The 115343-nt window shown below is 69.3% G+C and carries 101 protein-coding genes, 3 tRNA genes, 2 pseudogenes and 1 riboswitch (2 of these 107 running past the window's edge); of the genes and pseudogenes, 47 read left to right on the top strand and 59 right to left on the bottom strand.

Annotated features, from left to right (window positions below; genetic code table 11):
* Both murJ and IH68_RS0124665 read right to left on the bottom strand, forming a co-directional pair.
* Positions 1-666, bottom strand: the 5' end (the start) of a protein-coding gene (gene murJ / locus IH68_RS0124670) for a murein biosynthesis integral membrane protein MurJ (RefSeq protein WP_030938918.1). 1620 nt of this gene lie to the left of the window's left edge; the window shows 666 of its 2286 coding nt (coding positions 1-666); its start codon is at positions 664-666; its stop codon lies beyond the left edge, outside the window.
* A gap of 44 nt (positions 667-710) precedes the next feature.
* Positions 711-3101, bottom strand: coding sequence for a DUF6049 family protein (locus IH68_RS0124665; RefSeq protein ID WP_030938916.1), 2391 nt, complete (start codon positions 3099-3101; stop codon positions 711-713).
* Positions 3102-3361: 260 nt separating this feature from the next.
* On the opposite strand from IH68_RS0124665, the gene IH68_RS0124660 reads away from it, so the two are divergent.
* The gene (locus IH68_RS0124660; protein WP_030938913.1) at positions 3362-4804 is read left to right on the top strand and encodes a CCA tRNA nucleotidyltransferase; all 1443 of its coding nucleotides are present in this window, start codon (positions 3362-3364) and stop codon (positions 4802-4804) included.
* A 99-nt stretch (positions 4805-4903) separates the two neighbouring features.
* Here IH68_RS0124660 and IH68_RS57260 read toward each other — a convergent pair whose 3' ends face one another.
* The 4 genes from IH68_RS57260 to IH68_RS0124640 all read right to left on the bottom strand — a co-directional run bounded on the left by IH68_RS57260 (position 4904) and on the right by IH68_RS0124640 (position 8798).
* On the bottom strand, positions 4904-5515 hold the full coding sequence (locus IH68_RS57260) for an LppU/SCO3897 family protein (protein ID WP_030938910.1): 612 nt from the start codon (positions 5513-5515) through the stop codon (positions 4904-4906).
* Between the two features lie 123 nt (positions 5516-5638).
* Positions 5639-6901 carry an MFS transporter gene (locus IH68_RS0124650; protein WP_030938907.1) on the bottom strand — a complete coding sequence of 421 codons (1263 nt, stop codon included), beginning with the start codon at positions 6899-6901 and terminating at the stop codon, positions 5639-5641.
* Positions 6902-6987: 86 nt separating this feature from the next.
* Positions 6988-8070 carry an inositol-3-phosphate synthase gene (locus IH68_RS0124645; RefSeq protein ID WP_030938904.1) on the bottom strand — a complete coding sequence of 361 codons (1083 nt, stop codon included), beginning with the start codon at positions 8068-8070 and terminating at the stop codon, positions 6988-6990.
* Positions 8071-8114: 44 nt separating this feature from the next.
* Positions 8115-8798 carry a PadR family transcriptional regulator gene (locus IH68_RS0124640; protein WP_030938887.1) on the bottom strand — a complete coding sequence of 228 codons (684 nt, stop codon included), beginning with the start codon at positions 8796-8798 and terminating at the stop codon, positions 8115-8117.
* Between the two features lie 352 nt (positions 8799-9150).
* Between IH68_RS0124640 and IH68_RS0124635 the strand changes: the two genes are divergently transcribed.
* The 3 genes from IH68_RS0124635 (at position 9151) to IH68_RS0124625 (ending at position 13241) form a co-directional block, all read left to right on the top strand.
* Entirely contained in the window at positions 9151-11811 is a 2661-nt protein-coding gene (locus IH68_RS0124635; protein ID WP_030938884.1) for a transglycosylase domain-containing protein, read from the top strand.
* Between the two features lie 219 nt (positions 11812-12030).
* Entirely contained in the window at positions 12031-12417 is a 387-nt protein-coding gene (locus IH68_RS0124630; RefSeq protein ID WP_051833705.1) for a hypothetical protein, read from the top strand.
* A gap of 137 nt (positions 12418-12554) precedes the next feature.
* The gene (locus tag IH68_RS0124625; protein WP_030938878.1) at positions 12555-13241 is read left to right on the top strand and encodes a hypothetical protein; all 687 of its coding nucleotides are present in this window, start codon (positions 12555-12557) and stop codon (positions 13239-13241) included.
* A gap of 59 nt (positions 13242-13300) precedes the next feature.
* On the opposite strand, the gene IH68_RS53460 is transcribed toward IH68_RS0124625, so the two are convergent.
* Entirely contained in the window at positions 13301-17779 is a 4479-nt protein-coding gene (locus IH68_RS53460) for a Tat pathway signal protein (RefSeq protein ID WP_234341549.1), read from the bottom strand.
* A 566-nt stretch (positions 17780-18345) separates the two neighbouring features.
* On the opposite strand from IH68_RS53460, the gene IH68_RS0124615 reads away from it, so the two are divergent.
* Positions 18346-19854, top strand: coding sequence for a glycosyltransferase family 87 protein (locus IH68_RS0124615; RefSeq protein ID WP_030938872.1), 1509 nt, complete (start codon positions 18346-18348; stop codon positions 19852-19854).
* A gap of 113 nt (positions 19855-19967) precedes the next feature.
* Here IH68_RS0124615 and IH68_RS0124610 read toward each other — a convergent pair whose 3' ends face one another.
* The 3 genes from IH68_RS0124610 to IH68_RS0124600 form a co-directional block, all read right to left on the bottom strand.
* The gene (locus tag IH68_RS0124610; RefSeq protein ID WP_030938869.1) at positions 19968-20999 is read right to left on the bottom strand and encodes an alanine racemase; all 1032 of its coding nucleotides are present in this window, start codon (positions 20997-20999) and stop codon (positions 19968-19970) included.
* Positions 21000-21100: 101 nt separating this feature from the next.
* Positions 21101-22222, bottom strand: a complete 1122-nt coding sequence (gene femX, locus IH68_RS0124605) for a peptidoglycan bridge formation glycyltransferase FemX (protein ID WP_030938865.1) — start codon at positions 22220-22222, stop codon at positions 21101-21103.
* A gap of 179 nt (positions 22223-22401) precedes the next feature.
* Positions 22402-22716, bottom strand: a complete 315-nt coding sequence (locus tag IH68_RS0124600) for a hypothetical protein (RefSeq protein ID WP_030938862.1) — start codon at positions 22714-22716, stop codon at positions 22402-22404.
* Positions 22717-23002: 286 nt separating this feature from the next.
* On the opposite strand from IH68_RS0124600, the gene rpsF reads away from it, so the two are divergent.
* From rpsF to rplI, 4 genes are all read left to right on the top strand, one after another.
* Positions 23003-23293, top strand: coding sequence for a 30S ribosomal protein S6 (gene rpsF, locus IH68_RS0124595; RefSeq protein WP_005482942.1), 291 nt, complete (start codon positions 23003-23005; stop codon positions 23291-23293).
* Positions 23294-23371: 78 nt separating this feature from the next.
* Positions 23372-23962: a single-stranded DNA-binding protein gene (locus tag IH68_RS0124590; RefSeq protein ID WP_030938857.1), complete on the top strand. Its 591-nt coding sequence runs from the start codon at positions 23372-23374 to the stop codon at positions 23960-23962.
* Positions 23963-24020: 58 nt separating this feature from the next.
* Positions 24021-24257 carry a 30S ribosomal protein S18 gene (gene rpsR, locus IH68_RS0124585; protein ID WP_003949403.1) on the top strand — a complete coding sequence of 79 codons (237 nt, stop codon included), beginning with the start codon at positions 24021-24023 and terminating at the stop codon, positions 24255-24257.
* Between the two features lie 18 nt (positions 24258-24275).
* Entirely contained in the window at positions 24276-24722 is a 447-nt protein-coding gene (rplI, locus tag IH68_RS0124580) for a 50S ribosomal protein L9 (RefSeq protein WP_030938854.1), read from the top strand.
* Positions 24723-24852: 130 nt separating this feature from the next.
* Here the strand turns inward: rplI and IH68_RS0124575 are convergent, their stop codons facing one another.
* Positions 24853-26196 (bottom strand): MATE family efflux transporter, encoded by a 1344-nt coding sequence (locus IH68_RS0124575; RefSeq protein ID WP_030938851.1) that lies wholly within the window; start codon positions 26194-26196, stop codon positions 24853-24855.
* 455 nt (positions 26197-26651) lie between these two features.
* Between IH68_RS0124575 and dnaB the strand changes: the two genes are divergently transcribed.
* Complete coding sequence (gene dnaB, locus IH68_RS0124570) at positions 26652-28130, top strand: replicative DNA helicase (protein ID WP_030938848.1); 1479 nt, start codon at positions 26652-26654, stop codon at positions 28128-28130.
* A gap of 67 nt (positions 28131-28197) precedes the next feature.
* Positions 28198-29583: a serine hydrolase domain-containing protein gene (locus IH68_RS0124565; protein WP_030938843.1), complete on the top strand. Its 1386-nt coding sequence runs from the start codon at positions 28198-28200 to the stop codon at positions 29581-29583.
* Positions 29584-29669: 86 nt separating this feature from the next.
* Here the strand turns inward: IH68_RS0124565 and IH68_RS0124560 are convergent, their stop codons facing one another.
* Together IH68_RS0124560 and IH68_RS0124555 are read right to left on the bottom strand one after the other, a co-directional pair.
* Positions 29670-30122 (bottom strand): GNAT family N-acetyltransferase, encoded by a 453-nt coding sequence (locus IH68_RS0124560; RefSeq protein ID WP_030938840.1) that lies wholly within the window; start codon positions 30120-30122, stop codon positions 29670-29672.
* 39 nt (positions 30123-30161) lie between these two features.
* The gene (locus tag IH68_RS0124555) at positions 30162-31028 is read right to left on the bottom strand and encodes a GNAT family N-acetyltransferase (RefSeq protein ID WP_030938838.1); all 867 of its coding nucleotides are present in this window, start codon (positions 31026-31028) and stop codon (positions 30162-30164) included.
* Positions 31029-31224: 196 nt separating this feature from the next.
* On the opposite strand from IH68_RS0124555, the gene IH68_RS0124550 reads away from it, so the two are divergent.
* Together IH68_RS0124550 and IH68_RS0124545 are read left to right on the top strand one after the other, a co-directional pair.
* Complete coding sequence (locus tag IH68_RS0124550; protein ID WP_030938835.1) at positions 31225-31857, top strand: HAD family hydrolase; 633 nt, start codon at positions 31225-31227, stop codon at positions 31855-31857.
* Between the two features lie 412 nt (positions 31858-32269).
* Positions 32270-33769, top strand: a complete 1500-nt coding sequence (locus tag IH68_RS0124545; protein ID WP_234341547.1) for a globin domain-containing protein — start codon at positions 32270-32272, stop codon at positions 33767-33769.
* A 14-nt stretch (positions 33770-33783) separates the two neighbouring features.
* On the opposite strand, the gene IH68_RS0124540 is transcribed toward IH68_RS0124545, so the two are convergent.
* The 5 genes from IH68_RS0124540 to IH68_RS0124520 all read right to left on the bottom strand — a co-directional run bounded on the left by IH68_RS0124540 (position 33784) and on the right by IH68_RS0124520 (position 37529).
* A complete protein-coding gene (locus IH68_RS0124540; protein ID WP_030938830.1) occupies positions 33784-34266 on the bottom strand; it encodes an NUDIX domain-containing protein in 483 nt (160 codons plus the stop codon).
* Positions 34267-34354: 88 nt separating this feature from the next.
* Entirely contained in the window at positions 34355-35260 is a 906-nt protein-coding gene (locus tag IH68_RS0124535) for a LysR family transcriptional regulator (protein WP_030938827.1), read from the bottom strand.
* Positions 35261-35504: 244 nt separating this feature from the next.
* A complete protein-coding gene (locus IH68_RS0124530) occupies positions 35505-36656 on the bottom strand; it encodes a cystathionine gamma-lyase (protein ID WP_030938824.1) in 1152 nt (383 codons plus the stop codon).
* Complete coding sequence (locus tag IH68_RS0124525) at positions 36653-37144, bottom strand: low molecular weight protein-tyrosine-phosphatase (RefSeq protein ID WP_030938821.1); 492 nt, start codon at positions 37142-37144, stop codon at positions 36653-36655. Before IH68_RS0124525 ends, IH68_RS0124530 begins: the two co-directional genes overlap by 4 nt.
* Positions 37145-37151: 7 nt before the next feature.
* Positions 37152-37529 carry a phage holin family protein gene (locus tag IH68_RS0124520; RefSeq protein ID WP_030938819.1) on the bottom strand — a complete coding sequence of 126 codons (378 nt, stop codon included), beginning with the start codon at positions 37527-37529 and terminating at the stop codon, positions 37152-37154.
* A gap of 59 nt (positions 37530-37588) precedes the next feature.
* Between IH68_RS0124520 and IH68_RS0124515 the strand changes: the two genes are divergently transcribed.
* From IH68_RS0124515 to IH68_RS0124500, 4 genes are all read left to right on the top strand, one after another.
* Positions 37589-37906, top strand: a complete 318-nt coding sequence (locus tag IH68_RS0124515; RefSeq protein WP_030938816.1) for a cupin domain-containing protein — start codon at positions 37589-37591, stop codon at positions 37904-37906.
* A gap of 149 nt (positions 37907-38055) precedes the next feature.
* Positions 38056-38268, top strand: a complete 213-nt coding sequence (locus tag IH68_RS0124510; RefSeq protein WP_030938815.1) for a DUF5326 family protein — start codon at positions 38056-38058, stop codon at positions 38266-38268.
* 307 nt (positions 38269-38575) lie between these two features.
* Positions 38576-39403, top strand: coding sequence for a helix-turn-helix domain-containing protein (locus IH68_RS0124505; protein WP_051833704.1), 828 nt, complete (start codon positions 38576-38578; stop codon positions 39401-39403).
* Positions 39404-39501: 98 nt separating this feature from the next.
* Positions 39502-39939, top strand: a complete 438-nt coding sequence (locus tag IH68_RS0124500; protein ID WP_030938811.1) for an SsgA family sporulation/cell division regulator — start codon at positions 39502-39504, stop codon at positions 39937-39939.
* A gap of 135 nt (positions 39940-40074) precedes the next feature.
* Here IH68_RS0124500 and IH68_RS0124495 read toward each other — a convergent pair whose 3' ends face one another.
* A complete protein-coding gene (locus tag IH68_RS0124495) occupies positions 40075-41559 on the bottom strand; it encodes a YibE/F family protein (RefSeq protein ID WP_030938809.1) in 1485 nt (494 codons plus the stop codon).
* A gap of 71 nt (positions 41560-41630) precedes the next feature.
* A riboswitch (TPP riboswitch) is annotated at positions 41631-41820 on the top strand.
* Between IH68_RS0124495 and thiC the strand changes: the two genes are divergently transcribed.
* Complete coding sequence (thiC, locus tag IH68_RS0124490; RefSeq protein WP_030938807.1) at positions 41813-43615, top strand: phosphomethylpyrimidine synthase ThiC; 1803 nt, start codon at positions 41813-41815, stop codon at positions 43613-43615. Its footprint overlaps the riboswitch before it by 8 nt.
* 157 nt (positions 43616-43772) lie before the next feature.
* Here the strand turns inward: thiC and IH68_RS0124485 are convergent, their stop codons facing one another.
* The 3 genes from IH68_RS0124485 to IH68_RS0124475 form a co-directional block, all read right to left on the bottom strand.
* Complete coding sequence (locus IH68_RS0124485) at positions 43773-44642, bottom strand: hypothetical protein (RefSeq protein ID WP_030938805.1); 870 nt, start codon at positions 44640-44642, stop codon at positions 43773-43775.
* Between the two features lie 193 nt (positions 44643-44835).
* A complete protein-coding gene (locus tag IH68_RS0124480; protein WP_030938803.1) occupies positions 44836-45918 on the bottom strand; it encodes a metallophosphoesterase in 1083 nt (360 codons plus the stop codon).
* 201 nt (positions 45919-46119) lie between these two features.
* Positions 46120-47232 carry a LacI family DNA-binding transcriptional regulator gene (locus IH68_RS0124475; RefSeq protein WP_030938801.1) on the bottom strand — a complete coding sequence of 371 codons (1113 nt, stop codon included), beginning with the start codon at positions 47230-47232 and terminating at the stop codon, positions 46120-46122.
* 400 nt (positions 47233-47632) lie between these two features.
* Between IH68_RS0124475 and hisC the strand changes: the two genes are divergently transcribed.
* Positions 47633-48712 carry a histidinol-phosphate transaminase gene (hisC, locus tag IH68_RS0124470; RefSeq protein WP_030938799.1) on the top strand — a complete coding sequence of 360 codons (1080 nt, stop codon included), beginning with the start codon at positions 47633-47635 and terminating at the stop codon, positions 48710-48712.
* A gap of 7 nt (positions 48713-48719) precedes the next feature.
* Here hisC and IH68_RS0124465 read toward each other — a convergent pair whose 3' ends face one another.
* Complete coding sequence (locus tag IH68_RS0124465; RefSeq protein WP_030938795.1) at positions 48720-49121, bottom strand: cyclophilin-like fold protein; 402 nt, start codon at positions 49119-49121, stop codon at positions 48720-48722.
* Between the two features lie 210 nt (positions 49122-49331).
* Between IH68_RS0124465 and IH68_RS0124460 the strand changes: the two genes are divergently transcribed.
* The 4 genes from IH68_RS0124460 to IH68_RS0124445 all read left to right on the top strand — a co-directional run bounded on the left by IH68_RS0124460 (position 49332) and on the right by IH68_RS0124445 (position 56664).
* The gene (locus IH68_RS0124460) at positions 49332-50840 is read left to right on the top strand and encodes a cytochrome ubiquinol oxidase subunit I (RefSeq protein WP_030938793.1); all 1509 of its coding nucleotides are present in this window, start codon (positions 49332-49334) and stop codon (positions 50838-50840) included.
* 18 nt (positions 50841-50858) lie between these two features.
* Positions 50859-51863, top strand: a complete 1005-nt coding sequence (gene cydB / locus IH68_RS0124455) for a cytochrome d ubiquinol oxidase subunit II (RefSeq protein ID WP_030938791.1) — start codon at positions 50859-50861, stop codon at positions 51861-51863.
* 60 nt (positions 51864-51923) lie between these two features.
* Complete coding sequence (gene cydD, locus IH68_RS0124450; protein ID WP_030938788.1) at positions 51924-55463, top strand: thiol reductant ABC exporter subunit CydD; 3540 nt, start codon at positions 51924-51926, stop codon at positions 55461-55463.
* 142 nt (positions 55464-55605) lie between these two features.
* Positions 55606-56664 carry a M23 family metallopeptidase gene (locus IH68_RS0124445; protein ID WP_030938785.1) on the top strand — a complete coding sequence of 353 codons (1059 nt, stop codon included), beginning with the start codon at positions 55606-55608 and terminating at the stop codon, positions 56662-56664.
* 28 nt (positions 56665-56692) lie between these two features.
* Here IH68_RS0124445 and IH68_RS0124440 read toward each other — a convergent pair whose 3' ends face one another.
* From IH68_RS0124440 to IH68_RS0124415, 6 genes are all read right to left on the bottom strand, one after another.
* Positions 56693-57580, bottom strand: coding sequence for an HAD hydrolase family protein (locus tag IH68_RS0124440; protein WP_199931915.1), 888 nt, complete (start codon positions 57578-57580; stop codon positions 56693-56695).
* 76 nt (positions 57581-57656) lie between these two features.
* Complete coding sequence (locus IH68_RS0124435) at positions 57657-58568, bottom strand: LLM class flavin-dependent oxidoreductase (protein WP_030938779.1); 912 nt, start codon at positions 58566-58568, stop codon at positions 57657-57659.
* A gap of 92 nt (positions 58569-58660) precedes the next feature.
* On the bottom strand, positions 58661-59224 hold the full coding sequence (locus tag IH68_RS0124430; RefSeq protein WP_030938776.1) for an RNA 2'-phosphotransferase: 564 nt from the start codon (positions 59222-59224) through the stop codon (positions 58661-58663).
* A gap of 123 nt (positions 59225-59347) precedes the next feature.
* Positions 59348-60280: a MerR family transcriptional regulator gene (locus tag IH68_RS0124425; RefSeq protein WP_030938772.1), complete on the bottom strand. Its 933-nt coding sequence runs from the start codon at positions 60278-60280 to the stop codon at positions 59348-59350.
* Between the two features lie 118 nt (positions 60281-60398).
* On the bottom strand, positions 60399-62171 hold the full coding sequence (locus IH68_RS0124420; protein WP_030938769.1) for an SDR family oxidoreductase: 1773 nt from the start codon (positions 62169-62171) through the stop codon (positions 60399-60401).
* Positions 62168-63010 carry a M24 family metallopeptidase gene (locus IH68_RS0124415; RefSeq protein ID WP_030938766.1) on the bottom strand — a complete coding sequence of 281 codons (843 nt, stop codon included), beginning with the start codon at positions 63008-63010 and terminating at the stop codon, positions 62168-62170. The genes IH68_RS0124420 and IH68_RS0124415 overlap by 4 nt, the downstream gene beginning before the upstream one ends.
* Positions 63011-63178: 168 nt before the next feature.
* On the opposite strand from IH68_RS0124415, the gene IH68_RS0124410 reads away from it, so the two are divergent.
* The 5 genes from IH68_RS0124410 (at position 63179) to IH68_RS0124390 (ending at position 67051) form a co-directional block, all read left to right on the top strand.
* Positions 63179-64210: an ABC transporter ATP-binding protein gene (locus IH68_RS0124410; RefSeq protein ID WP_199931914.1), complete on the top strand. Its 1032-nt coding sequence runs from the start codon at positions 63179-63181 to the stop codon at positions 64208-64210.
* Positions 64200-65108, top strand: a complete 909-nt coding sequence (locus tag IH68_RS0124405) for an ABC transporter permease subunit (RefSeq protein ID WP_030938760.1) — start codon at positions 64200-64202, stop codon at positions 65106-65108. The genes IH68_RS0124410 and IH68_RS0124405 overlap by 11 nt, the downstream gene beginning before the upstream one ends.
* The gene (locus tag IH68_RS0124400) at positions 65105-66016 is read left to right on the top strand and encodes an ABC transporter ATP-binding protein (RefSeq protein ID WP_030938755.1); all 912 of its coding nucleotides are present in this window, start codon (positions 65105-65107) and stop codon (positions 66014-66016) included. The genes IH68_RS0124405 and IH68_RS0124400 overlap by 4 nt, the downstream gene beginning before the upstream one ends.
* An 11-nt stretch (positions 66017-66027) precedes the next feature.
* Complete coding sequence (locus IH68_RS0124395) at positions 66028-66747, top strand: ABC transporter permease (protein WP_030938752.1); 720 nt, start codon at positions 66028-66030, stop codon at positions 66745-66747.
* Between the two features lie 103 nt (positions 66748-66850).
* Complete coding sequence (locus tag IH68_RS0124390) at positions 66851-67051, top strand: hypothetical protein (protein WP_030938749.1); 201 nt, start codon at positions 66851-66853, stop codon at positions 67049-67051.
* A 437-nt stretch (positions 67052-67488) separates the two neighbouring features.
* On the opposite strand, the gene IH68_RS0124385 is transcribed toward IH68_RS0124390, so the two are convergent.
* The 9 genes from IH68_RS0124385 to IH68_RS0124345 all read right to left on the bottom strand — a co-directional run bounded on the left by IH68_RS0124385 (position 67489) and on the right by IH68_RS0124345 (position 77479).
* Entirely contained in the window at positions 67489-68307 is an 819-nt protein-coding gene (locus IH68_RS0124385; protein WP_030938748.1) for an HAD family hydrolase, read from the bottom strand.
* On the bottom strand, positions 68304-69581 hold the full coding sequence (gene serS, locus IH68_RS0124380; protein WP_037885108.1) for a serine--tRNA ligase: 1278 nt from the start codon (positions 69579-69581) through the stop codon (positions 68304-68306). Before serS ends, IH68_RS0124385 begins: the two co-directional genes overlap by 4 nt.
* 544 nt (positions 69582-70125) lie before the next feature.
* Positions 70126-71058, bottom strand: a complete 933-nt coding sequence (gene pheA / locus IH68_RS0124375; protein WP_030938742.1) for a prephenate dehydratase — start codon at positions 71056-71058, stop codon at positions 70126-70128.
* A gap of 95 nt (positions 71059-71153) precedes the next feature.
* Positions 71154-72464 carry an iron uptake transporter deferrochelatase/peroxidase subunit gene (gene efeB / locus IH68_RS0124370; protein ID WP_030938739.1) on the bottom strand — a complete coding sequence of 437 codons (1311 nt, stop codon included), beginning with the start codon at positions 72462-72464 and terminating at the stop codon, positions 71154-71156.
* Positions 72465-72472: 8 nt separating this feature from the next.
* Positions 72473-74572 carry a copper resistance protein CopC gene (locus tag IH68_RS0124365; RefSeq protein WP_030938736.1) on the bottom strand — a complete coding sequence of 700 codons (2100 nt, stop codon included), beginning with the start codon at positions 74570-74572 and terminating at the stop codon, positions 72473-72475.
* A gap of 12 nt (positions 74573-74584) precedes the next feature.
* Complete coding sequence (locus tag IH68_RS0124360; protein WP_030938734.1) at positions 74585-75034, bottom strand: copper chaperone PCu(A)C; 450 nt, start codon at positions 75032-75034, stop codon at positions 74585-74587.
* Positions 75031-75684: an SCO family protein gene (locus IH68_RS0124355; protein ID WP_030938732.1), complete on the bottom strand. Its 654-nt coding sequence runs from the start codon at positions 75682-75684 to the stop codon at positions 75031-75033. Before IH68_RS0124355 ends, IH68_RS0124360 begins: the two co-directional genes overlap by 4 nt.
* A gap of 81 nt (positions 75685-75765) precedes the next feature.
* Positions 75766-76500, bottom strand: a complete 735-nt coding sequence (locus IH68_RS0124350; protein WP_030938730.1) for a YcnI family protein — start codon at positions 76498-76500, stop codon at positions 75766-75768.
* A 145-nt stretch (positions 76501-76645) separates the two neighbouring features.
* Entirely contained in the window at positions 76646-77479 is an 834-nt protein-coding gene (locus IH68_RS0124345; protein ID WP_030938728.1) for a hypothetical protein, read from the bottom strand.
* Between the two features lie 223 nt (positions 77480-77702).
* Between IH68_RS0124345 and IH68_RS0124340 the strand changes: the two genes are divergently transcribed.
* The 3 genes from IH68_RS0124340 to IH68_RS0124330 all read left to right on the top strand — a co-directional run bounded on the left by IH68_RS0124340 (position 77703) and on the right by IH68_RS0124330 (position 80019).
* The gene (locus tag IH68_RS0124340) at positions 77703-78149 is read left to right on the top strand and encodes an ATP-binding protein (RefSeq protein ID WP_030938726.1); all 447 of its coding nucleotides are present in this window, start codon (positions 77703-77705) and stop codon (positions 78147-78149) included.
* An 85-nt stretch (positions 78150-78234) separates the two neighbouring features.
* On the top strand, positions 78235-79176 hold the full coding sequence (locus IH68_RS0124335; RefSeq protein ID WP_030938724.1) for an intradiol ring-cleavage dioxygenase: 942 nt from the start codon (positions 78235-78237) through the stop codon (positions 79174-79176).
* A 9-nt stretch (positions 79177-79185) separates the two neighbouring features.
* Positions 79186-80019, top strand: coding sequence for a triphosphoribosyl-dephospho-CoA synthase (locus IH68_RS0124330; RefSeq protein WP_030938722.1), 834 nt, complete (start codon positions 79186-79188; stop codon positions 80017-80019).
* A gap of 13 nt (positions 80020-80032) precedes the next feature.
* On the opposite strand, the gene IH68_RS0124325 is transcribed toward IH68_RS0124330, so the two are convergent.
* From IH68_RS0124325 to IH68_RS0124315, 3 genes are all read right to left on the bottom strand, one after another.
* Positions 80033-81400, bottom strand: coding sequence for a PLP-dependent aminotransferase family protein (locus IH68_RS0124325; RefSeq protein ID WP_030938720.1), 1368 nt, complete (start codon positions 81398-81400; stop codon positions 80033-80035).
* Between the two features lie 80 nt (positions 81401-81480).
* A complete protein-coding gene (locus IH68_RS0124320) occupies positions 81481-82971 on the bottom strand; it encodes an aminopeptidase P family protein (RefSeq protein ID WP_030938719.1) in 1491 nt (496 codons plus the stop codon).
* Between the two features lie 129 nt (positions 82972-83100).
* Positions 83101-84612, bottom strand: coding sequence for a PP2C family protein-serine/threonine phosphatase (locus IH68_RS0124315; RefSeq protein ID WP_078912585.1), 1512 nt, complete (start codon positions 84610-84612; stop codon positions 83101-83103).
* A 496-nt stretch (positions 84613-85108) separates the two neighbouring features.
* Here IH68_RS0124315 and IH68_RS0124310 point away from each other — a divergent pair, with 496 nt between their 5' ends.
* Together IH68_RS0124310 and IH68_RS0124305 are read left to right on the top strand one after the other, a co-directional pair.
* Entirely contained in the window at positions 85109-85774 is a 666-nt protein-coding gene (locus IH68_RS0124310; protein WP_030938717.1) for a bifunctional DNA primase/polymerase, read from the top strand.
* A gap of 109 nt (positions 85775-85883) precedes the next feature.
* Complete coding sequence (locus tag IH68_RS0124305; RefSeq protein ID WP_030938716.1) at positions 85884-86423, top strand: hypothetical protein; 540 nt, start codon at positions 85884-85886, stop codon at positions 86421-86423.
* 244 nt (positions 86424-86667) lie between these two features.
* Here IH68_RS0124305 and IH68_RS0124300 read toward each other — a convergent pair whose 3' ends face one another.
* The 3 genes from IH68_RS0124300 to IH68_RS0124290 form a co-directional block, all read right to left on the bottom strand.
* Positions 86668-87633: a DUF5926 family protein gene (locus IH68_RS0124300; protein WP_030938715.1), complete on the bottom strand. Its 966-nt coding sequence runs from the start codon at positions 87631-87633 to the stop codon at positions 86668-86670.
* 91 nt (positions 87634-87724) lie between these two features.
* Entirely contained in the window at positions 87725-88285 is a 561-nt protein-coding gene (locus IH68_RS0124295) for an ATP-binding protein (RefSeq protein WP_037885107.1), read from the bottom strand.
* A gap of 269 nt (positions 88286-88554) precedes the next feature.
* Complete coding sequence (locus tag IH68_RS0124290) at positions 88555-89382, bottom strand: glycerophosphodiester phosphodiesterase (RefSeq protein ID WP_030938712.1); 828 nt, start codon at positions 89380-89382, stop codon at positions 88555-88557.
* 257 nt (positions 89383-89639) lie between these two features.
* Between IH68_RS0124290 and IH68_RS0124285 the strand changes: the two genes are divergently transcribed.
* Both IH68_RS0124285 and IH68_RS0124280 read left to right on the top strand, forming a co-directional pair.
* Positions 89640-91064, top strand: a complete 1425-nt coding sequence (locus IH68_RS0124285) for a S1C family serine protease (RefSeq protein ID WP_030938710.1) — start codon at positions 89640-89642, stop codon at positions 91062-91064.
* A 93-nt stretch (positions 91065-91157) separates the two neighbouring features.
* Positions 91158-91242: transfer RNA gene (locus tag IH68_RS0124280), tRNA-Ser, on the top strand.
* Between the two features lie 85 nt (positions 91243-91327).
* Here the strand turns inward: IH68_RS0124280 and IH68_RS0124275 are convergent.
* Positions 91328-91849, bottom strand: coding sequence for a hypothetical protein (locus IH68_RS0124275; protein WP_078912584.1), 522 nt, complete (start codon positions 91847-91849; stop codon positions 91328-91330).
* A gap of 39 nt (positions 91850-91888) precedes the next feature.
* Complete coding sequence (locus IH68_RS0124270; RefSeq protein ID WP_030938707.1) at positions 91889-92758, bottom strand: bifunctional DNA primase/polymerase; 870 nt, start codon at positions 92756-92758, stop codon at positions 91889-91891.
* 333 nt (positions 92759-93091) lie between these two features.
* Between IH68_RS0124270 and IH68_RS0124265 the strand changes: the two genes are divergently transcribed.
* From IH68_RS0124265 to IH68_RS0124240, 6 genes are all read left to right on the top strand, one after another.
* On the top strand, positions 93092-93403 hold the full coding sequence (locus IH68_RS0124265) for a hypothetical protein (protein WP_030938705.1): 312 nt from the start codon (positions 93092-93094) through the stop codon (positions 93401-93403).
* A 238-nt stretch (positions 93404-93641) separates the two neighbouring features.
* Complete coding sequence (locus IH68_RS0124260; RefSeq protein WP_030938703.1) at positions 93642-94553, top strand: bifunctional MaoC family dehydratase N-terminal/OB-fold nucleic acid binding domain-containing protein; 912 nt, start codon at positions 93642-93644, stop codon at positions 94551-94553.
* Entirely contained in the window at positions 94550-94966 is a 417-nt protein-coding gene (locus tag IH68_RS0124255) for a MaoC family dehydratase (RefSeq protein WP_030938701.1), read from the top strand. Before IH68_RS0124260 ends, IH68_RS0124255 begins: the two co-directional genes overlap by 4 nt.
* Entirely contained in the window at positions 94963-96129 is a 1167-nt protein-coding gene (locus tag IH68_RS0124250) for a lipid-transfer protein (RefSeq protein WP_030938700.1), read from the top strand. Before IH68_RS0124255 ends, IH68_RS0124250 begins: the two co-directional genes overlap by 4 nt.
* A 180-nt stretch (positions 96130-96309) precedes the next feature.
* On the top strand, positions 96310-96867 hold the full coding sequence (locus IH68_RS0124245) for a SigE family RNA polymerase sigma factor (RefSeq protein ID WP_030938698.1): 558 nt from the start codon (positions 96310-96312) through the stop codon (positions 96865-96867).
* Positions 96868-97025: 158 nt separating this feature from the next.
* On the top strand, positions 97026-98681 hold the full coding sequence (locus tag IH68_RS0124240; protein ID WP_037885152.1) for a long-chain fatty acid--CoA ligase: 1656 nt from the start codon (positions 97026-97028) through the stop codon (positions 98679-98681).
* A gap of 389 nt (positions 98682-99070) precedes the next feature.
* Here IH68_RS0124240 and IH68_RS0124235 read toward each other — a convergent pair whose 3' ends face one another.
* Entirely contained in the window at positions 99071-100267 is a 1197-nt protein-coding gene (locus IH68_RS0124235) for an MFS transporter (RefSeq protein WP_030938685.1), read from the bottom strand.
* Positions 100268-100418: 151 nt separating this feature from the next.
* Between IH68_RS0124235 and IH68_RS0124230 the strand changes: the two genes are divergently transcribed.
* Positions 100419-100997 carry a TetR/AcrR family transcriptional regulator gene (locus IH68_RS0124230; RefSeq protein ID WP_030938682.1) on the top strand — a complete coding sequence of 193 codons (579 nt, stop codon included), beginning with the start codon at positions 100419-100421 and terminating at the stop codon, positions 100995-100997.
* Between the two features lie 13 nt (positions 100998-101010).
* On the opposite strand, the gene IH68_RS0124225 is transcribed toward IH68_RS0124230, so the two are convergent.
* Positions 101011-105138, bottom strand: coding sequence for a PAS domain-containing protein (locus IH68_RS0124225; RefSeq protein ID WP_030938680.1), 4128 nt, complete (start codon positions 105136-105138; stop codon positions 101011-101013).
* Between the two features lie 249 nt (positions 105139-105387).
* Complete coding sequence (locus tag IH68_RS0124220) at positions 105388-105849, bottom strand: SSI family serine proteinase inhibitor (protein ID WP_030938678.1); 462 nt, start codon at positions 105847-105849, stop codon at positions 105388-105390.
* Between the two features lie 170 nt (positions 105850-106019).
* Between IH68_RS0124220 and IH68_RS0124215 the strand changes: the two genes are divergently transcribed.
* Both IH68_RS0124215 and IH68_RS0124210 read left to right on the top strand, forming a co-directional pair.
* Positions 106020-106110 (top strand) — tRNA-Ser (locus IH68_RS0124215).
* Positions 106111-106299: 189 nt separating this feature from the next.
* Positions 106300-106372: transfer RNA gene (locus IH68_RS0124210), tRNA-Arg, on the top strand.
* A 94-nt stretch (positions 106373-106466) separates the two neighbouring features.
* On the opposite strand, the gene IH68_RS0124205 is transcribed toward IH68_RS0124210, so the two are convergent.
* The 9 genes and pseudogenes from IH68_RS0124205 to IH68_RS0124165 all read right to left on the bottom strand — a co-directional run bounded on the left by IH68_RS0124205 (position 106467) and on the right by IH68_RS0124165 (position 113109).
* Positions 106467-107699 carry a site-specific integrase gene (locus IH68_RS0124205; protein ID WP_030938676.1) on the bottom strand — a complete coding sequence of 411 codons (1233 nt, stop codon included), beginning with the start codon at positions 107697-107699 and terminating at the stop codon, positions 106467-106469.
* Complete coding sequence (locus IH68_RS0124200; RefSeq protein WP_030938673.1) at positions 107696-107902, bottom strand: excisionase family DNA-binding protein; 207 nt, start codon at positions 107900-107902, stop codon at positions 107696-107698. The genes IH68_RS0124205 and IH68_RS0124200 overlap by 4 nt, the downstream gene beginning before the upstream one ends.
* Positions 107899-109200: a replication initiator gene (locus IH68_RS0124195; protein WP_030938669.1), complete on the bottom strand. Its 1302-nt coding sequence runs from the start codon at positions 109198-109200 to the stop codon at positions 107899-107901. Before IH68_RS0124195 ends, IH68_RS0124200 begins: the two co-directional genes overlap by 4 nt.
* 143 nt (positions 109201-109343) lie before the next feature.
* Complete coding sequence (locus IH68_RS53445) at positions 109344-109589, bottom strand: SpdD protein (protein WP_078912604.1); 246 nt, start codon at positions 109587-109589, stop codon at positions 109344-109346.
* A gap of 125 nt (positions 109590-109714) precedes the next feature.
* Positions 109715-109906, bottom strand: a complete 192-nt coding sequence (locus IH68_RS0124185) for a mobile element transfer protein (RefSeq protein WP_030938665.1) — start codon at positions 109904-109906, stop codon at positions 109715-109717.
* 14 nt (positions 109907-109920) lie between these two features.
* Positions 109921-110478 carry a DUF2637 domain-containing protein gene (locus tag IH68_RS0124180; protein ID WP_030938663.1) on the bottom strand — a complete coding sequence of 186 codons (558 nt, stop codon included), beginning with the start codon at positions 110476-110478 and terminating at the stop codon, positions 109921-109923.
* An 83-nt stretch (positions 110479-110561) separates the two neighbouring features.
* Positions 110562-111793 (bottom strand): annotated as a pseudogene (locus IH68_RS50105) (FtsK/SpoIIIE domain-containing protein).
* On the bottom strand, positions 111793-112149 hold the full coding sequence (locus IH68_RS0124170; protein WP_030938661.1) for a hypothetical protein: 357 nt from the start codon (positions 112147-112149) through the stop codon (positions 111793-111795). Before IH68_RS0124170 ends, IH68_RS50105 begins: the two are co-directional and overlap by 1 nt.
* Before the next feature lie 168 nt (positions 112150-112317).
* Complete coding sequence (locus IH68_RS0124165; RefSeq protein WP_030938658.1) at positions 112318-113109, bottom strand: GntR family transcriptional regulator; 792 nt, start codon at positions 113107-113109, stop codon at positions 112318-112320.
* Positions 113110-113218: 109 nt separating this feature from the next.
* Here IH68_RS0124165 and IH68_RS0124160 point away from each other — a divergent pair, with 109 nt between their 5' ends.
* The 3 genes and pseudogenes from IH68_RS0124160 (at position 113219) to IH68_RS0124150 (ending at position 114419) form a co-directional block, all read left to right on the top strand.
* A complete protein-coding gene (locus IH68_RS0124160; RefSeq protein ID WP_037885151.1) occupies positions 113219-113626 on the top strand; it encodes an NUDIX hydrolase in 408 nt (135 codons plus the stop codon).
* Positions 113627-113672: 46 nt separating this feature from the next.
* Positions 113673-114039: pseudogene (locus IH68_RS50100) on the top strand (ATP-binding protein).
* Positions 114039-114419, top strand: a complete 381-nt coding sequence (locus IH68_RS0124150; RefSeq protein ID WP_030938652.1) for a hypothetical protein — start codon at positions 114039-114041, stop codon at positions 114417-114419. The pseudogene IH68_RS50100 and the gene IH68_RS0124150 overlap by 1 nt, the downstream one beginning before the upstream one ends.
* A 410-nt stretch (positions 114420-114829) precedes the next feature.
* Here the strand turns inward: IH68_RS0124150 and IH68_RS53440 are convergent, their stop codons facing one another.
* A protein-coding gene (locus IH68_RS53440; protein WP_159403722.1) for an ATP-binding protein crosses the window boundary here: on the bottom strand, positions 114830-115343 show its 3' portion. It continues 2534 nt past the right edge of the window; 514 of the gene's 3048 nt are visible here — the last part of the coding sequence; the start codon falls outside the window, past its right edge — the gene reads right to left on this strand; its stop codon occupies positions 114830-114832.

The following is a 115343-nucleotide window of genomic DNA, read 5'->3' as shown; positions in this document are numbered from 1 at the left end:
GCCGCGCCCGGCCTTCTTCGCCGGGGCCACCGGAGCTGCTGGTGGCGCCGCAGCCGCGGGCGGCGTGGTGCCGAGGTTCATGGTCTGGTCGGCCGCGGGCGTGGGCGCCGCCGGATCCTGGTACTGCGAGGTCGGCGACGACGCACCCGGCGCGGCCGCCGGGCCGGGCACCGACGGGGGATCCGACGCGGGGTATCCGCCGTTCTGCTGCTGGTCCCGGAAGAGATGCGCGAAGGCGTCCGGCTCGTGGCGCTCCTCACCGGCCCGGGTGACCAGGTCGTCGACGCCCACGTACTGGGTCGTGCGGGGGTCGTCGCCGTACGGCAGGTACTGGCTCGGGGCGTCCGGTTCCGGCGCCGGGGTCTGGGCCCAGACACGGGAGTCGGGGGCGTACGGGGACTGAGGCGGCTGGGCATACAGCGGTTGCTGCGGCTGGTAGGTACCGGGGGGCGGCGGAGGGTGCGCGGCGCGGTCGTAGAGGGCCTCGGCGACCGGGTCCTGCGCGGAGAGATCCTGTGCCCGGTAGGGGTCCTGGTCGTAGGCGTCCTGGAGGTACATGTCCGCGGGGGGCTGCGGCGGTACCTGGCCGTGCTCGGGCTGCGGGCCCTCGGCGGGGCCCGAGCTGCCCGCAGCCTGGCCGCGGTCACCGTCGTACGGCGCGTTCATGGTTACCCCACCTCATCGTCCCGGGCCCACCGGCCACGACATCCTCAACGGTCCACTCTCTCACCCGTGCCGGACGGGTCGGTGCTTTCCGGTGCGGTGTCCGGTGTCGGGTCACTCGGCTGCTCAGGGTCGTCTGCCCGGGCGTCGGTGCCGGACTCCTCCTTGAGACGGTCTTCAGGGCCCTCAGGGTTCTTCGGTCCCTCGGCGGGCTCGCCGGCCTCGTCGGGACCGTCCTCCTCGGCCTCACGGGCGGCCGCTCGCTTGCGCTGCGTGTACATGCGGAAGCCGGCGAGGACCAGCAGGAGGAAGCCGCCGCCGATGACCAGCATCACGGTGGCCGTGAACTCGGTGACCTTGACGTCGAAGGTGACGGCGTTGCCGTATTCCTGGCCGTCCTCCGTGTACAGCTGGGCGACCACCGTCGCCTGGCCGTTGGCCTTGGCCGTCGTGGTGAACTTCACCGTCTGGCTGTGACCGCCGGACACCGTGACGGCTTGCTCCTGGTAGGCATGGCCGCCGATCTGGAGGCGGGTGGGGCTCGTCGAGGTGAGGCGCAGCGTCAGGTGCTGGACACCCTGCACCAGATTGTTCTGGACGGTCACGGGGATGGTGGCGCTGCGTCCGGAGAGCTTGGTGTCGGACTTGTCGATCAGTTTGACCTGGCTGGTCAGATCGGTGAGGTGGTTGTCCACGTCGTCGCGGAAGCTCGCCGCGGCGGCCGCGCTGCCCCGCCACGACGTGGACATCCCGCGGTTCATGGCGCGCCCGAAGGGGGTCACCACACGGGACTCGTCGCTGAGGATCACCTTGAAGTTGTCGAGTTTGTCCTGCGTTGTCGCGATCTCCTCGAAGGCCGAGCGCGGCAGCTCCTGCTTGCGCAGCGAGGAGGGATACGCGGACGTCGACGGCACCCTCGTCGTGGCACCCGGGTCCGGCTTGGCCTTGGCGGCCGATGTGAGCTTCTGGGCCTCGGACCAGTTGCCGCCCTGGAGGGCCGCCAGCGCGTCGGCCATGGCCTGGGCCTGGTGCGGTGTCGGCATGCGCTGCGGAGCAACGACGATGCTGCGCTGCTTGTTCGTCTGGAGGTTGAGCTCCAGGCTCTGGGCAAGGAACTGCTGCACGGCGAGGGTGCCGTCAGAGGCCGTCGTGAGGTCGCCCTGGAACGCCTGCGACAGACGGGCGTCCGCGACCACCGCCGTGGTGCCGCCGCCGATGGGACGTGCTGCGGAGGGGGTGTAGGGCAGACCGCCGGTCTCCTGGAGGCTGTCGCTGCGCGCGATGACCTGGTCGGCGCCGGCGGAGGTGGCGACCTTCACGATCGACGGGTCGACGGCGCCGTCCACGGGCCAGGCGAAGTCCGTGCTCGGTTTCACGTGGAGGATGGGCTCCACCGTGTTGGCGACGACGTCGGTGGCCTCCTTGAGGTGGCTCAGCGAACCGGTCACGCTCGTGCCGTTGTGAGCGAGGGAGGCCAGGTCCGGGTCGGCGAAGGGCAGCGCGACGACCTCCTTGTCGGCCACTGCCTTCTGCAACTCGGCGAGCCACTGCTTGGCGACCGCCTGGTGCGTGCCCGCCGTGGTCGTGTTGTTGGCGGCCCTGACCCGATAGCTGCGGGTCATCGCGTCGACCGAGGCCAGCAGGTCCGGGTCGATCACCCACGTGATGTCGAGGCTCTCGCCCAGGGACAGCATCTCGTCCAGGCGGCCGCCCGGGGAGATCTCCTTGGCGAGATCGTCATTGAGGAAGACCGGTGTCTGCTGCTCGTTCGACCCTGTCTCCGCCGTCATGTGGACGGTGGAGACCAGCGGCCACAGAAACGTCGTCTTCGTCTTGGTGCCGGCCTCGTCCGGCTGCCAGGGCAGGAAGGTCCGCTGGACGCCGAGGACCTTGCTCCACGGCTGCGCCGGCGTCTGGCCGGACAGCGATACGGCGAACTGGTAGACCCCGTCGTCTCCGAGGTCCAGCTTGTCGACCGGCACGGTGATGCTGAAGGGCTCGGCGACCCCCGGAGTGAGCTTGGGGAACTTCTCGACGTACTTGCCGCCGATCTCCGAGCCGGTCGCGCCCTGGACGCTGCCACTGTCGTTGGCGATGTCCTCGATGGCCGAGCGAGTATTCAGCTCAGGGCCCACGTGCAGTCCCACATGGGCGCCGGTGACCGTCTGCTTGCCGTTGTTGGTCACGGTGCCCGACACGGTGAGCGTGTCGCCGTCCGTGGGGACACCGGGGCTGAGCGAGTCGAGGGCGACGGCCACCGAGCCCGAACCTGAGGCGGCCTGCAAGGAAGCCTGCCCAGCCGCGTTCGCGGAAGCCGCGGAGGGCAGCTGGAGGAGGCCGGCCAGCAGAGGCGCCCCTGCGAGCAGTGCTCCGGTGCGCCGCAGCCACCGGTGGGCAGGTGAGGGATTCGTCCCCTGGAAGTCTGCCGCCTCGGCCACGCGTTTCGCCCGTCCCTCGTCGTCGTCAGTGGTCGTCGGAATGTGCGTCCACGCATGGTAACGATGCGCGCTGAGGGGAAGTGCCGCGGACTGCCGCACAAGATCGGGGAGCAGGGTCGACCTGTCCTGTATGTGCATGTATAAAGACGGGCGCCACCTGTATGCCTCCAGGGCAGCGTTTACGCCTGTATCTGCGGTGGTGTCCGTGGGCCCTTAATGGAGGCGCTTGCGGTCGCCCGGGCCACGTACCCTCTTCTGTTGTGCCGAACGCCAACGAAGCCCACCTCAGTGCCCTGAGCCAGGAGCCGCACCGCGTGCCGAGTGAATCGCTGCGGGTGGATCCTGTCGCCGACGACCTCGCCCGCCGTTTCCAGGACGCCGGGTTCTCCCTCGCCCTGGTCGGAGGCTCGGTCCGGGACGCGCTGCTCGGCCGGCTCGGCAACGACCTCGACTTCACGACCGACGCACGTCCCGAGGACGTCCTCAAGATCGTCCGTCCGTGGGCGGATGCCGTGTGGGAGGTCGGTATCGCCTTCGGCACGGTCGGCGCCCAGAAGAACGGCTACCAGATCGAGGTGACCACGTTCCGGTCGGAGGCCTACGACCGGACCTCGCGCAAGCCCGAGGTGGCTTACGGCGACTCCATCGAGGAAGACCTCGTCCGGCGTGACTTCACCGTCAACGCGATGGCCCTCGCGCTCCCTGAGAAGAAGTTCATCGACCCGCACGGCGGACGGGACGACCTCGCTGCGCGTGTGCTGCGTACCCCGGGCACTCCCGAGGCGTCCTTCTCCGACGATCCGCTGCGGATGATGCGGGCCGCACGCTTTGCTGCGCAGCTCGACTTCGAGGTGGCTCCCGAGGTCGTGACGGCCATGAAGGAGATGGCCGGCCGTATCGAGATCGTCTCGGCCGAGCGGGTACGGGACGAGCTGAACAAGCTGATCCTGTCCGCGAACCCGCGCAAGGGCCTGACGCTGTTGGTCGAGACCGGTCTCGCGGACCATGTGCTGCCCGAGCTCCCGGCCCTGCGGCTGGAGCGTGACGAGCACCACCGGCACAAGGACGTGTACGAGCACACGCTGATCGTCCTGGAGCAGGCGATCGCGCTGGAGGATAACGGCCCCGACCTGACTCTCCGCCTGGCCGCGCTGCTGCACGACATCGGCAAGCCGCGCACCCGCCGCTTCGAGCAGGACGGTCGGGTCTCGTTCCACCACCACGAGGTGGTCGGCGCGAAGATGACCAAGAAGCGCATGATGGCTCTCAAGTACTCCAACGAGCTGGTGAAGGACGTCTCACGTCTGGTCGAACTCCACCTGCGCTTCCACGGCTACGGGACTGGCGAGTGGACGGACTCGGCGGTCCGCCGCTACGTCCGCGACGCCGGCCCCCTCCTCGACCGCCTCCACAAGCTGACCCGCTCGGACTGCACGACGCGGAACAAGCGCAAGGCGGCGGCGCTGTCGCGGGCGTACGACGGTCTGGAGGAGCGCATCGCCCAGCTCCAGGAGCAGGAGGAGCTGGACGCGATCCGTCCCGACCTCGACGGCAACCAGATCATGGAGATCCTGGGCATCGGCCCGGGACCGGCCATCGGTCAGGCGTACAAGTTCCTGCTGGAGCTGCGGCTGGAGAACGGGCCGATGGAACATGGTGAGGCGGTGGCGGCCCTCAAGGAATGGTGGGCCGAGCAGAGCTGAGGCTGTGAAACGGGGTCATGTTTCACGTGAAACATGACCCGGGATACGCGTCGGGGGCGGTGTTTCACGTGAAACACCGCCCCCGACGCGTATCCCGGCCTACTTCTTGTAGTCCTTCAGGCAGAGCAGGAAGTCGTTGCTGTCACTGCTCTCGGTGTACGAGTACTGGAAGTCCTTGGCGGCTGCCAGGCATTTGGTCTGGGCCTCGGTCTCCGAGTAGTTGCCGTTGATCTTGGCCAGCACGATGTACTGGGCCTGCGACGAGTCGCACTTCACGACCTCGAGGTCCGGGTTGTTGTCGTTGCTGCTGCCGCGGTGCATGCAGTCGCCGACCTTGGCGGTGTCGGCGTCGTTCTGGCTGGTTATGAAGCTGACGACGGCTGCGACAATGGCGATCACGATGACGGCGATGATCCTGATCGCCTTGAAGCTGAGCTTGCGGCTCGGCTGCGGAGGAATCGGCGCGTACGGTGCGGTGGCCTGCTGGGGGAACCCAGGCTGACCCGGCTGCTGCGGGTAGCCGCCCTGAGGCGGATACGGCGCTTGCCCCTGGGGCGGGTACGGCGCCGAGCCCTGCGGCGGGTACGGTGCCGAGCCCTGCGGCGGGTACGGTGCCGAGCCCTGCGGCGGGTACGGTGCCTGGCCCTGGGGCTGGCCGTAGGGCTGCTGGCCCTGTGCGAACGGGTTCTGGCCCTGGGGCGGAGTGGTCACTTGAGGGTCCCCCTGAAGAGTTGGTGAGCGGCTTGCATAAGAGCCGCGTAAGACCCCGGTAAATTATCGGCTGCCACTGACACTTCTGTAATCCAGAGGGACTCTGTGGCCTTGATGTGACACTTACTGGCGCTCAAAGCGGGCCATAGCACCGGCAACTACCGCGTAGACAACGGCAACTGTGACCACCAGCGGCACGGAGCGGCCGTCCGGCGGCAGCATCAGTGCGGCCACCGCCGCGGCGCCCACGAAGGCGGTGTTGAACAGGACGTCGTAGACGGAGAAGATCCTGCCTCGGAAGCCGTCGTCCACGGAAGACTGCACGACTGTGTCTGTGGCGATCTTCGCGCCCTGGGTGGTGAGGCCGAGGACGAACGTCGCGACCAGCATCGGAGCGGTGGCGAACGGAAGACCGAGGGCGGGTTCCAGGACGGCCGCCGCCGCGGCGCACACCACGATCCAGCGGCCCGGCCCGAGGCGTCCCGCGGCCCAGGGCGTCACCACGGCTGCCGCGAAGAAGCCTGCGGCGGAAGTTCCCAACGCCAGCCCCAGCAGCCGCAGTCCGTCGTCTGCGGTCGAGGCGAAGGTGTACCGGCACAGCATCAACAGCATGACCAGCAGCGCGCCGTAGCAGAACCGCATCAGGGTCATCGTGACAAGTGCCCAGGCGGCCTCCCGGCGTGGCGGTGCGGCGAGGTGTCGTACACCCGCCGTCAGGTCGCGGGCCGTGCCGGTGAGTGCCGTGGCCAGCCTCGGCTGCACCAACTCGGCGTCCGGCCCGAGCAGTTCCGGGGCCAGACGCAGCGACGCGAGCGCCGCGCACAGATACAGGGCGGCGCCCAGCAGGACCACGGCGGCGTCGGAGTCCGCCACCACCAGCCGTACGACGAACGCGAGACCGCCGCCCGCGGTCGCGGCGAGCGTACCGGCGGTCGGGGAAAGGGAGTTGGCCATCACCAGGCGCTCACCGTCGACCACGCGCGGCAGCGCGGCGGACAGGCCGGCCAGAACGAAGCGGTTGACGGCGGTGACGCAGAGCGCGGAGACGTAGAAGAGCCAGTCCGGGACGTGACTGAGGATCAGGATGGCCGTCGCCGACGCCAGCAGGGCACGCAGCAGGTTGCCGTAGAGGAAGACCTGGCGGCGGCGCCAGCGGTCCAGGAGGACTCCTGCGAAGGGGCCCACCAGGGAGTACGGAAGCAGCAGGACCGCCATGGCGGAGGCGATCGCGGTGGCCGAGGTCTGTTTCTCCGGCGAGAAGACGACGTAGGTGGCGAGTGCGACCTGGTAGACGCCGTCGGCGCCCTGGGAGAGCAGGCGTACGGCGAGCAGGCGCCGGAAGTTCGCGAAGCGCAGAAGAGTGCGCAGATCACGGACGACGGCCATGGGGCACAGCCTCACATACGGGGAGGGTCCCCGGGCGTGCAACCCGGGGACCCTCGACGCCCTGGCAGGAGCAGTTGTGTCAGCGCTTAGCGCTCGACCTCACCCTTGATGAACTTCTCGACGTTCTCGCGGGCCTCGTCGTCGAAGTACTGGACCGGCGGGGACTTCATGAAGTAGCTGGAGGCCGACAGGATCGGGCCGCCGATGCCCCGGTCCTTGGCGATCTTCGCGGCGCGCAGGGCGTCGATGATGACACCCGCGGAGTTCGGGGAGTCCCAGACCTCGAGCTTGTACTCGAGGTTCAGCGGGACGTCACCGAAGGCGCGGCCCTCAAGGCGGACGTAGGCCCACTTGCGGTCGTCCAGCCAGGCGACGTAGTCGGACGGGCCGATGTGGACGTTCTTCTCGCCGAGGTCCCGGTCGGGGATCTGGGAGGTGACGGCCTGCGTCTTGGAGATCTTCTTGGACTCCAGGCGCTCGCGCTCGAGCATGTTCTTGAAGTCCATGTTGCCGCCGACGTTCAGCTGCATGGTGCGGTCCAGGACGACGCCCCGGTCCTCGAACAGCTTCGCCATGACGCGGTGCGTGATGGTGGCGCCGACCTGCGACTTGATGTCGTCGCCGACGATCGGGACGCCCGCCGCGGTGAACTTGTCCGCCCACTCCTTCGTACCGGCGATGAAGACCGGAAGAGCGTTGACGAAGGCGACCTTGGCGTCGATGGCGCACTGGGCGTAGAACTTCGCCGCGTCCTCGGAACCCACCGGCAGGTAGCAGACGAGGACGTCGACCTGCTTGTCCTTGAGGACCTGGACGACGTCGACCGGCTCGGCGTCGGACTCCTCGATGGTCTCGCGGTAGTACTTGCCGAGGCCGTCGAGGGTGTGGCCGCGCTGGACGGTCACGCCGGTGTTCGGCACGTCGCAGATCTTGATGGTGTTGTTCTCGGAGGCGCCGATGGCGTCCGCGAGGTCGAGGCCGACCTTCTTCGCGTCGACGTCGAACGCGGCGACGAACTCGACGTCACGGACGTGGTAGTCGCCGAACTGGACGTGCATCAGGCCGGGGACCTTGGACGCCGGGTCGGCGTCCTTGTAGTACTCGACTCCCTGAACCAGCGACGCGGCGCAGTTGCCCACACCGACGATGGCTACGCGAACCGAACCCATTCCGGTTGCTCCCTGTGTGTACGAGTGAGGCCCTGACTGGACTCTCACGTGGCGGTGTCGTCGGGCGTATCCGTCCCGGGGGTGTCCCCGGGACGGGGCAGGACGCCCGGCGCTCCAGATGTGTTGTTCTGCTGAGCGGACCCCCCGGAGGCGGGGCCCTTCAGGTCCCGTCCGGCCCGCTCGCTCTCGATGAGCTCGTTCAGCCAGCGCACTTCGCGCTCCACGGACTCCATCCCGTGGCGCTGGAGCTCAAGCGTGTAGTCGTCGAGGCGCTCTCTGGTGCGTGCGAAGGAGAGGCGCATCTTCTCCAGACGCTCCTCCAGCCGGCTGCGGCGGCCCTCCAGCACGCGCATGCGTACGTCGCGCGACGTCTGCCCGAAGAAGGCGAAACGGGCGGCGAAGTGCTCGTCCTCGTATGCGTCGGGGCCCGTCTGCGAGAGCAGTTCCTCGAAGTGCTCCTTACCTTCCGCCGTCAACCGGTAGACGATCTTGGCGCGACGCCCTGCGAGTGGTGCAGCGAGGGCGTCCTCGGGGGTGTGTCCCGGCTCTTCGATCAACCAGCCGTTGGCGACCAGCGTCTTGAGGCAGGGGTAGAGCGTTCCGTAGCTGAACGCACGGAACACCCCCAGGGACGTATTGAGTCGTTTCCGCAGCTCATAGCCGTGCATCGGGGACTCGCGGAGCAGGCCGAGTACGGCGAACTCAAGGATCCCGGAACGCCGGCTCATCCGCTCGCCTCCTTGCCTTATCTCGCACCGATGTATCGACTCGATACATCAAGACGATAGAACGGCCTTCCGGATGCGACAAGTGGGGGGACGGTGAACGGGATCACATCACTTATTCATCAGGGGCAAGTTGCCTGATTTGGGGTGAAGTCTCGGGCTCAGTGGGTTTTGGCGGTGCGTAGTCTGTGCGGCATGCAAACCACCGGGAGCCGAGTGACACCAGGGGGTGTCATGGCTCCCGGCGCAGTACGGGTGAATGCGGGATCGACCACATCCGTACTTCGGGGGGACCGGAAACCAGCCGCCGTTTCCAGGCGCGCAAGGGTGCGCCTGCCCGAGGAGTAGTCGTTCGATGAGCGAGCACCGTCGCAAACCGCCGCACCCGCAGGGAGGCGGACGTGCCGCGGCCCGACGCGGCCAGTCCGGCTCGTCCTCCGGCCGCCGCGCGGCACCGCGAGGCGCAACCGGGTCCCCGGCCGATTACGGACTGGGCCAGGGGTCGACTGACGAGGAGCGGTCGTACGGCGGCCGCGCCGAAGCCCGCCGCGCGGCACAGAGAACTGGAGGCGGCCGCCGCAGAGCGGCCGAGCCCGGCCGCGGAGGTCGACGCGGCGGGCCCGGCGGCCCCGGACGGGGCAGAGGGCGAGCACCCGATCCTGGCAGGAAGCGCCTGATCGACTATCCGCGAGCGGGCAAGTACGGCGCGGCGCGCTGGGTGCCGTCGTGGAAGCTGGTGACAGGCCTGTTCATCGGCTTCATCGGAAGCCTGGTGGCCGTGGCGGGCATCGGGTACGCCATGGTGAGCGTCCCGAACGTCGCCGACACCGCGAAGGCGCAGAACAACGTCTTCTACTGGTCCGACAAGAGCGAGATGGTCGCCACGGGCGGCGAGACGAACCGCCAGATCGTCAACCTCTCGCAGATCCCCAAGGCGATGCAGTACGCCGTCGTCTCGCAGGAGAACAAGACCTTCTACACCGACAGCGGCATCGACCCGAAGGGCATCGCCCGCGCCGTGTTCAACATGGCCCGGGGCGGCGAGACGCAGGGCGGCTCCACGATCACCCAGCAGTACGTGAAGAACGCGCGGCTCGGCGACCAGTCGCAGACGATCACGCGTAAGTTCAAGGAGATCTTCATCTCCATAAAGGTGGGTGCCACGGTCTCGAAGGACGAGATCATGAAGGGCTACCTGAACTCCGCGTACTACGGACGCAACGCCTACGGCATCCAGGCGGCCGCCCGCGCGTACTTCAACAAGGACTCCGTCGACCTGAACCCGGGCGAGTGTGCGTTCCTGGCGGCGATGCTCAAGGGCGCCACGTACTACGACCCTGCGGGCTCCACCTCCATCGACCCCGCGGCCACCTCGGACGCCAACAGCAAGCGTGCGCTGCGGCAGATGCAGAACACGCTCGACAAGATGGTCGAGTACCACCATCTCGACGCGGCGACCCGGGCCAAGTACACCAAGCTCCCCAACGTGAAGAACCCGCGGTCGAACACTCAGCTCGCCGGCCAGGTCGGCTACCTCGTGGACCTGGCCAAGGCGTATCTGATCAACAACACGAACATCACCGCCGACGACCTGCAGCAGGGCGGCTACTCGATCTACACGACCTTCGACAAGAAGAAGGTCAAGGAGCTCGAGGCCTCGGTCAAGAACGTCCAGAAGGCCAACATCAAGCCCAAGCAACGCCCCAACACGGACACACACGTCCAGTTCGGCGGCGCTTCCGTGGATCCGACGACCGGCGCCATCAAGGCCATCTACGGCGGTGAGGACGCGACCAAGCACTTCACCAACAACGCCGACGTCACCGGCGCCCAGGTCGGTTCGACGTTCAAACCGTTCGTGCTGGCGGCGGCGATGAAGTGGGGCGTGCGCGACAAGAGCCTCGGTCCGGATCAGGCGCAGGACGAACGCACGCAGGTCTCTCCGAAGAGCCTGTACAGCGGCAAGAACAAGCTCAAGATCAGGGAGTACGACAACACGGTCTGGAAGAACGACAAGGGCGAGGAGTGGCTGCAGACCAACGACGGCAACGAGTCGTACGGCAGTCCGCCCAAGTACCAGATCGACCTGCGTGAGGCGATGCGGGAGTCGGTGAACTCCGCCTATGTGCAGCTCGGAATGGACGTCGGGCTGGACAAGGTGAAGGAGGCAGCCATGGACGCCGGCCTCAAGAAGAACAGCCTGGCCGGTACCAGCTTCCCGTCGTTCTCGATCGGTATCTCCGACCCGAGTGCGATCCGCATGGCGGGTGCTTACGCCACCTTCGCGGCCAGTGGCCAACAGCGTGACCCGTTCTCCGTCACGAAGGTCACGAGCCAGGACGGCACGGTCTACACCCACACGGACAAGCCCATCGAGGCATTCACTCCAAAGGTCGCCGACAACGTCACAGACGTGCTGAAGACCGTGGTCGACAAGGGTACGGGTACCGCCGCCCAACTGCCCGGGCGGCAGGTCGCCGGCAAGACGGGTACCACCGACGGCAACAAGTCCGCCTGGTTCGTGGGCTACACCCCGCAGCTGTCCACGTCGATCACGATGTTCCGCTACAACGACGACGAGTCGGAGAAGAACCGCACCTTCCTGGAGATGTATGGAACGGGCGGTCAGAAGAAGATCCACGGAGCCTCGTTCCCGGCCGAAATCTGGCACGACTACATGGCGGACGCGCTGAAGAACGAGCCGGTGAAGGACTTCCCGACGCCGGAGCCGATCGGCACGATCGTCAACGACGTGCCCAGCCCGACGGCCGTTCCGACACCCAGTGCGACCCTCACGAGTCCGTCGCCGAGTCCGACGCCCAGTGAGACCTTGACGAGCCCGTCGCCCTCGGCGAGCGAGTCGTGCAAGTTCGGCTGGCAGTGCACGGACACCGGCGGTACGGACACCGGCGGCACCGACGGAGGCGTGACCTCGACGCCGACGGCCACGGACACGTCCGGGACCGGCAACAACAGAGGCAACGGCAACGGAGGGCTCTTCGGAGGCACAGGGTGAGCCGTTGACCGAGAGATCGTCGTAAGGGCGCGATGCAGCGCGGCGACGGGCCGGTGTTCCTCGACGGAGGACATCCGGCCCGTCGCCGTTTCTGCCGGAGGCGCCTCTGGAATGTTTGACATGCCCTGTTCATCTCAACGTCTCCTTCGGTCACTTGGATTGCAGATCCACGGGACGTTCGTGAGCGGCACGGGAGCCGTGGGAGAAGAGGGGGAAGGCATGTCGAAACGCAGGACGGCCGTCACCGGCGTGGTGGGCGCGGCCCTGGCCCTGACCGCGACGGTCGGCCTGGCCGGCCCGGCCAGCGCGGTGACCGCGCAGGGCATCTGCGGCGACGGCTACACCGTGCGGGTCGCGAAGGACCTGGGCGGAGCCTCGACGTATCTGCTGCGCGACGGGCAGAAGGCGTGCGTGGTCACCATCAAGGAAGGCTCGGCCATTGGAAACTCGGTCGAGATCGGCGCCTGGATCGGCACGGCGGACGGCAGCGGCTGGGCCGACGTGGGCAAGTACGCCTCCTACGCGGGCCCGATCAAGGTCACCGCGAGCTGTGTGAACTGGGCAGGGCACTACGGGGACAGCAGCTATTCCAGCAAGCCCTGCTGAGACACGGTGGTACGAGAAATGCGGGAAAGGCCGTTCCGGACACCGGGGCGGCCTTTGCCGTGCCCCGCGAGTACTCTTCGGAGGGATTTCCGTGCCGTCGGCGCACCATTCATCGTGCTTGGAGCGGGAGGTCGAGGATGAACGACAGTCTGAGGTGGCTCGGCGAGCACTGTTACGAGCCCCCCGGAAAGGTCCCGGGCATGCGGGGTGGCGTATCGCTGACCGCGGTGCGCGGGCTCCCCGTGGCGGAACTCCTCGGGCGGCTGCGGGCCCGTGAGGAGGAGATGGCGGCTCCTGTCCGGTACCGGGATTTCGACTTCTCCGCGGTTACGCCATCACTGCGGCCCTGTATGTACGGAACATCGGGCGAGTGGAGTTACGTCCTGGAGGGCTCGGGTTCGTCCACGTGGTACGAGCGGTGGTTCTACGACGACTCCGTCGTGAAGCCGCTCCCCGGTGAGGACCTGGTGTGCCTCAACCCGAACATCGCGGTGCAGCCCTGCTGGCTCGCGTACACCCCCGGTGGTGACGGCGCCGTGTGGTTCACCGAGTTCGGGGAAAGCCCTCTGAGCAGCCGGAAAGTGGATACGACCGGGAAAGTGGCGGCCCTGGACGAGGCGCTGCGAGCCGCCGGCGCGGTGAACCCCGGACCGCCCGAGTTCGGCAGCACACCGGAGTGGGTGAGTTTCCTCGACGAACACCACGGAGGTCTGCCCGCCGTGGTGTGGCAGGCGGTCGGCGACGGCCTCGGTATTCGCATTCCGCGGACCGACGTCGAAGAGGGGAATCTCCCGATCGCGCTGCTGGACGATCCCTTTGCGTGACATGCGGGCGGGGCGATACGGAAGCCGATTCCGTACCGCCCCGCTTCTTCCTTTTCAGGCTAGTTCGTTTTCATGGTGCACTTGATGAAGCTTCCGGTCTGCGGGGCGCAGTCGCCGGAGATCGCGGTGTCCAGCCAGTAGGCGTCCTGTTGCATCAGGCGCATCTTCTTGGCGAAGCCGGCCGAGAAAGCCGCCATGGAGCCCGAGTTCTGTAGACCCGAGATCGCCGAGCGTCCGCACACCTCGTTGAAGCTGGGAATCGTTCCGGGCAGGTTGCGCAGGTGGATCGTGCCGTTGTCCATCTGCGCGAAGGTCTGCACGCATTCGGCGCCGGTGGCGACGGGATTGAGCCCTCCCAGGTCGGCCGGCATGCCGCCGCTGTTGTAGCTGGCGTTGAAGGAGAACTCGTCGCAGTTGGGATCGTCGGTGCTGCTGTTCATCGCCTCCGGGTCGTAGTTGGTTCTCGCCCAGCCGCTCTCGTCGCAGATGACGTTCCGGTTCTTCCCGTCCCGTCCGCCGGGCAGGTAGTAGAGGGGCGTGTCGGCCGACTTCAGGCCGGGTGAGTTGGGCATCGCGTGCTGGATGAGCCACGCGTGTGCTGCGGCCTGCGGGTACTTGGCCGCGTTGAAGGTGTAGGTGGGTGCGTAGTTGGGCAGCACGCAGCCCGCCGAGGCGGCGCGGGTCATGGTGTCGCAGCGGACCTCGTCGAAGCCGCTGGAGCCGCCCAGGCTCCACTGGTAGCCGACGGTCTGGATGGTCTCGTCGCCCACCGGGTCGATGATCGCGTTGATCTGGACGTCGGGCTTGAACTTGTAGATCTTGCCGTCGGTGGAGTTGTCCCAGGTGTAGCCGGACGTGATGTAGGCGGTGTGCATGTCGCCCGCGGTCCAGCTGGGTTGCCCCTTCCAGGCGGCCGGGTCCGCTTCGACGGGCGTGCAGGGCGAGTCGCACAGGTGCTTGTAGATGCCGATCTGGATCTGTGCGAAGTCGGCCGGGATGGAGACCGGCTTGACGGTGAAGTGCTCCTCGAAGCTGTTGACGCCGTCGAGTTCGATCAGCCGCTGGAAGACGAAGTACGCAGTGGCCTTGATCTCGCCGTCCTTGCGGTAGTACGCGGGCACTTCGCGGTTCTCGCACACGAGGGTGCGGGTGGCGCGGGCGACGAGTTTGTTGTCGTCGCACCAGTCGGCGATGCCCGACGCACCGGACGGGCCGCCCGCCGTGAGCCGCTGTGTGCTGCCCCCGCCGCTCCTCGGCCCCTTGTACGGCTTGTCCAGGGGGCGCCCGAAGCAGACCTGTCCGCCGTGCTTCACCGGGCCACAGCTCTCCTTGACCTTCGCACCGCCGGTGGCGGCGGACTGCGGGGACATGAGCGAGCTCGGGCCGTTGTCGACCTTGAGCGGTTTGGTGACCTTGTCGGTCACCGGCTGGTCGGCCTGGTTCGGGTTGGGACTGTCGGCGTTCACGGCGGGCAGCGTCAGGTCGACGGCGTGATCCTTGGGGATGCCGTAGTCACCGGGGACGAACGCCATCGCGTCCCAGGCGATGTCGTCGTCGCCGGATCCCGAGTAGGTGCTGTTGGAGAGCCTCACCTCCGGGGCGGAGTCGTTGAAGCGGAACGCACCCAGGTACACCCACTTGTTGGCCTCGTTGGCGTCCTGGTTCACCTTGACCTTGGCCACGCCCAGGGCGGTCGGCACCTCGTAGACCGCATCCCTGGCCTGGGCGCCGGTGTCCGGGATGTGCGCGTAGATCGCCGCCTGTCCCTCGCTGACGGCTGACTTGAGCTTCCAGTCGCCGAGGACGGTCATACGGCCGCTGCTGCCGCCGAGGTGGTCGGCGTCGCGTGAGTGCGCGTACCAGAAGTGGCCCTGGTAGCCGCCGCCGATCTGGTGCAGATCGGCCTTCGCGTCGTACTGCCCCAGGCCCGGACCGGTCGCGCCCGGGTCGGGGTAGAAGGTGAACTCGAACGAGCCGTCCGACGTGGTCTTTCCGCAACTGCTCCAGGTGTTGGTGCCCGCGGGCACGGAGTCGACGACAAGGGACTTGTCAGGCGCTCCGCTGCATACCGGGGTGCCGTACTGGAGGCGGTAGCCGCGTCCGGGTTCGTTGATCAGGGTCTGGTACTTGAGGTGTTCGTTGCCGCAGGTGGAGGAGCAGCTGCTCTTCCAGGTTGCGTTCGATTCGTGCCACCAGTACTTGGTGTAGCAGCCGGCGTCCGGGCAGCTGGGCGGGTTGGCCGCGTCGCAGTTGTTGTGGGAGTTGCAGAACGTGTCGAGCGGCGGCTTGATCGCCGAGCGCTGGGCGGTGGTGCTCCACCAGGCCGGGTAGAAGCCGGCGGAGGAGAACCCGGAGTCGCCGGGCCAGTCCTGGCGGCCGGAGGTGGCGTAGGAGTGGCCGGTGTCGATGGACCAGGCGGCCCAGCCCATCACCTTCTCCTCGTACGGCCAGTTCTGCGGGTGCGCCGCGTCCTGGTTGGCGTTGTGATCGAGGTCGGTGTCCATGAAGGCGAGGCGGCCGGCCGGATAGACGGGGTTGGCCGGGTTGTTGTACCAGCCAAGACCCCAGTTGCCGTTGGTTCCGGCAGCCGATGCCTTGTTGAAGCCGAGATTGTAGTTCCACACGGCGGTGAACCAGTTCTCGGGCTTGGCCGGGTCGTCGTTGTTGACGGTGACCGTCTGGCCGGAGGTGTGCACCTCGTTCCATTTGTCGGCCAGGATGTACAGCGATGCCGCGATGTTGGTCGCGTAGTCGATGGCGATCGCGCGCTGTTCCTCGGGGGCACGCGCCTTCTCGTCCTTCTTCTCGTGTCCGGCCATGCGCATGCCGTCCGTGACCTGCCCGACGCCGTAGCCACAGTCGGCGTCGTCCCAGTGAATGCGCCAGTAGTCGGAGAGGGATCCGCCCGTCTGGTGGCCGTAGAAGCCGTCCACGGCCGCGAGCGGGCTGCCCATCTGGCCGGGAATCGCGCCGGATTCGGCCTGCCACAGGTTCGACTCCTGGGCGAGGATGCCCAGTTCGACCTGGGCGGGGATACGGCCACCGGTGTTCAGCTTCGGCACGGGGAACATGCCCTGCGGGTCGATGGTGCCGATCCCGGTCTGCGAGCGCCAGTCGCCCTGGCGCAGATAGCTGGAGCGCAGATTCCCCCGGATGGCCATGTCCACGGCCCACTCGACCTGGTTGGGGGTCGGCTGCAGCGCCTGGGTGTCGACGTCGTTGCGGGGCACGGAACACCAGCGGTCGGTGTCGACCGGGTTGTGCTCGAGGCTCACGCCGGCGGTGGCCACGGTCGTCAGCCGCGGGGACGAGGAGCCGGTCAGCGACGGTGAGACGGCGCCGCCCGCGGTCCTGCCGGGTTCCGGCGCGGTCTGGGCCGTGTGCTCGCCGGTGGCGGTCACCATTCCGATGACGGACAGGGCGTGGCCGATGTGGCCGGGCGTGTTCTCGGGCGCGGGTTCCGCGGTACGGGACCTGGTGAAGCCCTTGCCCGCCGCGCCGATGTGGTCGAGGCCCGCCTGGACGGCCGGGGAGACGACCGGGTCGACGGCCAGGCGGCCCCTGCTGGAGAGGTCCGCGTCGGGTGACACGTTCAGGGGCTTGATGCCGCTGGCCTTGAAGCCCTCGGAGGGAGTGGCCTTGCCCGTGAGGTACAGCGTGCCGTCGGTGCCCTGGCGGAGGCTCATCGCGGTGAGTCTGCCCGTCGCGATGGTGGCGGTCCTGCCATGGGCGTACGTCTTGACGTTCGCCTTCGTGTCGCCGGTGCGGTCCAGGTAGCCGACCGTGCCGTCCGGGCGGACGCGGATGCCATAGGGGGCGTGGCTCGTGGCGGTGAGCTCGGTCGTCGTGCCCTTGCGGTCGATGTGGACGAGGCGGTTGCCGGCGGCGGCGATCACGCCGTCCTCGACGGGGACGGCAGAGGTGATCTCGCCCTTCGCGCTGGTGTCCGCGACCGTGGTGCCCTTGGTGTTCACCGTGACCAGGCGGGTCCTGGTGTCGCGCAACGCCGTGAAGGCGGCCGTGTGGGTGGCCGGGTCGCAGGTCGGGTCGAAGTAGGCCAGGGAGGCGGTGAACGGCAGCTTGGTGACGCTGCCGTCATCGAGGTTCACGATCGCCGTGAACGCGCCGCCCATCATCAGATCGGGCTTGTTGGTGAAGGTGCGGGGTGCGTAGACGACGGCCGCGTGGTGGTCGTCCATGACGCACTGGTTGCCGATCCAGGTGTCGGCCGGAAGCTGAGGCTCACTCAGGACGGCTGCCGTCCTCCAGGAGTAGGCGTTCTTGCCGTCGGCGACCAGAAGGTGCAGGCCGTCGCTGTCGGCGGCGGCGGTCACGGCCCGGTCGGAGGCGGTCCTCCACCCGCGGCCGAGAGTCTTGTCGGGGTTCTTCACACCTCCCCCGGTGGCGCGGTGGGAGGGGGTCGGTATGGGCGGCGTGGGTCTGGTGCCGGCGGTGGCCGTCTGGGCCTGTATGAGCCCTGTCAGGGCGGCGGTGACGGCCAGGACCGTCACCGCGGTTCTTCTGAAGCCGGTTGTCACCGGGATTCCTCATTCCTTCTCTGCAGGTCGATGCATGGGTGATGGGGACATCGATGTCGTGACAGGGCACGACATCGAGACTGTGGAAGCCGGTCTCGGTGTCTGAGGAGGCGCATCCCTCGGTGACCCGGGCGTGCGCGGGCACCTCGGAGGAGCGGTCAGCCGGTCAGTGCCTGGTCTGCCGCCGTGAATGCGCCGATCCCGCCATTGGACGGGTTCATGTCAAAATGAGCGAAAACGACTCAGTGTGGCGAACTTCAAAACGCCCTCCCCGTGGCGGCGTACAGCGAGGCCGCCCGTGGTCAGGTCGGGCGGCTGGACGGCCGAATTGCCGGAACCGCGGGCCTCTTGCGATGCCGGGATTCTGAGAATCCCGTGAGAAGGTCGCGGATCACCCGGACGCTAACACGGTGCTCCGCACGGATTCGATCACTTTTACGCATTCATGGGTGTAGGGCGCCGCTCGTCTCCCGCCTCGGGTGTTTCACGTGAAACGTCGGCCCTCGCACCGGCCGGGTATGGCGGTCCTGGGCGTATTCCCAGGCATGTACGGCAGGATGTGCCCCATGCCCAGCGCAGAATCGACGCAAGCGAGCGTGCACGAGCAGGACCCGGTGCGGCCGACCAAGGAGGACGAGGTCGCCGCGTCCGGCAGCGAGCTGATCGGCGGCCCCCTCGGGCGCCGCGCCCTGCTCGGGACGTCCTGGTGGACGCCGGTGCGGGTCGTCGCGCTTGTGGCGATCGGCATGTTCGCCCTCGGACTGATCCAGAAGGCGCCGTGCTACAACGGCGCCTGGTTCTTCGGCGCCAGCTCGCAGTACACGAAGGCGTGCTACTCGGACATTCCGCATCTCTATCAGGGGCGCGGTTTCGCCGACGGGCTTGTGCCGTACTTCGACAAGCTGTCCGGCGACATGCCGTACCTCGAGTACCCCGTGCTGACCGGGGTCTTCATGGAGGTCGCCTCCTGGCTCACGCCGGGCAGCGGCAGTATCCAGGACCAGGAGCAGTGGTACTGGATGGTCAACGCCGGGATGCTGATGGTGTGCGCGGCCGTCATCGCGGTCTGCGTGGCCCGTACGCACGCCCGGCGTCCCTGGGACGGTCTGCTGGTCGCTCTGGCGCCCGCTTTCGCGCTGACCGCCACCATCAACTGGGACCTGCTCGCGGTCGCTCTGACGGCCGCGGCGATGCTGATGTGGTCCCGGAGCCGCTCACTCGCGTTCGGCGTCCTCCTGGGGCTTGCCACGGCGGCCAAGCTCTATCCCGTGTTCCTGCTGGGTCCGCTGCTCCTGCTGTGCTGGCGTGCGGGAAAGTGGCGGGACTTCGGCAAGGCCGTGGCAGGAACAGTTGTCGCCTGGTTCGCCGTGAACCTGCCGGTGATGCTCTTCGCCTGGGACGGCTGGTCGCAGTTCTACAAGTTCAGCCATGACCGAGGTGTGGACTTCGGGTCGTTCTGGCTGATCATGGCTCAGAACTCGACCGACCCGCTCAGCACCGACACCGTCAACAATCTGGCTCTGGCCCTGGTGGTGCTGTGTTTTGTGGGTCTTGCCGTGCTCACCATGACCGCTCCGCGTCGCCCGCGCTTCGCCCAGCTCGTCTTTCTGATCGTCGCGGCGTTCATCCTCACCAACAAGGTCTACTCCCCGCAGTACGTCCTGTGGCTGGTCCCTCTCGCTGTGCTGGCCCGGCCGAAGTGGCGGGACTTCCTGATCTGGCAGGCGTGCGAGGTCGTGTACTTCCTCGGCATCTGGCTGTACCTCGCGTACACGACCAGCGGGGACGCTCACAAGGGACTGCCTCAGGACGGCTACCACTGGGCCATCGGCGTGCACCTGGTGGGGACGCTCTACCTGTGCGGCGTCATCGTGCGCGACATCCTCATGCCGGAGCGGGACCCCGTCCGGCGGGCCGGTGACGACGACCCGTCAGGGGGTGTGCTCGACTGGGCGGAGGACGCCTTCGCCCTTGGCGCTGCGGCCCATCCGCCGCGGCACGCGGCCCACTTCGACGGGCCGCAGGTGGAGTGGGGCGGCCGCGGAACAGCATCTTCCACGGACGGTTCGCTCTGAGCGAACAGGTATCGGTGACGGTGGGCGACGCGCGGAGCCAGCCCCGCACCGACGTGTGAAAAGGCCGTACACGGAGCTCCCGTGTACGGCCTTTCGGTTGGCCGATGCGTCGCTCAGCGGTCGACGATGCGGTCGAACTGCGTGGTGGTGTGCCGCAGATGGGCCACCAGTTCCTCGCCGACCTTCGGTTCCGGTGCGTCAGCCGGCACGAACAGGATGGAGACCTGCATGTGCGGCGGCTCCGCGAACCAGCGCTGCTTGCCGCCCCAGACGAACGGAGAAAGGTTCCGGTTCACCGTGGCGAGGCCGGCCCGGGCAACGCCCTTGGCGCGCGGCATGACGCCGTGCAGTGCCTTCGGGGCCTCCAGACCCACCCCGTGCGACGTGCCGCCCGCCACGACCACCAGGAAGCCGTCGGAGGCGGCCTTCTGCTGGCGGTAGCCGAAACGGTCCCCCTTGGCGACCCGCGTGACGTCCAGGACCGCGCCACGGTACTCGGTGGCCTCGTGGTCCCCCAGCCACAGCCGGGTGCCGATGCGGGCACGGAAGCGGGTCTGCGGGAACTGCTGCTGCAGCCGGTGGAGTTCGTCGGCCTTGAGATGGCTGACAAACATCGTGTGCAGGGGCAGGCGGGCGGCACGCAGGTGGTCCATCCAGCCGATGACCTCCTCGACGGCGTCCGAGCCGTCCGTGCGGTCCAGCGGCAGGTGGATGGCGAAGCCCTCGAGGCGGACGTTCTCAATGGCGGCGTGCAGCTGCGGCAGGTCCTGCGCGCTGATGCCGTGCCGCTTCATCGAGGACATCACCTCGATGACCACACGGGCCCCCACGAGGCCGTAAACGCCGTCCACCGACGACACCGAGCGGATGACCCGGTCGGGCAGCGGCACGGGCTCCTCGCCGCGCCGGTACGGCGTCAGCACCAGCAGGTCACCGCCGAAGAAGTCCTTGATGCGTGCGGCCTCGTACGTCGTGCCGACGGCGAGGACGTCCGAGCCCAACCGCGTGGCCTCCTCCGCCAGCCGCTCGTGCCCGAAGCCGTAGCCGTTGCCCTTGCAGACCGGGACGAGCCCCGGGAACTGCTCCTGCACGTGCTTGTGGTGCGCCCGCCAGCGCGCGGTGTCGACGTAGAGCGTGAGCGCCATGGCCGGACCTGGAACCTTTCACGTGGCTGCGGTGTATCAGAGGTATGGAAGCGAACGAAGCAGTCGGACTTGTCGAAGCGAACGGCCGGGGCCGCCGGGGCTCAGCGGCGCGACATGTAGATGTCGAGCGCCTTGTGGAGCAGCTTGTTGAGCGGGAAGTCCCACTCACCGAGGTACTCGGCAGCCTGGCCGCCCGTGCCCACCTTGAACTGGATCAGGCCGAAGAGGTGGTCGGTCTCGTCCAGGGAGTCGGAGATGCCGCGCAGGTCGTAGACGGTCGCGCCGAGTGCGTATGCGTCGCGCAGCATCCGCCACTGCATCGCGTTCGAGGGCCGGACCTCACGGCCGATGTTGTCGGAGGCGCCGTAGGAGTACCAGACGTGCCCGCCGACGATCAGCATCGTCGCCGCCGACAGATTCACGCCGTTGTGCCGGGCGAAGTACAGCCGCATGCGGTTGGGGTCCTCGGTGTTGAGAGCCGTCCACATGCGCTGGAAGTACGACAGCGGGCGCGGCCGGAAATGGTCACGCACAGCCGTGATCTCGTACAGCCTCTGCCATTCCTCAAGGTCCTGGTAGCCGCCTTGGACGACCTCGACGCCGGCCTTCTCGGCCTTCTTGATGTTGCGGCGCCACAGCTGGTTGAAGTTCTTGTGGACCTCTTCCAGGGAGCGGTTCGCCAGCGGCACCTGATAGACGTAGCGGGGCTGTACGTCGCCGAAGCCGGCCCCGCCGTCCTCGCCCTGCTGCCAGCCCATACGGCGCAGCTTGTCGGCGACCTCGAAGGCGCGCGGCTCGATGAAGTCGGCCTCGATGTCACGCAGCCGCTTCACGTCCGGGTTCTGGATGCCCGCCTTGATGGAGGTCGCCTCCCAGCGCCGGATGATCACCGGCGGACCCATCTTCACGGAGAAGGCACCCTGCTGCTTGAGGTGCGCGAGCATCGGTTCCAGCCACTCGGTCAGATTCGGCGCGAACCAGTTGATGACCGGGCCTTCGGGCAGATAGGCCAAGTAGCGCTTGATCTTGGGCAGTTGACGGTAGAGGACGAGGCCCGCGCCGACCATCTCGCCGGTGCGCTCGTCGAACCAGCCGAGGCTCTCGGAGCGCCACTCCGCCTTGACATCGGCCCAGGCCGGAACCTGCATGTGGCTCGCCGAGGGCAGGCTCTGGATGTACGCCAGATGCTGCTCGCGGCTGATCGTCCTCAGGGTCAGGCTCATTCGGGGCGCTCCTCGGGCTGGTGTGTCCCCATGGGTACAGGGGCTCCGGCTCTCGCGCCGAAGCCTACTGCGCCTTGCGAGCGCCCCGACTGGGCGTACGGAACCCGCACCCCGGCTTGTTGGTCGCCGAGGCGTTCAGTGGTGCTTTGTCCGAGGTTGGAGAGCCGGTGTCCGTGGCTTCAGCCGATGACCCCACCGAAGAGGCCGCCGTGCGCCATGCCGAGGAAGAAGCCGACTGCCGAGGCCCCGAGACCCAGGATGAGTCCGAAGCGCTCGCGGGTCGTCTCCGAGATCCACTGGCCGTACGCGCCGGTGACGATCCCCACCAGACCGGCCCAGGAGCTGAGCAGGTGCAGGTTGTGGAAGAAGCCCGTCACGAACGCCGTCACTCCGACAACCAGGGTCACCGCGAGCAGCGCGTCCGGGATGGGGTGGGGCTTTCCGTCCGTGGCGAAAAGGCCTCCGACGGTGTTGGGTCGCAATGCCTGTGCCATGGGGCACCTCCTGCGGAAGACGGCGCATCGTAGCGCCATGCACACCCGATGTGTACAGATTGACGGTCCTCGCGGCCGGATTTCAACCGGAAGCGGGTGTGCAGGTAGTCTGTAGCGTCTGCACCGGTGTCTGCCCAGGCAGAGCCAGGGAACCGTCCAGGCAAGGCCGGGGATGTCGCTCGCCGACCCCCGATTGTCAGTGGCGGCCGATACCGTTGCGTACGCATCACGACCCTCCTGCCACGGAACGACCGTGGCCGCTGAGTCCAAAGGAGGTGGGTTCCACATGCGTCACTACGAGGTGATGGTCATCCTCGACCCCGATCTGGAGGAGCGCGCTGTCGCCCCCCTGATCGAGAACTTCCTCTCCGTCGTCCGTGAGGGCAACGGCAAGGTCGAGAAGGTCGACACCTGGGGCCGTCGTCGTCTCTCGTACGAGATCAAGAAGAAGCCCGAGGGCATCTACTCGGTCATCGACCTGCAGGCCGAGCCTGCGGTCGTCAAGGAGCTCGACCGCCAGATGAACCTGAACGAGTCGGTCCTCCGGACCAAGGTCCTCCGCCCCGAGACCCACTGAGCTCTCCCGCTCAGCTGAACTCGGGATTTCGAGTAGCAGCACTAGCAGCCAGCAGCAAACCCGCCGAGAGGTTCCCCCATGGCAGGCGAGACCGTCATCACGGTCGTCGGCAATCTTGTCGATGACCCCGAGCTGCGCTTCACCCCCTCCGGTGCGGCGGTCGCGAAGTTCCGTGTCGCGTCCACCCCCCGCACCTTCGACCGTCAGACGAACGAGTGGAAGGACGGCGAGAGCCTGTTCCTGACCTGCTCGGTCTGGCGTCAGGCGGCGGAGAACGTCGCGGAGTCGCTCCAGCGAGGCATGCGCGTCATCGTGCAGGGCCGGCTGAAGCAGCGGTCCTACGAGGACCGTGAGGGCGTCAAGCGCACGGTCTACGAACTGGACGTCGAAGAAGTCGGCGCCAGCCTGCGCAACGCCACGGCCAAGGTCACCAAGACCGCCGGCCGCGGTGGGCAGGGTCAGGGCGGTTACGGCGGCGGTGGCGGCCAAGGTGGCGGCGGCTGGGGTGGAAGCTCCGGTGGCGGCCAGCAGGGCGCCGGTGCTCCTGCCGACGACCCGTGGGCGACCGGCGCTCCTGCCGGTGGCAACCAGGGCGGCGGTGGCGGCGGCTGGGGTGGAAACTCCGGCGGCGGCGGTGGCGGCGGCTACTCGGACGAACCCCCCTTCTAGGCCTTTGGGCCGGAGGGCGGGTCGTACCCAAACTTCTTGATCACACAGGAGAAACACCATGGCGAAGCCGCCTGTGCGCAAGCCTAAGAAGAAGGTCTGCGCTTTCTGCAAGGACAAGGTCACGTACGTGGACTACAAGGACACGAACATGCTGCGGAAGTTCATTTCCGACCGCGGCAAGATCCGTGCCCGCCGCGTGACCGGCAACTGCACGCAGCACCAGCGTGACGTCGCCACGGCCGTCAAGAACAGCCGTGAGATGGCGCTGCTGCCCTACACCTCCACCGCGCGATAAGGGAAGGGTGACCGAAACATGAAGATCATCCTCACCCACGAGGTCTCCGGCCTCGGTGCCGCGGGCGACGTCGTCGACGTCAAGGACGGTTACGCTCGCAACTACCTGATCCCGCGGAAGTTCGCTATCCGTTGGACCAAGGGTGGCGAGAAGGACGTCGAGCAGATCCGTCGTGCTCGCAAGATCCACGAGATCCAGACCATCGAGCAGGCCAACCAGGTGAAGGCCCAGCTCGAGGGCGTCAAGGTCCGTCTGGCCGTCCGCTCCGGCGACGCCGGTCGTCTCTTCGGTTCCGTCACCCCGGCTGACATCGCCTCGGCGATCAAGGCCTCCGGTGGCCCCGAGGTCGACAAGCGCCGCATCGAGCTGGGCGCGCCGATCAAGACGCTGGGCGCTCACGAGACGTCGGTGCGTCTGCACCCCGAGGTTGCCGCCAAGGTCAACATCGAGGTCGTCGCGGCCTGATCGCCGCGCTCGGCTTGAACAGCTGAGGGAAGGGGCGGCACCCCTGCAGGGTGCGGCCCCTTCTTCGTGCCCCGGTTCCGTGCGGGACCGCGCATGTTTCACGTGAAACGCCGGTTTCACGTGAAACACATCAGCGGGTGGCGCCCGTGACGATCCAGCGGCCCGAACGGCTCCGCAGCCACAGGGTCAGCATCCGCACCGCCATCATCAGCGTCATCGCCGCCCACAGCGCGGTGAGGCCGCCGCCGAGTGCTGGGACCAGCAACGCCAGCGGGGCGAAGACAGCAAGGGTGAGCACCATGGCCCAGGCCAGATAGGGGCCGTCACCGGCTCCCATCAGGACGCCGTCCAGGACAAAGACCACGCCGCAGATCGGCTGGGAGAGAGCCACCACCAGCAGGGCGGGGAGCGCGGCGTCCTTCACCACGGGGTCGCTGGTGAACAGCGGCAGGAACAGCGGCCGGGCGGCCACTACCAGGACACCGAGGACGACACCTACGGCGATTCCCCACTGCACCATGCGGCGGCAGGCATCGCGGGCACCTTGGGTGTCCTCGGCGCCGAGATAGCGTCCGATGATGGCCTGACCGGCGATGGCGATGGCGTCGAGGGCGAAGGCGAGCAGGCTCCACAGCGACAGGATGATCTGGTGTGCAGCGATGTCGGCGTCGCCGAGCCGGGCGGCGACGGCTGTAGCGATCATCAGGATCGCCCGCAGTGAGAGTGTGCGGACCAGGAGGGGAACGCCGGCTTGTGCAGAGGTCCGTATCCCGGCTGCGTCGGGACGCAGCGAGGCGCCGTGTCTGCGGGCTCCGCGGACGACCACGGTGAGGTAGACGGCTGCCATGCCGCACTGCGCGATGACGGTGCCCCAGGCGGAACCGGCGATGCCGAGGTCGGCGCCGTAGACGAGGCCCGCGTTGAGGGCGCCGTTGGCGACAAAGCCGGCGATGGCGACACGGAGTGGTGTCTTGGTGTCCTGCAGGCCGCGCAGCACACCGGTCGCGGCGAGTACGACGAGCATGGCCGGGATGCCGAGAGCCGAGATGCGCAGATAGGTGGTCGCGTAGGGGGCCGCCCTGTCCGAGGCGCCGAAGAGTTCCACCAGGGCCGGCGCCGTGGGCAGCACGGCGGCGATGACGGCGGCGCCGAGCAGAAGCGCCAGCCAGATGCCGTCCATGCCTTGGCGGATGGCGGCCTGGAGGTCGCCGGCGCCGACCCGTCGGGCGACGGCCGCCGTGGTGGCGTAGGCGAGGAAGACGAAGATGCTGACTGCTGTCGTGAGAAGGGCCGAGGCGATACCCAGGCCGGCGAGCTGTGCCGTACCGAGATGGCCGACGATCGCGCTGTCGGCCATGACGAAGAGGGGTTCGGCGACGAGTGCGCCGAAGGCCGGGACGGCCAGCGCGACGATCTCGCGATCGTGCTGTCGCCGGGTGACCCTGGGGGTCGCGGGAGCCTGTGTCATGAGCATCAATCTAATCGTCCACAGGTAAGAGATGCAAAGCTTTTACGACCCTTACTTGCAGTCTCGTCGGGCGGTCTTTCGTGCGCCGTTCGAAGCGATCTTGGCCCGACTGGGGAAGTTTTTCTTCTGCACAGCCGGTGGATGGGAAAAGTGCAGGTCAAGAGGGTCGAAGTGGAAGAGGGCCAGGCTTGTTCACAGGGCTGTCCACCGTGTCGTGCACAGGTTTTGCGGAGTTCTCCACAGCATCCGGGCCGTCGTCCACATGGCCTGTGGATAACCAGATTGGCTGACGGTGCCCGCAGGCCTACCGTGGTCCGGCGCCCGCTCCGTTCGTCGGCAGGGAAACCAGCCCAAAACCGACGTGCATCAACCGGAGTTGGGCCTCTCATTTGTCAGTGCCGTGCCGTAGAACAGAAGGCATGGCTAGGTCCGCTCGGCGGCGGACGGGAGGAGGTGGCTCGGTGAGTATTTCCGAGCCCTTGGACGATCCGTGGGCCGACAGCGGTCCAAGCGATCGTCTGCCTGCCTCCCGTCGACGCGGCGACGGGAGCCGGGGCCGTGACGAGCAGCACGACCGTGGCCGGGACAGCGGCGAATGGGATGGCGGAGGTACGTCCTTCGAGCGAGTGCCGCCCCAGGATCTCGATGCCGAGCAGTCCGTCCTCGGCGGCATGCTCCTGTCGAAGGACGCCATCGCCGACGTCGTCGAGATTCTCAAGGGCCACGACTTCTACAAGCCCGCACACGAGACGATCTTCCAGGCGATCCTCGACATCTACGCCAAGGGCGAGCCGGCCGACCCCATCACGATCGCCGCCGAACTCACCAAGCGCGGCGAGATCAACAAGGTCGGTGGCGCATCGTATCTGCACACCCTTGTGCAGACCGTGCCGACTGCGGCCAACGCCGAGTACTACGCGGAGATCGTCCACGAACGCGCGGTCCTGCGCCGTCTGGTCGAGGCGGGCACCCGCATCACCCAGATGGGATACGCGGCCGACGACGACGTCGACGAGATCGTCAACCGCGCCCAGGCCGAGATCTATGCGGTCACCGAGCAACGCACCAGCGAGGACTACCTGCCGCTCGGCGACATCATGGAGGGCGCGCTCGACGAGATCGAGGCGATCGGCTCCCGCAGCGGTGAGATGACCGGTGTGCCCACGGGCTTCACCGATTTCGACTCGCTCACCAACGGTCTGCACCCCGGCCAGATGATCGTCATTGCCGCCCGTCCCGCGATGGGCAAGTCCACGCTCGCGCTGGACTTCGCCCGGGCCGCGTCGATCAAGCACAACCTTCCGAGCGTCATCTTCTCCCTGGAAATGGGGCGCAACGAGATCGCGATGCGTCTGTTGTCCGCCGAGGCCCGTGTTGCCCTGCACCACATGCGCTCCGGCACGATGACCGACGAGGACTGGACGCGGCTGGCCCGCCGGATGCCGGATGTCTCGGCCGCGCCGCTGTTCATCGACGACTCTCCAAACCTGTCGATGATGGAGATCCGCGCCAAGTGCCGCCGTCTCAAACAGCGCAATGACATCAGACTGGTCGTCATCGACTACCTCCAGCTGATGCAGTCCGGTGGCTCCAAGCGTGCCGAGAACCGCCAGCAGGAGGTCTCGGACATGTCCCGTAACCTCAAGCTCCTCGCCAAGGAGCTGGAGATTCCGGTCATCGCGCTGTCCCAGCTGAACCGTGGCCCCGAGCAGCGCACGGACAAGAAGCCGATGGTCTCCGACCTTCGTGAGTCCGGCTCCATCGAGCAGGACGCCGACATGGTCATCCTGCTGCACCGCGAGGACGCCTACGAGAAGGAGTCGCCGCGTGCGGGCGAGGCCGACCTGATCGTGGCCAAGCACCGTAACGGCCCGACGGCGACGATCACGGTCGCCTTCCAGGGCCACTACTCGCGGTTCGTGGACATGGCGCAGACCTGATCCGACGGATCCCCGTCCCGGACAAATGAACTCGACGGCCGAGTGTCCCGCGGGATGGACTGGGGCTATGACTACACCTCAGGAAGAGCTGCTCCCCGGTACGCGTCGGGCACTGCTGCACCGGATCGCAGTGGCGCAGGCCGAAGGACGTGCGCCATCGCTGGTCGCGACGGTCGTGAGGGGCGGGCGGCCCGTGTGGCACGGCGCGCGGACCTCGGTGGACGGGCATGGTCCGGACGAGACCGTGCAGTACCGCATCGGTTCGATCACCAAGACCTTCACCGCAGTTCTGGTGCTTCGGTTGCGCGATGAAGGCCTGCTCGATCCAGGTGACCCGCTGGAGAAGCATCTGCCGGGAACGGGTGCGGGGGAGGCCACCATCGCCGACCTCCTCGCCCATACGAGCGGGTTGGCGGCGGAGTCGCCCGCCCCGTGGTGGGAGCGCACCCCGGGATCCCTGCGCCCCGAACTCTCCGACGTCCTGGGGGAGCAGCCTCTCCTGCATCCGGTCGGCCGCCGCTTCCACTACTCCAACCCCGGCTACACCCTGCTGGGGGCGCTGGTCGAGAAGCTGCGTGGAGCACCGTGGGAAGAGGTACTTCGGCGTGAAGTGCTCGAACCCCTGGGCCTCGACCGTACGAGTGGTCACCCTCAGGCACCCCATGCGGGTGGATGGGCCGTGCACCCCTGGGCCGATGTCATGCTGCCCGAACCCACCGAGGACCTGGGACGGATGGCGCCCGCGGGTCAACTCTGGTCCACCACCGGTGACTTGGCGCGCTTCGCTGCGTTCCTGGCCAGGGGCGACGACCGGGTACTGAGCGCCGAGACCGTCAGAGAGATGCGGACGCCTGCTGCGCCGGCCGAAGCGGCGGATGTCGTGGACGGAGTCACCTACGGGCTCGGGCTGCAGATCCAGCACCGGGACGGGCGGCTGCTCGTGGGGCACTCCGGGTCCCTGCCGGGGTTTCTGGCCAACCTCACCCTCAGCGTCGAGGACGACGTCGCTGCCGTGGTGCTGGCCAACTGTACGTCCGGCCCTCTGCTGTCCACCGTCGGAGCCGATCTCGTGCGGATCGTCGCCGAAGCCGAGCCCCGCATTCCGGAACCGTGGCGGCCGGCGCCAGAAGTCGACGCATCGGTGCTGGAGTTGGCAGGACCCTGGTACTGGGGAACGCATGCCTTCGCCCTGCGGCTGACGGCAGCCGGGGATGTCTCGCTGGAGCCGCTGTCGGGAAGTGGCCGCCGTTCGCGCTTCAGGGCGAACGGCGACGGTACCTGGACCGGGCTGGAGGGCTACTACGCCGGAGAGCCCCTGAGGGCCGTACGGCGGCCGGACGGGACCCTGAGCCATCTGGACCTCGGATCGTTCGTGTTCACGCGTCAGCCGTACGACGAGGAGGCTTCCGTGCCCGGTGGGGTGGACCCGGACGGGTGGCGGGGGATCGGCTAGACGCAGGCGCTCAGCAGGCGTGCTGTTTCACGTGAAATCTGCAGCGGCGCTGTTTCACGTGAAACATGACCTTTCATGTCACGGCCTCACAGTTGGAGCTTGAAGCCCACGTGTGAGGCCGTGAAGCCGAGCCGCTCGTAGAAGCGGTGGGCGTCGGTGCGGGTGTTGTCGGAGGTCAGCTGGACCAACTGGCAGCCCTGTCGCCGGGATTCGTCGATCGCCCAGTCGATGAGCTGTGTGCCCAGGCCGCTGCCGCGCTCGTCGGCGTGGATGCGCACTCCTTCGATGATCGACCTGACGGTGCCGCGTCGCGACAGACCGGGGATGACCGTCAGTTGAAGTGTGCCGACGACGCGGCCCTCACGAACGGCGACGACAAGGTGCTGGTTTGGATCGGACGCAAGCCGTTCCAGCGCCGTCAGGTACGGGGTCAGGTCGTCCGGTGACTCACGCTGGGCGCCCAAAGGGTCGTCGGCGAGCATCGCGACGATCGCGGCCACGTCGTCCGCCGTGGCGGGCCGTATTGCAAGATCTCCCATGCCCCGCACCTTACGCACCGCTGCTCTCAGGGGCAGGGCTCAGCCCGCAGCCACCGTCAGGGGAGCGAAGCGTCTGGTCCAGTCGCCGGGCAGTTCCGGGATCCCGTACGTCATGACCGCGTTGAAAGCGACGGACGCGAGCCCCCGCGCCTTCGCCCAGGCCAGCAGTTCCTCGTGCCGTACGTCGATGTCGGTGCGCAGGGGGCGGTCGGTGTGGGCGGCGAGAGAGGCGATGAGCGCCTTTGCCGTCTCCGTGTCCCTGGCGACCAGCGGGCCCACGACGTGGGTCTCCATGTTGGGCCAGGCGGCCGCGTACCCGATGAGCCGGCCGTCCTCCTCGGCGACGCGCAGTCGGTCGGCGAAGGCGGGAAGCCGCGTGATGACGGGTGTGCGGTCGGCGCCGAACACCTCCTCGTCGAGCCGGAGGATGGCAGGGAGATCCTCGGCGGTGGCTGCACGTGTGACCACCTCGGGCTCCGGCCCGCCGGGCGTGAAATGCCCGCGCATCATCTCGGCACGGCCAGTGACCTTGAAGCCGAGTTCCTCGTACAGCGGACGACCGTTCGGGGTCGCGTGCAGCGTCAGTGGGGTGGTGCCCATGGCAGAGACGATGTGCCGCATCAGGTGGCGGCCGATGCCTCGGCGGGCATGCCGTTCGGCGACCAGCACCATGCCGATGGCCGCGAGAGCGGGATGGTCCTGGGGCCCGTACTCGGTGACGACGCAGGCGCTGACGAGGCCGCCGTCAGGGTCGTCGATGCCGTATCCCTTCCCGGCTGTGAGGAGCAGGCCCCACTTGTGTTCCTCGCGTGGCCACCCCCGGTCTTCGGACAGGTCGGCGCAGGCGCTGAGATCGCGAAGCGTCAGACGGCGGACGGCAAGAGGGGGCAGAGAAGGAGTCGGCACGCAGGTCAGGCTGTCCGACGGCTGCCCTCGACGTCCACCGCTTTCCGGTGAGAAGCAGGAGCTTTTGGCCATGTCGTGGGCAAGTGCACAGGGCGCCGAGGTCAGTTGGGTGTTTCACGTGAAACACGGGCGAACACCGAGCATCAAGTGGCTTCACCCGAGGAGTCCGCCACGGGTCCCGTTAGCCTCGGGTCCCATGGCAAGACTTCATCTCTTCGACCTCGACGGCACGCTGCTGCAGGGCACGTCGGCGCCCGTGGAGATTTCGCGGCAGCTGGGGCTGGAAGCTGAGACGGTAGCGCTCGATCAGGCGATCTCGGCGGGGCTCATAGGGCCGCCGGAGTATGCGGCACAGGTCTACGAGCTCTGGACGGAACTCACCGAGGTGCATGTGTCGGCCGCCTTCGAAGGTGCTCCGTGGCTGGAGCGCATCCGTGAGGTCTGGGAGGAGATCCGGCAGGCGGGCGATTACTGTGCCGTCGTATCGCTCTCGCCCTCCTTCTTCGTGGAGCGGCTCATCGGGTGGGGCGCGCACGCGGCGTTCGGGTCCCGTTTTCCCGCCGTGCCGTTCACCGAGCCAGTCGATCCGTCCGGAGTTCTCACTGCTGCGGCCAAGGTCGAGATCGCCGACCGGCTGTGCGGGGAGTTCGGCGTGACCCGGGAGGACTGCATTGCCTATGGCGACTCGCTGTCGGACACGGATCTGTTCGCTGCCGTGCCGATCTCGGTGGCGGTCAATGCGGACCGTCATCTGTCCGGTCTTGCGACACACTCGTACATGGGCGGGGATCTGTGGGAAGCCTATGAATTGGTGCGTCACGCCCGGTAATTGAAGGAATTGATGGTTCGCCCGGTCTCCCATTCGTGGTGGAGGAAGGGGGGACTTGTGATCGGAGCGTTGGCCGGTATGGTCGACTCCGGTTCGCTGCGGGGCGAGGTGTACACATCCTGTGCGGACCGAGGGCAGGGCGATGCAGCGTATCGGGACGGAGAGATCGAAGACCCGCATTTGCGGTAATGCGGTCGGAGTGTCCATGCAGGGTGGGATGCTGCGGTGAGAGCACTGCGGTCAATGTCACACTCTCGCCTTACTTGTCCGTACAGAACGTGAATCCGGGTTGAATGTGGCCGCATCGGCCGCGGCATGAAACGGGGAAAGCAAGCCGTCTGCGGGGGAAAAGGCATCTTCCGACCGAGGAAGTGCGCAGACCGACCGAAAGATGTTCGAGGCGAGGCACACCATGGACGCTCCGACCACCGCGTCGGCCGACAACGGCACTTCCGGCGGCGGGAGCGGCGGCTGGTTCACGCCGCGCACGCAGCCGGCGTCGACTCCGGAGAGCGAGCGTGAGGCGGCCGAAGGCAGCCGCCTCGCCGCGATGCGCCCGATGGGCAGGACCGCGGCGGACACGGACAAGGACCAGCCGGCGAACGACGTTCCGCAGCCGGCGCCACCCGCCGAACCCGCTCCGGCTGCTGACCCACAGCCTTCAGCGGCACAGCCCCCGTTGGCAGAGCGTTCTTCCTCCGAGGCACTCCTCGCCGACCTGCGCGTGCCCACGCAGCGCTCCACCGCGCCTGCAGCGCAGCCGCAGGAGCCCCTCGCTCAGGCCCGGACCGAGAGCGCGTCACCGGATGCCCTCCTCATCCGTCGGACCATGGCCGAGGTGGCGCCGATCGCCGACAAGGTCACCTCGTACTTCTACGCGCTGCTTTTCGTCCGACACCCCGATCTGCGGTCGCTGTTCCCGGCCGCGATGGACACCCAGCGCGACCGGCTGCTCAAGGCGCTGCTCACTGCGGCCGAGCACATCGACAACACCGAGGTCCTCGTCGCGTATCTGCAGAACCTCGGCCGTGGTCACCGCAAGTACGGCACCAGGGCCGAGCACTACCCGGCCGTCGGCGAGTGCCTCATCGGCGCGCTGAGCAAGTACGCCTCGGGTGTCTGGGACGCCGAGATGGAGGCGGCCTGGGTGCGGGCGTACACGACCATCTCGCAGGTCATGATCGACGCAGCGGCCGCGGACGAACTGCGGGCCCCGGCCTGGTGGTACGCCGAGATCGTCGCGCACGACCTCAGGACCCCGGACGTAGCGGTCGTCACGGTCCGCCCCGACCAGCCCTATCCGTTCCTCGCCGGGCAGTACACGAGCCTGGAGACGCCGTGGTGGCCACGGATCTGGCGGCACTACTCCTTCGCCTCGGCACCCCGCTCCGACGGTCTGCTGACGTTCCATGTGAAGGCCGTCCCCGCGGGCTGGGTCTCCAACGCGCTGGTGCACCGCGCCCGCCCCGGCGACATCATCCGCCTCGGCCCGCCGACCGGTTCGATGACCGTCGACCACACCACCGACAGCGGACTGCTGTGCCTGGGCGGCGGCACCGGCATAGCACCGATCAAGGCACTGGTGGAGGACGTCGCCGAACACGGCGAACGACGGACGGTCGAGGTGTTCTACGGCGCCCGCACGGACCACGACCTCTACGACATCGACACGATGCTCAGACTCCAGCAGTCCCACCCGTGGCTCTCGGTCCGCGCGGTCATCGACCAGCAGGCCCATCTCCAGCTCCCGGACGCCATACGCGAGTACGGGCCGTGGAACGAGTTCGACGCCTATCTCTCGGGCCCGCCCGGAATGATCCGCAGCGGTGTGGACGCGCTGAGGAACATCGGCATCCCGTCGGAGCGAATACGGCACGACTCGGTGGAGGAGCTCGTCGCCACCGGAGACTGATCCGGTGCCGGGTGTCAGCCCAGGTCCGGGGCGTGCATGGCGCGTACGCCCTCGATGTTCCCGTCCAGGTAGTGCCGCAGGGACAGCGGTACGAGATGCACGGAGGCGATCCCGACTCGAGTGAACGGCACCCGCACGATCTCGTATTCGCCGGCAGGTTCGTCCACCTCGGGGCCGTGCCGCAGGGACGTGTCCATCGACTCCAGTCGGCAGACGAAGAAGTGCTGCACCTTCACGCCGGTTGCGCCGGCGTCCTCGCCGATGTGCTCCACGGTGTCCACGAAGCAGGGCACGACGTCGGTGATCTTGGCGCCGAGCTCCTCGTACACCTCTCGGTGCAGGGCGTCGACGACGGTCGTGTCCCCGGGCTCGACGCCGCCACCGGGAGTGACCCAGTAGGGATCGACACCGGGCTTGGTGCGCTTGATCAGGATCAGGTTGTCGCCGTCCAGCAGAACGGCACGTGCGGTGCGCTTGACCACGGGTCGGACGGTCATGGGAGAAATGTGGCCCGGTTGGTTCCACGTGAAACATCGCGGGATGTCACCGGCCGAGCTCTCCCCGTGACCGCCGGGAAAGTGCTGGTCAGCACCAGTCCGCGGCCGCCCTCAGCAGCCATTCGTGAGCCCGGGCGATGTGCGGCATCGCGAGGGTGCCGGTGCGGACCACCAGGAAGTACGTGCGCAGCGGAGGTACCGCGGGTTCGTGGAGGGCGACGATGTCACCGCGCTCCAGGGCGTCTCCGCACAGATAGCGGGGCAGCACCGCGAGCCCCGCGCCCGCGACGGCACAGGCCAGGACCGCGCGCAGGTCGGGAACGATGACGGTGCCCGGTGCCGCAGGGCGGGAGTCGAAGACGGAGGCCCAGTAGCGGGAGACGAAGGGCAGCGACTCGTGCACCTCGATCACGGGGACGTCATCCAGGGCGGGAGCTCCCTTGCGGCGCGGCTTCCCAGGGCCTATCTGCTCGGCCCGGTCCGGGCTTGCGACAAGGACGTGCTCTTCGTCGCAGAGTGGAGTCGCCGTGAGCAGGGCACCGCGTGGGCGGGCCGTACAGATGGCCAGATCGTGATGTCCGGCGGCGAGTCCTTCCAGGGTTTCCTCGGCATTCCCGAAGGAAGCGCGCAGTGCGAAGCCCTGGCCGTCCTCACCGGTCAGCTCCGTGAGGGCGGGCAGTGCCCGTTCCGCGATGAATTCAGGAGGACCGGCGAGATGCAGGGTCCGTAAGGAGGACTCGTCGTCGAGGCCGGTCTCGGCGATCTCCACCAGGGCGTCGAGATGCGGAGCGGCCTTGTGTGCGAGTTCGTCCCCGATGGTGGTCGGGGTCACTCCGCGGGCCTGCCGCAGGAACAGGGGGCGGCCCAGCTGCCGCTCCAGCGTGCGGATCTGCGAGGTCACGGCCGGCTGCGACAGGCCGAGCAGGGCGGCGGCGCGGGTGAAGGAGCCGGCCCGGTGCACGGTCACGAAGGTGCGCAGCAAGGCCAGATCCATGGTTTGTCCTCCCCAGTTCCCCTGCCCTTCTCCCGGCCTTCCAGGCAGGGCCCAACTATAAATAAGTCGATAGGTCTCTGTCGCTACTGTGATTGGACACTGACACAGAGTCAACTAGCCTTGTTCGCGCGGTTCTTCGCGCGGGGAACCGAGGACGGTCCGAGCCACGAGGGGGGAGGCTCGGACCGTCCGTTGTGCGTAGCCGGGCATCGACCTGCCGACCGTAAGACAGTCGCTGAAGCCGTCATTCCGCCGACGCGTCCAGCGCGCGGAGCACATCCGCCACCAGGTCCTCGGGGTCCTCGGCGCCGACCGAGAAGCGAATGAAGCCCTCCGGCACGGCGTCCCCGCCCCAGCGCCCGCGCCGCTCAGCCGTCGACCGCACCCCACCGAAGCTCGTCGCGTCGTCCACGAGCCGCAGGGCATCGAGAAAACGGTCGGCACGCGCGCGTGTGGGCAGCGTGAAGGACACCACGCATCCGTAGCGGCGCATCTGCTGCGAGGCGATCTTGTGCGAGGGGTCGTCGGGCAGGCCCGGGTAGCGCAGGCCGGTCACCTCGGGCCGCTTCCGCAGCGCCTCGGCGACGGTGAGAGCCGTCGCGCACTGCCGGTCGACGCGCAACTGGAGCGTGGCGATCGAACGGTGCGCGAGCCAGGCCTCCATGGGTCCCGGAATCGCGCCGACGATCTTGCGCCAGCGGCGTACGGCGGCCATGGCCTTCGCATCGCGGCCGACGACGTAGCCGAGCAGGACGTCCCCGTGCCCGGTGAGCTGTTTGGTGCCACTGGCCACGGCGAAGTCCGCGCCGAGCTCCAGCGGACGCTGCCCCAGCGGCGTGGCGAGGGTGTTGTCGACGGCGACGAGGGCGCCACGCGCGTGCGCCGCCTCGACGAGCCGCGGGATGTCGCACACGTCGAGCCCGGGATTGGAGGGCGACTCGATCCACAGCAGCTTCGCGCCGTCGAGGACGTCGAGCTGGGCGTCGCCGCCGGTCGGCGCGGTGCGCACCTCGATGCCGTACGCCTCCAGCTGCTCGCGCACCATGGGCAGCACCTGGTAGCCGTCGCTGGGGAGGACGACCGTGTCCCCTGCGCGCAGTTGAGAGAAGACCACCGACGAGATGGCGGCCATCCCGGAGGCGAAGGTGAGGGTTTCGACGCCCTCCTGCCCCGGCGCCTCCAGCTCGCCGATGGCCCGCTCCAGCAGGCTCCAGGTCGGGTTCTGGTCCCGGCCGTAGGTGTACGGGCCGTCGACGTCACCCGGCAGGTGGTAGTGGGCGGCGAACGCCGGTCCGGGCAGGTGCGGCTGGTTCTTGGCCGGCTCGGGCAGCCCGGCCCGCACCGCGCGGGTGCCGTCACCACTGCCCGTCGACGGGCCCGTACCGGAATCGCTCATACCGCTTCTACCTCCACTTGCTCCCGTACCTCGGCGAGCAGCCCCTCGCTCGCCGTCTCCACCATCTCAAGGCACTCCTCGAAGCCGTCCATGCCCCCGTAGTACGGGTCCGGTACGTCGAGGTCGTCGCCCGCCGCGGGGTCGTAGGAGCGAAGCAGCCGCACCTTCGCCGCCTCCTGTGGGGTGCGGGCGAGGCGGCGCAGGGCCTTGAGATGGCCGGTGTCGAGGGCGATGACGAGGTCCAGGCGGGAGAACCACGACGGCTGGAACTGCCGTGCCGTGTGGCTGCTGTCGTAGCCGCTCTCCTCCAGGACGGAGACGGTGCGCGGGTCGGCGCCGTCGCCCTCGTGCCAGCCGCCGGTACCGGCGCTGTCGACCTCGACCAGGCCGTCGAGTCCCGCCTCCGCTATGCGGGCCCGGAAGACGGCCTCCGCCATCGGGGAGCGGCAGATGTTGCCGGTGCAGACGAAGCAGATGCGATAGCTCATCGCGTGCTCAGTCGTTGTCGGGCAGGACGACGTGGAGCGCCCAGGACACGATGGAGATGATCAGGCCGCCCAGGACCGCAGTCCAGAAGCCCTCGACGTGGAAACTCAGGTCGAGCTTGTCGGCCAGCCACGAGGTGAGCAGCAGCATCAGGGCGTTGACCACGAGGGTGATCAGACCCAGCGTCAGGATGAACAGGGGGAAGGTGAGCAGCTTCACGATCGGCTTGACGAGGAAGTTCACCAAGCCGAAGATCAGCGCGACGATGATCAAGGTGCCGGTCTTCTTGCCCGTGCTGTCACCGGTCAGGGTGATCTTGTCGAGCAGCCACACGGCGACCGCCAGGGCACCCGCGTTGGCGATCGTCTTGACTACGAAATTCTTCATGTGTCTGATCGTGGCAGACGAGATCGGTCACGAGCAGTGGGACGAGGGCGACAAGGGCGATGAAGGCATTCCGGCTGGACGAACTGGAGGCGGAACGTGCCGCCAACGAGGGTGCCTACCTGCAGTTTCTGCGTGAGCGGCACATGTCCGTCGGTCTTTATGCGCTCAATGCCGGCGAACATGATCCACAGAAGCCACACAACCAGGACGAGGTCTACTTCGTCGTGAGCGGCCGCGCCGCCATCACCGTCGGTCTGGAGACCACCGAGGTCGCCCGCGGCAGCGTGGTGTACGTGCCGGCCGGTGTCGCCCACAAGTTCCACCACATCAGCGAGGACCTGCGGGTGCTCGTGGTGTTCTCTCCCCCGGAAAGCTGACCCGCCGTCTCGGGGTTCCCTAGGGGATCAGTCAGGGGAGGACAAGGGGTGCGAGGCCCCCGTCGGCGCCCCTGCCGGCCCTAGCATCGAGTGCAGGACATCAATGGGCCCCTGCACAGCAGGCGGGCGGAGAGGTAAGGGCGAGCGCAATGGGAGAGATCTTCGGCGGACTGCCGTGGTGGGTGAAGTGGATCGCGGTGCCGGTCATCGCGCTCGTCGTGTTCGGCGGGCTGATAGCCAGCGTCGTCGGCTTCGTCATCGGGCTGCTGTTCAAGCTGCTGGTCTTCGTGGCACTGGTCGGCGGACTGATCTACGTCGTGCGGAAGTTCACGTCGAGCTCCTCGTCGCGCAGCGACTGGTGAGGGCCCTGGGACACCGGTGATCGGTAACAGGAATCACCGGTTCCCTCGCGCGAGGGAAGTTTTCCGGACAGGACGCCTCAAGGCGGCATCTGGCCATTAGAGTCCGGAATTCGACGCGGGGGCGACCCCGCGAGCGGCGTACACCCCCTCCCGTGTTCCCCACAGCACGGGCAGCCCCCTCGCGCTTCGGGAGTGACCCTTGGCCACGGTAGACACCGCGTCCACAGACCCCCACGTACCCCCCACACCGGCCCCGGGACGCCGCATCAGGCCCCCCGAACAGCCAGGTCCCTCGACGCAGGAACGCGTGACGGCACCAGCAGCACCGTCGCGCCCGACGGCACCACCGCTGCAGCCGTCCCCGGAAGCCGCTCCGGCGCAGCCGCAGTCCGCGACCCTCATCGGATCCGTCCAGCGCGCGATGCGCCTGCTGGAATGCGTCGCCGGGCACGAGCACGGAGCTCCCGCCAAACAGCTGGCGCGCGAGACCGGCCTGGCGCTCCCGACGGCGTACCACCTGCTGCGCACCCTCGTCCACGAGGGCTATCTGCGCCGGGACAAGGGCCTGTTCTTCCTCGGCGACGCGGCGGTGCGACTGAGCAGCAGCGGAGCCCAGCAGAAACGTCGCAGCACGATCGTCGACGCACTCGCCGGCTGGCGGGACGCGATCGGCGTGCCCGTGTACTACGCCGTGTACCGCGACGGCGAGATCGAGGTCCTGTGCGTCTCCGACACTCCGGGCAATCCGGCCGTCGAGGAGTGGGCCGACTTCCGCGAGACCGCACACGCGCATGCGATCGGCCAGTGCCTGCTCTCCCAGCTGGACGATGCGGCCCGCCGCGACCACCTCGACCGTTACCCCGTGCAGTCCATCACGCCGTACACCGTGCGTGACAACCACACCCTGCTGCGGCGGCTCGAGCGAACACGGCGGATGGAGCCGGTGACGGAGCGGCAGGAGTACGCGCTGGGGACGGTCTGCGCCGCGATTCCGATCACTGTGGGCACGACGGCCGCGACGATGGCCATTTCTCTGCCCTCTCATCAGGCCGACCGGCTGATGGCCGCGACCCGGAAACTGCAGAGCGAGATCGGACGGCTGATGGGGTCACTCGCGATCTCTATCAGTATCTGAAAACTCACTCCTTGTGATCTGTCGTGTACGTTCAGCAAGATTCCACCAGTGTCAGGGGATCACTCCCAGCCGGTCGGCTTCACATGACGGGGTAGGCGATGCGCGAGTCCGTACAGGCAGAGGTCATGATGAGCTTTCTCGTGTCCGAGGAGCTCTCCTTCCGCATCCCGGTGGAGCTGCGCTACGAGAGCTGTGATCCCTATGCCGTGAGGCTGACCTTCCACCTGCCCGGCGATGCGCCGGTGACCTGGGCGTTCGGTCGTGAGCTGCTGATCGACGGGGTGTGTCGGCCGTGCGGGGAAGGAGATGTGCGCGTCTCACCCGCCGAAGCGGACTCCCTGGCCGAGGTCCTGATCCGGCTTCAGGTCGGCCGCGACCAGGCACTGTTCCGTGCGTCCACGGCGTCACTCATCGCGTTCCTCGACCGCACCGACAAGCTGGTGCCACTCGGTCAGGAGGGCTCTCTCGCCGACTTCGACGCCCACCTCGACGAGGCCCTGGACCGCATCCTGGCGGAGGAGCAGAGCGCGGGCTGAGACGGGACAGCGCGGATCGGCCGGAACGCTTCTGCGTGGGATGCGGAGGGCGCAGTAACGCTTCTCCATGCGCGGGGCGGCTGGACCCCGAACTGCCCGAAGAGTCGGTTCACTCGTGCCGGAGTGGCCCTCGCCTCACCGCTTGCGCCGTCGGCCCCGCCCCGTACGCGCCGCAGCGGGCGCTGCGCCCGCCGTTCCCGCCGCCGGCTCCGGGCCGGGACGGTCGGCCGCGACCACCAGGGCCGCGAGCAGCGTCGTGACCGGCACCGAGGCGACCAGACCGATCGAGCCCACCAGCGTCCGTACGATCTCCTCCGCCACCAGCTCGCTGTTGGCGACCGTCCCCACACTGCTCTGCGCGATGGAGAAGAGCAGCAGCAAGGGCAGCGCGGCGCCCGCGTAGGCGAGGACGAGGGTGTTGACGACGGATGCGATGTGGTCGCGGCCGATGCGGATGCCCGCCCGGTACAGCCCCCGCCAGCCCATCGACGGATTCGCCTCGTGCAACTCCCAGACCGCCGACGTCTGGGTGACCGTCACGTCGTCGAGGACACCGAGCGAACCGATGATGACGCCCGCGAGCAGCAGTCCGCTCATGTCGATCGACGGATACAGGCCATGGATCAGACCGGTGTTGTCGTCCGTATTGCCGGTCAGTGCGGCCCAGTCGATGAACTCGGAGCCGAGCAGACCGATCAGCACGAGCGAGAGCAGCGTGCCCAGCACCGCCACGGACGTACGGGCCGACAGCCCATGGCACATGTAGAGCGCGATCAGCATGATGGCGCTCGACCCGATCACCGCCACGAGCAGCGGATTCGAGCCCTGCAGAATCGCGGGCAGGATGAAGAAGGTCAGCACCATGAAGCTGACGGCCAGCGCGATCAGGGCCATCAGGCCACGCATCCGGCCCACGATCACCACGGCGAGCGCGAAGATGCCGGCCAGCAGCGCCATGGGGAAGCGGCGATTCACATCGGCGACCGAGTACTGCAGGTCCTTCGGCGCGGAGGGCTCGTAGGCGGCCACGACCTTCTCGCCCTCGTGCAGTTGCCGCGACTGGTCCGGCTGCACGATCTCCGTGAAAGTACGGCCCTTGTCCTTGCCGGTGTCGACGCGGATCGTCGCCTTCTTGCAGGTGCCGCTCGCCTGCTGCTGGGCGGAGGACCCCTCGGCGGTGGAGGTGTCCCCTGTCGGGGTCTCGCCCGAGGCGTTCACCGACTTGCAGCTCACGCTCACGACCTTGGTGACGGTCGCCTGCTGGGTCTGCCGGTCGAAGCCCACCCCGGAGCGCTTGTGCGCCGGGGCGCCGCCGGGCCACAACACCACGAGGCCGACCAGCACGGCCGCGGTGAAGGGGATGAGGATGGCGGCGATGACCTTGCGCAGGTGCTTGGAGACGGGGGCCGCCGGACCGTGGCTGTGCGAGTGACCGTGCCCGCCGCCGGAGCCATGGCCGTGCCCTGGCCCGTGCCCGCCGCCGGACTCGTCACCGTGCCCGGCGCCGGCTCCCGGCCCGTGGTGGTGCCCGGCCCCGGAACCACGGCCGCTGCCGTCCCCGGAGCCGTGCCCGTGGGGCGGCTCCGGAGGGGGGTACGGGGGCTGATGTGTCGTGGTCACCGCCCGATCATCGCAAGAACGACAGGGGCCCTCTGTTCAGCGCGCCCGAATTGACGCTAGCGTGGAGGCACCTTTGCACACGCGGGAGCTCGGAGCACCGGGCTGAGAGGGCGCTGACCTCCGTCCCAGCGATGTTTCACGTGGAACAGCACCGAAGTCGAGTGATGTTCCCCACGAAACGTCGACAGACGGAAACCGCTGCGTCGACCGCCGAACCTGTTACCGGGTAATGCCGGCGTAGGGAGTAGGTCTCATGACCAACAAGGACGCACGCACGCCTGCCTCCAGCCAGGACGAACAGCCCATTCAGGGCGAACAGTCCCAGGAGGCCGGGAAGTCCATAGGCTGGCACAAGGCATATGTCGAGGGCTCACGCCCCGATCTGCGGGTGCCGGTCCGTCAGGTGCATCTCACCAACGGGCAGTCGGTCACGCTGTACGACACGTCGGGCCCGTACACCGATCCGCTCGTCGACACCGATGTGCGCAGGGGGCTCGCCCCGCTGCGCGAGAACTGGATCATCGCCCGCGGTGACACCGAGGAGTACGCGGGCCGTCCCGCCCGTCCCGAGGACGACGGGATCAAGCACACCTCTCCACGAGGCGGTCTGCGGAACCTCGACGCGGTCTTCCCGGGCCGGCCGCGCCAGCCGCGCCGTAGTCGCGACAGCAAGGCGGTCACCCAGCTCGCGTACGCCCGCCGCGGAGAGATCACGCCGGAGATGGAGTACGTGGCCATCCGGGAGAACGTCTCGCCCGAGGTGGTCCGCGAGGAGATCGAGGCGGGCCGCGCGGTGCTGCCGGCCAACGTCAACCACCCGGAGATCGAGCCGATGATCATCGGCAAGCGGTTCCTGGTGAAGGTCAACGCCAACATCGGCAACTCCGCGGTGACCTCCTCCATCGAGGAGGAGGTCGAGAAGATGACCTGGGCGACCCGCTGGGGCGCCGACACGGTCATGGACCTGTCCACCGGTCGCAACATCCACACCACCCGCGAGTGGGTACTGCGCAACTCCCCCGTCCCCATCGGCACGGTGCCGCTCTACCAGGCCCTGGAGAAGGTGGACGGCCGCGCCGAGGAGCTCACCTGGGAGATCTACAAGGACACCGTCATCGAGCAGGCCGAGCAGGGCGTGGACTACATGACGGTCCACGCGGGCGTCCGTCTGCCGTACGTCCCGCTCACCGCGAACCGCAAGACCGGCATCGTCTCGCGCGGCGGCTCCATCATGGCCGCGTGGTGTCTCGCGCACCACAAGGAGTCGTTCCTGTACGAGAACTTCGAGGAACTCTGCGAGATCCTGGCCGCCTACGACGTCACGTACTCGCTGGGCGACGGCCTGCGGCCGGGGTCGATCGCGGACGCCAACGACGAGGCGCAGTTCGCGGAGTTGCGCACGCTCGGGGAACTCAACCGGATCGCCAAGCGTTTCAACGTACAGACCATGATCGAGGGCCCGGGACATGTCCCGATGCACAAGATCAAGGAGAACATCGACCTTCAGCAGGAGATCTGTGATGAAGCTCCGTTCTATACGCTCGGCCCGCTGACGACGGACGTCGCGCCGGCGTACGACCACATCACTTCTGGCATCGGTGCCGCGATGATCGCCTGGTGGGGCACGGCCATGCTCTGCTACGTCACGCCCAAGGAACACCTGGGCCTGCCCAACCGTGACGACGTCAAGACCGGCGTCATCACCTACAAGATCGCCGCCCATGCAGCCGATCTCGCCAAGGGGCATCCCGGTGCGCAGGAATGGGACGACGCGCTGTCCGACGCCCGCTTCGAGTTCCGGTGGGAGGACCAGTTCAACCTCGCCCTGGACCCGGACACGGCACGGGAGTTCCACGACGAGACCCTCCCGGCGGAGCCGGCCAAGACCGCCCACTTCTGCTCGATGTGCGGTCCGAAGTTCTGCTCGATGAAGATCTCCCAGGACATCCGCCGTGAACACGGCGGAAGCCGGGCGGAGATCGAGCAGGGCATGGCGGAGAAGTCGAAGGAGTTCGCGGCCGCGGGCAACAGGGTGTACCTGCCGATCGCGGACTGACGTATGCCGGTGTGAGTGGCTCCTTCGACGGGGAAGACGGTCCCGCTCTTCGGCGTGAGTTGCCGTAGGGCGGAGCCGTCGCGGGATCGGTGTTCGGCTTGCGCTCCCCCTGCGGGCCCTGACGGGCCTTTCTGATGCGGGGGGCGCAAGCCGACGGTTACTCCGGCTGGTGTTCCGGGCCTCCGAAGTCCGGGCTGGTGTAGTCCGGGCTGGTGAAGCTCGGGCGTGAGCCGGGGGCCGAGCCGTCGTCCGGGCTGCTGAAGCCCGGCCGGTCGTAGCCGAGGTGAGGCATGCGACTGGTCGGCGTCGGCGGAGTGGCGCGGTGCAGCGCCGCGGCGGTGCCGGGGTCGGCGAGTGCCTCCCGGAGGAACGGCATGATGCCGCGCTCCAGGAGCGCTTCTCGCCAGGCTTCCCTGGCCAGGGCCACCTCCCCGCTCAGTTCGCCGTACGGTCCGGACTCGAGCGAGGGCTGGTTGCGCAGGGCGGTGAGCAGCAGCCCGACAGCGGCGACGAGGATCGCGGCCGCGGTCATGGCACCGAACACCCAACCGGCGGTGATCATGGTTTTGCCGAACACCTGTTTGGGCTCAAGCGACCTGATGATGTATCCGACGAGCAGGAAGATCACCGCAGCTGTTCCGGCGAGGACGGGGGTGAGGACGGCGGCGACGGCGACGGCGCCCGCGCCGGCCGGCTCGGCGGCCTCGCCGAGGGTGGTGGCGAGCCCCACCGCCGCCGCGCCCGGCTCCGCAGAGCCGGATTCACGGGTGGACGGCGGGGTGGACGGCGCCGGCTGGCGCAGTTCCTCGCGGACCTTCACGTAGTGCTGGTACTCGGCCGCCGCGGCCACCGTGATGAGTGCGGTGGCGTTGAGCGCCATCGTGCGCAGCTGTTCGGGGTTGAGCCGCTTGCCGACAGCGGCCAGTTCCGGGCGGTTTGGGGCGGAGCGCAGCGCCTCATCGAGGACCCGCTCGTACTCCTGGCGGTCCTCGCTCAGCAGGTGCTGCGGAACGCTGTTCATGTGCATCCCCCGATGCTCCGTAGGGCTTGGGGCTCGCATGCCAACGAGCCGTCGGGCAGAAACGGAGGGGAGCCTGCTACGGATAAGCCGATGGTAGAGCGGCGAAGGCACACGGTGACAGGGGGTTTGAAGAAATTGGGCCCTGGCCTGCGCCGTTTATCGCGATTCCTCCATGGGGGGACGCCTGCCCTGTGAACGTTCAGATATCCAGCGGCAGTTGCTGGACCAGCAGCTTTCCGGCCATGGTCACTCCGCCGTCCATCGCGATGGCGAGGCCCTCGGCGTAGACGTGCGGTCCTTCGACCACGGGCCCGGCGCTGTCCTCGCCCTCCTCCGAGCCGACCTCGCCCAGCAGATACGGAATGGGGCTGTGACCGTGAACAATCCGCGTGCCGCCGTACGTATCCAGCAGGGACCGTACGGCGTCTGCACCGCCCTCGTCGCGGAAGGAGAAGCGCTTGGTGAACTTGCGGAACAGATCCCAGCACTCGTCCGCGTCGTTGCGCGTGAGCGTTTCGCGGACGGTGTCGTTGACGGCCTCGATCGAGTCGCCGTAGTCGAGGTAGGCGGTGGTGTCCGAATGGACCAGCAGATAGCCGTCGACCTCCTCGATCGCGTCGAGGCGGGCCATCCACTGGAGGTGATGGTCCTGGAGGCGGTCCATGTCGGTCTTCTGGCCGCCGTTGAGCAGCCAGGCCGCCTGGAAGGTGGCGGTGCCCGCACCGGAGTTGACGGGGGTGTCGCCGAACCGCTTGGCGCCCAGCAGCAGCAGTTCGTGGTTGCCCATGAGCGCCTTGCAGTAGCCGCCGGCCGCGGCCGCCTCCGCGGACAGGCGCATCACGAGGTCGATGACGCCGATGCCGTCCGGGCCGCGGTCCGTGAAGTCGCCGAGGAACCAGAGCCGGGAGGTGCCCGCGCACCAGTTCCCCGCGGCGTCGATGAGGCCCTGCTCCTGGAGGGCGGCCAGCAACTCGTCGAGATAGCCGTGCACATCACCGACGACGTACAGCGGGCCCGCGCCGTCGGTCTGCTGCGGGACGGGGAGGGATGCGGGGTCGACGGACACCTGAAGCGTGTCACCGCGGTTGATGACCGGCAGGTCGCGCTGTGTCGGGGTGTACCCCTCCGGGTGGTCGGCCGGCTCCTCGACGGGTCTGGCGACGTCGCCGGGGTGTGTGCTGTGGCCGTACGGACCGGTCTCGTGGACATACGCCGGTACCCGGAAGTCGCGCAACGTCGCCGTCCGCTCCGTCTCGGGTCCCTGACCGGCCCCCTGAGTCATCAGACCCCTCCACCATCGCGCCGCATCTGCACCGCTTCGGACTGCCTGGTCGCAGCGGCCCGCGGTGTCGTGGGCCCATCATAGGAATGCCGATCGCGCCATGTGATGACCCAGGGGTGGTGAATCGGAGGAAGAGTCCAGTTCACCGCGGCTTTCGCCCCGATTGGGCAGGGCTTCGACCGCCTGCTAACGGCCTCTGTTCTACTCCTCTTCGGGCGAGCGCGGCGCGCTGACCGTCGTACGCGGCGGACGTCGCTGGGACGAGGTACGCACGATCAGCTCCGTCGGTATCACCTGCTCGACCGGTTGGTCCGATTCGACCCCCTCGATCGCGTCGATGAGGAGCTGCACCACGGCCGTGCCGATGCGGCGCGGCTTCAGTGAGAGTGTGGTGATGGGCGGTTCGGTGTTGGCGTACACGGTGGATTCGCTGCAGCAGACCAGAAGCAGGTCGTCCGGTACCCGCAGGCCGTAGCGGCGGGCCGCGGCGAGCAGGTCGGTGCCGTTCGGGTCGAACAGGCCGTAGACGGCGTCGGGCCGGTCGGGCCGGGCGAGCAGCCGGTCGGCGGCGACGGCGCCCGCGCACGGGTCGTGCGCCGGGTAGGCCTCGTACACGGGGTCCTGTCCGACACGTTCGCACCAGCGCAGATACGCCGTGGTCGACAGGTGGGTGTACGTGTCGGTCGAGGTCCCCGTCAGCAGTCCGATGCGGCGTGCGCCGGCATCGGCCAGGTGGTCGAGGATGCCGAGTACGGCGGCTTCGTGGTCGTTGTCGACCCATGCGGTGACCGGCAGCGAGCCGGCCGGGCGGCCGTCGGAGACGACGGGCAGGCCCTGCCGGACCAGTTCGCTGACCACCGGGTCCTGGTCGGAGGGGTCGATGACGACTGTGCCGTCCAGCGCGACGTTCGACCACACGTCGTGGCGGGAGGTCGCGGGCAGGATGACCAGGGCGTAACCGCGGGCGAGCGCGGCCGAGGTGGCGGCGCGCGCCATCTCGGCGAAGTACGCGAACTCGGTGAAGGTGAAAGGTTCATCCCCGTAGGTCGTCACGGTCAGGCCGATGAGGCCCGACTTGCCGGTACGGAGGGTTCGGGCCGCTGCCGACGGGCGATAACCCAGCCGGTCGGCGACCTCGCGGACATGGCGCCGGGTGGCGTCCGGGAGCCGGCCCTTGCCGTTGAGGGCATCGGAGACGGTCGTGATGGAGACTCCGGCGGCGGCGGCAACGTCTCTGATGCCCGCCCGGCCCGGCCGGCTGCCTCGGCGTGAGGTTTCCGCGCGGCTCACCTGGTGCTTCCCTGCTGCTGTCATGGCGAGCCGATAGTAGGGCTCATGGAGTGGGGTAGGGCGGACGCATATGCACGCGTTGACAGGCACGTTTCTGCAAGGTCATATACCGTCAACTGCCTTTGAAGCAAAGTCAGTTGAACGATCCAATGGAACTACGTGACTTGTCGGCGCGCATGGGCCTGCCAAGTCCCCGATGTTTCGAAGAGGTCTCAACTCACCTTGATGGGCGATGCGCGCCAGGGCGCGAGCCACCGGCGCATAGATATATGTGACCGCGCCCCCCGGTTCGTCTTGCTACGGGCGGTGATGCCCCTGATGTGCGTGTGACGGATGAGGTCTGTCCTCAGCTGTACGCAGCGGCGCCGAATCCTCATAAGGTGAGCAGTATTGGAAGCCGGTGGTGGTCATGAGGAGGACTGCGGTGAGCGAGACGAGCCCCAAGCTGCGCGCCGAGCTGGAGGGTATCCCCACCTACAAGCCGGGCAAGCCTGCCGCGGCGGCGGGCCCGGTGGCCTACAAGCTGTCCTCCAACGAGAACCCGTATCCGCCGCTGCCCGGTGTGATGGAGACGGTGACGGCCGCGGCCTCGTCCTTCAACCGCTACCCGGACATGGCCTGTACAGGCCTGATGAGCGAGCTGTCGGACCGCTTCGGCGTCCCGCTCTCCCATCTGGCCACCGGCACGGGTTCGGTCGGTGTCGCCCAGCAGCTGATCCAGGCCACCAGTGGCCCTGGTGACGAGGTCATCTACGCCTGGCGGTCTTTCGAGGCGTACCCGATCATCACGCAGATCAGCGGCGCGACCTCGGTGCAGGTGCCGCTGACCCCGGGCGATGTGCACGACTTGGACGCGATGGCGGATGCGATCACCGACCGGACGCGCCTCGTCTTCGTCTGCAACCCCAACAATCCGACCGGCACGGTGGTACGGCGCGCCGAGCTGGAGCGGTTCCTCGACCGGGTGCCCGGCGACGTGCTGGTCGTGCTGGACGAGGCGTACCGCGAGTTCATCCGCGACAGCGAGGTACCGGACGGCGTGGAGCTGTACCGCGAGCGGCCGAACGTCTGCGTGCTGCGCACGTTCTCCAAGGCGTACGGCCTGGCGGGCCTGCGGGTCGGCTTCGCGATCGCCCATGAGCCGGTGGCGGCGGCGCTGCGCAAGACGGCGGTGCCGTTCGGCGTGAGCCAGCTTGCGCAGGAGGCGGCCATCGCCTCGCTCCGGGCCGAGGACGAACTGCTGGGCCGGGTCGGCTCGCTGGTCTGTGAGCGCAACCGCGTGGTCGACGGGCTGCGTGCGCAGGGCTGGACGGTGCCCGAGACCCAGGCCAACTTCGTGTGGCTGCGGCTGGGGGAGAGCACGGTCGCGTTCGCGTCGGCGTGCGAGCAGCACGGCGTGGTGGTCCGGCCGTTCCCGGGCGAGGGTGTGCGGGTGACGGTCGGGGAGACCGAGGCGAACGACATCTTCCTGAAGGTGGCGGAAGGGTTCCGCAAGGAGCTGTGAACCGGCGTCAGCCGTCTACGACTTCCACGCGCACCGGGTCGCCGTCGCGGACCGTGGCGAGGAGCGCGGGGGTGCCGTCGAGGCGGCCCAGAACGTTGCACGGGCTCGCGAGGCGGCACTCTCCCCCAAACTCCGTTCGGGGGGACCCCCAGCCTCGCGAGATCGGGGTGGGGCCGTAGGGGAGTGCCAGGGCGTCGCCGTCGGTCCAGAAGGCGACCGTGCCGGGGTCCACGACCTGTCGGGCCGTTGTTTCACGTGGAACAGAGACGCCCGTGTCGAAATAGACCTCCTCGCCCCAGGTGCGGGCGGTGGAGGCGAGGGGCAGTGCCTTGGTGAGGGCCTGGGCGGTCGGGGTGTCGTCGAGGGTCGCGGTGAGGTGGCCGGCGGGCCACGAGATCCGTATCTGCACGGCAGGCAATTCAACAAGATGTTGAAGTCGCTGCCAAGGGGTTGACGTGACGGAGGAGACACCACCCCCGCTGCGTGCGTCGAAAATCAGTGGGTCATAATTGCTTGTGAATGTGAACGCGTTCACAAGCGTGTCCCGTTGCTCCGATGATGCGTGTCACACAAGGGGCAAACTGCCGCTGTACCACGGCGACCTAAGGAGACTGACGACGTGAATCTGGCTCTGGCGCCGGAGACGTTGGCGCGCTGGCAGTTCGGCATCACCACCGTCTACCACTTCCTCTTCGTCCCCCTGACGATCTCGCTCGCCGCCCTCACGGCAGGCCTACAGACGGCCTGGGTGCGCACGGAGAAGGAGAAGTACCTCAGAGCCACCAAGTTCTGGGGCAAGCTCTTCCTGATCAACATCGCGATGGGTGTGGTCACCGGCATCGTGCAGGAGTTCCAGTTCGGCATGAACTGGTCCGACTACTCGCGCTTCGTCGGTGACGTCTTCGGCGCCCCGCTTGCCTTCGAGGCCCTGATCGCGTTCTTCTTCGAGTCGACCTTCATCGGCCTGTGGATCTTCGGCTGGGACAAGCTGCCCAAGAGGATCCATCTCGCCTGCATCTGGATGGTCTCGATCGGCACGATCCTGTCGGCGTACTTCATCCTCGCGGCCAACTCCTGGATGCAGCACCCCGTCGGCTACCGGATCAACAAGGTGAAGGGGCGTGCCGAGCTCACCGACTTCTGGCACGTGCTCACCCAGAACACCGCGCTCGCCCAGGCGTTCCACACGCTCTCCGCCTCCTTCCTGACCGGCGGCGCGTTCATGGTCGGCATCGCCGCCTTCCACCTGTTCCGCAAGAAGCACGTCTCCGTGATGAAGAGCTCGCTGCGGCTGGGGCTGGTCACCGTCGTCATCGCCGGTCTGCTCACCGCGATCAGCGGCGACACGCTCGGCAAGGTCATGTTCAAGCAGCAGCCGATGAAGATGGCTGCCGCCGAGGCGCTGTGGGACGGCCAGAACTCCGCGCCGTTCTCGATCTTCGCGTACGGCGACGTCAGCAAGGGTCACAATTCCGTCGAACTGTCGGTCCCCGGCCTGCTGTCCTTCCTCGCCGACGACAACTTCAACTCGTACGTCCCCGGCATCAACGACACCAACAAGGCCGAGCAGGAGAAGTACGGTCCCGGCGACTACCGGCCCATCATCCCCGTCACCTTCTGGGCGTTCCGCTGGATGATCGGCTTCGGCATGGCGTCCTTCGCCATCGGCCTGGTCGGACTCTGGCTGACCCGCAAGAAGTTCATGCTGGCGCAGCATCTGAGGGTCGGCGACGACGAGGTGCCGCATCTGGTCCTCTTCAGGAACAAGGCACTCAGCCCCAAGCTCAGCAGGCTGTACTGGCTGGTGGCGATCTGGACCCTCGGCTTCCCGCTGATCGCCAACTCATGGGGCTGGATCTTCACCGAGATGGGCCGACAGCCGTGGGTGGTCTACGGCGTCCTGCAGACCCGGCACGCGGTCTCCCCCGGTGTCTCCCAGGCCGAGGTCCTCACCTCGATGATCGTCTTCACCACGCTCTACGCCATCCTCGCCGTCGTCGAGGTCAAGCTGCTCGTGAAGTACGTCAAGGCCGGCCCGCCCGAGCTCACCGAGGCCGACCTCAACCCGCCCACGAAGATCGGCGGCGACACCCGTGACGCCGACAAGCCGATGGCCTTCTCGTACTAGGCCGAGGGAGATCGAGTCATGGAACTTCACGACGTCTGGTTCGTTCTGATCGCCGTCCTGTGGACCGGCTACTTCTTCCTGGAGGGCTTCGACTTCGGGGTCGGCATCCTCACCAAGCTGCTGGCGCGGAACCGGCCCGAGAAGCGGGTGCTGATCAACACCATCGGGCCCGTGTGGGACGGCAATGAGGTCTGGCTCCTGTCGGCCGGCGGTGCGACCTTCGCCGCCTTCCCCGACTGGTACGCCACGCTCTTCTCCGGCTTCTACCTGCCGCTGCTGATCATCCTGGTCAGCCTGATCGTGCGCGGTGTCGCCTTCGAGTACAGGGCGAAGCGGCCCGAGGAGAACTGGCAGCGCAACTGGGAGACCGCGATCTTCTGGACCTCGCTGATCCCGGCGTTCCTGTGGGGCGTCGTCTTCGGCAACATCGTGCGGGGCGTGAAGATCGACAAGAATTTCGAGTACGTCGGCACCTTCTGGGATCTGCTCAACCCGTACGCGCTGCTCGGCGGGCTCGTGACCCTCACGCTGTTCACCTTCCACGGGGCCGTGTTCACGGCGCTCAAGACGGTCGGTGACATCCGGGAGCGGGCGCGGAAGCTGGCGACGGTGGTCGGTCTCGTCACCGCCGTGGTGGCGCTGATCTTCCTGCTGTGGACGCAGGTCGACAGCGGCGACGGCAAGAGTCTGGTCGCGCTCGTCGTGGCCGTGGCCGCGCTGGTCGCAGCCCTGGTGGCGAATCAGGCCGGACGCGAAGGATGGTCGTTCGCGCTGTCCGGGATCACAATCGTGGCCGCCGTGGCGATGCTCTTCCTGTCGCTCTTCCCGAACGTCATGCCGTCCTCGCTCAATGGGGACTGGAGCCTCACGGTCACCAACGCCTCGTCGAGCCCCTACACCCTGAAGATCATGACCTGGTGCGCGGGGATCGCCACGCCGATCGTCCTGCTCTACCAGGGATGGACCTACTGGGTGTTCCGCAAGCGGATCGGTACGCAGCACATCGCAGACGCTGTGCACTGAGTCCGAGTTGGGGCATGTTTCACGTGAAACATGCCCCTTGAGGAAGAGGGTGTGTTTCACGTGAAACCGATCGACCCGCGACTGCTCCGATACGCCCGTGCCACCCGCCTCTTCATGGTGGCGGTCGTCGGCCTGGGCGTGGTCGGTGCGGCGCTGGTCATCGCTCAGGCGATGCTGATCGCCGAGGTGGTGGTGGGTGCCTTCCAGCACGGGATGTCGGTTGCCGAACTCCGCACTCCCCTGCTGCTCTTGGCGGCCGTCGCCGTTGGCCGTGCGCTGGTCTCGTGGCTCACCGAGCTCGCGGCGCACCGGGCGAGCGCGGCGGTGAAGTCGGAGCTGCGGGGGCGGCTGCTGCAGCGCTCCGTCGAGCTGGGCCCGGGATGGCTGAGCGGGCAGCGGACCGGATCGCTCGTCGCCCTTGCCACCCGTGGAGTCGACGCCCTCGACGACTACTTCTCGCGCTATCTGCCGCAGCTGGGGCTCGCGGTGGTCGTGCCGGTGGCGGTGCTGGCCCGGATCGTCACCGAGGACTGGGTCTCGGCAGCGATCATCGTGGGGACCCTGCCGCTCATCCCGGTCTTCATGGTCCTGATCGGCTGGGCCACGCAGTCCCGGATGGACCGTCAGTGGCGTCTGCTGTCCCGGCTGTCGGGGCACTTCCTGGATGTCGTCGCGGGGCTGCCGACGCTGAAGGTCTTCGGGCGGGCCAAGGCCCAGGCCGAGTCGATCAAACGCATCACGGGCGAGTACCGGCAGGCGACCATGCGGACGCTGCGGATCGCCTTCATCTCGTCCTTTGCGCTGGAGCTGCTCTCCACGCTCTCGGTCGCGCTGGTCGCCGTGACGATCGGCATGCGGCTCGTACACGGTGAGATGGACCTGTACACAGGCCTTGTCATCCTCGTCCTCGCTCCTGAGGCCTATCTGCCCTTGCGTCAGGTCGGCGCGCAGTACCACGCGGCGGCGGAGGGGCTTGCGGCGGCCGAGGAGATCTTCGCGGTCCTGGAGACGCCTGTGCCGGTGTCGGGCACGGCGCCCGTGCCGGCGGGCGGTATTGCCTTCGAGGGGGTGACGGTTCGGTATCCCGGGAGGTCCGAGGATGCCGTGTCGGACGTGTCCTTCGCCGTTGAGCCCGGCGAGACCGTCGCGCTCGTCGGACCGAGCGGCGCGGGCAAGTCGACGCTGCTGAATGCCCTGCTGGGGTTCGTGCGGCCGGCCGAGGGGCAGGTGCGGGTCGGGGGAGCCGATCTCGCCGAGGTCGATCTCGAGCAGTGGCGGTCGAGGATCGCCTGGGTTCCGCAGCGGCCGCATCTGTTCGCCGGGACGATCACCGAGAACGTACGGCTGGCCCGGCCCGACGCCGACGACAGTGCCGTACGCCAAGCGTTGAGCGACGCCGGGGCGATGGGGTTCGTGGACGCGCTGCCCCGGGGCACCGAGACCCTGCTCGGGGAGGACGGGGCCGGGTTGTCCGCCGGGCAGCGGCAGCGGCTCGCGCTGGCCCGGGCGTTCCTCGCGGACCGGCCCGTACTGCTGCTCGACGAGCCGACTGCCGCTCTGGACGGCGCCACCGAGGCCGAGGTCGTGGAGGCGGTACGGCGGCTGGCGGTGGGCCGGACCGTGCTGCTGGTGGTGCACCGGCCGGCGCTGCTGGGGGTTGCGGACCGGGTGGTGCGACTGGAGACGGCGGACATGGCAACGGCGGACATGGCAACGGCGCCTGAGGAACCCACATCGCCCGCCTCTTCCGTGGAGCCCGGAGCTGTGAGGAGGTCCGATGGAGCCCCCATCGAGGCCGCCGACCCCGCCCCGGTGCAGGCCGGGACGACCGGTCTCACGACAGGCACGCGCGCTGTCCTCGCCCGCGTCCGGGCCATGTCCGGCCCCCGGCGCAGCCGTCTCGCCCTCGCCCTGCTGCTCGGGAGCCTTGCGCTCGGCAGTGCCGTCGGGCTCATGGCCACCTCCGGGTGGCTGATCTCACGAGCCTCGCAGCAACCGCCCGTGCTGTATCTGATGGTGGCCGTGACGGCGACGCGGGCCTTCGGTATCGGGCGGGCCGCCTTCCGGTACGCCGAGCGGCTCGTGTCGCACGACGCGGTGCTGCGGATGCTCGCCGACACCAGGGTCGCCGTCTACCGGCGGCTGGAGCGCCTGGCGCCCGCCGGGCTGCGCAGCACCCGCCGTGGCGACCTGCTCTCGCGCCTCGTCGCCGACGTGGACGCCCTGCAGGACTACTGGCTGCGCTGGTTGCTGCCCGCCGGATCCGCAGCGATCGTGTCCGCCGCGTCCATCGGCTTCACCACCTGGCTGCTGCCCGAGGCCGGCCTCGCACTCGCCGTCGGGCTGGTGGCGGCCGGAGCCGGTGTCCCGCTGGTCACCGGTGCCGTGGCCCGCCGCGCCGAACGCCGGCTGGCCCCCGCCCGAGGGGTGCTCGCCACGCGCGTGACCGACCTGCTCACCGGCACCGCGGAGTTGACCGTCGCCGGCGCCCTGCCGGCTCGTACCGCCGAGGCACGGCGCGCCGACGGCACGCTGACCCGGATCGCCTCACGCGCCGCCACCGCCACCGCGCTCGGCGACGGACTCACCGCGCTGCTCTCCGGTCTGACGGTCGCCGCAACGGCCCTCGTGGGCGCCCAGGCAGTCGCCGACGGGCGGCTGGGCGGCGTGACGATGGCCGTCGTCGTCCTCACCCCGCTGGCCGCCTTCGAGGCGGTCCTCGGGCTGCCGCTCGCCGTGCAGCACCGGCAACGGGTGCGCAGAAGCGCGGAGCGCGTGTACGAGGTCCTGGACGCGCCCGAGCCGGTACGCGAGCCGGAGCAGCCCCGCCAGGCCCCCGCCTCCCCCTTCCCCATCGCCCTGAAGGGTCTGACCGCCCGGTACGAAGGGCAGGACCGGGATGCGCTCGACGGCCTCGACCTCACCCTTCACCAGGGACGCCGGATCGCCGTGGTCGGACCGTCCGGCTCCGGCAAGACGACGCTGGCCCAGGTGCTGCTGCGCTTCCTGGACCCGGACGCGGGCTCGTACACGCTGGCCGGCGTGGACGCCCACGCGCTCGACGGCGACGACGTACGACGGCTCGTCGGACTGTGTGCCCAGGACGCGCACCTCTTCGACAGCTCGGTACGCGAGAACCTGCTGCTGGCGCAGAAGGACGCCACCGAGGGCGACCTGCGCGACGCGCTCGCCCGGGCCCGGCTGCTGGACTGGGCCGACAGCCTGCCCGACGGGCTCGACACACTGGTCGGCGAACACGGGGCCCGGCTGTCGGGCGGACAGCGACAGCGCCTCGCGCTGGCCCGCGCACTGCTCGCCGACTTCCCGGTGCTCGTGCTCGACGAACCCGCCGAACACCTCGACCTGCCGACGGCCGACGCCCTCACCGCCGACCTGCTGGCCGCCACCGCGGGCCGCACGACGCTGCTCATCACGCACCGGCTCGCCGGCCTGGAGACGGTCGACGAGGTCGTCGTACTGGACGAGGGGCGGGTGGTGCAGCGCGGGACGTACGCCGAACTGGCCGCCGTACCAGGGCCGTTGCGGGCGATGGTGGAGCGGGAGGCCGAGACGGAGTTGCCGGCCGGAGCGCCGTCGTAGCACGGGCGCAGCGGTTACGGTGCCGCAAGCGCCGTACCGACTCGTCACGATCCGTCCGTACTGAGCCATCCGGGGTGCTGCTTCCCCCAGGCGCAGGACTTGAACATGACCCGTCCCGGCCGGTCGGGCCACGATCGCTGACATGCGCTCATTCCGCCGTCATCCGCTGATCCTTCCGGCCCTGCTGTGTGCGCTCGTCGTCCTTGTGGCCCGGCCCACGGAGGCGATGGGTGTGGGCGACGGAGACGGGATCGGCAGCGGTATCAGTGCCCAGGTCGCGCAGCTCTACGAGGATGCGGCGCTGGCGACGGAGCAGTACGAAGCGGGTCGCCAGGAGGCCGAGGTGCGGCGGGCGCAGGCCGAGCAGGCCCAGGCGCTGCTGGACGGCGAACGGCGGGAGATCGCCGGCCTGCACGAGGACCTGGGCAGGATGGCGCGCGCCCAGTACCGAACCGGCGGCGGTCTCCCGGTGGCCGCGCAGCTGATCCTCGCGGACAGCCCCGACGCGCTGATGCGCAGCCAGCACGTCCTGGCGCAGGCGAATCTGGCCCTGGCCGGCTCCGTCTCCCGCAGCCGCCGGGCCGAGGCACGCTTCGCCGCCGGCGAGGCGAAGGCCAGAGCGGCGTGGCAGGCGCTGGGGAAACGGAACATCGAGCTCGCCGCCGTGAAAGACACGATCGAGCGCAAACTCGAGGAGGCGCGAGGGCAGTTGCAGGGGCAGGCGGAGGCCTCCGTCGCGGCCGGCAGCTGCCGCGGCTCCGTCCGGCTCCAACAGCCCACGACGAACCTCACGCAGCCGTGGGTGGCGCTCGTGGAGACGTACGAACTGTCCGCCGGCTTCGGCAGCGGCGGTGACCGGTGGGCGAACCGGCACACCGGACAGGACTTCGCGGTACCGATCGGCACACCGGTGCGGGCGGTCGGCGCGGGACGCGTGGTGAGCGTGTCCTGCGGGGGCGCCTTCGGCATCGAGATCGTGATCCAGCACCCGGGCGGCTACTACACCCAGTACGCCCATCTCGCCGCCGTCGCCGTCGACCAGGGCGAGCGGGTGGACACCGGGCAGTGGATCGGTCAGTCGGGCACCACCGGCAACTCCACCGGCCCGCATCTGCACTTCGAGGTGCGCGTCACGCCGCAGATGGGCTCCGCGGTGGACCCGGTGCCCTGGCTGGCGGCACGCGGCGTTCCCCTCGCATGACCAGCGCTGCCCCGATCACTTCGGGCGGCTAACGCCGCTCCGCCAGCATCCGCTCGATGACGAGCGCCACCCCGTCGTCGTTGTTGGCGACCGTGCGGCCCGAGGCTGCGGCGATGACGTCCGGATGCGCATTGCCCATCGCGTAGGACCGGCCCGCCCAAGTGAGCATCTCGACATCGTTCGGCATGTCCCCGAAGGCGACGACCTCCTCATGCGAGATACCGCGCTCCGCGCAGCACAGGGCGAGCGTGCTCGCCTTGGAGACACCCGGGCCGCTGATCTCCAGCAGCGCGCTGGGACTAGACCGGGTGACGTTGGCCCGGTCGCCGATGGCGAGACGGGCGGCGGTGAGGAAACCGTCCGGGTCGAGGGTCGGATGGTACGCAAGGATCTTCAGGACCGGCTCGGCGGATCCGGGCCCGTCGGGCGCCAGCAGATCCTCGGCCGGCATGAGGTTGTCCGGGATCTCCATGTGCAGCTTCGGATAGTCCGGCTCCTGGTGGAAGCCGTACGTCTGCTCCACCGCGTACACCGTGCCCGGCGCCGCCTCGCGCAGCAGCCGCACGGCGTCCAGCGCGTTGTCACGGGCCAGCTCCCGTACCTTCACGAACCGGTGGGCACCCGGACCGCCGTGCAGGTCGACCACGGCCGCGCCGTTGCCGCAGATCGCCAGGCCGTGGCCGTGGACGTGGTCGCTGACGACGTCCATCCAGCGGGCCGGCCGGCCGGTGACGAAGAAGACCTCGATGCCCGCGTCCTCGGCGGCGGCGAGGGCGGCCACCGTGCGCGGGGAGACCGACTTGTCGTCCCGCAGGAGGGTGCCGTCGAGATCGGTGGCTATGAGCCGCGGCGCAGCGGCGGCGGCCGGGGTCTCGGGCTGTCGAGTCGCTGAGGTCACCCGCCCATTCTCCCGCATATGCCTGCACGGCCGTGCAGGAGTCCGCACATGTGAGTGGTTACCGTCCTCATCAGCACCGTCACAGCCCGTCCGCTCAGCCGAGCTGGGCCGCGGCCTCCATGGCTATCTGCTCGAAGACCTTCTCGTCTGCGGCGAAGTCGGAGTCCGGGACGGGCCAGTGCAGCACGATCTCCGTGAAGCCCAGCTCACGGTGGCGGCCCGCGAAGTCCACGAACGCGTCCAGCGACTCCAGCGGCCGGCCGCGGTCCGGAGTGAAGCCGGTGAGCAGGATCTTGTCGAGGCCCGTCACGTCCCGGCCGATCTCGGCGCAGGCGTCGGCCAGCTTCTCGGCCTGACCGCGAATGGCTTGAACCGACTGTTCAGAAGTGCCGTTCTCGTACAGCCTGGGGTCGCCCGTGGTCACCCACGCCTGCCCGTACCGCGCAGCGAGCCGCAGCCCGCGCGGGCCTGTCGCCGCCACCGCGAAAGGCAGTCGGGGACGCTGCACACAGCCCGGTATGTTGCGCGCCTCGTGCGCCGAGTAGAAGTCGCCCTCGTACGACAGCCCCTCCTTGCCGTCCTCGGTCAGCAGCCGGTCCAGGAGCTGGACGAACTCGGCGAACCGGTCCGCGCGCTCCCGCGGCGTCCAGGGCTCCTGCCCCAGCACGGTGGCGTCGAAGCCGTTGCCGCCCGCGCCGACGCCGAGAGTGAACCGGCCCGAGGAGATGTCGTCGAGGGAGATCAGCTCCTTCGCGTACGGCACCGGGTGGCGGAAGTTCGGCGAGGTCACCAGCGTGCCCAGCCGCATCCGGTCGGTGACGGCCGCCGCCGCGGTCAGAGTCGGTACGGCACCGAACCACGGACCGTCCCGGAAGCTGCGCCAGGACAGGTGGTCGTAGGTGTACGCGGTGTGGAAGCCGAGCTGCTCCGCGCGCTGCCATGCCGAACGGCCGCCCTCGTGCCACCGGCGGTACGGAAGGATCACAGTGCTCAGACGCAGACTCATGTTCCCGAGACTAAGCCGCCCCAGTGACAACGGACGAAACAGTCACCGTGCGCGGTCGCACGGCCACGCGCCGAGGGGGCGGGGGCGGTGCGTCAGTGCGGCTGAGGGAAGCGCAGGTACTGAGGCGGCACGGTCTTGGTGAGCCACACCCCGTTCTCGCTGACGTGGAAGACGTACCCGTCGCGGTGCATGGCGGCCGCGTCCACGGACAGCACGACGGGCCGGCCGCGGCGGGCACCGACACGGGTCGCGGTCTCACGGTCCGGCGAGAGGTGCACGTCGTGCCGGTTCATCGGCCGCAGCCCCTCGGCGCGGATCGCGTCCAGGTTGCGGGCCGCAGTCCCGTGATAGAGGTACGACGGCGGCGTGGCCGGGGCCAGACCGAGCTCGATCTCGACGCTGTGGCCCTGGCTGGCGCGGATTCGGGTGCCCTCGACGGCGAAGCGTTTCTTGTCGTTCACGGCGACGACGTGGTCCAGCTCCTCGCGGGTGAAGCGGAAGCCGTGCGCGGCGGCAGCGGCGATCAGCACGTCGATCTCGACCCAGCCCGCCTCGTCGAGGGTGAGCCCGATCCGTTCGGGCTGGTGGCGCAGGTGTTTCGAGAGGTACTTCGACACCTTTACGGTGCGTCTTTCGTCGATGCGTCTTTCGTCCATACGGTCAGCATGACGGGAGAGACGTGGATCACGCAGATTATTTTGGGGGGTAGGTTTGATCCACAACCAACTGTAGTTATCCACAGGCTACTTGGCGGTTCTGTGGACAACTCTGCTTACACGTCAGTGGTGTTCGTCAAGATCGAGTGGGGGCACCTCTCTTGACGTGAGCGCGTCCAACGCCCTTGCCCTTACCTCTCGTTCGGCCGCCAGGCGGATGAACTCCGCCGCCCGCTCCGGGCCAACCAGGCCTTCCACCGCCCGTATTGTCTCCTGGGGCAAGGGCACGGAGCGTGACGTCGGGCGGTCCGGTGCGGGTTCCTTGGAGCCGAGCTGCTGTCGCAGATGGCGTACTGCCAACAAGCGCATCGCGCGCGCGAGTTCCGCATCCACCGTCTGCTGCGCGAGCGGCCGCAGTCGCCGTACGAGCGAGGCGGCTTCGGCCGCGTCCGCGTCGGTCGGTCGGTGCGGTCCGTCGAGGTAGCGGGCGAAGACGTGCTCGGTGGTGAACTCCAGGAAACGGGCGGCGATGTGCTCGACCTGGCCCCTCAACTCCCGGAGATGGCCTGAGATCGCGGCCAGCGGGACACCGGCTGCGTACAACTCGACGGCCACAGCGAGCTCTTGGGGACTCGGCACGAGGAAGGAGTCCTCGTCGCCGGGAACCGGCTCCAGCACGCCCAGCTCCACGGCGTCGGCGACCGCCGCGTCGTCGGGGTCGCCGCCGAAGCGCTCGTCCAGTTCGGCGCGCGAGATCCGTACCGCCTCCTCGTCGGTCCACGGGCCGTCGACCTCGGCCACCAGCCCGAGCACCCCGCCCAGGCCGCGGCCCGCGTCCCACGCCTCCAGGAGCTCCTTGATGGAGGCCAGGGTGTAGCCGCGGTCCAGCAGGTCTGCGATCTGGCGCAGGCGGGCGAGATGTGCGTCCGAGTAGAGGTTGGCGCGGCCGCGGCGCTCGGGACGGGGGAGGAGGCCGCGGTCCTGGTAGGCGCGGATGGTGCGGACGGTGGCGCCGCTGTGGTGTGCCAAATCCTCTATCCGGTACGGCGTTTGCATGGTGAGTGCCTCCGTCCGCCGGCGTGCCGTCGGCCGACGGCATCCGGTGCTGCGGGCCGTGCCGGTCGTTTCGCCCTGCTGAACGACCGGCCACGGCGGTTTCCGAGCAACTGCCCACTCACAGCGGTGGCTCCATGCGTGCGATCGCCCGCAACGCGCGCGGGGAGAACCGGGACATGAAGTGGGCGCCTCTGGCTTCTGGTGTGACCGGAACGACCGCCTCGTTGCGCACGACCGCGCGCAAGATCGCGTCGGCGACCTTCTCCGGCGGGTAGTTGCGCATGCCGTACAGCCGTGCCGACTTCTTCTGGCGCCGCTTCTCCTCCTCGGCGTCCACGCCCGCGAAGCGTGCCGTCGAGGTGATGTTGGTGTTGACGAAGCCCGGGCAGATCGCGCTCACGCCGATTCCCTGGCCTGCAAGTTCCGCGCGCAGGCACTCGCTGAGCATCAGCACGGCCGCCTTGGAGGTGCTGTAGGCGGGCAGCGCCTTGGACGGCTGGTACGCGGCTGCCGACGCGGTGTTGACGATGTGGCCGCCCTGTCCGCGCTCCGCCATCTGCTTGCCGAAGAGCCGGCAGCCGTGGATCACGCCCCACAGGTTGACGTCGAGGACCTTCTTCCAGTCCTCCGGGCTGGTGTCGAAGAAGGAGCCGGACAGGCCGATCCCGGCGTTGTTCACCAGGACGTCCACCACTCCGTACTCGGTGGCGACCTTCTCGGCGAGCTTCTCCATGGCGTGTTCGTCGGAGACGTCGGCCGTCTCCGCCCAGGCCTCGGGGGCGCCGACCAGGCGGGACAGCTCCGCGGTGCGGGCGGCGGCCTCGGTGTCCCGGTCGACGGCGACCACGCGTGCTCCGGCCTCCGCGAAGGCGAACGCCGTGGCCCGCCCGATGCCGCTGCCCGCGCCGGTGACGAGGACGAGTTGCCCGCCGAACCGCTCGGCGTACCTGCCGGTCGCCTGCACCCTGTTCTTTCCTCCCTCGGTGGCCGTCACGAACTCGGTGACCCAGGAGGCCAGTTGGTCGGGACGGGTGCGCGGTATCCAGTGTTTGGCCGGGAGCGTGCGGCGGGTCAACTGCGGGACCCACCGCTCCAGTTCGTCGTAGAGCCTCTCCGACAGGAACGCGTCTCCCAGGGGCGTGATGAGCTGCACGGGCGCGTGCGCGTAGGCGTCCGGGCGGGGCCTGCGCAGTCTGGCCCGGACGTTGTCCCGGTACAGCCAGGCGCCGTGCGCCGCGTCCGTGGGGAGTGAGGACGTCGGGTAGTCGCCGCCGGGCACCTTCTCCAGGCGCTCCAGGATGCGCGGCCAGCGTTTGCCGAGGGGGCCGCGCCAGGCGAGCTCGGGCAGTACGGGCGTGTGCAGCAGGTACACGTACCAGGATTTGGCGCCCTGGCCGAGGAGCTGGCCGACACGGCGCGGGGTGGGTCGCTTGACGCGTTTGCTGATCCAGTGCCCGAAGTGATCGAGGGACGGGCCGGACATCGAGGTGAAGGACGCGATGCGGCCCTCGGTGCGCTTGACGGTGACGAACTCCCAGGACTGGACCGAGCCCCAGTCGTGTCCCACGACGTGCACCGGCCGGTCCGGGCTGACGGCGTCGATCACCGCCAGGAAGTCGTCCGTGAGCTTCTCCAGGGTGAAGCCGCCGCGCAGCGGCTGCGGTGCCGTCGATCGGCCGTGTCCGCGGACGTCGTAGAGGACGACATGGAAGCGCTCGGCGAGCCGCGGGGCGACCTCGGACCACACTTCCTTGCTGTCGGGGTATCCGTGCACGAGGACCACCGTCGGCTGCCCGGAGTCCCCCAGCTCGGCCACGCACAGCTCCACGCCGCCGGTCCGTACCCGGCGCTCCCGCGCGCCCGTAAGCACCGACTGGGAAAAGCCCGTCACTTGTCCTCCGCCCAGCGCCGCACGTGCGGCAGATCGTCGTCCAGCCAGAAGGCGCTCTCCTCGGGGTCCCTGGAGTCGGTGACGACCAGGATCTCCTCGAACTTCGCGCCCGTACCCCGGAAACCGAGATGGGGTTCGACCGCCCACAGGCCCGGCTGCGGAGGGTGGTCGGAGAAGCGGTACGGCGACCACAGCGGGGACCAGCCGTCGCGGTGGCCGTGCAGTGCGTCGGAGGCGAGCCCCTTCAGGGACTGTGTGCCGAACCCGAACAGATGCGGTGACCAGCGGCGCTGTCTGACCCGGTCGACCTTGTGCGCGATCACGCCGAAGGGATAGGCGCGGTGCCGGTTGGCGTAGCCCTGGCGGACCATGAGGCGGTCCACGTCCTCGTAGATCGCGCGCAGCGGGCGCCGCTCGCGCACCTCGCGCAGGATCAGCTCGCGGTGCGCCTCCAGGTCGGCCATGAGCTTGTCCTGGACGGGGTTGATCCCTAGGGAGCCCGAGTAGCCGATGTCGGCCGTGAAGCCGTCGTACACCGGAGCCATGTCCAGGATGAACGGCATCCCGGGCTCGAGCCGCCGGTCCGTCGGGAAGAACTGGAGCGGGATGCGGAAGTTCACGAACGCCGTGCGGTCCCCGAACCAGGCGAACGGCAGATGGAACCAGTCCCGCACGCCCCGCTCGCGCAGCCAGGCGCGCTGCATGCGGGCCGCCTCGCGCTCGGTCACCCCCGGCTGGAGCTGTGCGGCGACCGCCTCCGCGCACTCGTAGGCGAGGCGTTGCACCTGCCTGAAGCCCCGCAGCTGCGCGGAGAGTTCACCTGTCACTGCCGTCGTCATGCCACCGCCCACCTCGTCCACGCCGACTGCGGTACGTGCCCGTAACTTGACACTGGTGAATGTGACAGTTGTTAGAGGCTGCGTCAATAGGAGGGGTCCGGGCTGTGGATAACTCTGCGTAGCTCTCAGGTAGGGGAATCCCCTACGGACCCGTACGCCTGGAGGCTGATGCCAGGACAGCTCTGCGGTCTGACGACCGGCGTGGTCCGCGTCACTATCGTCGAAGACGTGACTGTGATCGCGACCGAAAGCCTGAGCAAGCGGTTCCCCCGGGTGACCGCGCTTGACCGGCTCTCCGTCGACGTCGGGCCCGGCGTGACCGGACTCGTCGGAGCGAACGGAGCCGGCAAGTCAACACTGATCAAGATCCTTCTGGGTCTGTCCCCCGCCTCCGAGGGCCGCGCCGAAGTGCTCGGGCTCGACGTCGCGACCAAGGGTGGCGACATCCGTGAGCGGGTCGGCTACATGCCGGAGCACGACTGCCTGCCGCCGGACGTCTCGGCCACCGAGTTCGTCGTCCACATGGCGCGCATGTCGGGCCTGCCGCCCACGGCCGCACGCGAGCGCACCGCGGACACGCTGCGCCATGTCGGTCTGTACGAGGAGCGCTACCGCCCCATCGGCGGCTACTCGACCGGCATGAAGCAGCGTGTCAAGCTCGCGCAGGCCCTGGTCCACGACCCACAGCTGGTCTTCCTGGACGAGCCGACCAACGGCCTCGACCCGGTGGGCCGCGACGAGATGCTCGGCCTGATCCGCCGCATCCACACCGACTTCGGCATCTCGGTCCTGGTCACCTCGCACCTGCTGGGCGAGCTCGAGCGCACCTGTGACCACGTCGTCGTCATCGACGGCGGCAAGCTCCTGCGCTCCAGCTCCACCACGGACTTCACCCAGACCACCACCACCCTCGCGATCGAGGTCACCGACACCGACGAGCACCCGGACGGCACGCGCGCGGTGCGCGAATCGCTGCACGCGCGCGGGGTGGACGTGGTCGACGGCAGCGACGGCCTGCCGGGTGCCGGGCACATCCTGCTGCTCACGGCGCAGGGTGAGGAGACGTACGACCTGGTACGCGACGTCGTCGCGGACCTCGGCCTCGGCCTGGTGCGCATGGAGCAGCGCAGGCACCACATCTCGGAGGTCTTCACGAGCGAGGAAGAGCAGCGGAAGGAGGCGGTCGGCCATGGCAGTTGAGCATCCCGCGGCGGCTGCGCCGGGTGACCAGACCCGCATCCACAACATCGGCTACCGCACCTACGACGGCCCCCGTCTCGGCCGCTCCTACGCCACCCGCTCCCTGTACTCGCAGTCCCTGCGCGGCGCCTACGGCCTCGGCCGTTCGATCAAGTCCAAGGTGCTGCCGATGCTGCTGTTCGCGGTGATGTGCGTGCCGGCGGCCATCATGGTGGCCGTCGCCGTCGCCACCAAGGCGCACGAACTGCCGGTCCAGTACACGCGCTACGCGATCATCATGCAGTCCGTCATCTGTCTGTACGTCGCCTCGCAGGCACCCCAGTCCGTCTCGCGCGACCTGCGCTTCAAGACCGTGCCGCTGTACTTCTCGCGGCCGATCGAGACCGCCGACTACGTGCGCGCGAAGTACGCGGCGCTGGCCTCGGCGATGTTCATCCTGACCGCCGCCCCGCTGATCGTGCTCTACGTGGGCGCGCTGCTGGCCAAGCTCGACTTCGCCGACCAGACCAAGGGATTCGCACAGGGACTCGTATCCGTGGCACTGCTCTCGCTGCTCTTCGCCGGCATCGGCCTGGTCATCGCGTCGGTCACCCCGCGCCGCGGCTTCGGCATCGCGGCCGTGATCGCCGTCCTGATCGTCTCCTACGGCGCCGTCTCGACACTCCAGGCGATCGCCGACGCACAGGGCAGCACGAGCGCCATCCCGTGGATCGGTCTCTTCTCGCCGGTCACGCTCATCGACGGTGTGCAGTCCGCCTTCCTCGGCGCGACCCCGGCACTCCCGGGGGGCCACGGCCCCTCGACCGGCCAGGGCGTGGTGTACGTCCTGCTCACCCTGGGACTGATCGCCGCCAGCTACGGCCTCCTGATGCGCCGCTACAAGAAGGTGGGACTGTGACCACGCTCCAGATCGACCATGTCTCCCGCTGGTTCGGCAACGTGGTCGCCGTCAACGACATCACCATGACGATCGGCCCCGGCGTCACCGGCCTGCTCGGCCCGAACGGCGCCGGAAAGTCGACCCTCATCAACATGATGGCCGGCTTCCTGGCCCCCTCCACCGGCACCGTCACCCTCGACGGGCAGCAGGTCTGGCGCAACGAGTCGATCTACAAGCACATCGGCATCGTCCCCGAACGCGAGGCGATGTACGACTTCCTCACCGGACGCGAATTCGTCGTCGCCAACGCCGAGTTGCACGGCCTGGGCGACAAGGCCGCCGCGCGCGCCCTGGCCACGGTCGAGATGGAGTACGCACAGGACCGCAAGATCTCCACGTACTCCAAGGGCATGCGCCAGCGCGTGAAGATGGCGAGCGCCCTGGTCCACGACCCTTCGCTCCTCCTCCTGGACGAGCCCTTCAACGGCATGGATCCCCGCCAGCGCATGCAGCTCATGGACCTGTTGCGGCGCATGGGCGACGAGGGCCGCACCGTGCTGTTCTCGTCCCACATCCTCGAAGAGGTCGAGCAACTCGCCTGGCACATCGAGGTCGTCGTCGCCGGACGGCACGCGGCCAGCGGTGACTTCCGCAAGATCCGCCGCCTGATGACCGACCGTCCGCACCGCTACCTGGTCCGTTCCAGCGACGACCGCGCGCTTGCGGCCGCCCTGATCGCCGACCCGTCGACGTCCGGCATCGAGGTCGACCTGGCGGAGGGCGCGTTGCGCATCCAGGCCGTCGACTTCGGCCGTTTCACGGCGCTGCTGCCCAGGGTCGCCCGCGACCACGGCATCCGGCTGCTGACGGTCTCGCCGTCCGACGAGTCCCTCGAGTCCGTCTTCTCGTATCTGGTCGCGGCGTAGGAGGCCGAAAGATGTACGACCCCACAGTCGCCCGGCTCACCTACCGGGCCCTGCTCGGCCGTCGCCGGGCCCTCATCCTGGGCGCCCTGCCCCTGCTGCTCATCGTCATCTCCGTCGTCGTCCGCGCCCTCGCCGGCGCCGACGACCAGACGGCCTCCGACCTGCTCGGCGGGCTCGCGCTCGCCACGATGGTGCCGCTCATCGGCGTCATCGCCGGCACGGGCGCGATCGGACCGGAGATCGACGACGGCTCGGTGGTGTATCTGCTGTCCAAGCCGCTGAAGCGGTCGACGATCATCTTCACCAAGCTGATCGTGGCGATCGCGGTGACGATGGTGTTCTCCGCCCTGCCCACCCTCATCGCCGGCTTCATCCTGAACGGCAACGGTCAGCAGATCGCCGTCGCCTACACGGTCGCCGCGCTGGTCTCCTCCATCGCCTACGCGGCGCTGTTCCTGCTGCTGGGCACGGTGTCCCGGCACGCGGTGGTCTTCGGGCTCGTGTACGCGCTCGTGTGGGAGGCCCTGTTCGGCTCCCTGGTGCCCGGTGCGCGCACGCTGAGCGTCCAGCAGTGGTCGCTTGCCGTCGCCCACAAGGTCGCCGGCGGCGACCTGGTCACCTCGGAAGTCGGCCTGACGACGGCCACGGTCTTCCTGGTCGCGGTGACCGTCCTGGCCACCTGGTACGCCGGTCAGAAGCTGCGCACGCTGAAGCTCGCCGGTGAGGAGTGACAAGTCCTGACCTTGACGGGGACTTCACCTCTGTCCGGTCAGACTGGGCAAATGGGGATGTACGACTGAGGCACCCGGGGATGCACGACTGAGAGGAACGGGAATGGCAGACGACTGGGACGAACTGGTCCTGGACGAGGACTTCATACGGGGCGCCGAGACCTCCGAGCCGTCTGCCCGTGCCCGCATGCTCGCCGCACGCTGGCGCAACGAGGAGCCCGAGCCGCAGCCCTGGCGCTCCGAAGAGCCGCCTGCGGGCTGGTTCTTCAGCAAGGCGCGCCGACGCAGGTGGCGGCGGCACTGATCCCCGTAGGGCCGTAGCCCCGGTCGTTTTATTCAGTGGCGTCCAACTCGTCCGACAGGCACAGTGGTTGTGTCCACGCCGCCGGACGCCCGATCTGTCGGGTGCTGCTCCGGCGCCACGTTCTGGGAGAGGAGCCGGGCGATGTCCATGCACGACAGTACGTCCAGCTCCCGACAGGGCAGCCCGCGGCGGGTTCCGGTGTAGTTACCCCACCGTCGAACCCGCTCCGCACGGGGAGCTGCCCGGGGCGGCCGCTTCGAGCACGCGATGTCGCTCTCGCGTGGGCCGCCCACCCACGTCGCCCCCGCCGCAAGGGGGCACCCTCCGCTGGGGTGGCCGGGTCGGCCGCGCAACTCGGCGCCGCGAGGTGCCGCTGCGCCCACCCGTGCCGCCCCAGCGGCACGACTGCCCGCAGCCACGGACGTCGGACGTCGCTGCTACGGCAGCAATTGCTCCAGCACCACCGCGATCCCGTCCTCCTCGTTGGAGGACGTCACCTCGTCCGCCACTGCCTTCAGCTCCTCGTGGGCGTTGGCCATCGCCACGCCCCGCGCCGCCCAGGCGAACATCGGGATGTCGTTGGGCATGTCGCCGAAGGCGATCGTTTCCGCCGCCTTGATGCCCAGACGGCGGGCCGCCAGCGACAGGCCCGTGGCCTTGGACAGACCCAGCGGCAGCAGCTCCACGATGCCCTCGCCCGCCATCGCGACCGTGACGAAGCCGCCCGCGGCCTCGCGCGCAGCCTCGGCGAGCTCGTCGTCGGACAGCTCCGGGTGCTGTATGTAGATCTTGTTCAGCGGGGCCGACCAGAGGTCGGACGCGTCCGTGAACGGCGTCACGGGAAGCTCGCCGGTGAGCGCGTACCCCGGCCCCACCAGCACGTCGCCGTCCAGGCCGTCACGGCTCGCCGCCAGGTGCAGCGGGCCGACCTCCGCCTCGATCTTGGCCAGGGCCACGCCTGCCAGCTGCCGGTCCAGGGTCACCGACGTCAGCAGACGGTGCTCCCCGGCGTCGTACACCTGCGCGCCCTGGCCGCAGACCGCGAGGCCCTCGTAGCCGAGGTCGTCGAGGATGTGCCGGGTCCAGGGGACCGCGCGGCCGGTGACGACGATGTGAGCGGCGCCCGCCCCGGTGGCCGAGGCGAGCGCGTCACGGGTGCGCTGCGAGACCGACTCGTCGGAGCGCAGGAGCGTTCCGTCGAGGTCGGTCGCGATGAGTCTGTACGGGAATTCCCGGGTCGCGGACGCCTCGCTCACTTGGCGACCGGCTCCAGGACCTCCCGGCCGCCCAGGAACGGACGCAGCACCGGCGGTACGTACACCGAGCCGTCGGCCTGCTGGTGGTTCTCCAGGATCGCCACGATCGTGCGCGGCACGGCGCACAGCGTGCCGTTGAGCGTCGCGAGCGGCTTGACCTGCTTGCCGTCACGGACGCGGATCGACAGGCGGCGGGACTGGAACTCGGTGCAGTCCGAGGTCGAGGTCAGCTCGCGGTACTTGCCCTGCGTCGGGATCCACGCCTCGCAGTCGAACTTGCGGGCCGCCGAGGAGCCCAGGTCGGCCGAGGCGACGTCGATGACGCGGAACGGCAGCTCCAGCGAGGTCAGCCACTCCTTCTCCCACTGCAGCAGTCGCTGGTGCTCGGCCTCCGAGTCCTCCGGGGCGACGTACGAGAACATCTCGACCTTGTCGAACTGGTGGACGCGGAAGATGCCCCGGGTGTCCTTGCCGTGCGAGCCGGCCTCACGGCGGAAGCAGGGCGAGAAGCCCGCGTAACGCAGGGGCAGACGGTCGGCGTCGAGGATCTCGTCCATGTGGTACGCAGCGAGGGGGACCTCGGAGGTGCCGACCAGGTAGAGGTCGTCCTTGTCGAGGTGGTAGACGTCCTGGGCCGCCTGGCCGAGGAAGCCCGTGCCCGCCATCGACTGGGGGCGGACCAGGGCGGGCGTCAGCATCGGCGTGAAGCCGGCCGCGGTGGCCTGGGCGATCGCCGCATTGACGAGCGCGAGTTCGAGCAGGGCGCCGACACCCGTCAGGAAGTAGAAGCGCGAGCCGGAGACCTTCGCGCCGCGCTCCACGTCGATCGCGCCGAGGAGCGTGCCGAGCTCCAGGTGGTCCTTGGGCTCGAAGCCCTCGGCGCCGAAGTCGCGGATCGTGCCGTGCGTCTCGAGGGTGACGAAGTCCTCCTCGCCGCCGACGGGCACGTCGGGGTGGACGAGGTTGCCGAGCTGCTGGAGCAGCTCCTGCGTCTCGGTGTCGGCGGCGTCACGCTCGGCGTCGGCGGCCTTGACGTCGGCGGCGAGCTGGCTCGCCTTCTTCAGCAGCTCCGCCTTCTCGTCCGCGGAGGCCTTGGGGATGAGCTTGCCGAGCTGCTTCTGCTCGGCACGCAGCTCGTCGAAGCGGACGCCGGACGACCTGCGCCGCTCGTCGGCAGACAGGAGAGCGTCGACGAGCGCGACGTCCTCTCCACGGGCGCGCTGGGACGCGCGCACACGGTCGGGGTCCTCACGGAGCAGGCGAAGGTCAATCACGCGGTCAAGGCTACCGGTGCCGGGATACGGCCCACGACTCACCATTCCCAACAGGCGTCCATTGCGGCTTACGTTCCGTTATGAGCGAATTGCCCACAGTGTCAACAAAAGGCGTCTCACTCCCTGGAACGGGGCAGGGGGTTGGCGCCCGGTTGACCCGATTCCCTTGCGGGGAGCGGGACTTGGGGTTTGGTTGTCCACAGCGATCCACCCCCTCCCAAGGAGTTATCCACAGGCTGTGCGAAGGGTCTGTGGATTTCGGAATTGATCACTCGGAAACCGGTGGGTTACGCCGAGGAATCCTGCCCCAGACCCTGATTTACCACCACTTTCGAGTGGAAAGGGGTCGCTCCAAAGGATTGCCTAAAGGAAACAGGTGGACGAACGGTGACATGCGCGCTGGTGGACGCGAGAGTGGTCTGCAGGCGGATTTGTCGACAGAGTCATGGTTCCGTGTCGACTTGTCCCCAGGTCGAGAAGCAAGCCTGTGGATAACTTCTGTGGACAACGAAAATCTGCAGGTAGGACCGGACGGACAGACGGGCTAGAAGCGGCCGTCCTGGCAGCGCGCGACCCAGTCCGAGGCTGCGAGGAACTCCTCGTCCGACGTCCCCTGCCGCGGTGTGCGCACGTCCTCGACGCCGATGTCCGCACGCGGGTACGAGCCGAGGAAGCGCACTTCCAGGCAGATCCGCTTGAGTCCCATCAGGGTCTCGGCCACCCGGCGGTCGGAGATGTGGCCCTCGGCGTCGATGCAGAAGCAGTAGTTGCCGATGCCGGCACCGGTGGGCCGGGACTGCAGCAGCATCAGGTTGATACCGCGGGTGGCGAACTCGCCCAGCAGGTCGCGCAGGCCGCCGGGGTGGTCGTCGCGCTGCCACAGCACCACGGACGTCTTGTCCGCGCCGGTGGGGGCGGCGGGCCGGGCGGGCCGGCCGACCAGCACGAACCGGGTCTGCGCGTTCTCGGCGTCGTGGATCCCGGTCTCCAGGGCCTCCAGGCCGTACCGGGCGGCCGCGAACTCGCCCGCGAAGGCGGCGTCGTACTGGCCCTCCTGGACCAGGCGGGCGGCGTCCGCGTTCGAGGCGGCGGACTCCCAGTGGGCGTCCGGGAGGTTGTTCTTGAGCCAGTTGCGCACCTGCGGCTGGGCGGCCGGGTGGGCGGAGACCGTCTTGACGTCGGAGAGCTTCGTACCCGGCCTGACCAGCAGCGCGAAGGTGATCGACAGCAGCACCTCGCGGTAGATCATCAGGGGGGCGCCCGCGACCAGCTCGTCGAGGGTGGTGGTGATGCCGCCCTCGACGGAGTTCTCGATCGGCACGAAGGCGGCCTCGGCCTCGCCTGCGCGGACCGCGTCCAGCGCGGACTGCACCGACACGTAGGGGATCAGCTGCCGGGTGGCCGCTTCGGGAAGGGTGCGCAGGGCGACTTCGGTGAAGGTGCCCTCGGGGCCGAGATACGCGTAGCTCGCTGGCATGACCTCACCCTAATGGGCCTTACGCAAACGCGGCTCACGCGTCTCACAGGAGCCTCACCGGAGCCGCTCGCGCAGGCTCCTGAGGCGCGGGACCCTCACTCCTCCAGCAGCCGCTGCCCCACGTACTCGCCCTGTGCCGCCCCGCCCGGTACCGCGAACAGGCCGCTCGCCTCGTGGCGGATGTACTTCGACAGGGCGTCGCCGCGATCCAGCTTGCGCTGGATGGTGACGAAGCCGCGCAGCGGGTCGGCCTGCCAGCAGACGAAGAGGAGACCGGCGTCGGGGACACCGTCCGCGTCGAACCCGTCGTGGTACGAGAACGGGCGGCGCAGGATGGCCGCTCCGCCGTTCTGGTCGGGGCGGGAGATACGGGCGTGGGCGTTGCCGGGAACGACGTAGTTGCCCTGCGCGTCCGTCTTCTCCAGGTCCATCGCGGTCGTCTCGGTGCCCCCGGACAGGGGGGCTCCGTCGGACTTTCGGCGCCCGATGACGTTCTCCTGGGCCTTGAGGGAGAGCTTCTCCCAGTCGTCGAGGAGCATGCGGATGCGGCGTACGACGGCGTAGGAGCCGTTCGCCATCCAGGCGGGATCGTTGGAGCCCGAGGACGGCACGAAGATCCGTTTGTCGAAGTCGGACTCGGTCGGCTTGGGGTTGCGGGTGCCGTCCAGCTGGCCCATGAGGTTGCGGGCCGTCATGGGGTGGGCGGTGGCGCCCGGAGTGCGGTTGAAGCCGTTCATCTGCCAGCGGATACGGGCCGCGCTGCCCGCGTCCTTCTGGATCGCACGCAGGGCGTGGAAGGCGACCAGGGCGTCGTTGGCGCCGATCTGGACCCACAGGTCGCCGTTGCTGCGTGCCTTGTCGAGGTGGTCGGAGGAGAAGTCGGGCAGGGGGTCGAGAGAGACGGGCCGCTGCTTCTCCAGGCCGGTGCGGGAGAAGAAGCTGTGGCCGAAGCCGAAGGTGAGGGTGAGCGAGGACGGGCCGGCGTCGCGGGCCACGTCCGTGTCGTCGTGTGCTGCCGCCTCGCCCGCCATCAGCCGCTCGGCCGTCGCCGACCAGCGGCGCAGCAGTGCGGCAGCCTCCTTGCGGCCCGCGCCTGCGGTCAGATCGAAGGCGACGAGGTGGCCGCGGGCCTGGAGGCCTTCGGTGATGCCGGGCTGGTGTTTCACGTGAAACATCACCCGGTTGGAGCCGATTGAGCTGAGCGGGGTGGCTTCGGAGGGTGCGGCGGCGTAGCCCACGGCTCCGCCGGCCGCGCCGAGCACGAACCCGGTGGCACCGGCGGTGCCGAGCAGCTTCCGTCGCGAAATGCCGTCTCTGGAGGGCGCTTTTTCGGAGACGCCCGCCTCTGGAGCCGCGTCTGGAGCTGCGTCAGGAGTGTGGGCCTCCCGAATGGACTTGTCAGCCATGGTGCGATTCAGCCGATCTGCGCGTTCTTGGAGACGGTCACCTGGTCGATGTCGGAGGTGCGCACGGTCACGGCGACCTTCCAGTCGCCGGCCATGGGGATCTGCACCCCGTTCGTCGCCCAGTGTCCGGTGGTGATGTGGTCGGGGTTGACGGGCAGCGGCCCGATCTTCTTGGTCTCCAGGGTGAAGGCGACCTTCACCTCGGGGACGTCGAAGGCGCGCCCGTTGGGCCGCTGAACGTAGACGTGCATGTCGTTGCCGCCCACGCGCGCGGGGTCGAGGTCCACGGACACGACCCCCTTGCCGTCGGTGCCGCCCGTGTCGAACGGCATGGTCAGGGTCAGCGCGCCGGACGACGAGTCCGCCGTCGAGGAGGAGGGCGAGGACGACGAGGTGGCCGCCTTGGCCTCCTGTTCCGTGCGTCCGGGCTCGGTCTGCGTGAGCACGGTGGTGACGGCGAGCAGGACGACGGCGACGCCCGCCTCGGCGAGGACGGAGCGCCGTAGGCCGAATCGGTCGGGGTCGGCGTCGCGCTGCCGCTTCTGCCGTGCGGTGGCCATGGCGGCTTTCTGGCGGGCGAGTTGGGCGGCGCGTTCGGAGTCGGCGGGGGCTTCGGATTCACCGGAGGCCCGAGCCTCGTCGGCGGTCTTGGACTCGTCCCGCTCCTCGGATGCCTCCGAGTCGGTGGTGGACGCGGTGCCACTGTCGGCCGTGGAGCCGCGAGCGGCCCTCGCTCCTCCGCCGGCAGCGGAGCCGGCGGACGCCGTTGCCGTCTTCGCCGAGCCTGCTCCCGCCCGGGCAGCCGCCGGCTCCCTCGTATCCCGGGCGTCGCCCTTTGACGTGTCCTGCTCCACTGCTTCGCGGTGGGGCTGCTCGACGGCGGTGTCCGCCAGCCGTGCCGTCCACCGCCGGGAGATCCACGCGATGCCGACGAGCAGCGCGACGAGCCCGATCTTGACGAGCAGCAGCTGTCCGTACGCCGTGTCGGTGAACGCGGACCAGGAGCCGAGCTGGCGCCAGGACTGGTAGATGCCGGTCGCGACGAGCGCGAGGACGCTGCCGAAGGCGACTCGGGAGAAGCGGCGTACTGCCGGGGCCTCGATCGGGGTGTCCGAGCGGTACAGCGCCACGAGGAGCGCGCACAGGCCGCCGAGCCAGCCGGCCACGGCCAGCAGATGCACGACGTCGACGGGCATCGCGATGCCCGGCTGGAGCCCGGTGGAGGCGTGCTCGGCCATGGCCCAGCTCGCCGCGAGCCCGGCGGCCACCACGGATCCGCCGATCGCGAGTCCGAACGTCAGGTCGCGCTTCTCCTCGGCCTCACGCTTGTCATAGGCGCCGAAGAGCACCGCGATGAACAGCGCCGCCGCGGCGAGCAGCAGCAGCCGCGAGATCAGTGCCGCGCCCGACTTGGTCTGCAGCACCTGCCCGAGCAGGCTCAGGTCGAAGATGTCGCCGACCTTGCCGGAGCTGGTGTAGGAGCCGCGCAGGAGCAGCAGCAGGAGGGTGGCCGAGGTGAGCGCGAGCCACCCGGAGACCACGAGCCGCTGCAGCGCCCGTACGCCGGAGCCGCGCCGCCAGCAGGCGAGCACGAAGGCGGCGCCGCCGACCATCACGATGAAGCCGGCGTACGACACATACCGGCCGAATCCGTACAGCCAGCCGACGATCCCGCCGCCCACCGTCCGGTCGGAGACCGAGACGCTGGTGGTGGAGGGGGCGCCGATGGAGAAGGTGAAGGCACCGGCGACGGGGTGGCTGTCCGCGGACACGACCTGCCAGGACACCGTGTAGGTGCCGTCGGACAGCCCGCTGTGCAGCGGCACTGCGTACGACGTGCCGCTCACGTTGGACGGTTTGCCGGTGTCGACACGCTTGCCCTTGGGGTCGAGGACGCGGAGCGAGTCGTCGGATGTGGCGACCTTCTCGGAGAAGGTGAGCGTGACCTGGCTGGGTGCCTTGTCGACCACCACCCCCTGCGTGGGGTCGCTGCCGGTCAGCGCGGCGTGCGCGGAGGCCGGCCCGGCACCGGCGATGAGCACGCCGAACACGGCCAGGAACAGCAGCGCCAGGGTCCGCATACGGCGGGGGGCGATGGTCCGGGTCACGGTGGTCCTCCCTCAGTGGCCGGTCGCGGGGTTGTACGTGGCCGACTTGACCGGCATCTCAACCTTGATCGGGCCGGACTTCGCGAAGTGCAGTTCGAGGGTCACTTTCTCGCCCTGCTTCGGCTTGCGCTTCAGGTTCTCGAACATCAGGTGATTGCCGCCGCTCTTGAACACGAGTTGACCGTGTGCGGGGACATCCAGGGACTTGACCTCCTCCATGGACTGCCCGACCGTCTCGTGGACGGTCACGCTGCCCGCGGCGTCGCTGGTGACGGAGGTCAGTTCGTCCTTGGTGCCGCCCTTGTTGGCGATGGTGAGGAAGCCCGCAGCCATGTCGGACACGGGCTGGGGCATGTAGGAGGAGCTGACGGACAGGTCGGCCTTCGCGTCGTCGGAGCCCGAGCAGCCCGCGAGGGCGAGGGCGCCGGTTATCACCACGGCCGTGGGAGCCAGCCGCCTCACGGGTTCTCTCCCTTGATGAGCTTGGGGAGGTCCTTGGTGTAGTCGTCGACGGTGGTGTCCTCGCCGTAGAGGACGTAGCCGCCGTCGGTCTTCGGCGAGAACGCGATGACCTGGGTGCCGTGCACCGAGACCGTCTTGCCCGTCTTCTTGTCCTTGTGGGTCGGCTCGATGGAGATGCCGAGGGTGCGGGCGCCGGCCTGGATGGTGGCGAAGTCGCCGCTCAGACCCACGAACTGGGGGTCGATGCCCCTGAGCCACTTGCCGAGCTCGGCCGGGGTGTCGCGCTGGGGGTCGGTGGTGACGAACACGACCCGCAGCTTGTCCTGCTCGGCCTTGGGCAGCTGCTTCTTGGCGACCGCGAGGTTGTTCATGGTCAGCGGGCAGATGTCGGGGCAGTGGGTGTAGCCGAAGTAGATCAGCGTCGGCCGGCCCGCGGTCTCCTTGCGGAAGTCGTACTTCTTGCCCTGGGTGTCGGTGAGGACGAGGTCCGGCTTCTCGAACGGCTTGTCGAGAACGGTCGCGGGCTTCTGCGCCGTGTCCTCGGAGACCACGGCGACGGGCGAGTTGCTGTCGTCACCGCTGCCGCAGGCGGAGAGGGTCAGGGTGGCGGCGGCGAGCAGCGCGGCCGCGGCGAACGTCTTCTTGCGCATAGAAAAATGTCCCAGATGTGAGAGCTCCGGTGTGCACCGGGGGTCGTACGACCCCCGGTGCACAACACGGAAGAACGGGCCTCAGGCGTCGCTGCGACGACGTCCGGCGAGCACGCCGTACGCCACGCCCAGCGCGCCGACGACGATGCCCACGACAGCCAGCACGCGCGCCGTGGTGTCGCTGCTGTCGGCGGCGGAGGTGTCGGCGGCGGTGTTCTCGGTGGTCTTGGAGTCGTCGGAGGCGTCCTCGGCCTTCGAGCCGTGGGCGTGGCCGTCCTCGGAGGCGGCGGACAGGGGGAGCACGGGGGCCGGGTTCTCGGGCTCCTCCGCGCCGTCCTTCTGCACCTCGATCCAGCGCACGACTTCCTTGTCGGAGTACGTCTGGAGGGCCTTGAAGGTCAGTTCGTCGGCGTCCTCGGGCAGGGCGCCGACGGAGACCGGGAACTTCTCGAAGTAGCCGGGTTCGATGCCCTTGCCGTCGGCGGTCCAGGTGATCTTGGAGACGGCCTCGCTGATCTTCTTGCCGTGCACCTCGAGCGGCTTGGCGAGCTTGGACTTGGTGACCTCGATCTTCCAGCCGTCCATCGGCTCCGGCAGGGCGGAGGCCAGCGGGTGGTCGGTCGGGAAGGTCACCTCGAGCTTGGTGGTCGAGGTGTCGTCGCGCTCGTTGGGGACCTTGAAGTCGACGACCGCGTAACCGCCCTTGGCGGCCGTGCCCTCGGGCTGCACGCTGACGTGTGCGAACGCGGGCGCGGACAGGACGACGACGGCAGAGGCGGCGAGGGCGCCGGTGGCGGCGAGACGGGATGCCTTCATGAACGGATGCACTCCACTTCGGGTTTCGAGTGAGTTCCGGTGGTCGGAGGAACGCGTGCGCATGGATGTCGCACATGCGGGCACGCGCGTGTGCCGCACGACGGCGGCCCCGATCCCACGGCTGTGGAGTGGCGGTCGCGTCGCGTCAGGCGGCGAGGACGAGGGCCGCGGCCGGCGGGCCGCGCCTGATCACCGTGTGCTGGAGTGCGGTGGTACGGGGCTTCGGCGGCGCGAGCAGCGCGGTGCGCGGCAGTTGCGGGCCCGCCGCGGGCGTGGCCGGGAGCCCGGCACGCAGGGCGCGCACCAGCGCGAGCGCCGCGCGCAGGGAACGTACGAATGCGCCGTCGGCCATGGTGTGGGCCGAGAGTTCCATGAGCCGTAGCAGGGCCAGGTCACCGCGGCGCAGCAGCCAGCCGGCGGCGATCGCCGCGAGGACATGCCCGAGCAGCATCGGCAGGGACGGCAGCAGCGAAGCCGGGGAGGCGGCGCCCGACAGGGCGTCCGCCGGATGGTGCATGGAGCTCATGTCCATGCGCATGGCGGTGTCCGGGGAGATTCGGGCGTCGGCGAGGAGCCTGCGGGCCTGGGCGGGGCTGATCGCCGCGGCCGTCGTCCCGCACACGAGCCGCGCCGCCCGCTCCACCAGCGAGGCGTCGGAGGCCGACGTCATGGAGGACATCGACATCGCGCCCGAGGAAGCCGTCTGCTGCCCCAGCCCGAACAGCGTGTGCAGCACGGTCTGTCCGGCCGCGAGCAGTGCCGCGATCCCGGTCAGGGAGCGCACGCGCCCGGCGAGCGGTGCCGCGACCAGGACGGCCCCCAGGAACCCCGCGCCCAGCGTCCACAGCGGAACCGTGGCGCAGGAGGCGAGGGTGTGACCGCCCGCGGCCAGCACGACGCAGACCGCGGCGAACACCGCGGCCCGCAGTATCCGGAGATCGTTTCCGGAGCGCGCCGTGCGCTGGTGGGGGGCAGTCATGGCGGGCTCATCATCGCACTGGTCCCACAGCCGCCATGCGGCAGGTCCGCAACGTTCCGTACCGACCGGAAGATCACTCTCTGGTGCGACAGGCCCGCACATACACCGATTCTGTTTGGGACGCATCGCCCATATGGGCGGCATCACGTCAACTCCGTGCTTACGGACGGGTGCGCGCGGCAATAAGAAACGGTATGTCGAGCCGCGGCCGGGAGGCTGGAGCATGAGCATCTGGTGGTCACTCCACTTGCGGCGTGAAGCTGCGAGCGTTCCGCTCGCCCGACGGCTGCTGCTCGGCACGATGGAGACGGCGGGCGTCGACCCCGACGTCTCCTACGACCTCTCCGTCGCCCTCAGCGAGGCCTGCGCGAACGCCGTCGAGCACGGCGGGGACACGGTGCACGGTGCCTCCTCGGAGGCGTACCGGGTCACCGCCTACCTCGACGGCGAGAAGTGCCGTATCGAAGTCACCGACTCCGGCCCGGGGTTCGCCTTCTCCGCGACTCCACGCCCCGCTCGCCCCGACGCCGAGCACGGCCGGGGTCTCGGGCTGATCCGGGAGCTCGCCGACCACGTCCACATCGGCCAGAAGCCGGGGCGTGCGGGCACGGTGGTGAGCTTCGACAAGATCCTCAAGTGGCGGGACGACGCACCTCTGATGGCGGTGTGAGGGTCCTTCAGCTTCCTCAGCATTCACAGCTGGTTCTTATCGGCGCCCCGCGTCCCTGAGGGGCGCCGTCCCTAGGTTCGCCGCCATGACGGGAAACCACCGAGACACTTCGATCACCCGGCGCCGTGCCATCGCGGTCACCGGCGGCACGGTCGTGGCCGGCGGCCTCGCCGTCGCCGGTTACCGGTCGGCGTTCGCCGACACGACCACCGACGCCGAGGCGAGCGCCACCGCGTCCGCCACTTCGACCAGCAGCGGGTGCATGACGCTGATGACCGGCGTCACCGAGGGCCCCTACTACCTCGACGGCGCGCTGGTCCGAAAGGACATCACCGAGGGCAAGGCGGGCGTCCCGCTGACCCTGCGGCTGACCGTCGTCGACGTCACCGACGGCTGCACCCCGGTCTCCGGCGCGGCCGTGGAGATCTGGCACTGCGACGCCTGGGGCTACTACTCCGGCTACACCACCGCCAATCCCGGCGGTTCGGCCCCCGCGGAGAGCGAGGAGGGCGACTCCGCGAACGACAGCACCTACCTGCGCGGCTACCAGATCGCGAACGCCAACGGGGTCGTCAAGTTCGAGACGATCTTCCCCGGCTGGTACACCCCGCGCACCTGCCACATCCATGTGAAGGTGCACACGGGCGGCGAGAAGGAGGACGGCACCTACGAGGGCGGCAAGGTCAACCACACCGGCCAGCTCTTGTTCGACGACGCCGTCGCCGAGGAGATCTTCACCCTCGACCCGTACTCCGGGCACACCGGCAGCTACACCGTTCTCGCCGACGACATGGTGTACGACGGCGGCGGCGCCTCCAGCGGTCTGCTGACCCTCGAGGCCGTGCACAAGAAGGACCCGTCCAAGGGCTACAAGGGCTTCCTCACCCTCGGCATCGACCCGGACGCCGAGAACACCGGCGCGGGCAGCGGCGGCGGTGGCACCCCGCCGAGCGGCGCCCCGACGGGCACCCCGCCGAGCGGCGCCCCGACCGACACGGCCAGTCCCTCGGCGTCGGCCTCTTCCTGAGGTACGGCGATGAGCAGCCGCGAGGACGAGACGCTGGCGCAGGCCGCCGTGACCGCGCTGACCGGGCAGCTGGCACTGGCTCCCAAGCCGGGCCTGCCCGATCCGCGCGACCTGGGCGCCCTTGCCCTGGGCCGGGACCACGGTTCCCTGCGCTGGTCGGCCAAGGCGCTCGCCCCGGGCCTCGCGGCGATGGCTGCCGCCGCCCGCCGTATCGGTGAGCCCACCCCGCAGCTGCGCGCGGAGCTGGGCGCGATCGGCCGCTCCACCGAGCACTCGGTGCGCCTCGCAGGCGGCGGTCACCGAGGGGCCCTGTGGGCTCTGGGCTTCCTCGTCGCGGCGGCCGCGACCGACCGCCGGGCCGGTGCACGGGACGTGGCCGCGGCGGCGAAACGGATCGCCGCCTTCAACGACAAGGGCGCCCCGCGGCGTCCCTCCCGCGGGTCGTCGATCTCCGCGAAGTACGGGGCCGCGGGCGCCCGCGGCGAGGCACGCGCCGGATTCCCGCACGTCCGGCGGGCGTTGGACACGCTCGCCGCGGCCCGCTCGGCGGGCGCCACGGAGGCACAGGCTCGGCTGGACGCCCTGCTCACCGTGATGTCCACCCTCCAGGACACGGAACTGCTGTACACGGCGGGCCCGTTGGGGCTGCGGCATGTGCAGGCCGGCGCCCGGCGGGTCCTGGACGCGGGCGGTACGGCGACGGCGGCGGGCCACGAAGCCCTGTCCGCCCTCGACGCCGACCTGCACGCGCGCGCGTGGAGCCCACGGGGGAGTGCGGGTCTCCTCGCAGGTGCGCTGTTCCTGGACTCGCTGCCGGTCGGCACGCGCGCACGGCCCATATGACCCGGAGGCTCCCTCAGGCCCCCTCCAGCACCTTCACCAAAGCCTCCAGCGCCTCCGGATACGCCCGCTCCCGAGGCGTCCCGTACCCGACGACCAGCCCCTGCGGCTGCCCCTCGCCGGGCGTGTGCCAGTGGTCGCCCAGGTGTCCGACGGCGAGGCCCTCCGCCTCGGCCCGCTTCAGCGCCGCTTCCTCGTCGGCGACCTCCACGAGGGCGTGCAGCCCGGCGGCGATCCCACGCACGTCGTGCTTTCCGCCGAGCCGGTCCAGGAGCTGGTCCCTGCGTCTGCGGTATCTGAGCCGGCACGCGCGCACGTGCCGGTCGTAGGCATGGCTGTCGATGAGTTCGGCGAGCGCCAACTGGCCGATGGACTCGGTGTGGTGGTCGCTGTGCAGCTTGGCGTCGGCGACCGCGTCGACCAGGTGCGGCGGCAGCACCATCCAGCCGAGCCGCAGGGCGGGCCCGAGCGTCTTCGAGGCGGTGCCCAGGTAGACGACCCGGCTCGGCGCCATCCCCTGGAGCGCGCCCACGGGCTGCCGGTCGTAGCGGAACTCCCCGTCGTAGTCGTCCTCGACGATCAGCCCGCCACGCGCGCGTGCCCAGTCCGTGAGCGCCCGCCGCCGCTCGGGGTGCAGCGTCACACCGGTCGGGTACTGGTGGGCGGGCGTGAGGACCACAGCCTTGAGGTCCCCCAACTCCTGTGCGCACACGCCCCGTTCGTCGACCCGCACCGGCACCACACGTCCCCCGTTGCGCCGTACGACCTCCCGGTGGAACGGCAGCCCCGGGTCCTCCATGGCGATCTCGGCACCGTCCAGCACGCGCGTGAGCAGCGCCAGCCCCTGCACATACCCGGAGGTGATCACGATCCGCTCGGGCGGGGCGATGACACCCCGGGCCCGTCCCAGATAGCCCGACAGCGCGGTCCGCAGCTCGATACGGCCGCGCGGGTCCCCGTAGTCGTACGCCAGCAGGGGCGCCGTCGCGATGGCCCGCCGCAGCGCCCGCAGCCAGGCCGCCGCCGGAAACGCCCCGACGTCCGGACTGCCGGGCCGCAGATCAAAACGCGGGGTACGCGCGCGTGCGGCCGCCTCCGGCGCGTCGGCGTCCAGGGAGGGCAACGAGGCGACCTGGGTACCGGACCCCTGCCGGGCCGTCAGATACCCCTCGGCGACCAACTGGTCGTAGGCGGCCTTGGCGGTCCCCCGCGAGACGCCGAGTTCGGTGGCGAGCCGTCGGGTGGCGGGCAGCCGCGTCCCGGGCGCGAGCCGACCGTCCCGCACGGCGTCCCTGAGCGCTCGCTCGAGCCCGACCCGCCGCCCGTCCCCGACGTCGGGCTCCAGATGCAGGTCGACTCCGACGCCGGACCAGAAGTCGTCCACGACGACGCTCCCCCCAGGTTGGTGATTCCAGGCACGTCAATGGCCGGGCACCTCCCTGGTACCCGGCCATCCGTCTCGTATCAGCTGTTGAGCGAGGACATCCAGGCCTCGACCTCGTCGGACCGGCGCGGCAGCCCGTCCGACAGGTTTCGGTTGCCTTCGGCCGTCACCAGGATGTCGTCCTCGATCCGGACCCCGATCCCCCGGTACTCCTCCGGCACCGTCAGGTCGTCGGCCTGGAAGTACAGACCGGGCTCGACCGTGAGCACCATCCCGGGCTCCAGCGTCCCGTCGACGTACGACTCCACGCGCGCGGCGGCGCAGTCGTGCACGTCCATGCCGAGCATGTGCCCGGTGCCGTGCAGCGTCCACCGCCGCTGCAGCCCGAGCTCCAGCACCCGCTCCACGGGCCCCTCGACGAGGCCCCACTCGACGAGCCGCTCGGTGAGCACCCGCTGCGCGGCGTCGTGGAAGTCGCGGTACTTGCCGCCCGGCTTCACCGCCGCGATACCGGCCTCCTGGGCGTCGTACACGGCGTCGTAGATCTTCTTCTGGATCTCGGTGAAGCGCCCGTTGATCGGGAGGGTGCGCGTGACGTCGGCCGTGTAGTACGTGTGCGTCTCGACGCCGGCGTCCAGGAGCAGCAGGTCGCCCGAGCGCACCGGCCCGTCGTTGCGCACCCAGTGCAGCGTGCAGGCGTGCGGGCCGGCGGCGGCGATCGTGCCGTAGCCGACGTCGTTGCCCTCCACGCGCGCGCGGAGGAAGAACGTGCCCTCGATGTACCGCTCGGAGGTCGCCTCCGCCTTGTCCAGAACGCGTACGACGTCCTCGAAGCCGCGGACCGTCGAGTCGACGGCCTTCTGCAGCTCGCCGATCTCGAACTCGTCCTTGACCAGCCGCGCCTCGGAGAGGAAGACCCTCAGCTCCTCGTCGCGCTCGGCGGTGACCTTGTCGGTGAGCGCGGCCTCGATCCCGGCGTCGTACCCGCGCACGACCCGCACCGGACCGGTGGCCTCACGCAGCGCGTCCGGCAGTTCACGCACGTCGGAGGCGGGGATGCCGTAGAGCGTCTGCGCCTCGGTGAGGGAGTGCCGGCGGCCGACCCACAGCTCGCCCTGGCCGGAGAGCCAGAACTCGCCGTTCTCGCGGTCGGAGCGCGGCAGGAGGTAGATCGTCTCCTGGTGACCGTCCGCGGTCGGCTCCAGGACCAGCACGCCGTCCTCGGTCTGGTTGCCGGTGAGGTAGGCGTACTCGACGGACGCGCGGAACGCGTACTCCGTGTCGTTCGAGCGGGTCTTCAGGTTGCCCGCCGGGATCACCAGACGCTCGCCCGGGAAACGCGCCGACAGCGCGGAGCGCCGCGCGGCGGTCTCGGCGGCCTGGGCGATCGGCTCCAGGTCGCGCAGCTCCGTGTCGGCCCAGCCGGACTTCATGTTCTCGGCCAGCTCGTCGGACACGCCCGGGTACAGGCCGTTCTTGCGCTGCTTGATCGGCTCTTCGCTCTCTTCCGGGCCCGCTGCGTCAGCAGCAAAATCAGATACTGCCGGGGTGAGCTCGTCGGCCACGGTCATCCTCCTCGATACGGCACTGGACCCCCTCCATCGTACGGTCGTACGGAAGGGGGCCCAGGGCCGGAAGACCTGTTACCAGGGTCGCTCGGTCAACTGCTATGCCCGCGAGCGCGCACCTGTTATGACCGGCTACTCGAAGCGAGCCGCCAGCAGCACCACGTCCTCATCGCTGTCCGCCGCGTCCAGCCCGTCCGGCAGGACCGTCCGCAGCACATGGTCGGCGATCGCGTCCGGGTCGTGCCGCAGCGCCCTGGGCACACCGGCCGCAGCCGCGTGCAGCCGGGCGAAGGCGCGGTCGGTGGGGTCGCCGGTGCGGTGCAGCAGACCGTCGGTGTAGAGCAGCACCGTCTCGCCGCGCTCGGCCTGGAACTCCATGCTCGGCGCCTCCCAGCAGGCGAGCATGCCGAGCGGCGCGGACACGGACGTCTCCACGAACTCGGTGCGCCGCTCGCCGATCAGCAGCGGCGGGCTGTGCCCGGCACCGGCGAGGGTGATCTTGCGCAGGGAGGGCTCGCAGTAGGCGAACAGGGCGGTCGCGGAGCGGGCCGGCTCGGTGAGACGGAGCAGCAGCTCCAGGTCGGACAGGACCGCCACCGGGTCCTCGCCCTCCATCACGGCGTACGCGCGCAGGGAGGCCCGCAGCCGCCCCATCGCGGCGACCGCGCTCGGCCCGGAACCGGTGACCGAGCCGACCGCGAGACCCAGCGCGGCGTCCGGCAGCGGCAGCGCGTCGAACCAGTCGCCGCCGCCACGCGGGCCGGTGCGGTGGCGGGCGGCGAGCTGGACGCCGGCCACGCGGGGGAGCCGGGACGGCAGCAGCTCCTCGGCCATCGTCGTCATGCACGCGCGTGTGCGTTCCACTTCCACCAGCCGGGCCAGGTGCTCGCCGGCGTAACGGGCGTAGAGCCCGGCGAGGTGGCGCTGCCGCTCGACCGGTTCGGCGGGCTCGTCGTAGAGCCACACGGCGGCGCCGAGCCGGCCCGAGCGCTCGCCGGCCAGGGGGAGGGCGTAGCAGGCGGCATAGCCGAGACGGGCGGCCACCTCGCGATGCCGGGGGTCGAGCCCGTCCTCGGCGAAGAGGTCCGGCTGGGCGATCTCACCGTCCCCGCCCGGCAGCCCCTCGAGGATGCGGCCGTACGACATGGCACTGCGCGGCACCGTCTCGATGTGCCCGAGGTCGGCGCGGGCGAGGCCGAGGCCGATGGTGGTGTCCGGTCCGAGGCCGTCGACCGGTTCCAGGACGACAAGACCGCGCCGGGCGCCCACGAGGGCGGCTCCGGCGCGCAGCAGTTCCGTCAGGGCGTCCGCCAGCGAGTCCGTGCGGTTCAGGCGTTCCGTGAGTTCATGAAGTGTCGTGAGGTCCGAGACCCAGCCGGCCAGTCGGTCGGTGAGCAGCGCCCCAGGGGGGTTCGGCGGAGGGACCGGTGAGGTACCCGAGGCTGCGGGCGCGGGCGCGACAGTGTGTGCGGGCGACGGAACCGTTGAATCGATTCCGGCCACTTTCGAAGGGTGAGGGGCGTTCATGGCGTCCGGCTTCCCGACCGGTGCGTATTGCTCAAAAGCATCGCAAACCCCCATGTCATTCTGCGCCGCTAGCAGTGTCTCCACATGTACACGCACTCGTAAGGGGATGTCCAGCATTGTCCTGCTGGGATTCCTGGTGTCCGTGGGTACTCAGTGATCCCCTTGCCTAAAAGCAAATTTGGCTTAAAACTGACTCGGGTAACGGCGTATTGCGGTCGACTGGGCTTGCTCGACGGAGCGTCACAGCGGTCGTGATGGGTACGTACTCGGAGAAGGCCAGGGGTGGTGGACCGCCACCCGGAACCTGGTGACCGACTCCGGGCGTCTTAGCCACCGACGACCGAGCCCCATCCTCCCGTGGCGGAGGCGAAGAGAAATACGCGGGACAGCAAAACGCCAGACTTCGCCACCCCCACGCCACGCCCATGCTTTTGATGGATGCAGCATGGACGAGGCCGCCGCGGACGCAGTCAACGTTCGGCCCATAGGGGTTCCCCTTGCCCAGGGCAGGGGTGTGATGCGCCAACAGGTACGCACAGTGAAGTGATCGACACATGGTGTGATGTGGCCCCCACGGTGTTGCCAGCGGTGCAACGGAAAGGAACGAGCGCTCATGCGCGAGATCCTCGGAAGGCGACGCAGGCTCCTGTCCAAGCGCAGCGACGGAAGGCCTGAGTTGATCAGCGCGGCCCTGACCTTCGCGACGGAATGGCAGTGGCCCGTGCTCCCGGGTGTGGCGGCAGACCCGCAGGCGCGTTCCCGCTGCGGCTGCCCCGACGCGGAGTGCACGGTCCCCGGCGCGCATCCCTTCGACCCCGGCCTCCTCGCGGCCACCACCGACGCCCGGATGGTGCGCTGGTGGTGGAGCAACCGGCCGGCCGCACCCGTCATCCTGGCCACCGGCGGCAACGCCCCCTGTGCGGTGAGCATGCCGGCCCTCGCGGCCTCGCACGCCCTCACCGCACTCGACCGCATGGGCATGCGCCTCGGCCCGGTCGTCGCCTCGCCGAGCCGCTGGGCGATCCTCGTGAAGCCGTACACCATGGAGCAGCTGGGCGAGCTGCTCTACGCCAAGGACTTCGTCCCCGGCTCCCTCCGCTTCCACGGCGAGGGCGGCTATGTGGCCCTGCCCCCGTCCGAGACCGGCGAGGGCGAGATCCGCTGGGAGCGCGCACCCCTGCCCGGCTCCGCCTCCCCCTGGGTCCCCGACGTCGAGGCCGTGGTGGACGCCGCGGTCGAGGCCCTCACTCGTACGGGTGTGAGCGCGCCCGAGTTGTAGGGGTGTCCGGCGCGCGCGGGACAGCACGCGCGCGTGGGCTCGTTATCTTCCGCACATGCTGCATCATTCTGGGGGAAATCCCCCAGACCCCCGAATCCGTCTGCTCGCCATGGCGGGCGTAGTGGCGTGCGCGGTCGCGCTGCCGCTGGCCGTGGCATCCGCTGGACCGGCGGGCGACGGCGGGCGCACCGTCGTGCGCGCCCCCGCACGCGAATCCGTACGCGCCTCCCCGCGCCCCCAGGATGCCAAGGCACCCTCCGCCACCCCCGACCGCTCTCCCCTGCTGCTCGATCTCGGCCTGGCCACCGCCATGCGCTGCGGGCCCGAACTCACCTCCCCGGAAGGCGTCGAGGCACAGACCTGTGTGCTCACGCAGGGCAAGGACACCTGGGCGCGCACCTACTACCGCAATGTGACCGGCAAGGCCCTGGATTCCGCCCTGAGTCTCATGGGGCCCGGTGGCCGCACCGTGCAGCTGAGCTGCGCCGTGGGCGCGGAGGACGAGCCGGGGATGTGCGAGACACCCCGGCAGCACACCCGGGGGGCGCTGGACGGTTACACGGCGGTCGCGGAGTTCGCGGGGCAGGCCGGGCGCGGTCCGCTGCTGCTGCGCTCCGGGAGCAACTCCGGGACCTCGACCGGTAGTTGACGGGCGAACGTATTCCGTAAGGGAAACGCGCGCATGAAAAGACCCGGTTGCTGGCGACGGGGGATGCACCAGCAACCGGGCTACTCGAACGGTAACAAGAGATCCGCGGTTCGCAAATTCGATCCGGGCTTTCCAGTCACGTATTTGCTTGTTTTCAGCGGGACTTGTGAGCGGAGTCACCGATTCCGAAAGACCGGGTTCCGCTGACCGGTCGGTCAGCCGAACCCGATCTCGTCACTCTTCGTCAGCTGAGCGTGACCTGCCGGTTGGTGAGGCCGCCGCGTGCCCGGCGCTCGTCGGCCGTCAGCGGCGCATCCGAAGCGAGGGCCGCCGCGAGGCGCTCGGCGAACTCGGCCGCCGGCTTCTCGATGTCGTCCGCGCCGACCCCGCTCGGCAGGTCCCAGACCGGGACGGTGAGCCCGTGAGCGCGGAAGGAACCCACGAGACGGGTGCCTTCACCGAGGTTCGACCGGCCCGCCGCGTGCAGCCGCGCGAGGGCGTCCAGAAGCTGCTCCTCCGGGTGCGGCATGACCCAGCGCAGGTGGTTCTTGTCCGGCGTCTCGCACCAGTACGCGGCGTCCACCCCGGTGAGCTTGGCGGTCGGGATGGCCGCGGCGTTGGCCCGCTCCAGGGAGGCGGCCACCTCCGGCGTGGCGTTCTCGGAGTCCGGGACCCAGAACTCGAAGCCGCTGTGCACAACTGGCTCGAACACGCCTTCGGGATCGAGCAGATCCTGCAGCCGCGGACCGTCGGCCGGGGCGCGCCGGCCCTCGACCGGCGTGCCGGGCTGCGCGGTCAGCGCGCGCTGGAGGGTGTCGGCGAGGTCGCGGCTGATGTCGCCGGACGCCGTGTCGTTCTGCAGACCCAGCAGCACCGAGCCGTCGTCGCGGCGCAGGGCCGGCCAGGCCATCGGCAGCACCGTCGCCAGCGTGAGGGACGGGACGCCCTCGGGCAGGCCGCCCTTCAGGGGCAGCTCCACCGTGGCCGCCGGCACCAGCTCACGCAGCGCCACCCAGTCGCACTCGCCCGGAAGTCCCTCGAAGGGACGGTGCACCAGCTCGGTCACGGCGTGCGCGGCGGCCCGCCCGTGACAGGCCTTGTAGCGGCGGCCACTGCCACACGGACAGGGCTCCCGGGCGCCGACGACCGGGACCTCTCCGTCCGTGATCTGCGGGCGCTTGGCCTTCGTCTGGGGTCGCTTCTTGGCCATCGTGGGTGTCTCCCGGTTACGGCTCGTCTGGTACGGCGGGAGCCTAGCCGTTCACGCCGTGAGCCACGGGGACCTGTGGACAGCCAGATGTTCAGTCCAGGTCGTCGAACGCATCCGCGAAGTCCAGGCCCGGCATCGCCGGAATCCTCGACACCGTCGGTGCGGTGACGCGCGTAGCGAAGTCGTCGCGACACAGCCCGGCGTCCGGATCGTGGACGTCCTCGTGGACGACGACCCACACGGTGACCTCGCCCCGGGCGTCGTCCCGTACACCCCAGTCGTCGGCCAGCGCGGTGATGATGTTCAGCCCGCGGCCGCCGTGCGCGGTGACCGAGGGCGTGGCCGGAGCCGGGCGGGTGGGTCCGCCGCCGTCCGTCACCTCCACGGTGAGCCGGCCGCTCAGGTCCACGCGCCATGCGGCCCGCACGTCGCCGTCCCCGGCCAGGGCGTCGCCCAGCGGTCGGCCGTGTTTGCACGCGTTGCTCAAGAGTTCGGAAAGAATGAGTACGGCATCGTCGATCACGGCGTCCGACACGCCGCCCGAGCGCAACTGCTCGCGCATGCGGTGTCGCGCCTCCCCCACGCCCGCAGGGCCATGGGGTACGGCCATGCTCGACGACGTGGGCACCTCCTGTGCCACCACCAACGCCACCCCCGAGACCTCCTTTGCCCCACGCCACGGTGTGGATGCCCCATTGGCCTGTACCGGAAACCGGCCAATCCACGTTCAGTGACGCATTCGCAACGATCAAATACGGAGCGAATGCGCCGGGGCACTCCCTGTAGCCGTGTGGCCGGATTTCGACTGTGGCCGAGTCTGGAGAATGGTGCCCGAGTGGCGGGTGGGTCAAGGGTTCTTCACAGGTCTTTACCAGTGACAAACAGTGACGACACGGAGTGACGAACGGTGAGGAGCGTCGCTCAGCGGCCGAGCTGGCGCAGAACCGCGCGCGGGCGGTTGGTGATGATGGCGTCGATGCCCAGGTCGACGCAGAGATCCACGTCCTCGGGCTCGTTCACCGTCCACACGTGCACCTGGTGGCCGGCCGCCTTCAGACGCTCGATGTATGCGGGGTGGTTGCGCACGATCCGGATCGAGGGGCCCGCGATCCGGACGCCCGCCGGCAGCCGTCCGTCGCGCAGCCGGGGCGAGACGAACTGCAGCAGATAGACCGTCGGCAGCGTCGGCGAGGCGGCACGCACGCGATGCAGCGAGCGCGCCGAGAAGCTCATCACGCGCACGGGCGACTCGGCGGCCGAGGCCGGGGCGTCAAGACCGAACCGCTTCAGCAGCACCAGCAGCCGCTCCTCCACCTGCCCCGCCCACCGCGTCGGGTGCTTGGTCTCGATCGCCAGCTCCACCCGCCGCCCCGCGTCGGCGACCAGCTCCAGCAGCCGCTCCAGGGTCAGTACGGAGGTGTCCTCCCGGTCCTCGGGCCGGAACTCCCAGTCGGGCTCCTCGTCGCGCGTGCGCCACAGCTCCCGCGTCTTGCGCGAGCCGAAGTCCAGGGCGGCCAGGTCGGCGAGCTCCAGCGCCGAGACCGCGCCCCGCCCGTTGGACGTACGGTTGACGCGACGGTCGTGGACGCAGACGAGATGGCCGTCCGCCGTCAGGCGCACATCGCACTCGAGGGCGTCCGCACCGTCCTCGATCGCTTTCTTGTATGCGGCCAGGGTGTGCTCCGGGGCCTCTTCGGAGGCTCCGCGGTGGGCGACGACTTGAATCCGGTGCCGGCGTGCGTGGGTCACCGCGTCATGGTGCCACCGCAGGGGGGTAGTCGTGCGATCGGAGGAGCATAGATTGCGCCCCTTTTGCCTGTCATGGCCTATATAAAGAATGGCCCCGGACCCACAGGCACCGCTTATGGTGCCCTGACGGCTCATGGGAAAAGCTGACGGCATACAAAAGAACATGCACAGCTGCATCGCGCCGGACCGTCGACCAACGTGGACGAGCGTGACCGAGTGCGACCGAGAACAACAGCCGTGGACCGAGGAGAGAAGCTGTGAGCACCGAGAACGAGGGCACCGCGGTACCCCCGGCCCCGTCCGCACCCCCCGTGCCGGTGGACGCTCCCACTCCCTCGGCACCCGCCGCCCCCGAGGGGAGCGACCGGACGGCCCCGCTTCCGCCGGTACCTCCGAGCGCCCCCGGCGCGCAGGAGCACACTCAGGAGCAGCAGCCGACGCACGCGGGCTCCGCCCCGGACGCCTCCTGGCCGCCCCCGGCCATGCCCTCCTACTCCGACTCGGGTGCCGGCGGCGCAGGCTCCGGCTGGGGCTCCTCGTACCAGCAGCAGCCCGCACCGAAGTCCGGCCGCGGCGGTCTCGTGGCCGCGATCCTGGTGGCCGCGCTGGTCGCCGGCGGCCTGGGCGGCGGCCTCGGCTACACGCTGGCCAAGAACAACGACGACAACACCGGCTCCACGACGGTCTCCGCCTCCACCAGCGGCGGTGACGTCAAGCGCGACGCGGGTACGGTCGCGGGCGTGGCCGCCCGGGCGCTGCCGAGCACGGTCACCATCGAAGCCGAGTCCACCAGCGGCGAGGGCGGCACCGGCACCGGTTTCGTCTTCGACACCCAGGGCCACATCGTCACCAACAACCACGTCGTCGCGGACGCGGTCGACGGCGGCAAGCTCACGGCGACCTTCCCGAACGGCAAGAAGTACGACGCCGAGGTCGTCGGCCACGCGCAGGGCTACGACGTGGCGGTCATCAAACTCAAGAACGCCCCGTCGGACCTCAAGCCCCTGACCCTGGGCGACTCCGACAAGGTGGCCGTGGGCGACTCGACGATCGCCATCGGCGCCCCCTTCGGCCTCTCCAACACGGTCACGACGGGCATCATCAGCGCGAAGAACCGCCCGGTGGCCTCCAGCGACGGCACCAGCAGCAACGCGTCGTACATGAGCGCCCTGCAGACGGACGCCTCGATAAACCCGGGCAACTCCGGCGGCCCGCTGCTCGATGCGTCGGGCAACGTCATAGGCATCAACTCCGCGATCCAGTCCACCGGCAGCGGCGGCCTCGGCGGCACCAGCCAGTCCGGCTCGATCGGCCTGGGCTTCGCCATCCCGATCAACCAGGCCAAGTACGTCGCCCAGCAGCTGATCAAGACCGGCAAGCCGGTCTACGCGAAGATCGGGGCGTCCGTCTCCCTGGAGGACTCCTCGAGCGGCGCGAAGATCACCGAGCAGGGAGCCAGCGGCTCCGCGGCGGTCGAGTCCGGCGGTCCGGCCGACAAGGCCGGCCTCAAGCCCGGCGACGTGATCACCAAGCTCGACGACCACGTCATCGACTCCGGCCCCACCCTGATCGGCGAGATCTGGACGCACAAGCCCGGCGACCAGGTCACGATCACCTACGAACGCGACGGCAAGTCCCACACGGTCCAGCTCACCCTCGGCGCGCGGCAGGGCGACAGCTGACCTCGCGGTTCGGCCCCGCTGCGGACCACGGCCCGCACCAGACACGCGGGGCCGGTACGCTGTACCCGCTCCGCCCCAGGTGGGCGGCAGCGGGGTGGGTTGCCCGAGCGGCCTAAGGGAACGGTCTTGAAAACCGTCGTGGCGCAAGTCACCGTGGGTTCAAATCCCACACCCACCGCTGGCCGTCGAGCCGTGGTGCCGGAACGATTCCGGCACCACGGCTCTCTGCGTGGGGCACCTCGACATCAACGGCGAACAGGGCGTCACAGGGGTGATCGCCTCGCGGATCGACAGGATCCGGACCGGATGCCGGGCTGCTGGAGCTCCTGGTCCCGCGCCAAGCCCTCCCAGTCCAGCCCCCGCAACGCCCCCTCCGCATCGCACTCGCACGGCACCCGGGCGGTCGGCTGGAACCAGATGACCGTCAGGGCCGAGTGGTAGACGACCGGGTCGTGGGACGGGTCCAGTGCCGTGGAGCGGAAAGAGCCGACGCAGGCGACGGACGGCAGGACCTCGACGGGGCCGAAGGCGCCCGCGTACTGGTCGGGGTATTCGCGCGGGGGCGGGACGAGGTGGACCGGGGTGGCGGAGGACGTGCGAGTGGCGGTGCCGAGCAGGTCCTTGATCACCATGTCGTTGACCGGCTTGCAGGGGTAGCCCGGGCAGTCCTCCGGCATTCCTCCGTACGTCGACGACAGCCGCAGCTCGGCCAGGTCGACGCAGCGGCCGGAGGAGAGGACCACGCGGGCCAGCGACATGGTCCGCGCTCTGGGGCGGTCGTGCATGGACGTCCTCTGCTCATGTGCGCTGTGTCTCGTCCGGCCTCACGGCCGGTGTCCCGTCATCCGCGCGGCCGACGCGATCGTCGCCCGTGCCTCGCGTTCCGACAGTCCGGTGTTGAGGGCCGCGTCCAGTAAGGGCGCGACCAGGGCCGGCCCGATGCCGTTCTCGTATGCGCGGCAGGCGGCCCAGAACAGGCGGGTGTTGCGCTGTCCCTCGTGCGCGGCGAGGACGAACTGGACCAGGCCCTGGCCGTGGTCACCGGCCGACGGGTGCGTCGAGGGATGGACCGGGCGCGGCGGCGGGAGCAGGAGACGCAGGAGGGCCGGTGGGCAGGCGGCGGGCGCGAGGTGGGCTGTCCCGGGCGCCGCCGTATAGACGCCGTGGTCGGTGCGGGAGCCGGGGCCGACGAGGTAGCCGCCGGCGCCGCGGATGTCGATGCCGGGGGCGAGGCGGCCGGCGGAGTTGGGGACGGCGGCGTCGGGCGGGCCGCTCAGCCAGAGGTGGCGGCCGCCGCTGGGCGTGAGGACGACGACCGTTTCGGGGATCGTGAACAGGTGGCGCAGGGCGAGTTCGCGCAGGGCTGCGGAGGAGTCCGTACCGGATTTCGTGTCGAGGTCGACGCCGATGAGGTGGTGGGGCGGAAGGCCGCAGGCGATGCCGTAGCCGGTCGCCCAGGGGGCCGCGGCGAACAGTTCGCGGATGCGTGCGGGGTCGGTCGAGGCGTCGTACACCCCGTGCCCGAGGCGGCCGCACTCGCCGTGGCAGGGCTGGGGGTCGGGGTCGTCGCGGTGGGGGGAGCGCAGGGCCGGGAGTTTCGTCCGGGACAGGGGGATGACGGCCAGTCCGCGCTCGGCGGCTGACAGGGCGTGTGCGAGGGCCAGCGTCGTGGCCTGCCGGTCGGTGGTGGCCATGCCTCTATGTTCGTACACGCGTTCGAAAAAAGGAAGGGGGAGCGGCTGCGACGCGCCGGGGTGCGGAGGTTGGCCGGAAAAGTGCCGGACCGCTGCACCCCTTGTGGCACTTGGGGTGGAAGTGCCCGGACTACCCCGGCCTGGGGGTTGGAAGTCGCGATAGGGGTTTATCGACTTGTCGTAGCACTTGAGGAGGAATCGCGCGTTCCGGGGTGGTTCGCCGGGGATTCGGTGGGCAACTCTGATCTTGCGACGTCGTGCACAGCACCAGGGTGGTCGGCCAACTGCCTTGGTATCAGCCGTACTTCACGTTGGTGTTCTGGAGGAACAAACATGGCAAGCATCCGTACCGCCCGCGTCATCGCCGCCGTCTCCGCCCTTCCGCTGGCAGCCGCACTGTTCGCCGGCGTCGCGACGGCGGACAACGGCGCCATCGCGGACAACGGATCGAACGCGGGTGTCGCAAGCGCCGTCGGCAGTGGTGTCGGGTTCGACAACAACGGCAACTCCTCGACCACACAGCAGAACGCGGTCGGCTCCGGCGCCTCGAACCAGAGCAACACCGCCCAGGTCAAGGGCTCCGCGTTCACGGCCGTCAACCAGGGGAACAAGAACGTGGCCATCAACTTCACCGAACTGTGGTGAGCCGACTGCCCTGATCCGAGAGGTCAGGGTGTGTTCTGGGGTGCAAGGGCGTCTGCGCGGCGGTGCTTCGGTGCCGCCGCGCAGGCGTTTTCGCGTCCGGGTTGCCGACCTTGACAGTGGACTTTATCTGACGGACAGTCAGAAACTCTGGCGGTGAACGCGGGAACCCGCTCGGCGGCTGCGGTGTACCAGAAGTGTCAGTGCGACGGGCGATGCAGGGGACGACGAGGGGGCGGCGATGGGCGAGGACGAGCTGGGGGCACGGCTGAAGACCTACGAGGGGCGGCGCGCCGCCGTTTCCGGCAGAGGCAGGGATCCCGTCAACACGCCCATGATCCGGCACTGGTGCGAGGCCATGGGAGACACCAATCCGGCCTATGCGGGCCCCGACGCCATAGCTCCACCCACCATGCTCCAGGCATGGACCATGGGTGGCCTCTCCGGCCACGAGGGACGCACGGGGGACTACGACGAACTGCTCACCCTGCTCGACGAGGCGGGCTGCACCTCCGTCGTCGCCACCGACTGCGAGCAGGAGTACGTGCGTCCACTGCGCCCCGGGGACGAGATCACCTTCGACACAGTGATCGAGTCGGTGTCGGAGCGGAAGACGACGAAGCTGGGCACGGGGTACTTCGTCACGACGCGGACGGACGTCCGGGCGGGCCGCGCTCTCGTGGGCACACACCGCTTCCGCATCCTCAAGTACGCCCCCGCACGCCGGAGGAAGCCCGAGCAGCCCGCCCGGCGCCCGCGGCCGGTCGTCAACCGCGACAACGCCGGCTTCTGGGAAGGAGTCGAGCACCACCGACTGCTCATCCAGCGCTGCACCGACTGCGCCACCCTCCGCTTCCCCTGGCTTCCGGGCTGCAACAAGTGCGGCGGCCCGGACTGGGACACGGTCGAGGCGAGCGGCGAGGGCACGGTGTACTCGTATGTCGTCATGCACCACCCGCCCTTCCCGGCCTTCTCCCCTCCCTACGCGGTCGCCCTCATTGAACTCGCCGAGGGCGTGCGGATGATCAGCGACGTGGTCGGAGTGCCGTACGACAAGGTGCGCATCGGCATGCCCGTGCGGCTCGAATTCCAGGTGTACGACGAGGAGTTGGTGCTGCCGGTGTTCCGCCCCCGGGAGGAGGAGGCCGTATGAGGGCCGGTGAGAAGCTGCCGCCGCTGGAGATCCCGATCACCCGCACCCTGATCGTGGCCGGCGCCATCGCCTCCCGCGACTACCAGGACGTGCACCACGACGCCGAGTTGGCCCGGCAGAAGGGCTCCCCCGACATCTTCATGAACATCCTCACGACGAACGGCCTGGTCGGCCGCTACATCACCGACCACTTCGGCCCGACGGCAGAGCTGCGCAAAGTCGCCATACGGCTGGGTGCGCCCAACTACCCGGGAGACACGATGGTGTTGACGGGCACGGTGGAGAAAGTCGTCGAGCAAGTCGACGGCGATACGGCGACGGTCCGGGTCGTGGGGGCGAACGGCATCGGCAGCCATGTCACGGCCACGGTGACGGTCACCGTCCCCGCGGAAGGCCCCGGAGGTGCCGGATGAGTGTCCGCACCCGGGACGGCCTCGGCGGGCGGGCCGCGATCGCCGGCATCGGGGCCACGGAGTTCTCCAAGGACTCGGGGCGCAGCGAACTGCGGCTGGCCGTGGAGGCGGTGCGGGCCGCGCTGGACGACGCCGGTCTGACACCGGGGGACGTGGACGGGCTGGTCACGTTCACGATGGACACCAGCCCGGAGATCACCGTGGCCCAGGCCTGCGGGATCGGCGAACTGTCCTTCTTCTCCCGCGTCCACTACGGCGGCGGCGCGGCCTGCGCGACCGTCCAGCAGGCGGCGCTCGCGGTGGCGACGGGCATCGCCGAGGTCGTGGTCTGCTACCGCGCGTTCAACGAGAGGTCGGGCCGCCGCTTCGGCTCCGGGGTGCAGCACCGCGAGCCGTCGGCGGAGGGCGCGGCACTCGGCTGGTCACTGCCGTTCGGGCTGCTGACCCCGGCGTCCTGGGTGGCGATGGCCGCGCAGCGGTACCTGCACACATACGGGCTGACCCCGGAGGCGTTCGGGCAGGTGGCGGTGGTCGACCGCAAGTACGCGGCGACGAACCCGGCGGCGTACTTCCACGGCCGCCCGATCACTCTCGCCGATCACGCGGCCTCACGCTGGATCGTCGAACCGCTCAGACTCCTGGACTGCTGCCAGGAGACCGACGGTGGCCAGGCGATCGTCGTCACCTCGGTGGAGCGGGCCCGCGATCTGCGCCATCCGCCCGCCGTCATAGCGGCGGCGGCCCAGGGTGCGGGCCGTGCGCAGGAGCAGATGACGAGCTTCTACCGCGACGACCTGACCGGCCTGCCGGAGATGGGCGTGGTCGCCCGGCAGGTGTGGCGCACCTCCGGTCTGACGCCGGCCGACATGGACGTGGCGATCCTGTACGACCACTTCACGCCTTTCGTGGTGATGCAGCTGGAGGAGTTCGGGTTCTGCGGGAAGGGGGAGGCGGCGGACTTCGTGGCCGCGGAGTCGTTGCCGATCAATACGCACGGAGGGCAGCTCGGGGAGGCCTACCTCCATGGGATGAACGGGATAGCTGAGGGAGTGCGGCAGCTGCGCGGGACCGCCGTGAACCGAATTCCGGGCGCGGGACGGGTCCTGGTCACCGCAGGAACCGGCGTGCCCACATCCGGCCTGGTCCTGACCGCGGACGGCTGAGCGGCCGTGTCCCGGGGCCCGGGTGGACGGGCGGCCCTCAGGGGTCATCCCGCAGTACCCCAGGGCTGCTCGTCCACCTACAGGAGGTGCAGCTACCTCCACCCCTACAACCTGAGGCGGACTCGGCTTCGGGACCTGCGGCCGATGAGCGGGAGGTGCCCCCGCTCATAGCGTGGATCCATGACCACACCCGTCTGCACCAGCGCTTCGACTGCTGCCGAACCGGCGGCGCTGACCCTCCCGTATCCGTCGTTCGCGTCGTACGTGAGGGCCCGGCAGCCGGTGCTGCTGCGTACCGCCCGGTCGCTGACCGCGAACCCGAGCGACGCGGAGGACCTGCTGCAGACCGCGCTCACCAAGACGTATGTCGCCTGGGAGCGGATCGAGGACCACCGTGCGCTCGACGGCTATGTGCGCCGGGCGCTGCTGAACACGCGCACGTCGCAGTGGCGCAAGCGCAGGGTCGACGAGTTCGTGTGCGAGGAGCTGCCCGAGCCGGACCCCGTGCCCGGCGGGAACGACCCGGCCGAGCAGCAGGCACTGCACGACGCGATGTGGCGGGCGATCAAGAAGCTGCCCGCCCGGCAGCGGGCGATGGTCGTCCTCAGGTACTACGAGGACCTCAGCGAGGTGCAGACGGCCGAGGTGCTCGGCGTGTCCGTGGGGACGGTGAAGTCGGCCGTGTCACGTGCACTGGGCAAGTTGCGTGAGGATCCTGAGCTGGGGCTTGTGCGGTAATGCGGCTACCTGGTGCCCGTGGAGGGCCGACCTGGTGGCTATTGGGGGCCGACGTGACGGGATCGTTCATCGACACCTAGTGACATACCGAGCGGTATGTGAGCAGAATCAGCGCAGATCTTACCGCCGCGTAGGCAATGTCGCCCCGGGAGGACACCGTGCTGAGCACGATGCAGGACGTACCGCTGACCGTTACCCGCATCCTGGCCCACGGGACGCTGGTGCACGGGCGGTCACAGATCATCACATGGACCGGCGAGGGCGAGCCGCAGCGGCGCAGCTTCGCCGAGGCCGGCGTCCGGGCGGTACAGCTGGCGAACGCCCTGCGGGACGAGCTGGGCGTCCGGGGGGACGACCGGGTCGCGACCCTGATGTGGAACAACGCCGAACACGTCGAGGCCTACTTCGCGATCCCCTCCATGGGCGCGGTGCTGCACACGCTCAACCTCCGCCTCCCGGCCGAACAGCTGGTGTGGATCGTCAACCACGCTGCCGACAAGGTCGTCATCGTCAACGGCTCGCTGCTCCCGCTGCTCGCCCCGCTGCTGCCGAAGCTGCCCACGATCGAGCACATCGTCGTCTCCGGCCCCGGCGACCGCTCCCTCCTCGAGGGCGCCCGCCCCCAGGTGCACGAGTACGAGGACCTGATCGCGGACAGGCCGACCACCTACGACTGGCCGGAGCTGGACGAACGCCAGGCCGCCGCCATGTGCTACACCTCCGGCACCACGGGCGACCCCAAGGGCGTGGTGTACAGCCACCGTTCGATCTATCTGCACTCCATGCAGGTCAACATGACCCAGTCGATGGGCCTGACCGACCAGGACACCTCGCTCGTCGTGGTCCCCCAGTTCCACGTCAACGCCTGGGGCCTGCCGCACGCCACCTTCATGACCGGCGTCAACCTGCTGATGCCGGACCGCTTCCTGCAGCCGGCGCCGCTCGCCGAGATGATCGAGTCCGAGCGCCCGACCCATGCGGCTGCCGTCCCCACCATCTGGCAGGGCCTGCTCGCCGAGCTGACCGCCAAGCCGCGCGACGTCTCCTCCCTCACCCAGGTCACCATCGGCGGCTCGGCCTGTCCGCCCTCCCTCATGGAGGCCTTCGACAAGCTGGGCATGCGGGTCTGTCACGCCTGGGGCATGACGGAGACCTCCCCGCTCGGCACGGTCGCCCGCCCGCCGGCCCATGCGGTCGGCACCGAGGAGGAGTTCGCGTACCGCCTGACCCAGGGCCGTTTCCCGGCCGGCGTCGAGGCCCGCCTCAGCGGCCCCGGCGGTGAGCGCCTCCCCTGGGACGGCGAGTCCGCCGGCGAGCTGGAGGTCCGCGGCAACTGGATCGCGGGCGCCTACTACAACGGCCCCGACGCCGAACCCCTGCGTCCGGCCGACAAGTTCAGCGAGGACGGCTGGCTCAAGACGGGGGACGTCGGGACGATCTCCCCCGAAGGCTTCCTCACCCTCACCGACCGCGCCAAGGACGTCATCAAGTCCGGCGGCGAATGGATCTCCTCCGTCGACCTCGAGAACGCCCTGATGTCCCACCCGGACGTCGCCGAGGCAGCCGTGGTCGCCGTCCCCGACGAGAAGTGGGGCGAACGGCCGCTGGCCACGGTCGTGTTGAAGGAGGGCGCCACAGCCGACTTCGAGACCCTGCGCGCGTTCCTCGCCGACGAGGGCCACATCGCCAGATGGCAGCTCCCGGAGCGCTGGACGATCATCGAGGCGGTGCCGAAGACGAGCGTGGGCAAGTTCGACAAGAAGGTGCTGCGCAGGCAGTACGCGGAGGGAGAGCTGGACGTCACCAAGCTCTGAGAGACGGCCCCGAGGCCGCAGACACCGCCGTACAGCGGCCTCGACGCCCCGCCGTACGCCGCCGCCGCGTTCGCCGTTCATCGCCGTAGCGGGGGCCGGGGCTGCCCGTACGGGCCCGAAACCGCCGTACCGCCTCGGCCCGGAGCGCCGCCTCGGCCAGCCGTACGATCTCGGCCCCGCCGCACGCGGCGGTGTTCGCCGTCGTGCGGCGGCTCTAGTCGTCGTACGGGGGCCGAGGCTGTCGCCCGGTCTCCGCACGGCCGCCGGGTCTCCGCACGGCCGCCCGGTCCCCGCACCGCCGCCCGGTCCGGCGTCACCGGATGATCTCGACCCGCCGCACAACCCCGACGGGCGCGCCGCACGGTCGTCTTCACGCCGCACGGCGGCCTTCAGCGCCGTACGGCGGTAGCCCCCCAACCCAGCACCAGCCACAGCCCCGCCACCGCGCACACTCCGCCCCAGCCCCAGTGGCCGAAGGCCAGGCCGGCCAGGGCCGAGGCGGCGGCGCCGCCGGCGAAGCCTGCGACGACGTAGGCGCTGTTGGCGGTGGCCGGGGTCGAGGTCGTGGTGAGGGCGAGGGTCTGGTTGGCGACGTGGGAGGCGACGAGGGCCGCGTGGACGGCGATCGCGGCCACGAAGAGGGCGGCCATCATGTGGCCGCCCAGCCAGAAGAGCGGTACGGACACGGCGGCGAGCAGATACGCGGACCGTACGACCTTGGCGGCGCCGAAGCGGTCGACCATTCCGCCGGCCAGGGGCGCCACCGCGCTCGCCGTCAGCCCGAAGAGGCCGAACAGACCGGCGGTCGCGGTGGACAGGCCGTAGGACCCGCCGGTCAGCAGCAGGGCGAGCGAGGTCCACAGGGCGCTCCAGGCGCCGTACATCCCCGCCTGGCGTACGCACGCGCGCCACAGGTCCGGCGAGTGGCGCACGACGGACGGCATGGCGGCGAGGCCCGCGAAGATCGAACCCTGGCGGCGGGGCCTCTCCGCGGGGAGGACGAGCGCGGTCGTGAGACCCAGTACGGCGGTCAGTGCAGCCGCGCCGACGAAGGCCGTGCGCCAGCCGAAGGCCTGGCCGACCAGGCCGCCGAGCACGCGAGCGGCCACGATGCCGGCGAACAGGCCGGAGATGACGGCAGCGACATGACGGGCGCGGCGGTCGGCGGGGGCGCGGGCGGCGACCAGGGGGACGAGGAGCTGGGGGACCACCGTGGCCGCGGACGCGACCAGCACGGCGGCCGCGAGCGCGGTCGTCCCGGCGGCCGTGGCGCCCACGACCAGGGCGGCGGCGGTGACCAGGGACAGGACGGCGACCAGCCGGCGCCGGTTCACGCTGTCGCCGAGCGGGGCGAAGAAGAGCAGGCCGGCCGCGTAGCCGAACTGCGCGACCGAGGCGATCCAGGCGACCGCCGAGGGGGTCGAGCCGAAATCGTGGGCGATGAGGGGGAGCAGGGGCGCCGCGAGGTAGATGTTGGCGGCCGTGACGGCGGTGCACAGGGCGATGAGGGGCAGGAGCAGGCGGGATGCGCCTGCCGGCGCCGGGGCGGCGGTCCGGACCGGCTGGGCTTCGGTGGTGGACGGCATGAGCGGACGGACTCCTTCGACTTCCTTCGGGTTCCCTCGAGCCAGCTCTAACAACTAACTGGTTGGTTGGAATGGGAACACCGTGCACCACACGCGGATTCCCTGTCAACTAAATAGTTGGTTACCGGAGCCGGAGCGGTACCCTGCCCCCATGGCAGTCAGAGACCCCGAGGCCACCAGGGCCCGGATCTTCGAGGCGGCGGTCGCCGAGTTCGCCGCCCACGGCATCGCGGGCGCCCGCATCGACCGCATCGCCGCCGCGGCCAAGGCCAACAAGCAGCTGATCTACGCCTACTTCGGCAACAAGGCGGAGCTGTTCACCAAGGTCCTGGAGAAGGTCATGCTCGACCTGGCCGCGGCCGTCCCCGTCGACCCGGACGACATCGAGGGCTGGATCGACCGCCTGATGGACTACCACGAGACCCACCCCGAAGTACTGCGCCTGCTGTTCTGGGAGGGCCTGGAGTACGGCACCACCGACCTGCCGGACGAGGCCGAGCGCCAGGAGCACTACCGCCGCAAGGTGGCGACTCTGCAGGACGGCCAGGCCCGCGGCGTCATCACCGACGCCATTCCGCCCCGCGACCTGCTCCTCCTGCTGACCGCGCTGGCCAACTGGGCCGTCGTCGTCCCGCAGATGCGCCGCATCCTCGCGGGCACCGACGACACCGACCGCGACCGCCTGCGCACCTCGATCAAGGAGGCGGCACGCAGGCTCGTCGCGAAGTAACCCTTCCCGAGGGCTAGTTGGTCCCGATCCGCGACAGCAGATCGACGATCCTGCTCTGCACCTCGCCGCTGGTGGACCGCTCGGCGAGGAACAGGACGGTCTCGCCGGAGGCCAGCCGCGGCAGGTCGGCCTGGTCGACGGCGGCGGTGTAGACGACGAGCGGGGTGCGGTTGAGCTGCCCGTTCGCCCGCAGCCAGTCGATGATCCCGGCCTGGCGCCGGTGCACCTGCATCAGGTCCATCACCACCAGGTTGGGCCTGAGCTGCCCCGCCAGCGTCACCGCGTCCGCATCGCTCGCGGCCCGCGCCACCTGCATCCCGCGCCGCTCCAGCGTCGCGGTCAGCGCCAGCGCGATCTCCGCATGCTCCTCGATCAGCAGCACCCGCGGCGGATGCTGCTCACTGTCCCGCGGCGCGAGCGCCTTCAGGAGTACGGCGGGGTCGGCGCCGTACGCCGCCTCGCGGGTCGCCTGCCCGAGCCCCGCGGTCACCATGATCGGCACCTCGGACGCCACCGCCGCCTGCCGCAGCGACTGCAGCGCGGTCCGCGTGATCGGCCCGGTCAGCGGGTCCACGAACAGCGCGGCGGGGAAGGCGGCGATCTGCGCGTCGACCTCCTCGCGCGACTGCACGATCACCGGCCGGTAGCCGCGGTCGCTCAGCGCCTGCTGCGTCGTCACGTCCGGCGCGGGCCACACCAGCAGCCGCCGCGGGTTGTCCAACGGCTCCGGCGGCAGCTCGTCGTCCATCGGCACCGGGCGCGGGGTGTCCGCGATCTCCACGGCCCCGCCGGGACCGTCCAGCGGCTCCGGTCCCTCGGCCGCGTTCTCGTCCGGCGCCCCTATGGCGTAGGACCGCCCGCTGCCCTCGGTCATCTGCGCCAGCCGCGACTGCCCGGCCATCGATGGCTGGGGCTGCGCCGGTACGGGCGTCTGTTCGGCCGCCGGGTGCGGACGGGCCGCCTGCTCCGGGGCCGCGGCGGTGGGCTCGGTCCGCGTACCCAGCTTGCGACGGCGGCCGGAACCGCTCGGGTTGTGCGGCGCAGGCGTGGATGACGGCTGCTGCACCTGCGCGGCCTGCCGCGTGAACGGCACCCCCTGGCCCAGGGTCCGGACGCTGATCGCCTGGCTCTGCGTGGAGTTCGGGTCGACGGGGGCGGCCGGTGCGGCGGGCGCGGCGGCTGCTTCGGCGGGGAGGGGCTGGGCGGGACGTGCCGGTGCCGCGGGAGCTTCCGGGGGGAGCGGGGTGCCGGGGGCGGGGGTGGACTGACCGGGGGCCGCCTCCACGGGCGCGGCGGGAAGCGGCTGAGCGGCGGCGGCCGGCGCGACCTGGCCCGTGCCGTTCTGCGCGGCGGCTGCCTGCGCGGGAACGGGCGCGGCCTGCTGCACCGGCACTCCCTGCCCTGCGGTCTGCCCGCCGGCCTCCTGCGCCCCCGGCTGCGCCACGGCACGACGACGGCGGCCCGTCGGCGCGCTCGTGGGATGCGGCTGCGGCGGAGTGTGGTCGCCGGACTGGTCGTGCGGAACGGCGTCGTGCCGGCCGTCGTCGACCAGAGCGTCACCGGAAGCATCCTGGCCACCCTGCCCGGGGACCTGCGGCTGCCCCGGAACCTGTTGCCCGGGGACCTGCGGCTGCCCTGGAACCTGTTGCCCGGGGACCTGCGGTTGAACAGGAACCTGCGGCTGAACAGGGACTTGCGGCTGAACAGGAACCTGAACCGGCGCCTGCCCCGGAACCTGGGGCTGCCCCTGCACCGGTACGGATGCCTGCACAGGCACCGGCGCCTGCCCCTGCACACCCGCGGCCGGGGACCGGTCCGCCTCCGCCGGCGGCAGGGCGAACACCGAACGCGGGGCCGCCTCCTGCGCGGCGGCGCGCTCGTTCGCGGCGGCCAGGGCACGGCGACGCCGCCCGGTCGGCTCGGCGCTCTCGGCGTTCTGCGCGGCTACGGCCTGCTCGGCCCGGACCGCCTGTTCGGCCGAGGTGGGGCCCGCGGGCAGCGCCGCAGGCAGGGCAGGCTGCGCGCCGCCGTCCCGTCGCGCACGCCGGCCGCCGGGCGCGGGCCCGCCCTGCGGCGGAACGGTCCCGCCCAGTCCCGTACCGACGGCCGCGGTTCCGGCGCCGTGCTCGCCGGCCATGACGACGGCACCCTCGGCGACACCGGCACCGGCACCCTCGGCCGACCGGCCGCGCCGCCGCCCGGTACCGCCGGAAAGCTCCAGGGCACCCGCGGCCGAGGCCGCGGCGGCCGCCGACTCCTCGACCGCACGCCTGCGCCGCCGCCCGGTGGGCACACCGCCCTCCGCGTCACCGGCCTCCGTGGGGTCACCGGGCTCCCCCGGCGCCTCGCTCTCCAGGAACGCGTCGACGGAGGACCGCCGCCCGCGGCGCCGCCCGCCACCGGAGGTCTGGTCGGAGCCGACGCCCTCGTCGGACCCGTCAGCCGAGGCCTCGACCGGGATGTCGGCCGCAACGGCCCCGGCCCCGCCCCCGATGGGCACCTCCAGCACATACGCGCTGCCGCTCATCCCCGGCACATCGTGCGTCTGCAGCACACCGCCATGAGCCCGCACGATCCCGCGCACGATCGGCTCGTGCACCGGGTCTCCCCCGGCATACGGCCCGCGCACCTCGATCCGTACGACCTCACCGCGCTGCGCGGCCGCCACGACGACCGTGTTGTCCATGTAACCGCCCGCCGACACGGGCGCGTTGCCGGTCGCGTCGACACCGGCGACATCCGCGACGAGATGGGCGAGCGCGCTCGCCAGGCGCTGCGGGTCGACCTCGGCCTCGATGGGCGGCGCGTGCACGGCGAACTGCACCCGCCCGGGCCCGATCAGCTCGACGGCCCCGTCGACACCGGCGGCGACGACGGCGTCGAGCATGACCTTCGTACGAGTGATCTGCTCGCTCCCGGCGTCGAGCAGCTGATAGCCGAGGACGTTGTCGATGAGGGTGGTGATCCGCGAGTAACCGGCGGACAGGTGGTGCAGGACCTGGTTGGCCTCGGGCCACAGCTGCCCGGCGTCGTCGGCGGCGAGGGCGGCGAGCTCGCGCCGCAGCTCGTCCAGCGGTCCGCGCAGCGACCGCCCCAGCAGCGTCAGCAGCTGCTCGTGCCGCCCGGCAAGGGCCTCGTACCGGTCCTTCTCCCGCTCACCGAGCGCGGCGTACCGCTCCTCGCCCGCAGCGAGCTCCTCGTCGTGCTGCTCCTGCAGCTCCTCGACCTCGGTGACGTGCTTCTGACGCAGAGCGGTGAGCTCGGAGGCATGCTCCTCCTCGATCCGTTCCAATTCCTCCGCATGCCGCTTCTCGATCGCGGCCTTCTCCTCGGCGAGCGCGTCGTACGACCGCCGGTCGGCGAAGGTCATCACGGCACCGACGAGCTGGTCCCCGTCGCGCACCGGAGCGGTGGTCAGATCGACGGAGACCTTGTCCCCGCCCTTGGAGAACAGCACCTGCCCGCGCACCCGGTGCTTGCGCCCGGAGCGCAGGGTGTCGGCGAGCGGTGACTCCTCGTACGGGAACGGGGACCCGTCGGCACGCGAATGCAGCACGAGCCCGTGCAGCTCCTTGCCTCCCAGATCACTGGCCCGATAACCCAGTATCTGAGCGGCGGCCGGATTGACGAGCACGATCCGCCCGTCCGTGTCCGTCCCCACCACACCCTCGGACGCGGCCCGCAGGATCATCTCGGTCTGCCGCTGCGAACGCGCCAGCTCGGCCTCGGTGTCCACGGTCCCGGTCAGGTCGCGTACGACGAGCATCAGCAGCTCGTCGCTGCTGTAGCCGTAACCGTCGTAGGCCTGCTGCCCGTTCTCGAGGTTGGCGCTGGTGACCTCGACGGGGAACTCGGCCCCGTCGGTCCGCCGCGCGATCATCCGGGTCGGCTTGGTCCGCCCGGCGGGGTCCATGTGATCGGGCCGCCGCATGGAGCCGGGAATCAGCTTGGAGTCGAACTGCGGCAGCAGATCGAGGAGCCCCCGACCCACGAGTGCGGTCCCGGGCGCTTCAAAGGCCTCGAGCGCGATCGTGTTCGCGTTGACGACGGTCCCATTGGCGTTGACCAGCACCAACGCATCGGGAAGCGCGTCGAGTATGGCTGCGAGGCGAGCAGCGCCTCGGGATGGCCTGCTGCTCACGAGACGCTTCCTCCCTGTTACCGCACCTTGCCGACCGCTCGGGCCATCTTGCCAACCGGCCCGCGACGTGTCACGCGAGGGAGTCTAAGGGCAGTGGTTGCGCTCGCGACGCCGGATGAGAGGGAGGTCGCACGACGAGTTGAAGTAGAACGTGTGCCCGCATCCTCTGGCCTGCGCAGGGCTTCGCGAGACCTTCGCCAGACCCTTACCGAGTCCTGGGTTTCCCCCGGGAAAACCCTGTGCGAGTCCCTACGGTTGCCCTTGGGGCCGCAGATCGGGCAGCAACGGCACAAGCCGGTCCCAGCGGCCGATCTGACACCCGTCGCTGCGGTCGTACGAAGCGTCGACGGGCCGCCCGGCCCACCTCCCGGTGACATGCGCGGTGGCGGGCCCGCCGTACTGCATGGTGCAGACGCTGTCCTCGGGCACGGGCGCGAAGGTGTCCCTGCCCCACCGGGCGACACGATCGAGCGCCCCGCACGCGCCGCTGACATCGGGATGGTTGCCGCCGCCGGGATGGCAGTAGAGGTCGAACGTCCCGTCCGTACCGTCGCCCGCGTGCCGGACGGTGACAGTGAGGTGGTCGCCCGGCTGGTCCTCGTCCCGCACCGGCGGGGGTGCGAGAACGGGCCGGCCGACATCGGCGTGGGCGACGGCGGGCACGACGGAGGCGGCGGCGGTGGCGGCGACGACGAGAATCCGAGCGAACATGCCCTGACTAACGCCCCACCGTCCCGCTCGGCACGCACAGGTCGGCACGGACCGAAAGGACTTTGCTCTGCGGCCTGCCTGCCTAGTACCGTGGGAGTCGATTGGTGGCAGCACGCTCGACTGTGTCATCATCTGCACGCACCACTCGCGCTCGCGCGGGCGGCTGTGCTGGAGGCGTCGCCTAGTCCGGTCTATGGCGCCGCACTGCTAATGCGGTTTGGGCCTTAAAGCCCATCGAGGGTTCAAATCCCTCCGCCTCCGCGCATGATCACCGAAACCCCGGTCCACGCGACCGGGGTTTCGTCGTTCGCAGGAGTGCCCGTAGAGGTGTTTCCGCAGGTCACAAGGGGTACGGCAAACGGATTTCACATGGCGGCGGCAGTCATGTAATGTTCTTCCTGTCGCCGCGAGCGGGCCGAAAGGACCAGGACCGGCGGGAAAACAAAACAAGCACTCGTAGCTTAACGGATAGAGCATCTGACTACGGATCAGAAGGTTGCAGGTTCGAATCCTGCCGAGTGCACACAGGTCAAAGCCCCCTCGGGATCATCCCGGAGGGGGCTTTTTCGTGCCGTACAGCAGCGAAGTACAGCAACGGTTGATGTCGGTCGCTGATGTCAGCCGGGCTCGGTGCCGCCCATCGCGGCGGACAGTTTGCCGAGCGCGGCCCGCACCTGTTCCTCGCTTGCCTCTGCGTAGACCTCCATCGTCATGGCGATCTGTGAGTGGCGGAGGATGCGTTGAGCAACCTTCGGGTGGACCTTCAGGGCGACCAGGAGCGAGCTGCAGGTGTGCCGGGTGTTCCGGAGCGGGATGGCCCGGAGGCCGGCGCGGCGAGCGCGCAGGGCGAACATGCGGGTGAGGTTCCCCGGTTCGATCGGCGTCCCGTACTTCGTGGTGAAGACCAGGCCGCGGGTGTCCTGCCAGAGCTCCCCGGCCGCTTTCTGATCACCGGTCTGCTGAGCACGGCGCATGCGGAGCGCCTTGAGGCAGAACTCAGGGAGGGGTAGGTAGTCGTCGGACTCCTCCGTCTTGGTCTCCCGGTGGAGGATCTGACGGCCTGCACGCTGGATCTGGTGATCCACGTACAGCTCACCGCTCTCAAAGTCGATGGACTTCCAGGTGAGCCCGAGGACTTCGCCACGGCGGAGACCGAGGCAGAGGACCAGGACCCATGCTGCGAACTGCGGATCTTCCCGAGCCAGGGAATCGGCGAGGAAGCGGCCCGCCTCGACGACCGACCACGGCTTGATCCTGCGGCGGCGAGGCTTCGGGACCTTGACCAAGGAGGCCACGTTCTTGCTGATCTCCTCCTCGGTCACGGCGTGGGTGAGTGCGGCTCGCAGGGCGTCGCGTGCTGCCTGGATCACGCGTCGGGACGGGTGTGCCTCACAGCACTCCCCGATGGCACAGCAGCGCTGCCGGTCTCTGGGCCGCTTGGCGTCCTTGCCCTGAGCGCAGCACTGGCAGATGCCGGCCAACTTGGTCAGCCACTCACGGACATCCCGGACGGTCAGCTTGTCGAGCCGCTTCGTGCCGAGGTGTGGGGCGATGTAGAGCCGCACCGAGCCCTCGTACGAGACGTACGACAGCGGGGCGAGGTTGGGCTTCACGATCGAGTCGAGCCAGTAGGAGAGGAACGCCGCCACCGTGCGGTGACGGGTCTGTACGGGGCCCTTGGTGGCTTCGTTGTGAAGCTTGATCCACTTCTCGTGGGTCTCGTCACGGGTCTTGCCATAGACGTACTTCCGCTTGCGGTCGCCTTCCGGGGTCGTGACCCAGACGTAGGCGGCGAAGCCGTTCTTGTACGGGTAGATGGACCCTTCGCCGTTGGCACGCTTGCCGCTCATGCAGCCCACCCTTCGGCGTCCGCCGCGCAGCGGTTCACGTACTCGTCGACCCACGCCGGGAGGATGCGCCTGTTGCGGCCGACCTTGACGGAACGGATCTCCCCCGCGAGTACGAGTGCCTTGGTTTTGGAGAGGCCGAAGCCGAGCATGTCGGCGACCTCAGCTGTCGTGTGCCACTTGCGCTGGATCGTCACCGTGGTCACTTGATCGGTTCTCCTTCCGTTCCGGGGGCGGGTTCGAGTGATGCGGCTAGCCAGGCTTCGGCGGAGGACAGGCCGGTTCCGGCGAAGACCCAGTGCGCGAGGACGTACGTCGTGTCGGTGTCGCGTTCGGGTTGTGCGGCGGCCGCTTGGGCTCGGCGCCATTCGGCTCGGGCGTTGCGGAGGGCGCCGAGGGTGGTGGAGTAGCGGCGGGACTTGGTGGAGAAGTGGCCGCGGAAGCCGAGCATGTGAGCCCAGGCGCGCAGGCGGAGGTGTTCGAGGCTCTTGCGTGCGCCCAGGTCCCAGGTGGTTCGGATCAGGCGGCGGGCGTGGTCGCTGATGTCGAGTTGAGCGAGTTCGGCGGCGAACTTCAGGGGGCGATCGAGAGCTCCCGTGGCGGTTTCGGCGCCCTTGGTGGCGTACTTGGCGATGTAGGCGGCGACGGCGCGTTCGGTGAGTTCCTGGCCGTCGTTGAAGTCGGCGGATTTGATGGTGCGGACGTCGAGTTGGCGGCCGAAGGTGAGGGTGTGGGTGCGGTCGTCGATGGTGGGGCCGTCTACACGGACCTTGCGTGCAGCGGCTCGGATGGCGTCGGTGAGCAGTTCGGCGGTGGCCCAGGGCGGTGGCGCGGTGTCTCCGCCGTTGGGGCCGTCGATGCGGATGACGGCGTGGAAGTGCACGGCGCCGCGTTTCTGATATTCGGCGACCTTGGCGAAGGAGACGCGCGCGTGGTCGCGGAACCGGCGCTGGGAAAGGCCCGCGCGCTTGGCGGTCTCCCGGCGCAGGTAGGTCGAGAAGCGCCGCCAGAGGGCGCCCGCGTGGGCGTTCCAGAGCACGGCCGCTTCGTAGTCGTAGGTGTCCGGGTTGAGCGGGGTGCCAAGGGCGTCGTCGTCCTGGTCGTGGTGGACGCCGCAGCGGCAAGGACGGCCGCTTGAGGGGCGGTTGTGGACCGGACCGAAGCTCGGGGCGGTGAAGGTCGCGAAGACACGCGGGTGGGCGGCAACCTGGTCCGGGATGCCCTTGCCACCACGCATGCCCGAGGTGATCAGGTGGAACGTGTCGCGCCGGTACACCTCCGCGCAGGCCGGGCAACGGGTGGTGCGGCGGTTGTTGCAGCGGACGAGGAGTTGGCCGGCGGGGAGGTCAGTCGAGGCGAGGTGGTGGAGGACGGCGCCGATCTCGCCGGTTGCGGTGTCGACGTCGTATTCGGTGCGGTGGCCGTCGAGGCGGATCGGGTGGGTGCAGCCGCCGAGGGTGGAGAGCTGGCGGAGGATACCCGGGAGCGTGCCCTGTGCGGCCAGGTTCGCGACTTCCGGGAGTGGGGCCGGAGTGGTGCGGGTGAAGATGGCTGTTCTCCTTCTGGCTGGCTCGGTCGGGAGGAACAGGCCCCGGGGCGGCGAAATGCTTGGTCGTGTGCCGCCGCCCCGGCGGCCAGGGGGCAGGTTCAGCGCCGGTTGTGGTCGCGGAGCATCGAGCGCAGGACGACAGCGGCCACGGCGACGGATATGGCCGTGACAGCGACGGCGGCCAGGAGCGCGGTGAGGACGACTCCGCCGACGAGCACGATCGCGACGGTGTTCTTGTCGATCGAGACCGACGGGAGTGAGCGCTGTACGGTCGCCGGGTCGGTCGGGGCGTGAGTGTGCGCGGGCGGCGGGGTCGGGTTGTCGGGGTACTTGGGGAGAGCCAGAAGCCGAAGAGGGCGATCAGGACGACGACCCAGGTGCGGACGCCGAGGAACTTGACCGCTCCCCAGGCGAAGAAGCCGAGGACGAAGACAAGCGGCAGGCTGACGGTCACGGAGGCAGGTCCCTTTCAGCGGACGGGGCAGCGATGGGTGCGTGCGGCCAGTTCGGCGGCGGCGCGGCTGTCGTAGTCGGCGGAGAAGCCGCAGCGCGGGGCGGTGCAGGCGGCGGTGTGCTTCTCGCGGCCCCGGTTGTCGTACGCAGTGCCGACCTGGACGGGGCCGATGCGGGTGACGTTGCGGAAGCGGCGGTTGGCGGTCACGTCGGGGTGTCCTTTCAGAGCTGGGCGGCGATGGCTTCTGCCATGGGGGCCGGGACGCCGAGGCGGGCGCGGAGGGTTGGGGTGTCGATCGGGGTACCGGTGCGGGTGTGGTGTTCGGCGGCGACCTTGCGGGCATGGTCGACCAGGGCGGCCGGGACCGGGACTGCGGGGCGCTGGGGGGCTGCGGGGATAGCGGATTGGGCAGGTGGCTCAGGGGTGGGTTCGGGGGCGTGCTGCTGGTCCTTGATGGCCTCGACGTCGGGCGCGGTGTCGCTGTCGGGTTCGGTTGTTGGGGCGGAGTGGGCGAGGAGGGTGCCACCGAGGAAGGCGACGGCGGGCCAGCCCGCGACGAGGATGCGCAGCCACGCCGGCACGTCGGTCATGCCGAGCAGTCGGGCGGTGGCAACGTTGGCAGCGACGAGCAGCAGGTCGACGCTGATCGGATAGGCCCACGCCTTCCAGCCGTCCTGTCCGGCCGCCGCAGCAATGTCGTGCAGGTGAGCGAAGGACAGCGCGGCGGCAATGAGCGCCTGGACGAGTACCGCGTCGACGCGGGCCAGCAGGGCGCGCACGAGGCGCCTCCTTCCGGGATTCGGGCATGGCAGGGGTAGGGACTCGGCGCGAGGCGGTCACACCAACCGGGGTGGGTGGAGCGTTAGTCGGTCACCGGGCGCGGCTTGACGATTGGGGCCGGAGCCTCGACGGGTCGTACGGGCACGTCGGGGCGGAAGGGCTTGAGCACGGGCAGAACAGGGACCAGGTGCGCGGAGTCGCGGCAGATCTCGGCCGCGTCACCGAGGGAGAGGTAGGGGGTACGGATGCGGGACCAGCCGCCAGAGGTGTCACCGGCGACCGCCAGGCCGGGGCGTTCGGGGGCGATGGCGCACGCGGCCATGACTGCTTCGGGGGCGATGTCGCCGAGCGCCATCTTGGCGGAGGCTTCGTCGTTGACGCGGTGGCAGACACGGCCGGTGAGCTGGGCCCGGAGCATGGTTGCACCCTTGCCGAGTTCGGCACCGAAGCGCTGCCCGCACACTTCCAGGTAGATGCCGGCGGCGCGGCCGAGCTGGGCGAGGCGGATGAGCTGGGTGACCATCTCGTCGCGCCGATCCTCGTCCTTGCGAGTGGCGACGAGGAAGAGTTCGGCCACCTCGTCCACGAACAGCACGATCGGCGTAGGGCGTTGGTGCTCGGGCAAGCCCCAGATGTCCGAGGTGATCTCCTCCTCCGGGGTGTCCGGGGCGATGCCCTGTCGGGCCTTGATCAGGTCGTATCGATCCTCCATTTCCCTGACGAGCACGGGCAGCAGCTCGGCCGCCTGCTCCGGATCGGTCGCGAGAGCCGAGAGCCGGGCCGCGAACGGCGCCAGCTCCACACCCCGCTTGCAGTCGATGCCGACCAGGGCAACCGGCTGCGGGGCCAGACCAGTGATGAGGTGGCGCAGGTACATGGACTTACCGGACAGGGTTGCGCCGAGGGTGAGTTGGTGCGGGATGGGGTGGTGACGTACACGGCGTGAACGCCCCAGGCGTGCCGCAGCCGTTCGGCCGAGGCGGCTACGTCGGCGGGTTCCTGCCCCTGTGCGAGCCGGAGCCGGATGCGCAGCCCGGTCGAGGTGGGCCGGATCAGTCCCCGCCGAGGCGGGACCGGCCGGACCTCACGGTTGGTGGTGGCCTTGACCGCCAGAACCCGCAGTCGGGAGGGCGCCACGGTCAGCCCGCAGGCCTCCATGACCGAGCCGTACGAGCCGAGCAGCCGGGCCGCGGATACCGGCAGGCCGACCGTGGACCAGTAGAGAGCCGGGTGCTTGGCCCGGGTGTAGGCGGCCCCGCCGCCGAGCGCGGCGAGGGGACCACCCACCTCCAGAAGTGTCGTCAGGTCGGACATCAGGCGGCGGCCCCCGCAGCGGCCGGGAAGGCGGCCGGGGTGACGGCGGCGGCGCGGAAGGCGATGCCGTGCCGCTGCTGCCCGTTGAACACGGACTCCCACGGCCGGGCAACGAGGCCGGGCAGCGAGACCGGCGCCCCAAGGTTCAGCCCCTCAGACACACCGCTCTCGGGAACGGTGACCTTGATGAGCGACGACTCGCCGTCCTCGATGTGGACGACGCCGATCGTCATCAGTGCCTCACCGCTGACAGCGTCCTTGGCGATCTCGCCCGTCTGACGGTCGCGGACCTTGGGCTCGGGAGCCTCGGTCAGCAGGATCGTCGCGGCCGAGGTCTCAACACGGATGGTACGCAAGGCGGGTTTCCTATCTACTCGTCTATACATGTAGCGGTCTGCGAACCCGCTTGCCGGGAACGTGCGGACCACACTGCCACACAACTTGCCCACTCGTCTATACGAGTATGCACGTTGGGGTGTACGAGTCCGGGAATCGCCCACGCGTACCACCGCAAACCATGACGATCAGGTCGCCGGAAGGTGGTACGACAGCACGTATGCGTCAGCCGCCATGACCGTGTCACAGACCTCGACGGCCCGCCCCTCGGTATCGAAGGCAGTGCGGATCAGGTGAATGACCGGCACGCCGGAGGCCAGCCGGAGCGTCTTCACCTCGGCCGGCGAGGGCATCCGGGCTCGGATCTCCTCCTCGAAGTGGTCGAGGCGGTGGCCCAGTTCTTCGAGACGGCCGTAGATGCCGCCAGGCCCGGGGTCGGGTTCGGCGATCTGCGTGCCGCGGGCGATGTCGAGGGGCAGGTAGGAGGTGGCGAACTCGACCGGCCGCCCGTCCAGGAGGTATCGCCGACGGCGGGCGAGCACGCGTCGCACCGAGCCGAGCCTGGCCGAGACGTCCGGACTGGCCTTCTCTTCCTTGACCTCCAGCGAGTCGACCTGCGGGTGGCTGCCGGCGGCGTCGGCCTCGACGATGAAGGCGGACTTGCCCTGCTCCCGGTGACGCCGCGCGAACCGGTCCGAGGCCAGGCGCCGGACAGGCGGTCGTGGCCGGACGAAGACGCCCTTGCCGTGCTCGGCGTGTACGAGCCCTTCCCCCTGGAGGATGGAGAAGGAGTTTCGGACCGTCATACGGGATACCCCGTAGTGCTCGACAAGGTCGGCTTCCGAGGGCAGCTTGTCGCCCTCGTGGAATCGCCCGCGGTCGATGGCCTCGCGCAGCTGGTCGGCGATCTGCCGGAAGACCGCACGATCACTCGTGGGGTCCAGGTCGCCGAGGAGGCCTGAAGGAAGGGAAGGGCTCACGCGTGTACTCCTTTAGGTATCTAGACGTGTGGGCGAGTCTTGTTGCTACGGTGGAGAGCCTAGCCAGCCGAGAGGGCCGAGGAACGTGAGCATGGACCGTCCGCACTCGGTGAGCGTCGCTGGAGTGATCGTCGACGCCCACAACCGTGCCCTCTTGATCCAGCGCCGCGACAACCGCAAGTGGGAACCTCCGGGCGGTGTCCTCGAACGCGAGGAAACCATCCCCGAGGCCCTGCAACGCGAAGTCCTCGAAGAAACCGGCATCAAGATCGCACTTCCCGCGACCCTGACCGGTGTCTACAAGAACATGACGGGCCTGATCGTCTCGCTGGTGTTCCGCTGCCAGGCCGCCGACGGCACGCCGACCACCGGCGACGAGACCCGTGCCCTGCGCTGGGCCACCCGTGAAGAAGTCTCCGACCTTGCCGACGAGGCGTACGCGATCCGCGTCCTTGACGCACTCGACGCGGCGTCCCCGCCGGCCATCCGCGCCCACGACGGCGTGAAACTCGTCTAGCCCGAACCCGCTGCACATGGCGGCCTACCAGCATGAAGGAACTTGTATGCACGAGTATACGAGTACAGCCCGGGTCTGGGGGCTCACTTGCCCAGGATTTCCGGAAGAGGTCAGCAGGGCCCGCCGCTGGATCCGCGACATCCTGCGCGGCTCACCTTTGGCCGAGGACGCCGAGCTGATCGTGAGCGAGCTGAGCGCGAACGCGATCCTCCACACGGCCAGCGGGCAGACATCCGGCAGCTTCCATCTGGCTCTGGCGGTCTCGGCGCAGGTAGTCGCCCTGTCAGTCACACCGGGGTCTGGGCATGGTCAGCGCGATCGCTCACCGGGTCGTGGTCCACGAGACCGACGGCGGCCACACCATCACCGCGGAGCTCTTCTCGGACTGCTCGTCGGGAGGTCACCCGTGCTGATGGACGAGCCCCTGCCTGGCTTCTGGTGCGAGTGCTGGACCGAAGACCTCACCGACACCACGGGACAGCCGACCCTCCGGGCTTCCTTCGACGCTTACACCGTCCCCCAGGCCGACAGATGGGTCGCGATAGCACTCCGCACCATCACACCAGCCCTGGACCCGGACGCCTCCGACGAGGCATGGCACTGGCTGTACTTCGGCCGCATCAGGACCAGGCGAGCCCTCCTGCGCTTCGAGCCCTGCACGGTGTCGGTGACCCAAGCCGACACCCGCATCACCTGGACGATCAGGCCCGTGCTCTTCCTGCCGCTCGCACACCGCCAGTGGGTCGAACTTCCAGCCTGCGCATACGACTTCAAGCCCCACGCGTCCGACTGAGTTACAACTTTCTCTACTGGTTCAAGGCGGCTCGCTCCGCTCCCCGCGCGCGGCCCGACCCCCGGCCGGGCCTGCGCTCCTGTCTCCGCCCCGCTCCAGCCCGGCCGGCGCCCGTGCCGCGCGCACAGCAATCTGCAAGCGTGACGCCAGAGAATGGGTACGTCGTGGCTGGGGGCTCCACGGCTTTAGCCACCTCCCCGGTCCGGGTCCCGCGTCGAGCAAGACCAGGGGGCCACTCGTGCTAATTGCGGTCAGGCCCAAAGCCTGCCCGAGCTGCCAACCAGCGTACGGCCCCCTGATCATGCTCGACCCCAGACCGGGCAGGCCACCGACCAAACCCGCTCCGCAGACCTCAGCAGTACGCTGCATCCCGTGGCACAGCATCTCCGAATAACGCGCGCCTCTCGGCGTCAGAATCCTAGATAGCCGCGACTCCATCTACGAGTATCAAAGATCTCAAGCCTGTCTACATCTTGGGTGACTTCTGCGAACTTCTCAAAATCTATCCAGGCGGTGACCCGAAGTCTTTCAAGTCGAACTTTGATCTCATCCAACGACCCGAGAAGCGCACTCGGCCTTGCCTGCGCGAGACCTCTGTTGCGGAAGCTAAGCGAGATCAGCCACGCAAGGAGAGTCACTCGCAATTCTTTATCATGAGGAGCAAGCGGGCTAGCAAGCACATCGTCTACCATCGACTGCCACGGATGGCCAGGCCGTAGATACTTCATATCCCCCAGAACCGCGCCATACTCAAGAGTTTCACCTTCATCAAATCCAGCCGCAACGACACCTTGGAGGGGAAGGCGAACCAGCTGGAAGGGACGCCCAGTGTAGTGATCGCGGTCTTCCTGGAGCTTCTCAAGAAAAGTCCCGCGCAATGTAGTGCGCGACCAGCGTGAGGCTTCCCTAATTCTCCCGAGAGTG

The sequence above is a fragment of the Streptomyces sp. NRRL S-646 genome (genome assembly GCF_000720765.1).
Classification (GTDB): domain Bacteria; phylum Actinomycetota; class Actinomycetes; order Streptomycetales; family Streptomycetaceae; genus Streptomyces.
Note: the sequence above shows the minus strand (reverse complement) of the source record. Positions and strands in the feature narration are given on the sequence as shown.

Coding starts and splice junctions, on each gene's coding strand:
- IH68_RS0124650 (WP_030938907.1), bottom strand. CDS start 6,901: ATGGCCGTCGTCCGTGATCTGCGCACTCTTCTGCGCTTCGCGAACTTC.
- IH68_RS0124645 (WP_030938904.1), bottom strand. CDS start 8,070: ATGGGTTCGGTTCGCGTAGCCATCGTCGGTGTGGGCAACTGCGCCGCG.
- IH68_RS0124640 (WP_030938887.1), bottom strand. CDS start 8,798: ATGAGCCGGCGTTCCGGGATCCTTGAGTTCGCCGTACTCGGCCTGCTC.
- IH68_RS0124635 (WP_030938884.1), top strand. CDS start 9,151: ATGAGCGAGCACCGTCGCAAACCGCCGCACCCGCAGGGAGGCGGACGT.
- IH68_RS0124630 (WP_051833705.1), top strand. CDS start 12,031: ATGTCGAAACGCAGGACGGCCGTCACCGGCGTGGTGGGCGCGGCCCTG.
- IH68_RS0124625 (WP_030938878.1), top strand. CDS start 12,555: ATGAACGACAGTCTGAGGTGGCTCGGCGAGCACTGTTACGAGCCCCCC.
- IH68_RS0124615 (WP_030938872.1), top strand. CDS start 18,346: ATGCCCAGCGCAGAATCGACGCAAGCGAGCGTGCACGAGCAGGACCCG.
- IH68_RS0124610 (WP_030938869.1), bottom strand. CDS start 20,999: ATGGCGCTCACGCTCTACGTCGACACCGCGCGCTGGCGGGCGCACCAC.
- femX (WP_030938865.1), bottom strand. CDS start 22,222: ATGAGCCTGACCCTGAGGACGATCAGCCGCGAGCAGCATCTGGCGTAC.
- IH68_RS0124600 (WP_030938862.1), bottom strand. CDS start 22,716: ATGGCACAGGCATTGCGACCCAACACCGTCGGAGGCCTTTTCGCCACG.
- rpsF (WP_005482942.1), top strand. CDS start 23,003: ATGCGTCACTACGAGGTGATGGTCATCCTCGACCCCGATCTGGAGGAG.
- IH68_RS0124590 (WP_030938857.1), top strand. CDS start 23,372: ATGGCAGGCGAGACCGTCATCACGGTCGTCGGCAATCTTGTCGATGAC.
- rpsR (WP_003949403.1), top strand. CDS start 24,021: ATGGCGAAGCCGCCTGTGCGCAAGCCTAAGAAGAAGGTCTGCGCTTTC.
- rplI (WP_030938854.1), top strand. CDS start 24,276: ATGAAGATCATCCTCACCCACGAGGTCTCCGGCCTCGGTGCCGCGGGC.
- IH68_RS0124575 (WP_030938851.1), bottom strand. CDS start 26,196: ATGCTCATGACACAGGCTCCCGCGACCCCCAGGGTCACCCGGCGACAG.
- IH68_RS0124565 (WP_030938843.1), top strand. CDS start 28,198: ATGACTACACCTCAGGAAGAGCTGCTCCCCGGTACGCGTCGGGCACTG.
- IH68_RS0124560 (WP_030938840.1), bottom strand. CDS start 30,122: ATGGGAGATCTTGCAATACGGCCCGCCACGGCGGACGACGTGGCCGCG.
- IH68_RS0124550 (WP_030938835.1), top strand. CDS start 31,225: ATGGCAAGACTTCATCTCTTCGACCTCGACGGCACGCTGCTGCAGGGC.
- IH68_RS0124545 (WP_234341547.1), top strand. CDS start 32,270: ATGGACGCTCCGACCACCGCGTCGGCCGACAACGGCACTTCCGGCGGC.
- IH68_RS0124540 (WP_030938830.1), bottom strand. CDS start 34,266: ATGACCGTCCGACCCGTGGTCAAGCGCACCGCACGTGCCGTTCTGCTG.
- IH68_RS0124535 (WP_030938827.1), bottom strand. CDS start 35,260: ATGGATCTGGCCTTGCTGCGCACCTTCGTGACCGTGCACCGGGCCGGC.
- IH68_RS0124530 (WP_030938824.1), bottom strand. CDS start 36,656: ATGAGCGATTCCGGTACGGGCCCGTCGACGGGCAGTGGTGACGGCACC.
- IH68_RS0124525 (WP_030938821.1), bottom strand. CDS start 37,144: ATGAGCTATCGCATCTGCTTCGTCTGCACCGGCAACATCTGCCGCTCC.
- IH68_RS0124520 (WP_030938819.1), bottom strand. CDS start 37,529: ATGAAGAATTTCGTAGTCAAGACGATCGCCAACGCGGGTGCCCTGGCG.
- IH68_RS0124515 (WP_030938816.1), top strand. CDS start 37,589: ATGAAGGCATTCCGGCTGGACGAACTGGAGGCGGAACGTGCCGCCAAC.
- IH68_RS0124510 (WP_030938815.1), top strand. CDS start 38,056: ATGGGAGAGATCTTCGGCGGACTGCCGTGGTGGGTGAAGTGGATCGCG.
- IH68_RS0124500 (WP_030938811.1), top strand. CDS start 39,502: ATGCGCGAGTCCGTACAGGCAGAGGTCATGATGAGCTTTCTCGTGTCC.
- thiC (WP_030938807.1), top strand. CDS start 41,813: ATGACCAACAAGGACGCACGCACGCCTGCCTCCAGCCAGGACGAACAG.
- IH68_RS0124485 (WP_030938805.1), bottom strand. CDS start 44,642: ATGCACATGAACAGCGTTCCGCAGCACCTGCTGAGCGAGGACCGCCAG.
- IH68_RS0124480 (WP_030938803.1), bottom strand. CDS start 45,918: ATGACTCAGGGGGCCGGTCAGGGACCCGAGACGGAGCGGACGGCGACG.
- IH68_RS0124475 (WP_030938801.1), bottom strand. CDS start 47,232: ATGACAGCAGCAGGGAAGCACCAGGTGAGCCGCGCGGAAACCTCACGC.
- cydB (WP_030938791.1), top strand. CDS start 50,859: ATGGAACTTCACGACGTCTGGTTCGTTCTGATCGCCGTCCTGTGGACC.
- IH68_RS0124445 (WP_030938785.1), top strand. CDS start 55,606: ATGCGCTCATTCCGCCGTCATCCGCTGATCCTTCCGGCCCTGCTGTGT.
- IH68_RS0124440 (WP_199931915.1), bottom strand. CDS start 57,580: ATGCGGGAGAATGGGCGGGTGACCTCAGCGACTCGACAGCCCGAGACC.
- IH68_RS0124435 (WP_030938779.1), bottom strand. CDS start 58,568: ATGAGTCTGCGTCTGAGCACTGTGATCCTTCCGTACCGCCGGTGGCAC.
- IH68_RS0124430 (WP_030938776.1), bottom strand. CDS start 59,224: ATGGACGAAAGACGCATCGACGAAAGACGCACCGTAAAGGTGTCGAAG.
- IH68_RS0124425 (WP_030938772.1), bottom strand. CDS start 60,280: ATGCAAACGCCGTACCGGATAGAGGATTTGGCACACCACAGCGGCGCC.
- IH68_RS0124415 (WP_030938766.1), bottom strand. CDS start 63,010: ATGACGACGGCAGTGACAGGTGAACTCTCCGCGCAGCTGCGGGGCTTC.
- IH68_RS0124410 (WP_199931914.1), top strand. CDS start 63,179: ATGCCAGGACAGCTCTGCGGTCTGACGACCGGCGTGGTCCGCGTCACT.
- IH68_RS0124405 (WP_030938760.1), top strand. CDS start 64,200: ATGGCAGTTGAGCATCCCGCGGCGGCTGCGCCGGGTGACCAGACCCGC.
- IH68_RS0124395 (WP_030938752.1), top strand. CDS start 66,028: ATGTACGACCCCACAGTCGCCCGGCTCACCTACCGGGCCCTGCTCGGC.
- IH68_RS0124390 (WP_030938749.1), top strand. CDS start 66,851: ATGGCAGACGACTGGGACGAACTGGTCCTGGACGAGGACTTCATACGG.
- pheA (WP_030938742.1), bottom strand. CDS start 71,058: ATGCCAGCGAGCTACGCGTATCTCGGCCCCGAGGGCACCTTCACCGAA.
- efeB (WP_030938739.1), bottom strand. CDS start 72,464: ATGGCTGACAAGTCCATTCGGGAGGCCCACACTCCTGACGCAGCTCCA.
- IH68_RS0124355 (WP_030938732.1), bottom strand. CDS start 75,684: ATGCGCAAGAAGACGTTCGCCGCGGCCGCGCTGCTCGCCGCCGCCACC.
- IH68_RS0124350 (WP_030938730.1), bottom strand. CDS start 76,500: ATGAAGGCATCCCGTCTCGCCGCCACCGGCGCCCTCGCCGCCTCTGCC.
- IH68_RS0124345 (WP_030938728.1), bottom strand. CDS start 77,479: ATGACTGCCCCCCACCAGCGCACGGCGCGCTCCGGAAACGATCTCCGG.
- IH68_RS0124340 (WP_030938726.1), top strand. CDS start 77,703: ATGAGCATCTGGTGGTCACTCCACTTGCGGCGTGAAGCTGCGAGCGTT.
- IH68_RS0124335 (WP_030938724.1), top strand. CDS start 78,235: ATGACGGGAAACCACCGAGACACTTCGATCACCCGGCGCCGTGCCATC.
- IH68_RS0124330 (WP_030938722.1), top strand. CDS start 79,186: ATGAGCAGCCGCGAGGACGAGACGCTGGCGCAGGCCGCCGTGACCGCG.
- IH68_RS0124320 (WP_030938719.1), bottom strand. CDS start 82,971: ATGACCGTGGCCGACGAGCTCACCCCGGCAGTATCTGATTTTGCTGCT.
- IH68_RS0124315 (WP_078912585.1), bottom strand. CDS start 84,612: ATGCTGGACATCCCCTTACGAGTGCGTGTACATGTGGAGACACTGCTA.
- IH68_RS0124310 (WP_030938717.1), top strand. CDS start 85,109: ATGCGCGAGATCCTCGGAAGGCGACGCAGGCTCCTGTCCAAGCGCAGC.
- IH68_RS0124305 (WP_030938716.1), top strand. CDS start 85,884: ATGGCGGGCGTAGTGGCGTGCGCGGTCGCGCTGCCGCTGGCCGTGGCA.
- IH68_RS0124300 (WP_030938715.1), bottom strand. CDS start 87,633: ATGGCCAAGAAGCGACCCCAGACGAAGGCCAAGCGCCCGCAGATCACG.
- IH68_RS0124275 (WP_078912584.1), bottom strand. CDS start 91,849: ATGCACGACCGCCCCAGAGCGCGGACCATGTCGCTGGCCCGCGTGGTC.
- IH68_RS0124270 (WP_030938707.1), bottom strand. CDS start 92,758: ATGGCCACCACCGACCGGCAGGCCACGACGCTGGCCCTCGCACACGCC.
- IH68_RS0124265 (WP_030938705.1), top strand. CDS start 93,092: ATGGCAAGCATCCGTACCGCCCGCGTCATCGCCGCCGTCTCCGCCCTT.
- IH68_RS0124260 (WP_030938703.1), top strand. CDS start 93,642: ATGGGCGAGGACGAGCTGGGGGCACGGCTGAAGACCTACGAGGGGCGG.
- IH68_RS0124255 (WP_030938701.1), top strand. CDS start 94,550: ATGAGGGCCGGTGAGAAGCTGCCGCCGCTGGAGATCCCGATCACCCGC.
- IH68_RS0124250 (WP_030938700.1), top strand. CDS start 94,963: ATGAGTGTCCGCACCCGGGACGGCCTCGGCGGGCGGGCCGCGATCGCC.
- IH68_RS0124245 (WP_030938698.1), top strand. CDS start 96,310: ATGACCACACCCGTCTGCACCAGCGCTTCGACTGCTGCCGAACCGGCG.
- IH68_RS0124235 (WP_030938685.1), bottom strand. CDS start 100,267: ATGCCGTCCACCACCGAAGCCCAGCCGGTCCGGACCGCCGCCCCGGCG.
- IH68_RS0124230 (WP_030938682.1), top strand. CDS start 100,419: ATGGCAGTCAGAGACCCCGAGGCCACCAGGGCCCGGATCTTCGAGGCG.
- IH68_RS0124220 (WP_030938678.1), bottom strand. CDS start 105,849: ATGTTCGCTCGGATTCTCGTCGTCGCCGCCACCGCCGCCGCCTCCGTC.
- IH68_RS0124205 (WP_030938676.1), bottom strand. CDS start 107,699: ATGAGCGGCAAGCGTGCCAACGGCGAAGGGTCCATCTACCCGTACAAG.
- IH68_RS0124150 (WP_030938652.1), top strand. CDS start 114,039: ATGGACGAGCCCCTGCCTGGCTTCTGGTGCGAGTGCTGGACCGAAGAC.